This window comes from Amycolatopsis sp. lyj-346 (genome assembly GCF_046548975.1).
Taxonomy (GTDB): domain Bacteria; phylum Actinomycetota; class Actinomycetes; order Mycobacteriales; family Pseudonocardiaceae; genus Amycolatopsis.
Map to the genome: position 1 here is coordinate 111,007 of NZ_JAJPWT010000020.1, position 85,525 is coordinate 196,531.

Below are 85,525 nucleotides of genomic sequence, written 5' to 3' on the forward strand. Positions count from 1 at the left end.
TCGTCCTGGCCAGGGAGACCGGCGACTGGCGCACCGAACTCCACGCCGTCAACACCCTCGGCCTGGTCTGCCGCGCACTGGGCCGGTTCGCCGACGGGATCCGGTACTCGACGGAGGCGCTCGCGCTGGCCAGGAAGACCGGTGACCGCACCAGCGAGGGGCTGGTCCTGGTGGTGCTCGGCTGTTCCTGCCGTGGCATCGGCCGCTACGGCGAAGCGCTCGGCCACCTCGAAGCGGCCCTCGCACTGGCGCGCGAGATCGCCGACCGCACGAGCGAGGGCTACGCGCTGGTCAACCTGGGCGACACACTCTCGGCGCTGGGCCGGCACGACGAAGCGGTCCAGGTCCTGGAGGAGGGGCTGGCACACCTGCGCGCGATGGGCGTCCGGGTGAGCGAGGGGTACGCACTGGGCATCCTCGGCGACGTCGAGCACGCGCGCGGCCGGTACCCCGAAGCCGCGGCGCACCTGGCGCGGGCGCTGGAAATCGCGCAGGAGACGGGCAGCCCGCCCAACCGCAGTGTCGTGCTCAAGCACCTGGGCGACGTGCGGCTGGCGGAGGGACGGCACGCGGAAGCGGCCCAGCACCTCGAAGAGGCGCTGAGCCTGGCCCGCGAATGCGGGGACCGGGGCGTGGAATCGCGCATCCTGAACAGCCTCGGCAGCCTGTCCGCCGCGCGCGGCGCGGCGTCGGACGCGCTGCGGTACCACCGCGAAGCCCTGGCCGCGGCGAAGGAAACGGGCTGCGGTCCCGAACAGGGCCGCGCCCACTGCGGCCTCGGTGAGGTCCACTGTGGACTCGGCGATCCGGCGGCCGCGCGCGAGCACTGGGAACGCGCGCTGGCCTGTTACGCCGGGGAGTGCGTGCCCGGCGCGATCCGGGTCCGGAACCACCTGGCGGCCTTGGAGCGCGTCGTCGCGGGGTAGCCGGGCTCGCGGGCGGCGAGATCGTTTTCAAGCCGCTGCAGGTCCCGGTCGACGACGTTCGTGCTGCCCGCGAGCCGTGGCCGGGGCTTCACGGCCTGCTCCCGGTGGCCTTGAAGAACGTGTAGTGGAAGGTCCCGTCCGGCCCGGTGGTGCGGTGCAGGTCGGCGACCCCGCGCGCCCAGCCGTCCTCGGTGGCCAGGCCGCGGGCGACGGCGGTCGCGCCGACGCCTTCGACCATCGCGGTGAAGGTGTCGCGCGTGAACCCGGCGACCAGCTCGGGCCGCGACGCGTCGGCGTAGACCGTCCGCGGTTCCACGGTGACGTCGCCGAACCCGGCGCCGGTCAGCAGCGGGTGGAGGCGCCGCCCGATGAGCGCGTCGCCGCCGGCGTCGGCCTGCAACCGGACCAGGCAGTCGATCGCGGCCTGGGCGGGCTCGCTGCGCGGGTGGAAGAACGCCGACCCGTGGTCGCCCTCGATGACCGTGATCGTGCCGCCCGGCCGCAGCAGGGTCTTCAGGTGCGCGAGGGCTTTCTCCGGCTCCGGCAGGTGTTCCAGCACGAAGCAGACGAAGACGTGGTCGTACTCGCCGTCGAGGTCGAACAGGTCGGCCTGCCGGAAGTCGACGCCGTCGACCCGGGTTTTCGCCTGCCGCAGCGACGCCGCGGAGACGTCGACCGCGGTCAGGTGCGCGTCCGGGCTGCGGGCCGCGAGGTGGACGGTCTGGGCGCCGACGCCGCAGCCGGCCTCCAGCACCCGGCTCCCGGCGGGGTAGGCCGTCCCGGCGTGCAGGAGCTCGGCGAGCGTGTCGGCCTGGTCGCCGAGGCGGCGGGCTTCGGGGTCGGTGTATCCGTGCACGTAAGCGGTGTCCATGAGGCTAGCCTGCTGCGACAATGGCCCGATGGACAGAGCCAAAACCGCGGCCTCAGAGTGGTCCATAGGGTCGGACTTCCTCCAGCTGGACGTCCGCGAGGCGCCGCCGGGCGGGCTCGCGGACTGGCTCGCCGGGCAGCTGCGCACCGCGATCGCCGACGGCAGGCTCCCGGTCGGCGGACGGCTGCCCGCGTCCCGGGTGCTGGCGGCCGAGCTGCGCGTGTCACGCGGCGTGGTCACCGAGGCCTACCAGCGGCTGATCGACGACGGCCACGCCGCGGGCCGCGGCCGGGCGGGGACGGTCATCGTCGCCGCGCCCGTGCTGCCGCCGGATCCCTCGCCTTCGCGGCCGCCTTCGAAGGTGATCACGGCGTTGCCGGGCGCGGAGGTCTTCGACGCGGTCCGCGCGGCGTCGGCCCGGATCGACCTCACCCCCGGCGTCCCGGACCTGACGGCGTTCCCGCGGGCGGCGTGGCTGCGTGCCGAGCGGGCGGTGCTGGACGAGCTGGAGCCGTCCCACTTCGGCTACGGCGACCCGCGCGGCGCGCCCTCGATGCGGCTGGCGGTGTCGCGCTGGCTGGCGCGCAACCGCGGGATCCGCGCCGACCCGGGCGAGATCATCGTGGTGGCCGGGGTGGCGCAGGCCTTGACGTTGCTGGGCGAGGTGCTGCGGCAGCACGGAGTTCTTTCGGTGGCCGTCGAGGACCCGGGTTCGCTGGGCGCCCGGCAGCACCTGCAGCACTGCGGACTGGCCACCCCACCGGTCCCGGTCGACGACGACGGCGTGCGCGTCGCGTCCCTGGATGCCCCGGCGGTGCTGCTGACCCCGGCCCACCAGTTCCCGACGGGCGTGGTCCTGGGCGGCGAGCGCCGCCGGGAGCTGATGCGCTGGGCCGCCGACGGCGGCATCGTCATCGAGGACGACTACGACGCCGAGCACCGCTACGACCGGGCGCCGGTGCCCGCGGTCCGGTCGATGCTGCCGGAGGTGTGTTACACGGGCAGCGTGTCGAAGCTGCTGGCGCCCGCGCTGCGGGTGGGCTGGCTGCTCGCGCCGCCGCGGTTCTTCGCCGATCTCGTGGCCGCCAAGCGGTTCGCGGACCTCGGCAACGCGGTGCTGGCCCAGCTGGTGCTGGCCAGGCTGATGGAGACGGGCGAGCTGGAGCGGCAGCTGCGGGTGGTGCGCGGACGCCACCGCCGTCGCCGCGACGCGATGATCCGCGCGGTATCGGCTGCCCTGCCCTCGGCGGTGGTCCACGGCGCGGCGGCGGGGCTGCACTTGACGATCACGTTCGACGCGGAGGTGGACGACGTCGAGCTGGCGGCGGCCGCGCTGGCGGAGGGGGTGAAGGTCCAGCCGCTTTCGTGGCACCGGCAACGTCCGGGACGGCCGGGCCTGGTGCTGGGGTACGCGGCGCGAACGGCAACGGAGATCGCCGAGGGAGTGGCCGTGCTCGGGCGGCTGGTGAGGCCCTCGCCGTGAGGGGGGACCCCCGGTTTCAACGTTACCGGCAAGCACCGACAGTTTCGGGGCCGCGCGGCCGAGTTGTCCACAACCCGGCCGCCCTCTCGTAAAGGGTCCTCAAAGGACAGTCAAGCGACTGTGATCACGCTCTCCCATGCGTTCTGCGCTGTTGGTTGCCATACGCAAGCAAGTTGCTTAGCCTAGCTAAGGGATTGGCGAGCAGAAAGGTTGCACAGTGGCGGAACGCCGGACGTATTCGATCGCGGAACTGGGGCCGCGGTACAAGTGGATCGCGCTGTCCAACACGACGCTGGGCATGCTGATCGCCACGATCAACTCGTCGATCGTGCTGATCGCGTTGCCCGACATCTTCAAGGGCATCGGCATCAACCCCCTGGAACCGGCCAACACGAGCTACCTCCTGTGGATGATCATGGGTTTCCTCGTGGTCACCGCGGTGCTGGTGGTGAGCTTCGGCAGGCTCGGCGACATGTACGGCCGCGCGAGGATGTACAACCTCGGCTTCGCCGTCTTCACCGTCTCGTCGATCATGCTGGCCGTCACCTGGTTCGACGGCGACGCGGCCGCGTTGTGGCTGATCGGCTGGCGGATCGTGCAGGGCGTCGGCGGCGCCTTCCTGATGGCGAACTCCTCGGCGATCCTCACCGACGCGTTCCCGGCCAACCAGCGCGGGCTCGCGCTCGGCATGAACGGCGTCGCGGCCATCGCGGGCTCGTTCCTCGGCCTGGTCGTCGGGGGCGTGCTGGCCCCGATCGACTGGAACCTGATCTTCCTGGTGTCGGTGCCGTTCGGCGTGATCGGCACGGTCTGGGCGTACCTCAAGCTGCACGACACCGGTGTCCGCAAGCACGCGCGGATGGACTGGTGGGGCAACATCACCTTCGCGGTCGGCCTGATCGCGGTGCTGGTCGGGATCACCTACGGCATCCAGCCCCACGGCTCCTCGCCGACCGGCTGGGGCAGCCCGTTCGTGCTGAGCTGCCTGCTCGGCGGCGCCGCGGTGCTGGTCGCCTTCGTGGTCATCGAAACCAAGGTCGACAACCCGTTGTTCCGCCTGTCGCTGTTCCGCATCCGCTCGTTCACCTGGGGCAACGTCGCCAACCTGACGGCCTCCCTCGGCCGCGGCGGGCTGCAGTTCATCCTGATCATCTGGCTGCAGGGCATCTGGCTGCCCCAGCACGGCTACACGTTCGAGCAGACGCCGTTGTGGGCGGGCATCTACATGCTCCCGATGACGATCGGCTTCCTGGTGTCGGCACCGGCGTCGGGGATCCTGTCCGACCGGATCGGCAGCCGCTTCCTCGCTTCGGGCGGCCTGCTCATCACCGCCGTGACGTTCCTGCTGCTGATCCTCCTGCCGGTGAACTTCGACTACTGGGCGTTCGCGGCGATCCTGCTGCTGAACGGAATCGGCATGGGCATGTTCGCTTCCCCGAACCGCGCCGAGGTGATGAACAGCCTGCCGGCCGACGCCCGCGGTTCCGGCGCGGGCATGATGACGACGTTCCAGAACGCGGCGATGGTCCTGTCGATCGGCTTCTTCTTCAGCTTGATCATCGCGGGCCTGTCCTCGAGCCTGCCGTCGACGATGAGCCAGGGCCTCACCGACCACGGCGTCCCGGCGGCCTCCGCGGCGGAGATCGCCAACCTCCCGGCGGTGGCGGTGCTGTTCGCGGCATTCCTGGGCTACAACCCGATCCAGCAGCTCCTGGGCGGTCAGCTGTCGTCCCTGCCGCCGGACCAGGCGTCGTTCCTGACGGGCCGCAGTTTCTTCCCGAACTTGATTTCGGGCCCGTTCCAGTCGGGACTGGCGGTGGCGTTCGGCTTCGCGATCGTGGTGTGCCTGATCGGCGCGGTGGCATCGTTGCTGACCAAGGACGCCCGCCCGGAGAACGGCGAGTCGGCGGGCGAAGAACTGGCGGCGGTGGCGGGGGAGTCGAGCGGCGGGCCGAGCGAATTGGTGTCGCCTTCGACCGAGCGCTGAAGCTGGTTTCGAGAAGGCCGGGTGCCGGGTGGCGCCCCGCCTTCTCGCGTCCGGGAAGCGGCCAGTCGTGAGAAGTAGGCCGAATGACGCAATTGTCAATGAACAAGTAACGGGCCGTCCGGAAGATCGATAGGAAGATCGAACAGCTCGCGGGAGGGCGAGCTCGTCTTCGCGCGGCATGGAGGTGCGGCGCTCCGGAAACGCCGGGCTTGCCGGCGCCGTCACCAGTTCATTCACCGATCGCCCGCTGTCACCGTGCGGCGGGTCGATTCGTGCTGCCCGCCAACGCTTTCACGAGGGGAAGTCCATGCGCCAGGGATCGTTTGCCCGGAGACCCGTCACGCTCTGCTGCGCCTTCACCATCGCCTTCACCGGCGCGGTGAGCGTGACCGGAGCGACTCAGGCCGCCGCGGCCGACACGATCACCTGCCGTGCCGGCGCGGGCGTGTTCTACACCCTCCCGGACACCCACCTGGACCTCGACCGCCACCACGAACCCGAGACCGGCGCCACCTCCTGGACGGGGCGGACGACGATCGGCAACGCGTGGAGCGGCAAGACGCTCGCCGGCCCCGACGGCCGGATGTATTCGATCCTCGACAACGGTGACGTCCACCGCCAGCGACGGCTCGCCACGGGCTGGGAAAACGGCGGGGTCAGCCAGAAGATCGCGACTGGCTGGGCCGGGATGACGCAGCCGCAAAGCCGCAACCGGATCTCCGTCGACGCCACCGGCGACTTCTACTGGGCTCACGACAGCATCCTCGCCTGGGTGCGCTACGACGAGACCACCAAAGCCTGGACGGACCGCCTGATCGACACGGGCTGGACGTTGACGAAGTACGACCTGATCGTCGGCGCCGGCGCCGGGGTCTTCTACGCCCGCACGCCCGCCGGGGCGCTCTACCGCTTCCAGTACGACCCGGCGAGCCAGCGGTGGGTCGAGTACGCGACGCTGGTCGGCGCCAGCGGCTGGCAGAACTTCTCCCAGATCGCCTCCGCGGGCGGCGACGTGCTTTACGCGCTGGACAAGAACAACGGCCAGATCAAGTGGTACCGCTACCTCGGCGGCGGCAGCTGGACGGGCCCGAAGGTGGTCGGCACGATCGGCGCGGACTACCAGCTGAGCGTCACGACGGACGACTGCAGGCTGGTCAACCCGGCCCTGCCGGCCCGTCCGGCAGTGCCGGCGCGGCCCAGCCCGGCGACATTCCTCACCGAGGGCACCGAAAGCAAGATCCAGCACTTCTACGTCGACGACTTCGGCCGGCTCATCCACGGGCGGCAGCGCACCGACGACGTAACCATCGTGGAATTCTCCGTCGTGCCCGGCTATCAGGAGTTCTCCGGCGTTCCCGCGGCGGTTCGGGCTGCGGACAACAGCCTGCAGGTCACCGCGCTCGGGCAGGACAGCGAGAGCCGTGTCGGCAGCCAGACCCCGGGCGCGACCAGCTGGCCGGCCTTGGCGGGCTTCGGCGGTTGGACCCCGGGACCGGCGCGGCTGGTGCTGCGTGACGGTGTGTCGTACGCGTTCGCGGTCGACACGGCCGGAAAGCTCTGGGTCCGGCCGCAAGACCCGGCGAGCAAGCAGTTCCTGCCGTGGCGGGTCCTGGACTCGACCGGGTTGAGCTCGGATTTGACCGTGGTGCCGCAAACGGACGGGATCGACGTCTTCGCGCGGACCACGTCGGGGCTGTACACGAAGGCCACCTATGCGGATGGCTCGCTGAGCTCCTGGATCACGGTTCCCGGCACCGGCTGGCTCGCTGCCGCCGCCGCAGTGGCGAACCCGGACAAGAACCTGCAGGTCTTCGCGGTTCAGCCGGACGGCCAAGTGGTCACCCAGCGCGAACTGAGCGGTGGGTTCACCGGCGCCTGGAGCCCGCTCACCGGTATCACCGCCAACGGGGTGCCCGCCACGGCGATGGACCCGGGCGGAACGGTTCACGTCGCTGTGAAAGCGAACGACGGCTACGTCTACGTGACCGAGCAGGTCGCGCCGGGGAGCGCCACCTACCGCGGCTGGCAGCGTCTCGCCGACGCCCGGACCGGCGCTGCGTACCAGAGCGTGACCGATCCCGCTTTGACGGCACGCAGCACCGGTGGTGTCGTCGCCGCGTTCCGGGACGCCGACGGCGTGTCCTATGTGTACTCGTCAACCGTTGTGCCTGCGCTGACCGCGCGCGCCACCACCGGCCGGTCAGTGTTCACCGGTGGCCCCGCTCCGAAGCCGCGCTTCTGATCGACCAGTAGGTGCCCGCGCGGCCTGGTTCGCCAGGCCGCGCGGGAGTACCGCGCGCCCGCGATCCGTCGTTTCCCCCGATTTCCGAGGTGATCGTCGATGCCTGTCCGCTTGCGTTCCGTCCGTCGTCCGCGCACCGGCCGAGCTCTGCTCGTGGTGCTCGTCCTCGCACTTTTCGCCGGTGTCGCCGGCCCGGCGGGCCGGTTCGACTCGCCCGGTTCGCTCGACGACGTCGAACGGCTCGAAGCCGCAATGGCGCTGGCGCCGAAGCAGAAGCCGGGGTCGGCGGATGGTTATCAAGACAGCGCGGCAGGACCGGGCAATGTGGCCGGACCACGTTCCCTGCAGTCCAAGTACCCCCCGATCACCGGTACCGGGCAACCGGCGAGCGCTTCGGTGCGAGCGGCCGCGGGTCCTACGAACCGCACCGGGTTCGACGCCGCGACCAGCAAGGAAATCCCGCAGCAGCGCACCGCAAAGGAGCGCACCTTCGCCAACGCGGACGGAACGCTCACGACCCAGTTCAACGGCGAAGACGTCAACTATCGCACCGCCGACGGCACCTTCCAGCCGATCGACACGACCCTGGTGCCGCGGGCGGGTGGCGGCTGGCGCAACGCCGCAGACGCCGCCGGCCTCGAATTCGCGGCCACCGGCGCGGGATCGCCGCTGGTCGATGTCCGGCTCGACGCCGGCCACGCATTCGGTTACTCCGTGGACCAGTCCGCGCCGTCCGCGGGCGTCGTCGCCGGCGGCACGCTGACCTACCCCGCGGTGCGGCCCGGCTCGGACGTCCGGCTCGAGGTCGTTCCCGGTGGTGTCAAGGAAACCATCGTCCTCCGGACGCCGGACGCGCCCCGGTCCTGGTTGTTCCCGCTCCACCTGCGGGGCCTGCGCCCGGCTGTCGTCGAGGGGCGCGTCGTCCTGTTCGACGAGGCCGGACGGGAACGCGCCCACATCCCGGCCGGGTTCATGACCGACGCTTCCCGGGATCCCCTCACCGGGGAACCCGCGACGTCGACCGGGGTGACCTACCGGATCACCGAGCTGAAGAGTGGTCCCGCCCTCCAGGTGGACTTGGATTCGAACTGGCTGGCCGATCCCGCTCGCCGATTCCCCGTCGAAGCGGATCCCAGTGTCGACACGTCATCGGCCAACGCGAGCATGGTCGTGCAGGACGGCAGCCGGTTCGACGGCGGCTCCGAGCTGAAGGCCGGGACGACCGGCTCCATCAAGGCCGCGAGTTACCTGGCTTTCGACGGTGTCCAGGACCGCCTGCGCAACCACAAGATCTTCGGCGCTTACCTCAACCTGGCCAACTCGTGGTCGTGGTCCTGCCAGCCCCGCCCGCTCACCGTCCACGCGGTGACCTCACCCTGGGGCTCGAGCGGCGGCTATCCCGGTCCCGGGTTCGGTCCCGTACTCACGGCCCCCTCCTTCGCCCACGGGTACATCGGCCGCGGCCAGACGCGGTCGAGCTGCCCCGCGGCGTACGAGCTGATGAACCTCGGCGACGCCGGTCGCGACCTGGTCCAGCGCTGGGCCACGGGTGCGCAAGCGAACTACGGGCTCACCATCCGCGGTTCGGAGACCGATGCTTTCGGCTGGAAGAAGTTCGCCGGCCACCGGACCGCCAATCCGCCTCAGCTCTACGTGACCCACTCGATCTACGACGCCGGATACCGAGTCGAATCGGCGACCGTGGATCCGCCCGTGACGCGTTCGCAGAACGGGAAGATCAAAATCATCGTGACCAACCGCGGTGCCGAGACGTGGACGCCGGCGAACTACGCGCTGGGGTATCGAGCCTTCCGGGCTTCCGGTGCGGCCGTCGCCTCGACGGAGGCGGCTTCACTGCCCGGAGACGTCCCTCGCGGCGCGTCCGTGACGCTCGAGGCGACCATCAAGGCGATCGAGCCGGGTGACTACCTCTTCGACTTCAGCATGCTGCGCCGTGGCGGTGCCTGGTTCACGGACGAGCAGATAGCGCCGATCAGGCTGGCGTTGAGAGTCGTCGACGTCCCGCCGGTGGTGAAGGCGCAGTACCCACCGAACGGCTACTCCGCGCCGACACTCACCCCTCAGCTCTGGCTCGACGCAGTGGACGTCGACGCACCGCCCAGCACTTCGCTCAAGTATCGCTTTGAGATCTGCGAGAAGTACCAGCAGAACTCCGATGGCACGCAGACCGGTGTCAGCTGCACCAATTCCGGCTACGTCGCGAAGCGCACCTGGACCGTGCCGGCAGGTGCCCTGCGCTGGAGCAAGGACTACCAGTGGCGGGCGTTCGCCTTCGACGGGACGTCCGAGAGCCAGAAGCTCCCGCCGAGCCACTTGCTGACCGCGGTGCCGCAACCCGAGATCACGTCGCACCTCGCGAACGCCCCGTACAGCGGCACCCAAGCCGATTTCGACCCGCAGACCGGGAACTACCACTCGAGCGCCGTCGACGCGACCGCGACGGTCACCGGGCCGGAGCTGTCCATCGCGCGTACCTACAACAGCCTCGATCCCCGGCGCGACCTCCTCTTCGGCACCGGCTGGTCCACGCGGTACGACATGCGGGTCACGCCCGACGACGACGGCTCCGGCAACGTCGTCGTCACCATTGCCGACGGACAGCAGATCCGGTTCGGGCGCAACGCGGACGGATCGTTCGCGGCACCCGAGGGACGGCCGGCGAACTTCCGGGCGGAGTTCGAGGCAGCGGGCGGTGGCTGGGTGCTGGTCGACCAGGAACAGAGCGCGTACCGGTTCCGTCCCGACGGCCGCCTGATCGCGGTCTACGACCAGGCCGGCCGCTACATCGAGCTCGACTACGGCACGGTCGACCACCTGAAGCGGGTCATCAGCCGCACCAGTGACCGGATCTTCTACTTCACCTACAGCGGCAACCACGTCTCGTCGGTCAGCACCGATCCGGTCGATGGCAAGCAGCTCACCTGGCGCTACACCTACGACGGCGACAAGCTGACCCAGGTGTGCGACCCGGATGGCGGGTGCACCCGTTACGACCAGGTCACCGGCTCGCACTACCGGAGCACGGTCGCGGACTCCCGGCCTGCGTCGTACTGGCGCCTCGGTGAACCCGGCGGCACCAGTGCGAGCAGCCAGGTCGCCACGAACCTCGGCAAGGACAAGGCGACGCTCCAGGACGTCGCTCTGGACGTGCCGGGAGCGCTCACCGAGTCGGCCGACACCGCGGCCACGTTCAACGGGACGTCGTCGACGATGGTGTTGCCGGACGGCACCTTGCGCAAGAACCGCGACTTGTCCGTCGAGTTGTGGTTCAAGACCGCTCAGGGCGGTCCGCTGGCCGGCTACCAGAAGTCGGCACTGGGAACGACGTCGGCCACCGGTGTCCCACTGCTGTACGTGGGCACCGACGGCAAGCTGCGCGGTCAGTTCTGGACCGGCACCATCGCCCCGATCACGAGCGTCGGCACGGTCACTGACGACCAGTGGCACCACGTGGTGCTCTCGGGTTCCCTGGCGACGCAGACGCTGTTCCTGGACGGTCGGAAGGTCGGCAGCGTCAACGGCGACATCACTCAAGACGATCTGCTGTACAACCAGGTCGGCGCGGCCTATGCGAGCAATCCGGCCGGGTGGCCGGCTTGGGGAACCTCGTCCCGGCGGTTCTTTCCGGGACAAATCGACGAAGTCGCCTTTTACGAGTACGCGCTGGGGCAAACGGCGGCTCAAGCGCACTTTCGCGCCAAGGCGGCCGCCGACTACCTCTCGAAGATCACCTTGCCGAGCGGGCGGACCGCCGCCGTGCTCCAGTACGACAAGGCAGCCGATCGGCTGAGCGAATACACCGATCGCCACGGCGGCCACTGGAAGATCGTGGCGCCGATCGTCACCGGAACCGCCACGAACATCGTGCGCACGGTCCAGGTCACCGATCCGGGCAACCGCCTCCACTTCTACGATTACGACCCCGTCCGCGGCCGGATCCTCCGCTACGTCGCGCCGCTCGGTCTCGGGACCCGGCCGGAAGATCGGCGGGACGGTGTCGGCAACCCGGCCCCGCCGCCCGTGCCCGGGTGCCCGGCGGACCTCCCGTCGGGCTATTGCGGCGGCCCGGTCGGTGGCAGCACCTGGGTCGGCGGTCCGGTCATGGGACTCGGCGTCCGGACCTACGACTACGACGAGAAGGGGTTCCAGACCACGATCGGGGACGAACTGGGCAACCAGGTCGTCCTGACCCACGACGAGCAAGGGAACATCGTCTCGCGGAAGAGCTGCCGCATCGCTCCCGGTAACTGCCAGACGAGCTACTACACCTACTACGTCAACACGGCCGACTTCACCGATCCGCGCAACAACAAGGTGCTGTCGGCGCGGGACGCGCGATCGGCGAGCGCGGAAGATCCGAACTACGCGACCACGTACACCTACACGGGTGGCATCGTCGCCGGGCTCTTGGAGTCGCAGACCACCCCCGACGGTGGCGTTGTCCGGCACGTCTACACCGATGGAACGGAAGCCGCGGTGGGGGGCGGCAACGCGCCCCGCGGGCTCATCGAGCAGACCACGGACCCTCGTGGTGGCACGATCAGGTATTCCTACTACCTCAACGGTGATCTGGCGAAGATGGTCAACGCCGCGGGGCTCACGACCACGTTCACCTACGACGTCCTGGGCCGCAAGAAGACCGAGACCCAGATCAGCGAGGCCAATCCGGGCGGGCTGACCACGACGTACGCCTATGATTCGCTGTCCCGCCAGGTGTCCATCACCAGTCCCGGATCGGTCAATCCGGTCTCCGGGATCACGCACACGGCGCAGAAGGTCACGGAGTACGACGCCGACGGCAATGCGACCCGCGTCGAGGAACGGGATCTGACCGGCGGGGACCCGAGCCGGGTCACCACGACCGAGTACGACGGTTCGGGCCGCCCGAGCCGGGTGACGGACCCGGAAGGCGGAAACCGGTTCGTCGGCTACGACACGTTCGGCAACCAGACCTGGCTCGTCGATCCCGACGGCAACAAGTACGAATACGCCTACACCGCGCGCAACGCCATCGCCGAAGTCCGGCTGCGGTCGTGGCACGGCCAGGCGACCGATCCCGGCGATGACGGCGGCGACGGACAGGGCGACGGGGTGCTCAAGGACTCGCTGGTCCTGCAGTCCTACGCGTATGACTTCTCCGGACGGCTCATCCGGCAGACCGACGCCATGGGACGGACGACCCGCTACCAGTACTACACCGACGACCGGCTGTGGAAGACCATCGCCGCCGACGTGGCCGACCCGGACAACCCGGCCGCCGCGAAGCGCAACATCACGTTGAGCGAGCTGACCTACGATGCGGCCGGCAACATCGCCAAAGAGGTCAAGCCGGGTGGCCGGGTCACGACCTACGAATACGACACAACCGGCCGCCGGATCGCCCAGACCGCCGACCCCGCCGGGCTCGCCAACCGAAGCGAGTTCGTCTACTCGCCGGCCGGTGACCTGACGAAGATCACTCACACGGGCCTGAGCTCCAACAGCTCGCGCATCGACACCGGCCGGGTCGAGACGACCGAATACGGTTACGACGTCGCCGGGCGGAAGGTCAGCGACACCGTCCACAACCGACAGGCCGAGAAGTTCACCACGTCGTGGACGTTCGATCAGCGCGGTCTGATCACCTCCGTGACCGACGCCCGCGGAAACCTGCCCGGCGCGGACCCGGCGCCGTTCACGACGACCTACGGCTACGACAAGCTGGGCCTGCGGACCTCGGTGACCGGAGCGGCTGTCTCGGCGGAAACGAACGGCGAGGCGCCCACGCGGGTTCGCCCGCAGGTGGTCACCGGCTACGACACGTTCGGGCAGCCCACGGATGTCCGGGACCCGGCCGGGCGGCTGAGCACCAGCCGCTACGACCGGGCTGGGCGGCTCATCGAGGCCGCGTCACCCGAGTACCGCAAGCCTGGCGAAGGCCAAGGTGCGAAGGCTGTCACCCGTACCGAGTACGACCCCGCGGGGAACGTCAAGGCGGTGACCGGGCCGCTGGGCGCCGTCACGCGCTACCGGTACGACCAGCTCGGCAGGCTGGTCGAGAAGATCGACCCGAAGGCCGACGCCGGTGCGCAGCCGGGCGGGATCTGGCAGTACACCTACACGGTTGCGGGCGACCGGTTGTCGGTGACGGATCCGACCGGTTCCCGCACCGAAACCACGTATGACGACCTTGCCCGGCCGATCACGCGAACCCAGCTCGAGCGGCGCCCGGAACCGGCTGCCTACACCACGAAGCTGCGCTACGACGACGCCGGCAATCTCAAGACGGCGACTTCGCCGACCGGCGAGGTCGAGCAGTACGGGTACGACGCGATCGGGCAGCCGACCAGCAGGATCGATCCCGCCGGTGTCGTGACGCAGTCCGGCTACGATCTCGCCGGCAACCAGGTCCGCAGCACCGACGGCCGTGGGCACACCGTTTTCCGGAGCATCGACCCGGCGGGCCGGAACACCGCGGTCTACGACCTGGACGCGGCGGAACACATCCTGCGCAAGACGTCGTCGGCTTACGACGCCGTGGGAAACCTGCTTTCGACGACCGACCCGTACAACCGGACGACCCGGTACGACTACGACAACGCGTCACGGCTGGTCAAGCAGCAGGAGCCGGTTTCCGCTACCGAAACGATCACGACCACCTACGGCTACGACGTCGCCGGGCAGCGCACCCGCGTCACCGACGGCCGCGGGAACTCGACGATCCGCACCTACAACTCGCTCGCGCTGCCCGAGTCGGTGATCGAGCCCTCGACCAGCTCGGCTCCGGCGCCGGGTGAGCGGACCTGGACGACCGGCTACGACCTGGCCGGAGGACCGGTTTCGCTGCTCGCTCCAGGCGGTGTCACCCGGCAGCGGACGTTCGACGCCCTGGGCCGGCTTTCCGAGGAGACCGGCGCCGGCGCGGCCGAGCCGACGGCGCCCCACCGGCGGAGTTACGACTTGGCGGGCCGCCTGCGGACCGTCGACACGCCTGGCGGTGACCGCGTCTTCACCTACAACGACCGTGGTGCGCTGCTGACGACCGCGGGGCCGGTCGGTGGCACGTCGACGTACCAGTACGACGGTGCCGGTCGCCTGCGTCAGCGCACTGACGCGGCCGGAACGACTTCCTTCACCTATGACCGGGGCCGTCTTGCCACCCAGAGTGACAGCATCACCGGAGTCACCCAGACCGTCGGTTACGACGCGGCGGGCGCACCGGCGGAGCTCGGCTACGGCAACCGCAAGCGGGTGATGGCCTACGACGACTTCGGTCGTCCGAAGTCCGACACGCTCAAGGCCGGAGACGGGAGCGTGCTCGCCTCCATCGGCTACGGGTACGACCTGAATGATCGGCTGACGTCGAAGGACACGACCGGGCCGGCCGGCTCGCAGGCGAATGCGTACGAGTACGACTTCGCGGGCCGGCTGACTTCCTGGACGGCGAACGGTACGAAGGCCGAGTACGCCTGGGACGCGTCCGGGAACCGGACGAAAGCCGGTGGCGCGGTGTCGACGTTCGACGAGCGCAACCGTCAGCTGACGGAAGGCTCGGCGGCTTTCACCTGGGAATCGCGCGGGACGCTCGCCTCGAGGACGGACTCGAACGGCACGATCAAGTCCACCTTCGACGCCTTCGACCGTCAGGTGACACACGGTCAAGGCACCTATGCCTACGACGGCCTCGACCGCACGGTCAGCCGGAACGGGCAGAACTTCGAATACGACGGCGGCAGCCGGGAGCTCGTGTCCGACGGTGCGGCTTCTTACGCCCGCGGTGCCGGCGGTGGCTTGCTGGCCCAGCGGACTTCGTCAGGCACCTCGCAGCTGACGTTGACGGACGCGCACGCCGACGTGGTGGGCGGTCTCGATCCGGCTCCCGCGGGCGGGCTGACGGGTTCGACGACGTATGGCCCCTTCGGGGAACGCCTCGCATCCACGGGCGCGAACGGCTCGCTCGGTTTCCAGTCGGACTACACCGACCCGGCAACCGGGGCGGTCGACATGGGGGCCCGCTGGTACGCACCGGAGACGGGCACGTTCACGGCGCGGGACGACATCGAGCTGCCGCGCAGCCCGTCGATCGCGGGCAACCGCTACACGTACGGGAACGGCACTCCGGTCAGCACCGTCGACCTCGACGGTCATCTGCCCTGGTACTGCTACGGGGGCTTTGTCACCTGGGCACTCTGCAAATATGCCGAGGCCCATCCGGTCAGACGTCCCGACACCGGGCCGGAGCTCCAGCTCGCGCCGCCCAACCAGGGATATGACCCGTTCAGGGCGTGGGACCTGGTGGGTGACGGCTGGGGCAACGGAACGAGCACGAAGCCGGGGAAGGGGCCGGGCCGCGGCGGTGGCCGGCCGGGCACGGGAACCGGCACGGGCCACGGTGGCGGTCACGGCGGCCCGCCGGCGATCGACTACCGGGCGGCAGGCCAGGCGGCGGTCAAGCACAACCCGTTGCCGGTCCCGAAGGCGGCGACGCAGCCGGTGTACGGCAACAGCGGCGGGATCAAGCCGCCGGTGTCGTCGTCGCCGAACCTCCCGGCTTCGAGTGTCGCGGAGACGGTGGTCGGTGATCCGAACACGCAGAAGATCACGCAGGCGGTGACGGGGCAGGACCCGGTCGTGCGGACGGTGGGTCAGGCGCCGGTCTCGGAGCTGGCGCCGTCCGGGCCGGCTCAGGGACCCGGGTTCGGGGATCGTGTCACCGAGCTGTTGAACTTCATCCCGTTCAGCGGCCTCGGCATGGCATGGCGTCTGGTCACAGCGGACAGCTGGGCGGACGCGGGGCACCAGCTGCTCGACCTGGTCGGGTTCATCCCGATCGCGGGTGAGGTGGCGGACGGCGCCAACGCGCTGTGGTACCTCGGTGAAGGCGACGGCCTGAACGCAGGCCTGTCAGGGGCGGCGGCAGTGCCGTTCGTCGGCTGGGCCGCGGCAGCGGGGAAGGCGGGGACCCGGGTAGCCAAATCCGTCGCCGCCGGCAGCCGGGAGGCAGAACAGTCGGCAGTCGCTGTCGAGCGAACCGGCTTGGCCGGTGTGACAGGTAGGTCACCAGGGCAGACACTCTTTCACTACACTGACGAGGTGGGGCAGACAGGTATTCGCGAGAGCGGAGAGATACGCCCTTCGTTGAAAGCGTCGAACCCGAAAGATGCCAAATTTGGTGATGGTCAATACTTCTCTGATATTTCTCCAGGGACCTATTCGTGTGCTCAGCTGTCACGTTGCTTTATTGGTATGCCTTTTCAGGGGGCGCGATTTACTCATTATGTCGAGGTTGACATGACGGGGCTGAATGTGGTGAAGGGTCGTGACAACGTGTTCGTTGTGCCGGGAGATACGCCGCTGGATGTTTCCCGGCGAATCGTTGGCTGGGGGATGAACTGACTATGGAATACTTGAAGGTTGGTTGGCGACATCAGTTTCCTGATGAACCTATCTTGTTGTACAGTGAACTGGATGACGAACGGTATGAAACGCGAAAAATTGAAGTCTTTTGCGACGGACGACACCAGTGGGCGGGGCCGGAGGGGTCTGTTGGGGGAACGGTCCTCGGAGAGTTGCCCGTGCCAGACACCGTCGAGATAGCCCGCCAATTGGAATTCGCGCCGGAAGTGATCGATCGAGAGGAATTCGAAGCGGTATGGGTTAAAGTAACGCATGAGTGAATGAGAAAACCGCTCGATGAGTGGCTTGGGTAAGCGTTGTCGGATTCCGGTTACCAGCCTGCCGTGGCTCGCTGGATCTTCACCGGCTTCGCCGGCGCCCCGTCCAGTGGCCCATCCGGATCGGTCGGGATGATCCCGTCCGCCACCATCCGATCGAGCGCGGACATCCCCCGTACCACCCGCCCCATCACGGAATACTGAGGCGGGATGTTCGCGAACGAGTGCACGATGAAGAACTCCGACCCGTTCGTCCCCGGCCCCTGGTTCCCCATCGCGATAGTCCCCCGCGGATACGTCTCCGCCCCGGTCACCTCATCCGGGAACCGGTACCCCGGCCCGCCCTTCTCCACCTCATAGATGTCCCCGCACTGAAGAACACCAAGGCGAGCAGAGTTGGACAGCCGCCAGCACTGGGAGCGGTCATAGAACCGCTGCAAAACCAGCGAAACCATGTTGTGCACCGCACAAGGCGCCGCGCCGCCGCGATCCAGCCGCACCGTCACCGGCCCGTAGTTGAACCGGAACGTCACATCCACGGTCCCACGCGTCAGAGCGAAGGGCAAAGGACGCACGACGGGCCGCGCGGCCGGATTCGAAGGCGTCGGCGTGAACGTGCACCGGACCAACGGCACCGAAGCCGATGCCGGAGCGGCGGGCACCACCAGGGCACCCAGAACAGCAAGCACAGCCAGTCCCCAGCGCAGCTTCATGCCGGGGACGTTAGCGAAAAACCGACTACTTGCGCCAGGCCGTGCGCTGCTTGCGGATGTCCAGGACCAGCAGCAGCACGATGAACAGCGACAGGCCCACCAGCCACACGTTCTCGGTGTTGTTCTCGTGGTTGCCCTTGATCATCACCAGCAGGATGATCGCGCTGACCCAGCCGGCGATGCGGGTGGCCTTCGGGAACGAGCCGTGCCAGCCCCAGGCCGCGGACGGCTCGTCGCGCGGGTCGACCTCGGGCCGCCTCTTCTCGACCGCCTTGCCTGCCACGATGAACTCCTCAAACCCCGTGAACCTCGGACCCGCCGATGATCCCACACCTCCGGGTGCGCCGCGGAGACGGCCCGCGCGACAATGACCGGCGATGACTACCTCGCGAAGCGTTCTCGTGCTCGGCTCGACCGGGTCCATCGGCGTGCAGGCCCTCGACGTCGCCGCGCGCAACCCGCACCTGTTCCGGGTGGCCGGGATCGCCGCCGGTGGGGCCGATCCGGCCGCGCTCGCCGGGCAGGCCATCGCCCACGGTGTCGAGGCCGTGGCCGTGACCAGGGCCACCGCCGCCGAGGACGTCCAGCTCGCGCTGTACGCCGAAGCGCAGAAGCGCGGGTACTCCCAGGGGGACTTCAAGCTCCCGCGGCTCTTCGCCGGTTCCGACGCCGTCACCGAGCTGATCGACGCGGTGAAGGTCGACACCGTGCTCAACGCGCTGCCGGGCTCGCGCGGCCTCGAGCCGACGCTCAAGGCGCTCGCCACGGGCGCCACCCTCGCCCTGGCCAACAAGGAGTCCCTCATCGCCGGTGGGCCGCTGGTGCTGGCCGCCGCCAAGCCGGGGCAGCTCGTGCCCGTCGACTCCGAACACTCCGCCATCGCCCAGGCCCTGCGCGCCGGGCACCGGAGCGAGGTCGCGCGGCTGGTCCTGACCGCGTCCGGCGGCCCGTTCCGCGGCCGCAAGCGCGCGGAGCTGGCCGGCGTCACCGTCGAGCAGGCGATGGCGCACCCCACCTGGTCCATGGGCCCGCTCATCACGATCAACTCCGCCACCCTGGTCAACAAGGGCCTGGAGCTGATCGAGGCGGCGCTGCTCTTCGACATCGCGCCGGAGAAGATCGACGTCACCGTGCACCCGCAGTCGATCGTCCACTCGATGGTGACCTTCACCGACGGCTCGACGATCGCCCAGGCCAGCCCGCCCGACATGCGGCTGCCGATCGCGCTCGCGCTGCACTGGCCGGACCGCGTCCCCGCCGCCGCACCCGCCTGCACCTGGGACACCGCCGCGACCTGGACCTTCGAGCCGCTGGACGACGACGCCTTCCCGGCCGTCGAGCTGGCCCGGCACTGCGGTGCCGCGGGCGGCTGCCTGCCCGCGGTCTACAACGCCGCGAACGAGGAGCTCGTGTCCGCCTTCCTCGCGCAGAACACCAGCTTCACGTCGATAGTGGACACTGTTTCCGAGGTGGTGGGAGCCGCCGACGAATGGCGTCGCGAACCACGCGACGTCGAGGACGTACTCGCGGCCGAGCGGTGGGCTCGCGCGCGGGCCGGTTCGATCATCGAGGGGAAGTAGCGGGTGCTCGCCTACATCATCGGTGTGGTGCTCTTCGCACTGGGGATCTGCGTCTCAGTGGCACTGCACGAGGCCGGCCACATGGTCACCGCGAAGGCGTTCGGCATGAAGGTCCGCCGGTACTTCGTGGGCTTCGGGCCGACGGTGTTCTCCTGGCGCCGTGGCGAGACCGAGTACGGCCTGAAGTGGATCCCGCTCGGCGGGTTCTGCGACATCGCCGGCATGACCGCGCTCGACGAAGTGACGCCGGACGAGGCACCGCGCGCGATGTGGCGGTACAAGACCTGGAAGCGCACCGTCGTGATGTCGGCCGGGTCGATCACCCACTTCATCCTCGGGTTCGTGATCCTCTACCTGATGGCCGTGACCATGGGCCTGCCGAACCTGGCGGCCGCCGAGCCGACCCAGCCGGTGCTGGCCTCGACCTCCTGCGCCGTCTCGACGACGTCGAAGGAACAGGCCGCGGCCCAGGCCAAGAACCCCTCCTGCCCGCCGGGCGCGCCGACCCCGGCGAAGTCGGCCGGGCTGCTGGCCGGTGACAAGGTGCTCGCGGTCGGCGGGAAGCCGGTCGCGACCTGGGAGGAGATGCTCGCCGCCGTGCAGGCCACCAGCGGCCCGACGGAGTTCGTGGTGCAGCGCGGCAACGAGCAGCTCCGGCTCCAGGTCGACGTGCCGAAGGTGCAGCGCTGGACCGGTTCCGCCGTCAAAGAGGTCGGCATGATCGGCGCCTCACCCCAGCAGCCGTCGGTGACCACGCAGTACGGCCCGGTGGCCGCGATCGGCGCCACGTTCAGCTTCACCGGCACGATGTTCGCCGAGACGGCGCAGCGGCTCATCGAGTTCCCGGAGCGCATCCCCGCCGTGGTCACCGCGATCTTCGGTGGCGAGCGCGACCCGAACACCCCGGTCAGCGTCGTCGGCGCGAGCCGGATCGGCGGCGAGGCCGTCGAGCAGGGCATCTGGGTGTTGTTCTTCTTCCTGCTGGCCAGCCTGAACTTCTTCATCGGCGTGTTCAACCTGCTGCCGCTGCTGCCGCTGGACGGCGGGCACATCGCGGTCGTCTGGTACGAGCGCATCCGGGACTGGATCCGCGCCCGCCGGGGCAAGGCGGCCGCGGGGCCGGTCGACTACACGAGGCTGTCCGGGATCACGATGGTGCTCGTGCTGATCGGCGGCGCGGTGACGCTACTGACGGTGACGGCCGACATCGTCAACCCCATTCGGATCTCCCCGTAGTTCCACGGAGGGGTGGCGGCCCGGCCGGGGCCGCTCACCGCCGCCGTAACGCTGCTCACCGTGACGGTTGACATGGTGAAGGTGGCCCAGTAGGAGTAGGTACGCTGGAAGCCGTGACCGTCGCACTCGGTATGCCCGCCCTGCCCCCGCCCGTCCTGTCCGAGCGCCGCAAGACCCGCCAGCTCCAGGTGGGCTCGGTCGGTGTCGGCAGCGACCACCCGATTTCCGTCCAGTCGATGACGACGACGCTCACCTCCGACGTCAACGCGACCCTGCAGCAGATCGCCGAGCTGACCGCGGCGGGCTGCGACATCGTCCGCGTGGCGTGCCCGTCGGCCGACGACGCCGAGGCGCTGCCCGCGATCGCGCGGAAGTCGCAGATCCCGGTGATCGCCGACATCCACTTCCAGCCGAAGTACGTCTTCGCGGCGATCGAGGCCGGCTGCGCGGCGGTGCGCGTCAACCCGGGCAACATCCGGAAGTTCGACGACCAGGTCAAGGAAATCGCGCAGGCGGCGAAGGACCACGGCACGCCGATCCGGATCGGCGTCAACGCCGGCTCGCTCGACAAGCGGATCATGGACAAGTACGGCAAGGCGACGCCGGAAGCGCTGGCCGAGTCGGCGCTGTGGGAGGCGTCGCTGTTCGCCGAGCACGACTTCCACGACATCAAGATCTCGGTGAAGCACAACGACCCGGTGGTCATGGTGCGCGCCTACGAGATCCTCGCCGAGCAGTGCGACTACCCGCTGCACCTCGGTGTCACCGAGGCCGGTCCGGCGTTCCAGGGCACGATCAAGTCGGCCGTCGCGTTCGGCGCGCTGCTGCGCCAGGGCATCGGCGACACGATCCGCGTCTCGCTGTCCGCGCCGCCGGTCGAAGAGGTCAAGGTCGGCATCCAGATCCTGCAGTCGCTGAACCTCAAGCAGCGCAAGCTGGAGATCGTGTCGTGCCCGTCGTGCGGGCGCGCGCAGGTCGACGTCTACACGCTCGCCGAGCAGGTCACGGCCGGGCTCGAAGGCATGGAGATCCCGCTGCGCGTGGCCGTCATGGGCTGCGTCGTGAACGGCCCGGGAGAGGCCCGCGAGGCCGATCTGGGCGTGGCTTCGGGCAACGGCAAGGGCCAGATCTTCGTCAAGGGCGAGGTCATCAAGACCGTGCCGGAGCACGCGATCGTCGAGACGCTCATCGAAGAGGCCATGCGCATCGCCGAAGCGGCGGGCGAGTCGCTCGGCGAGGGCGCCCCGGTGGTCACCGCCGGCTGATTTCCCTGGCCGGAGAGGGCGACCACCGCGTCCTCGACACCGTCTCAGCGTCTACACACGTAGCTCACGGGCCGCGATGCCGCGAACCGCGTCGGCGATGGCGGGGAAGTCCTTGCGCAGGATGGCGCCGTGGTTGCTCGCGACCTTCTCGCTGGTGATGTTCGGTTTCCGCGCCGTCACCGCTTCGAGGGCGGCGCGGATCCGTTCCTGTTCGTCGCCCTTGCTGCCGAAGGACGTGCCCGACGCGACCACGTACCGCACCGGCACCGTGAGGCCGTCCAGGACCGGTCCCAGCTCCCGCTCGCGGGAGAGCTTGCCGAGTTCGATGTTGCTCTCGGCCTGCTGGGCCGCGGTCATCCGCGGGGCGAGGCCGGTCGGGCGCAGCAACGGCAGGAACCAGCTCATCCGCTTGAACAGCTTGCGGATCCGCAGTTCCATGGCGTCGTCGAGCCAGTCGTGCGGGAACGCGCCGTCGACCAGGACCGCGCCGATGGCCCGGTGCGGGTTGCGCTCGGCCCAGTGCGCCGCGACGACCGCGCCGTAGGACCAGCCCACCACCAGCGCCCGCTCCACGCCCCGGGCGGCGAGGACGGCGTCGACGTCGCGGACGGCGGCCTCGAACGAGTAGTCGGCTGAACGCCGCGACTTGCCGCGGGCCCGCTCGTCGTAGGTGATGTGCCGGAACTGCGGCCCGAGCTCGGCCAGGACCCGGCCTTGGTCATGCGGCTACTGTGCGCGGCCCGCCTGACACGACCCTGACACCGGACGGACGCCCTTCACTAACCCTGGAGGTGGTGCTGGGCGGCGTCGCGGATCTGCAGGCGGACGTTCTCCAGCGCGGCCGCGACCTCGTCGATCTGCTGCGAAGCGAGCTGGATGGCGCCCTGGATCGCCGTCGCGGTGGACGTCTCCCCGAGCAGGCCGAGCACCTGGGCCTGCAGGTCTTCGAGGTCGCTCTTCGTGGCGAGCGCGATGCCGGTCGGCACCTGGTCGGCGAGCAGCTCCAGCTGCTGCGCCTGCTCCTGGATCGTCATCGGGATTCCTTCCGCGGTGGGGACGCACGTCCGTGTTATCAGACCCGGGAACTGTCGGTGACACCTAGGGCTTCGCCCCAGGTCGGGGGCTCCGCCACCCGAGCCCCCGAAAATGTCGGTGCTCACGATTACCCTGGCAATCGTGAGCGTGACCTGGGCCATTCGCGAGCCGCACCCGGTGGTGCGGCCCCTGGTCACGCGCTATGTCGGGTACGCGCAGGACGACGTCACACTGGCCGTCCACCGTGGGCTGCCGTCCCGGCACGTGACGCTCGTCATCAGCCTCGCCGGGCCGGTGCGGATGGCCGGGCGCAGCCTCCAGGCGCTGGTCGGCGGGCTGCACACGCGCGCGGTGCTGATCCGGCAGGACCACGCGCAGGAGGGGGTGCAGCTGGAGCTCGACCCGCTGGGCGTGCGCACGCTGTTCGGCGTCACCGCGGCGGAGCTGAGCGGCGAGGTGGCCGACCTCGCCGAATTCGGCCTCGGCTCGCTGCCGGACAGGCTGCGCGAACGGCCGACCTGGCGCGAGCGGTTCGCGCTGCTGGACGACGTCCTGGCCACCCGGGCCGTCGAGCCGGTGGTGCCGCCGCCCGAGCTGGGAGAGGCGTGGCGCCGGATGCGCGGGGCCGACGGGCGGGTGCGTGTCGCGGACCTCGCCGAGGAGGTCGGCTGGAGCCGCCGCCACCTGGGCGAGCGCTTCCGCGCGGAGCTGGGGCTGGCGCCGAAGCAGGCGGCGCGGGTGCTGCGCTTCGAGCGGGCCGGGCGCCTGCTGCGGTGCGGGCGGACGGACCTGGCGGCGCTGGCGGCGGAGTGCGGGTTCTACGACCAGGCGCACCTGACCAACGAGTGGCGTGCGCTGGCGGGGTGCACGCCGGGGACGTGGATCGCCGAGGAGCTCCCGTTCCTCCAAGACCAGGAGGCGGAGGTGACGCGAAGCTGACGGCATGACTCCTGAACCGAACGTCTGGCCCGCACTCCGGTACGACGACGCCCCGGCCGCGGTCCGGTTCCTCGTCGACGTCCTGGGCTTCACCGAGGCCTTGGTGGTGCCCGAAGGCGACCTGATCGCGCACGCCGAGCTGCGCTGGCCCGAAGGGGGCGCGGTGATGCTGGGCAGCGTTCGCCCGCCCGACGGCGTCCACGACGCGATGAAGCCGGGTGCGTCGGCGGTGTACGTGGTGTCGGACCGCGTGGACGAGATCTACACGCGGGTGAAGGACGCCGGCGCGGAGATCACGGCCGAGCTGACCGACACCGAGTACGGCTCGCACACGTTCAGCCTCCGGGACCCGGAGGGCAACTCCTGGACCGTCGGCACGTACCGCGGCGCACCCTGAACGTCGTGAACGACTCGTTCACGACGTCCGGCGCCATGAACGAGTCGTTCACGGCCTCAGTGCACCGGCTTCTCGAAGGTCACCAGCAAGCCGTCGACCCCACCGGGCCCGACCCGGCCCTTCACCTCCGCCGAGGTGATCGTCTTCAGCTGCCACCCGTCCCGGGCGTGGTCGTTCAGCAGCTTCTCCAGCTTGCCGCCCGACAGCTTCCCGCCGATGAGCTTCTCCCGGACCTCGACGACCTTGTACGTATAACGCTGCATACATCCCATAGTGCCTCCGAACGTGCGGCGCCGGCTGTTCATCTCACCGTGTCGAGAGGCTTGCGTTCCGTTCAGCACGCGAATCTGGCACCCTGGAGTCCGTGTTGCGGCTTGCAGGTGCACGGCTGCTCGATGATCGGGACTATCCGGCGGTCCGTGCCGCACTGGCCGCGGACCCGGTGGGCAGCTGCATGGTCAGCGCCCGGGTCGAGGCCGCGGGCCTCGACCCGTGGCGGCTCGGTGGTGAGCTCTGGGCCGCCGACAGCCGTCCGGTTCGGGCCGGGCGGCTCCAAGGGCTGTGCTTCGCCGGGCCCAACCTCATCCCGCTGCGCGGCAACGCGCCCGCGTTGCGCTCCTTCGCCGATCGCGCCCTCCGCCGTCAACGCACCTGCTCCTCGCTGGTCGGCCCGGCCGAGCAGGTCCTCGGCCTGTGGGACGAGCTCGAAGGCGAGTGGGGCCCGGCCCGCGAGGTCCGCGACGACCAGCCGCTGATGGCTCTGGACAGCACCCCGCTCGTCGCCGCCGATCCGCTGGTCCGGCCCGTCCGGCCGGGTGAGCTCGAGCGGTACCTGCCCGCGGCCGTCTCGATGTTCATCGAAGAGGTCGGCGTCGACCCGCGCAGCGGTGACGGCGGCGCCAGCTACCGCGCCCGGGTCACCGAGCTGATCGGGGCCGGCCGCGCGTTCGCCCGCTTCGAGGACGGCGAAGTCGTCTTCAAGGCCGAGATCGGTGCCATGTCGGCCACCGTCGGGCAGATCCAGGGCGTCTGGGTGCACCCCGACCGCCGCGGCGACGGGCTCGGCACCGCGGGCACCGCCGCGGTGGTGAACCGGCTCGTCCGCGGCCTCGGCCGCACCGCCAGCCTCTACGTCAACGCGTTCAACACCCCCGCTCTCGCGGCCTACCGCAAGATCGGGTTCAAGCAGGTCGGCCAGTACGCGACGGTGCTGTTCTAACCACTCGTCCGTGGCGGTGTTGCAAAGCCGCCACAGGGGCTCTGACCAGGCATCATCCGGCCATGAGTGCACGTCGACACTGTGCCCTCGCGGTGCTGCTGCTCGCCGCCGCGACCACGGCCGGGTGCTCGGGCGACAGTCCCGAAGACGCCCTTTCCGCCTTCCTGGACGCCGTCGCGTCCGGGGACGTCGCCGCCGCGGCGGCGAACACCGACTCACCCGAGGCCGCGAAGACCGTCCTGAACCAGGTCCGCGGCGTGCTCGACCCCGAGGCCCTCGACGTCGACGACGAAGAGGTGAAACAGCCGGAGGGCGACGTCGTGACCGCCGGCTACCGGCTCACCTGGCACCTGCCGCACGGGCGCACCTGGTCCTACCGCGCCGACGCCCAGCTGCGGGCGGCCGAGAACGGCTGGCAGGTGCACTGGCAGCCGACGGTCGTGCACCCCCAGCTGGCCGTCGGCCAGACCCTCGGCCTGCTGCCGCAGCTGCCCGAGACGGCCCCGGTCCTCGACCGCGACGGCGTGGCGCTGATGCGCCCGCAGACCGTGATCGGCGTGGTCGTCGATCCGCAGAAGGCCGGTGACGCCAAGGCCGTCGCCGGGACGCTCGCGAAGGCCCTGCACCGGTACGAGCCGTCGGTGACCGGCCGGTCCGTGCTGGACGGGATGAACAAGACCAAGCCCGGCGACGCCTACCCGGTGATCACCCTGCGCGCCGGCGACTACCAGCGGGTCAAGCCCGCGATCTACGACCTGCCCGGCGTCCGCTTCGCCAGCCAGGAGCGGCTGCTGCCGGTGACCCGCGGGTCGGGGCAGCAGGTCCTGCCCGGCATCCGCGCGCTGGTCGAGCAGCAGCTGGCCGGGGCGGCGGGCTGGCGGATCGTCACCCGCGACGTCGCCGGGGGCGAAGCCGCCGAGCTCAAGGCCGAGCCGGCGCGGCCCGCGCCCGCCGTCACCAGCACGCTCAGCGCGAGGATCCAGGCCGCCGCCGAGAAGGCCCTCGAACCCGAGCGGTACTCCGCCGCGCTGGTCGCGATCCAGCCCTCCAGCGGGGACATCCTCGCGGTCGCCCAGAACGACGCCGCCGACGAGGAAGGCTCGCTGGCCCTGTCCGGGCGTTACCCGCCGGGGTCGACGTTCAAGATCGTCACGGCGGCGGCCGCGTTGTCGGCGGGGGAGGTCGAGGCGGGCAGCCCGGTCGACTGTCCGGGGACGACGACGATCGAGAACCGCGTCGTGCCGAACGAAGGCCGGTTCGACCTGGGCCGGGTGCCGCTGAAGACCGCGTTCGCGCGGTCCTGCAACACGACCTTCGCGCGGCTGGCCGCCGGTCTCCCGGGGCCGTCGCTCACCGACACCGCTCGCTCCTTCGGTCTCGGCGCCGACTTCGTCGTCCCGGGCCTGACCACGGTCACCGGGGACGTCCCGGCCAGCGACTCCGCCGTCCAGCGGGCGGAAAACGGCTTCGGCCAGGGCACGGTGGTGACCAGCCCGTTCGGCATGGCGCTGGTCGCGGCCACCGTGCAGGCCGGGAAGGTGCCGTCGCCGTCGATCGTCAAGGGCCTGCCCGCGGAGACGAAGAACGTCGGCGACGCGCCGTCGCAGGAGGTCCTCGACGCGCTGCGCGGGATGATGCGGGAGGTCGTCACGGCGGGCACCGCGACCGGGCTGCGGGACATCCCCGACGTCGCGGGTAAGACCGGCACCGCGCAGTTCGGTGACGGCTCCCGCTCGCACGGCTGGTTCGTCGGCTACCGCGGTGACCTGGCGTTCGCCGTGCTCCTGACCGAGGCGGGGTCGTCCAAACCGGCGGTGCAGGCCGCGCACCGGTTCCTGGCGGGGATCGGCTGAGCGGGCCGTCGTAAGGTGGAGGCATGTCCGTTCGTGCCCCGCTCGTTCCCGGCGTCCAGACGCCGCGCCGTGACGTCCCCAGTTCCATCGCCCGTCCCGAGTACGTGGACAAGCCGGCGCCGAAGCGGGACACCGGCGACGGCGTGCGCACGCCCGAGGTGATCGAGGCCATGCGGATCGCCGGCCGCATCGCCGCCCAGGCGCTGGAGGAGGGCGGCAAGGCCGTCAAGCCGGGCGCCACCACGGACGACATCGACAAGGTGGTGCACGAGTTCCTGCTCGACCACCACGCCTACCCCTCGACGCTGGGCTACCGCCGCTTCCCGAAGTCGTGCTGCACCTCGCTCAACGAGGTGATCTGCCACGGCATCCCGGACTCGACGGTGATCGAGGACGGCGACATCTGCAACATCGACGTCACCGCCTACATCGGCGGCGTCCACGGCGACACGAACGCGACCTTCCTGGCCGGCGACGTCTCCGAGGAAGCCCGCCTGCTGGTGGAGCGCACCCGCGAGGCGACGCTGCGGGCGATCAAGGCGGTCCGCCCGGGCCGTCAGCTGAACGTGATCGGCCGGGTCATCGAGGCCTACGCCAAGCGCTTCGGCTACGGCGTGGTCCGCGACTTCACCGGCCACGGCGTCGGCCCGGCGTTCCACACGCCGCCGACGGTCCTGCACTACGAAGAGCCCTCCGTCGACACGATCATCGAGGAGGGCATGACCTTCACGATCGAGCCGATGATCACCCTGGGCACCATCGACTACGACATCTGGGCCGACGACTGGACCGTCACCACGAAGGACAAGAAGTGGACGGCCCAGTTCGAGCACACCCTCGTGGTGACGGCCGACGGCAGCGAGATCCTCACGCTGCCGTGAGTCAGTGGCTGGTCGCCTTCTTGTAGCAGCGCACCGAAAGCGGCACGAAGATCGCCAGGAGCAGCGCGATCCACAGCACCGAGGCGAGCACGGCGTGCTGCATCGGCCAGGCGCCGTGCACCGGCATGGCCGGGCTGGTGTTGCCGAACAGCTCCCGTGCCGCCTGCGTGATCGCCGAGACCGGGTTCCAGTCCGCGATCACCCGCAGCGGGGTGGGCAGGCGGCTGCTGTCGACGAACGTGTTGGCCAGGAACGTGAGCGGGAAGATGGCCACGCTGGAGACGTTGTTGAACACCTCGGGCTTGCGCACGGCCAGGCCGAGCGTCCCCATCACCCACGACAGCGCGTAGGCGAAGGCGAGCAGCAGGAGCACGCCGCCGAGCGCCTCGAGCGGGCTCGTGTGGATGCGCCAGCCGACCAGCAGGCCGACCAGGCCCATGATCAGCAGGCTCGTCACGTTCAGGATGAGGTCGGCGGTGGTGCGGCCGATCAGCACGGCGGCCGGGGACATCGGCAGCGAGCGGAACCGGTCGATGATGCCCTTCTGCAGGTCGTCGGTCAGCCCGTAGCCGGTGACGATGCTGCCCATCGCCACCGCGAGGGTGAAGATCCCCGGCAGCATGAACTCGCGGTAGGACATCCCGGGGATGTCGATCACGCTGCCGAACACGTACCCGAAGAGCAGCACGAACATCACCGGCATGAACACGATGGACCCGAGCAGGTCCAGCGACCGGACGATCTTGATCGAGTTGCGCTTGGCGACGGTCACGCCGTCGGTGACGGCCATCTGCACCGCGTTCATCACACGGCCTCCTTCGCGGTGTTGTCGGTGTTGTTGACGTCGTGACCGGTGAGGGACAGGAAAACGTCGTCGAGGGTGGGGCGGCGGACGCCGACGTCGCGGACGTCGACGCCTTCCGCGGCCAGCAGCGCCAGCGCTTCGGTAAGCGCTTTCGCGCCGTGGGTCACGGGCACGGTGAGCCGGAACGCCTCGGCCTGCGGCTCGCCGCTGGCCAGCCGGGCCAGTGCCCGCCGGGCGACGAGCACGTCGTCGTGGGTGCCGACGGTCAGCTCGATCCGCTCGCCGCCGACGAGGTCCTTGAGCTCGTCGGCCGTGCCGCGGGCGATCACCCGCCCGTGGTCGATGACGGCGATGCTGTCGGCCAGCCGGTCGGCCTCTTCGAGGTACTGGGTGGTGAGCAGCAGCGTGGTGCCGCCCGCGACCAGCTCGGTGATGACGTCCCACAGCTCGGTGCGGGCGCGCGGGTCGAGCCCGGTGGTGGGTTCGTCGAGGAACAGCACCGGCGGGTTGGCCACCAGCGCGCCGGCCAGGTCGAGGCGGCGCCGCATACCGCCGGAGTAGCCCTTCACCGGGCGGTCGGCGGCGTCCTCCAGGCTGAACCGGGCGAGCAGCTCCCGGCCGCGGGCCTTGGCCCGCTTGGTCCCCAGGTGGTACAGCCTGCCGACCATCTCGAGGTTTTCCGCCCCGGTCAGTTCCTGGTCGACGGCGGCGTACTGCCCCGAGGCGCCGATGTGCGAGCGCAGCTCGTGCGCGTCCTTCACGACGTCGAACCCGGCGACCGTCGCGCGGCCCGCGTCCGGCCGCTGCAGCGTCGTGAGGATCTGGACGGTGGTGGTCTTCCCGGCGCCGTTCGGCCCGAGCACGCCGAGCACCGTGCCTTCCGGTACCGCCAACGTCATCCCGTCGAGTGCGGTGACCTTCCCGTACTTCTTGACCAGTCCCTCGGCCACAATGGCGTCTGGCATGGATTTTCCCCTTGGTGTGTGTGGAGTTTCAGGCCCGGCGGATGACGATGTCGCCGGTGTAGGTGTGGGCTTTGACCTCGACGGTCTCGGTGGTGCCGCCCGGTCCGTCGGACGGCGTGAGCGTGTTGCGCACGGAGCCGGTCAGCGAGTTCAGTTCGAGCCAGGCGGCACTGCCTTCGCGGATGCCGACCTCGATCTCGCCGACGGCCGTCTCGAGGACGACCCGGTCGCGGACGACCTCGCCGAGCCGGATGTCACCGGCGGCGGTCTTCGCGTTGACGCCGGCGTGGGCGACGTCGACCAGGATGTCGCCGTTGGCCGTGCTGACGCGCAGGTCGCCGGTCACCTGGCCGACGCGGGTCTCGCCGTTGGAGTTCTTCAGGACCGCGGTGCCGTCGATCTCGCGGATCCGCAGCTCGCCGGAGCCGGTGCCGACCTCGGCGTGCCCGGTGGCCCGGTCGACGAAGACGTCACCGGTCGCGGTGTTCGCCTCGAGCCGTGAGGTCTCGTCGAGGTGGATGTTGCCCACGGACGTCTTGAGCCGGCTGTCGCCGAGGCGGCCGGTGACGTGGTAGTCGCCCATCGCGGACGTCGCCTTGAGGCGTGAGCCGGCCGGCAACTCGACCGTGACGTGCAGTGCGCCGCCCTTGCCCCACAGTTTGGTGGTGTACTTCGGGCCCTTGACCAGCAGCTCGCCGTCGGCGAACTCGACGCGGGTCTTGGCGGCGGCCTTGACGTCCTCGGTGTCGCCGGGGTCGGCCGGCTGGACCTCGACGGTGGTTTCGGTGCGGTCGCCGGCGACGATCCGGACGTCGGCCATGCTGACGTCGAGGGTCGCCGTGATCGGCTCGGGGGTGGCGAAAAATGGCATGGCTGCGCCCTCCTGGGGTGCTTTGAGAGTGTTTTGCCGGTCAGGGCAGGCGGATCAGCGGACCCAGCCGGTGTACTTCTCGCCGTAGACGGAACGGCGGTGCGTGGGCCGGCTCGCGTCCGCGCCGAGTGCGTTGTTCGCGGCCCGGACGAGCCAGGCGTTGATGGAGAGCCGGTCGCGGCTCGCGGCCTCCTCGACCCGCTGCTTCAGCTGGTCGGGGAGCCGCAGGTTGATCCGGGAGACGGCGCCGTCGTCGGCCTCGGGTGGCGGCGGCGCCTCCGCCGGAGCCGGTTCGGGTGCCGTGGGCGCGGAGACCGCGAACTCCGCTTCGCGGCGGCGAAGGCGTACTTCGACGGAGCCGGGAGCGAGGTCGCGGGTGATCTCGTCGGCCGCGGCCGACAGCGCGTCGAGCAAGGTGAGCCGGATGGCGGACTCCAAGGGGGAGGCCAGCCGCTCGGCCAGGGCGACAGCGTCCTCGCCGGCCGCCTCGGCGGCTACCGCGAACTCGCGGCGGAGGCTGTCCACGAAGGGCGTCAGGTCCATGGCACAAATATGGCACCACGGTGGTGCCACGACAACCCTGAAATGGCACCCCTAGGGGTCGTCAGTGGCACCATTCCCGCCAAACCCCAGCTCAGTCCCGGTGCCGGTCAAGCGCCCCAATGTGGCCTTCGGTGCGTTGAACGCACCCAAGGTGGCCTTCGGTGCGTTCAACGCAACCAAGGCCACATTGGGGCGCATGGGGCCAGGCGGTCAGGCGCGTTCGATGCGCTCCAGGAGTTCGTCGAGGAACCCGCAGGCCTCGGCGGCAGCACGGTCCGGGTCCCGGTCGGCGATGGCTTGCGCGAGGCCTTCGTGGCCGATCTCCGGCGCGTGGCCGGCGCCCGGCGCGATGCCGGCCGTCGTCGCGATGCTCGCCGCGATGACCTCGGTCAGGCCGCGGTAGAGCTCGGTCAGCAGCCGGTTGTGGCCGGCACCGACGACCGCGCAGTGGAACTCGGCGTCCGTGCGCGCGAAGTCCTGCCAGCGTCCTTCGCGCAGTTCGACCTCGCGGCGGGCGAGCAGCGCCCACAGCCCGGCGACGTCTTCCTCGGTCCGCCCGGCGGCGGCCAGCCGCGCGCCTTCGACCTCCAGGGTGCGCCGGACCTGCAGGACTTCGCGCAGTTCCGAGCCGCAGAGCCGGCGGATCGCGCCGGACACCTCGCTCGTGGCGCGCACGTAGGTGCCGTCGCCCTGCCGGACCTCCAGGAGGCCGGTGTGCGCGAGCGCGCGGACGGCTTCGCGGACGGTGTTGCGTCCGACGCCGAGCTGCTCGACGAGCTCGGCTTCGGTCGGGATGCGTTCGCCGATCGGCCATTCGCCCTGCGTGACCGCGGTCCGCAGCTGCTCGATGACCTGGTCGACGAGGCCGGCCCGGCGCGTGGTGGCCAGAGGCACAGGATTATCCCTTCATCCAATCATCCTACGTATGCGATAGTAGCGGGCATGCGCACGGAAACCGAGCTTGATGACGCCGTGGTGAGCCGGACTCCCGGCGTGGTCGCTGCCGGGGCGCTGCTCGCGGTCGCGGTGGTGCTCACCGCCCTCAACCTCCGCCCGGCCATCACCGGCGTCGGGCCGATGCTCGCCGAAATGCGCCAGGACCTGGGCACGTCCGTCGTCTGGGCGGGCGTGCTCACGACGTTGCCGACGCTCTGTTTCGCCGGCGCCGGGCTGGCCGCGCCGCTGCTCGCGCGGCGGGCCGGGATCGGCGCCGCCATCGCGGTCGCGCTGGCCGCCCTCGCCGCCGGGCTCGTGCTGCGCGTGCTCGACGGACCCGCCGTCGTGCTCGGCGGGACGCTCGTCGCCACCGCCGGGATCGCCCTGATCAACGTGCTCATCCCGGTCGTCATCAAGGACTCCTTCCCGGCTCGCATCGGCCTCCTGACCGGCGTCTACACCGCCGCGCTGCAGGGCGGCGGCGCACTCGGGTCGGCGGTGACCCCGCGGCTCGGCGACGCGCTCGGCGGCTGGCGCCCGGCGCTGGGCGGCTGGGCGGTGCTGGCCGTCGTCGCGCTGCTGGCCTGGATCCTCGCAGCCCGCGGCACCGGCCGGGCGCCGCGGCCCGCCGACGGCGCCGAAGGCGGCCGTTCGCTGCTGCGCAACCGGCTGGCCTGGATCGTCACGGGCTTCTTCGGCCTGCAGGCGTTCTACGCCTACGCGGCGATGGGCTGGTTCCCGCAGGTGCTGATGGACGCGGGCGTGCCGCGCGACGACGCCGGGCTGCTGTTCGGCCTGGTTTCGCTGATCGCCGTGCCGATCAGTCTCATCGTGGCGCCGATGGCGGCCCGGCGGCGCGGGCAGAGCCCGTGGATCGTCGGGCTGAGCGTGTTCGGCGTCGCCGGGACCATCGGGCTGATGCTCGCGCCGTCGTGGTCGCCGCTGCTCTGGAGCATCCTCGTCGGGCTCGGCATGAGTGTGTTCTCGCTGGGCCTGACCGTGATCGCGCTGCGGGCGCGGACCGGCGCCGACACCGCCCGGCTGTCCGGGATGGCGCAGGGCTTCGGCTACCTGTTCGCCGCGCTCGGGCCGTTCCTGTTCGGCCTGCTGCACGACCTCGCGGGTGGCTGGACCGTGCCGCTGGCCATGCTGCTGGGCCTGCTCGGCGTCCAGATGGTCTTCGGCGCCCTCGCCGGCCGCCACCGCTTCGTCTGATCCGCGTTCACCGGCCGGCGGCCAGCACGGCCGCGAGGCCCTCGCGCAGGTCGTCGACGAAGTACCCGGGCACCTCGAGCGACGGGAAGTGCCCGCCGGCTTCGGGTGCCCGCCAGCGGACGATCTGCCGGTACCGCTGCTGCGCCCACGGCCGCGGGCACTTCTCGATGTCGCGGGGGTACATGGTGATCGCCGCGGGGACGTCGACCCGGAGTCCGGGGTCGAGCGAATTGTGGCTTTCGTAGTAGATGCGGGCGGCCGATGCGCCGGTCCGCGTCAGCCAGTACAGGGTGACGTCGTCGAGAACGCGATCCCGGGAAATCCGTTCGAACGGGCTGTCTTCGGTGTCCGACCACTCGGCGAACTTGTCGAGGATCCAGGCGAGGAGCCCGACCGGGGAGTCGACGAGCGAGTAGCCGATGGTCTGCGGCCGGGTCGCCTGCTGCTTCGCGTACGCCGCGCGGTGGTGCCAGAAATCGCGGGTTTCCCCGGCCCACCGGCGTTCGGTCGCCGTCAGGCCGTCCGCCGTCAGCCCGGGCGGTCCTTCCGCGAACGTGCTGTGGATGCCGAGCACGTGGTCCGGGAACCGGCCGCCGAGCACCGTGGTGATGTTGCCGCCCCAGTCGCCGCCGTAGGCGGCGAACCGGTCGTAGCCGAGCCTGCCCATCAGCTCCACCCAGGCGGCCGCGATCTTTTCGGTGCCCCACCCGGTGGTGGCCGGCTTGTCGCTGTACCCGAAGCCGGGCAGCGAGGGAGCCACGACGTGGAACGCCGGCGCCTCGGCGTCTTCCGGGTCGGCCAGCTCGGCCACGACGTCGACGAACTCGGCAATGCTGCCCGGCCAGCCGTGCGTCATGAGCAGGGGAGTGGCATCCGGACGCGTGGATCGGCGGTGCAGGAAGTGGATGCCCAGCCCGTCGATGGTCGTGCGGAACTGGCCGATCTCCTCGAGGCGGGCTTCGAACGACCGCCAGTCGTATCCGGTGCGCCAGTAGTCCACGACGTCGACGAGGTCGGCGAGGGGAACGCCCTGGTCCCATCGGCGACGGGTCGTCTCGGCTTCCGGAAGCCGCGCGGCGGCCAGCCGGGCGCGCAGCTCGTCGAGGTCGGCGTCGGAGGCGTGGGCTTCGAAGGCGTGGACGTCGCTGCTGGGACGGGGCATGAGACCTCCTGGTCATCGCGAACCGGCTTAGCTGGTTCTAACACGGCGTCACGCCGACGTGCAACCGGCTAAGGTGGTTCCATGCCTGCTGGGTTCCCCGACTTCCGCCTCGGTAGCGTGCTGGCCACCAGCTTCACGGCGACTCTGACGGAGCGCCGGGGCGACGCCGTGGAGCGCATTCCGACGCCGCAGCGGCTCGCCGACTGGCTGGCGGTGAGCGGCCTCGCCGTGGACTCCTGCACCCCCGCCCAGCTCGACCTCGCCCGGGCACTGAGGGAGTCGATCCACGCCGCCGCGACGGCGGCCGCGACCCAGGAGAAGCTCCCGGCGTCGGCGGTCCGGATCATCAACGAGCGCAGCAGCGAGGGCCGGGCCGCGGCCGTCCTGACACCCGCGGGCGAGCGGCGATGGCGGATCGGCAGCGTGGAAGACGCGCTCGGCGTGATCGCCGCCGACGCGATCGGCATCCTCGCCGGCGAACGGGACGGGAGGCTGGCCTTGTGCGCCTCGCCGACGTGTCAAGCGGCGTTCTTCGACACCAGTCAGAGCCGCACCCGCCGGTGGTGCGACATGAACACGTGCGGGAACCGCCAGAAGAAGGCGCGCTTCATCGCCAACCAGCGCAAGAAGCCGTGATCGCGGGCCGGGTGCGTCCCGGCCCGCGGTGGTTCAGTCCAGGGGCAGGTTGAGCAGCGCGTTCTCGATCAGCTCCGGCATCGCCGGGTGGATCCAGTACTGGCCGCGGGCCATGCTCCGCGCGTCGAGGCCGAAGCTCATCGCCTGGATGAGCGGCTGGATCACCGACGACGCCTGCGGGCCGATGATGTGCGCGCCGAGCAGCTGCCCGGTCGCCGGGTCGGCCAGGAGCTTCGCGAAGCCCGTGGTGTCCTCCATCGCCCAGCCGTACGCGATCCCGGCGTAGTCCTGCTTCGAGACCACATAGGACACGCCGAGCTCGCGGGCCTTCTGCTCGGTGAGCCCGACCGACGCGACCTGCGGGTGCGTGAAGACCGCGTGCGGCACGAACCGGTGGTCGGCGGTGATCCGCTCGTCCGGGTGCAGGAGGTTGTGCTGCACCACCCGGCCTTCGTGGTTCGCCACGTGCTTGAGCTCGTGCGGCGACGACAGGTCGCCGAGGGCGTAGATGCCTTCGACCACGGTCTCCTGGTGGTCGTCGACCACGACGTGCCCACTGTCCGTTGTGGTCACGCCGGTGGCGGCGACGTCGAGGAGGTCGGAGTTCGGCTTCCGGCCGGTGGCGATGAGCAGCACGTCGCCCTCGACGGTTTCGGCGCCCTGCGGTCCTTCGAGGTCCAGCGCGACGCCGCCCTCGGTCTTGCGCGCCCGCACGGTCTTGCGGTCGAGGCGGACGTCGAACCGCTCGGCGGCCAGCTCGGTGAAGCGCGCGCTGACGTCCTCGTCCTCCGAGCGCAGCAGCCGCCCGGAGCGGTTGACCAGCGTGACCTGCACGCCGAAGGAGGCGAAGACGTGCGCGAACTCGGCCGCGATGTACCCGCCGCCGAGGATGACGATGCGGGCGGGCAGCTCGTCGAGCCGCATCACGGTGTCGGAGGTGTGGTACTCGACGCCGTCCAGGCCCGGGATCTCGGGGATGACCGGACGGCCGCCCGCGGCGAGCACGAACCTGTCGGCGGTCAGCACCTCGTCGGGGCGCCCGTCGGCGAAGCCGACCCGCAGCTCCTTGTGGCCGGTGAAGCGGCCGGCGCCCTCGTAGACGTCGACGTTCGCGTTGTCCTCGTGGCTGCGGCGGTACTCCGCGCCGCCCTGGGCGATCGGGTCGATCCGGCCGAAGATCCGGTCCCGGACGTCACGCCAGCGCACGCCCTTCAGCTCTTCGTCGACGCCGTACTTGGCGCTGTGCGAAGGCGTGTACGCCACGTCGGCGGCGTACACGAACATCTTCGTCGGGATGCAGCCCACGTTCAGGCAGGTGCCGCCGAAGGTGCCCTTCTCCACGATCGCCGTCTTCTGGCCGGCGAAATCCGGGCCGAGGATGGAGTTCCCCGATCCCGTCCCGACGATCACCAGGTCGTAGTGGGGCACTGCATCCTCCGCGGGGTCGGTCCGGTCGGTCCACCCTAGCCAACCGCGCCGCGAAGGCGGGTGTTCCCGGCTGTGCCCAACGTCGTAATCACGCGGTCAACGGCCGGTGGCGGTGAAGTGCATCCGGTCGACGTACGCCGAAGCGTGGCCGTCGAAGCCCCAGAAGGACATCGTCAGGAGGTCTTTGCCGGAAGTGCCCGGTTCACCAGTTCGGGTGGCGTCGGCTCGGTCTCGCCGAAGCCGTGCGGGCGGCGGGGCAGTGGCCGGGCACCCACCTGCCAGGTGACGGCGCGGTCGCTGTGCTTGGCAGAAGCGGCCCGGGGCGGAGACCACCCGTTCCAGTGACACCGTTTTGGGCCCCCTCGGCTTAGGGTATTGAGCGCACGTCGTTCACGCACCGGAGTTGTCCGGGTGCCGAGTGCTTAGCTCCGTGCTGCGTCGAAAAGGGGAAGACCCATGTCCGTGAAGTCCCGCCGATCCCTGCTGTTCGTGAGCGGCGTGCTCCTCGCGGTCGCCGCGGTCGCCGTCCCGGTCGTGGTGGGCACGGCGGCGGCGGATCCGGGTGCGGCCGGTTCGGGGAACCAGGCGCGGATCGTCGGCGGCAACAAGGCTTCCCTGGCCGACCACCCGTACACGGTGTACCTGACCGACGCGGGTGGCAACCAGTTCTGCGGCGCGGTGATCGTCAGCTCCACGGCGGTGGCGACGGCCGCCCACTGCGCCAAAGCGGTGGCCAAGCAGGACATCCGCGTGGTGGCCGGCCGCGAGGACAAGCGCACGGCCGCAGGCGAGGTCCTCGGCGTCTCGAGGGTCTGGGTCAACCCGGGCTACACCGACCCGACGAAGGGCGGCGACCTCGCGGTGCTGACCGTCCGCGGCCAGCTCGGCTACCGGCCCGCGAAGCTGCCCGGCAGCGGTGACGCGGGGCTGTACGCCACGGGCACCCAGGCGACGGTGCTCGGCTGGGGCCGCATCGCCGACGGTGGCGCCCGTTCCGACTACCTGCGCAGTGCCCAGGTCCCGGTGGTGTCGGACAGCGAATGCCGCGCCGGCTACGACGTCTACGACCAGCGGACCATGGTGTGCGCGGGCTACGCCCAGGGCGGCGTCGACGCCTGCCAGGGCGACTCCGGCGGCCCGCTCGTCGTGGGGGACACGCTGATCGGCATCGTCTCCTTCGGCGACGGCTGCGCGAAGGCGAACAGCCCGGGCGTCTACACGCGCGTCTCGAAGTACGCCGAAGACATCGAGGCCCAGGCCCAGCCCCGTCTCCTCGGCTGAGCGTGCTAAGCAGGGGTATGCCGACCCTGCACGACGCGACCGGTCCCGAGCTGACCGCCGCCCAGCTGCACGACATCCTCCGCCTGCGCGTCGACGTGTTCGTCGTGGAGCAGAAGGCCGCGTACCCGGAACTCGACGGCCGCGACCTGCTGCCGGACACCCGCCACCTGTGGTTCGAGGACGCCGGAGTGGTCCTGGCGTACCTGCGTGTCCTGCTCGACCCGGGCGGCATCTGCCGCATCGGCCGCGTGGTGACGGCCGCCCCCGCCCGCGGCACCGGCCTGGCGGCCCGCCTGATGGACGCGGCCCTGACCATCCCGGGCGAGTACGTCCTCGACGCCCAGACCTACGTCCAGGGCTTCTACGCCCGCTACGGCTTCGTCGCCGAAGGCCCGGAATACACCGACGACGACGGAATCCCCCACATCAAGATGCGCCGCCGCCCGTAAAGCCCGCCCAATCACGCGAGCCGACCGTCCAGGTACGCGAGCCGACTGTTCCGGGACGGCTCAGGCGATCGCGCCGCGCGGGGCCGTCGCGGTGATCACCTTCACCGCCCGGTCCACGTCGGCCTCCGTGAGGTCGGCTCGCGCGGTCAGCCGTAGCCGCGAGATGCCGTCCGGTACCGACGGCGGCCGGAAGCAGCCGACGCGGATGCCCTGTTCCGCGCACGCCGCGGCCCACGCCACCGCCGTCTCCGCGGACGGCGCCTGCACCGAGATCACGGCGGCGTCGGGCGCACTCGCCGTCAACCCGGCCGCCTTCAACGACATCGCCAGGTTGCCCGCGTTTTCGAGCACCTTCCCCGCCAGTCCCGGGTCTTCCTTCAGCGCGTGCAACGCCGCCAACGCGGCCGCGGCGCTCGCGGGCGCCAGCGCGGTGTCGAAGATGAAGCTGCGTGCCGTGTCGATCAGGTGCTTGATCACCCGGCGCGGCCCGACCACCGCGCCGCCCTGAGCGCCGAGGGACTTCGACAGCGTCAACGTCGTGACGACGTCGGGCGCGCCCGACAGCCCGGCCGCGTGGACCGCGCCGCGGCCGCCTTCGCCCAGGACGCCGAAGCCGTGCGCGTCGTCCACCAGCAGCGCCGCGCCGTGCGAACGGCAGATCCCGGCCAGCTCCTCGAGCGGGGCGAGGTCGCCGTCGACGGAGAACACCGAGTCGGTCACCACCAGCGCCCGCGGCTTGCGCCGGGTCGACAGCGCGTGCTTGATCGCCGACGGCGTCGAGTGCGCGACCGCGGCGACGTCGGCTCGCGAGAGCCGGCAGCCCTCGATCAGCGACGCGTGGATGTACTTGTCGGTGACGATCGCGGACTCGGCTCCGGACAGCGCCGTCACCGCACCGAGGTTCGCGGTGAAGCCGGAGGAGAACACGAGCGCCGCCTGCGCGCCGCAGAACCGGGCGAGCTCGAGCTCCAGCTCGGTGTGCAGTTCCGTCGACCCGGTGACCAGCCGCGACCCGGTGGACCCGGCCCCCCAGCGCAGCGCGGCGGCCGCGGCGGCCCCGGCGACGCGCTTGTCGCGGGCCAGCCCGAGGTAGTCGTTGCCGGCCAGGTCCAGCTCGTCGGCCCGCGCGGGCCGCGGCCGCAGCTGCCGCACGAGTCCCGCGTTCGCCCGCTTCTCCGCCTCGACGTCGAGCCAGTCGAAAACCTCGTCGGGCGGGGGCGTCGGCGGCGTAGTCACGTCCCGCAGTCTCCCATCCGGGACTCGAAGGTCCGCCAAGCGGGCCTGGAAACGCCGGAAGCCCCGGACCAGGTGGTCCGGGGCTTCCGAAGAGAAACGATCAGCTGTCGTAGCCGCGACGCGGGCCACGGCTCGGGCGGCCGTAGCCACCGCCGTTGCCCGAGCGGGGCTGACGGGCGCGGCCGCCGAAGCCGCCGGGACGGCCTTCGCGCGAACCCTGGCCGGCACCGCCGCGGTCGCCGCCGCGGTCACGGTCGCCGTAGCTGCGCTCGCCGCCACGGCTGTAACCGCCACGGTCGCCGCCGCGGAAGCCGCCGCCGCCGCGACGCGGGCTCTCGCGCCGGCGCTCGACGACCGGCTCGCCGCTGGGCTCGCGGGCACCGGTGATGCGGGACAGCTCGGCGTCGCCCGGACGGACCGTGGTCGACTCCGCGCGCACGCCGGCGCGGTCGGTCAGCCGGCGGACCATGCGGCGCTGGTCGTGCGTCGCCACCGTGACGACGACGCCGGACGCCCCGGCGCGCGCCGTGCGGCCCGCGCGGTGCAGGTAGTCCTTGTGGTCGGCCGCCGGGTCGACGTGCAGCACCAGCGAGATGTCGTCGACGTGGATGCCGCGCGCGGCGACGTCCGTGGCGACCAGCACCGGGGTGTGGCCTTCCTTGAAGTCGGCGAGGACGCGGTTGCGCTGCCCCTGCGTCTTGCCGCCGTGCAGCGCCGCCGCGTTCACGCCCTGCTCGCGCAGGCGCTCCGCGAGGCGGTCGACGTGGTGCTTGGTGCGCACGAACATGATCGTGCGGCCCTCGCGGGCGCCGATCTGCGTGATGACGTCCTGCTTGTCCTGGTGCGAGACCTGGAGCACGTGGTGGTCCATGGTCGTCACGCTCGCGGTCGACGGCGCGACCGAGTGGGTGACCGGGTCGGTCAGGTACTGCCGCACGAGGCGGTTGACGTCACCGTCGAGCGTCGCGGAGAACAGCAGCCGCTGCCCGCTCTGCGGGGTGAGGTCCATGATCTCGCGGACCTGCGGCATGAAGCCCATGTCCGCCATCTGGTCGGCCTCGTCTAGGGCGATGAAGTTGCAGTCGCCCAGGTGCGCGGTGCCCTGCCGGACGTGGTCCGACAGCCGGCCCGGGGTGGCGATCAGCAGGTCGACGCCGCGGGACAGGGCGTCCGCCTGGCGGGCGAAGGCCATGCCGCCGACGGCTGTGCGGCACCACAGGTTGAGCGACCTGGCCAGCGGGGTGAGCGAGTCGGCGACCTGCATGGCCAGCTCGCGGGTCGGAACGAGGATCAGCGCGCGGGGGCGCTTCGGACGGGCCTTGCCGTCGGCGAGCCGGGCCAGCATGGCCAGGCCGAAGGCGAGGGTCTTGCCGGAGCCGGTCTGGGCGCGGCCCAGCACGTCGCGGCCGGCCAGTGCGTCCGGGATGGTGGCGGACTGGATCGGGAACGGGCTGTTGATGCCGGCCTCGGCCAGCGCGCGGAGCAGCGGCTCCGGCAGGCCCAGCTCGGCGAAGGTCTTGGTGGCCACGAGCTCGACCGCGTCGTCGCGGAGCATGTCCCCACCGGCCGGGCGGGTGCGCGGCTTGCGGTCGGGACGGCCCGCGTGAGCGGACGTCGAGGAAGGGCCGGAGTTGAACGTGACGGTCACAAATGCCTCTCGGACGTGGTTCGTCGCAAGGGAGGCCCGGGCAGCCCGCGCGCAGCAGGGCAAGATGGTGTGCGATGGGCGTTCACAGGGACGGACCCGGCACACCGTGTCATCGCTTGCCGACACTGCGCGCCGCTTGGGTTACGGATCACCGCGAGCCAATCGGTGGCTCTGGAGGCGACGGACACCAACTCATCCACGCCGCCGGTTGCGGTCTGTACTTACTGTACCCGAACCGGAGCTGAGACTACTCATCGAGGTCACCGGTTGTGGGCGGCGTCGCAGTCGTGGCCCACGCCACCGCCGCGACGCCGCCCCGCGATCACCCCAGACCGGCGGCGGAAACGAGCTCCGCCAGCAGTTCTCCGGTCTTCGTGACGTGCTCGCCGAGGCCGCGGCCGTGGAACCAGCCGGCCAGGTTGCGCACGTCCCGCGCCAGGAACTCGACGCCGCCCGGGTTGGCGACGACGTCGACGACCTGGGGCAGGTCGATCACCATCAGCCTGCCCCGGTGCACCAGCAGGTTGTACGCCGAGAGGTCGCCGTGCGCGAGCCCCTCGGAGGCGAGCAGCTCGAGCGCGGCGGTGGCCTGGAACCACAGGTCCTTCAGCTCGTCCGGGTCCGGGCGGACCTGGGCCAGCCGGGGCGCGGCGGTGCCGTCGTCCTCGCCGAGGAATTCGAGCAGCAGTTCCGTTCCCTCGCGCTGCACCGGGTAGGGCACCGGCGCGCCGAGCGTCCACAGGCGACTCAGCGCGGCGAACTCCGCGACCGCCCACTGTTCGGCGATGAGGTTGCGGCCGAACGCGCTGCGCTGCGTCATCGCCCGCATCTCGCGGGACCGGCGCATCCGCCGCCCTTCGAGGTAGCCCGCGTCGCGGTGGAACAGCTTGTGTTCGTCGCTGCGGTAGCGCTTCGCGGCGAGCAGCGTGCCCGGCGTGCCGGGCAGCCCGCGCCGCAGGAGGTGGACGTCGGCTTCCTTGCCGGTCTTGAGGACGCCGAGGTCGGTGTCGACCGCGGCGAGCTCGGTGACGACCCAGTCCGGCCGGGGGAGCGGGCCGTGTTCGGCGTCGTCCCAGGTGGACCAGCGATCGGCGCCGTCGGGCAGCTGGTTTTCGGTGTAGGCGTCGTCGCGCAGTTTCGCGAGGCGGACGCGTTCGGCTTCGGTCAGCCGTCCGCTGCGGGTGGGTTCGGGTTCGTCGAACCGGGCGCGGCGCCGCGCCCGCGCCGGGCGGCGGGAAGGCTGGTCGTCGAACAGGTCGAAATCTTCGAAGTCGTGCTGGCGCACTGGTGGGTTTCTCCTTGGTCAGGGATGCCCCACCGGGCGCGTGGTCAGCCTCGGGGGGCGGGTGGGTGAGGGCGCGAAAGGGCCCGGACAGTCATCACGACAGGCACCTCCCGTTCTCACGCACCGGCTCCCTGCCGGCTGCGCTCAGCTTGCCGGACCGGTCACTCTCCGCGCAACCGAATAGCGCGAACGGTCCATTCGTGACGTTTCCTTGAACTCGCCCCAGTGCCGTGGTCACGATGAACGGGCAGGCCGGACGAGGAGGGCGGCGGATGAACAGCTACGACGTGGTGATCGTCGGCGGCGGGCACAACGGCCTGGTGGCGGCCGCGTACCTGGCGCGGGCGGGCCGGTCGGTGCTCGTGCTCGAACGGCGGGGTGAGACCGGTGGCGCCGCCGTCTCGTTCCGCGCGTTCGAAGGCGTGGACGTCCGGCTTTCGCGCTACTCGTACCTGGTCAGCCTGCTGCCGAAGAAGATCGTGGCCGACCTCGGCCTCGACGTGGAGCTGCGACGGCGCCGGATGTCGTCCTACACCCCGTCGGGCGGCACCGGTCTCCTCGTCGACAACGACGACGCCGTCCGGACGGCGTCGTCGTTCCGGGCGGTCACCGGGTCCACATCGGACTACTCGGCCTGGCGGCGGTTCTACGAGCTGACCGGGCGCGTCGCCGGGCGCGCGTTCGGGACGCTCACCGAGCCACTGCTGTCCGAAGTGGACTTCCGCGAGCGCGTCGGCGACGCCGAAGCGTGGTCGTTGCTGTTCGAACGGCCGATCGGCGAAGCGCTCACGTCGTGGTTCGGCCACGACACGGTGCGCGGCGTGGTGCTCACCGACGCGCTGATCGGCACGTTCGCCCCGGCGGACGGCGAGGACCTGCGGCAGAACCGGTGCCTGCTCTACCACGTGATCGGCAACGGCACCGGCGACTGGGACGTCCCGGTCGGCGGCATGGGCGCGGTCACCCGTTCGCTCGCGGCGGTGGCGTCCGCGGCGGGCGCGCGCCTGGTGACCGGCGCGGAGGTGCTCGCGATCGACCCGGACGGCGAGGTGCGCTACCGGCGTGACGACGCCGAGCTCGTCGTCCGGGGCGGGCACGTCCTGGCGAACGTCGCGCCGTCGACGCTCGCGCGGCTGCTGGGCGAGGAGCCGGCGGACCGCCCGGAAGGCGCGCAGCTGAAGGTGAACATGGTGCTGACGCGGCTGCCGAGGCTGCGTGATCCGGACGTCGACCCGGCTGAGGCGTTCGGCGGCACCTTCCACGTCAACGAGACTTTCGCCCAGCTGGAGACCGCGTACCGCGAAGCGGCGGCGGGCCGGATCCCCACGCTGCCACCGTGCGAAATCTACTGCCACTCGTTGACGGATCCGTCGATCCTCGGTCCGGCCGAACGCGCGGCCGGCACGCACACCCTCACCCTGTTCGGCCTGCACATGCCGGCCCGCCTCTTCGAGGGGCGCAACGAAGAGGCCCGCGAAGCGGCGTTGCGCGCGACGCTGGCTTCGCTGAACAGCGTGCTGGCCGAGCCGATCGAGGACTGCCTGCTGACCGCGCCGGACGGCAGGCCCTGTGTGGAAGCGAAGACCCCGCTGGACCTGGAAGCCGAACTGGGCCTGCCGGCGGGGCACATCTTCCACCGGGACCTGTCGTGGCCGTTCGCGGAAGATCCGGCCGAGGCCGGCCGCTGGGGCGTCGAGACGGCGCACGAACGCATCCTGCTGTGTGGTGCGGGAGCCGCGAGAGGAGGTGGTGTGAGCGGCATTCCCGGCCACAACGCGGCCATGGCGGTCCTCGGCGCCGGGTGATCCGGGTATCGCACCAATCATTTGCTGTCACTTTGCGGAGCGGCTTTGAAAGTTTCGCGGGATCGCGCGCTTCTTTGAAAGTTTCCTGGTGATTGCACTCTTTTGTCGCAAGCCGTGGACATGTGTCGCTTGACACTGCGAGTCGATCCCGCTTATCGTTCTGTTCGAACCGGTTCGAACAGAATGTCCATAGTGGACATTTACATTTCGGCGGCCCCGGCGGTAGTGGCGATGGGTCCGATGATCGGTGTATCCCCGTAGACGCGACACCCGCGAAAGGGATTTCTTGATGCGTCAGAACAACCCTCGCACGCTATTCCGGCGCTTCGCCCGCGCAGCGCTGGCCGGCGCCACCCTCCTCGCGGTCATCGACACGGTACAACCCGCCGCCGCAGGACAGCCGGCCGTCGCAACACCGTCGGCCCCCGCGCCCGCGGCTGACGCCGCGATCGCCTCGGTCGACCTGGCCGGAACGTGGAGTTTCACGCCGGCGGGTCGAGGGACGACCTCGATCACCGTGCCCGGCGGCGGCTGGTACAAGCAGGGCTTCACCGACGTGAACGAGGCCGTGTACTCGCGCACCATCACCGTGCCCGACTCGGGTCAGCCGCAGTCGACGTGGATCGAGTTCGGGGCGGTCAACCACCAGGCGACGCTGTCCGTCGACGGCCGGGTGGTGGCGACGCAGACCACGGCGTTCACGCCGTCGAATTTCGACATCTCCGCCTTCGCGGCCCCCGGTAGCACCCACACGTTCAGCGTCGCCGTGAAGGGCCGCGGCGCGTTGAAGGCATCGAACGGCCGGTACCTGGTGCCCGACGCCGCCACGTGGTCCGAGGCGGTCCCGCAGGGCATCTTCGGGTCCGCGTTCCTGCGGGTGTACCCGGCGGTGTACGTCAGCGACACGTTCGTGCGTACGTCGGTGGCGAACAAGACGCTGAGCTACGACGTGACGGTGCGGAACACGTCGGGCAGTTCCCGGTCGGTGACGTTGACCGGGTCGCTGTCGTCCAAGAACGGAACGGCTTTCAGCTACCCGGAGCTGCCCAGCCGTACGGTCACCGTGGCGGCCCGCTCGACCGTGACCGTGACCGTCGGGCCGGTCGCGTGGAACCTCGACAGCACCTCGTACTGGTGGCCCAACGTGCCGTACCGGTCGGGGTACCGGGCGCAGCTGCACGGGCTGACGGTGCATGCCGTCACCGACGACGGCCGGACGAGCGACGCCGAGTACCGGTTCGGGTTCCGGGAGGCCACCCAGAACGGTGACTACTACTACCTCAACGGCGTGCGCGCGAACTTCCGCGGCGACAACCTCCAGGGCGCTGACTACGACCGGATCAACAACGGCGGCAAGGGCGACGCGTACCACACCCTGCCCGGCTTCCTGCCTCCGTCGCCGGGCAACGGCGGCTGGCCGCAGGCGGTGGACAACTACCAGCGGCTGAACTACAACGTGGTGCGCATCCACCAGGAGCCCGGGAGCCCGTACATGTTGGATGTCGCCGACGAGATGGGCCTGATGATCATCGACGAGGTCGCGATTCGCGGCTCCCAATCCGCGCAGGAGTGGAGGGACTCCGTCGGGCACGACAACATGGTCAACCACGCCCGTGCGCTGGTCCTGCGTGACCGCAACCACCCCGCGATCATCCGCTGGAGCCAGAACAACGAGCCGAACCAGAGCGGCCAGGATTCCGAACAGTTCGAGAAGGACCTGTACGCGGCGATGAACGGCGCCGACGGCACCCGGCCGATCATTGTCGAGGTGGGCGTCGGCAACAATGTCAGCCTCTACCCCGGGATGACGTACGCCAACTTCGCGGTGATCCCGCACTACGTCGACGGCTTCGGCAGGTATGGGGAGGGCCTGGTCAGCGTGAACGGGCGGCCCGACGGCGAGGGCGAGTTCATCTGGCCGGCATGCAACACCAAGCAGGGCTTCGAGTGGTTCGCCACGGCAACGCTGGCCAAGCGCGGCAAGGGCGCCACCGACCTGCGTCCGTACACGCTGCTGTCCGCCTGGGCCAGCGTCATTCCCGGAGTGCGCACCGGCGACTTCGTCCCGGAGGAGGGCGGTCGCCCCATCTACGGCGTGGACAACCTCCCGGACCCCTGGAGCAACCCGCAGATCCAGCGCGTGCAGGCGGCGTTCAACCCGGTGGCCGCGGTCGACCTGCCGTTCTGGTCGGCCTCCGGCAACTCGGACTCCAACGGCACCTTCCCCCTGCCGCAGGCCGTGCCCAACTACGCCCGGAATGCCGCGGTCACCCGCAACATCACCGTCTTCAACGACGACTTCGCCGACACGTCGGTGGGCTTCACCTGGACGGCGCGGCTCGACGCGCCGGACGGCGCGGTCGTCGCGTCCGGAAGCACGACCCTGACCGTCCCGCTCGGCTCGCGGGTCACCCAGCCGGTGTCCTTCACCACCCCGGCCACCGGCAACCGCGTGTACCTGCAGCTGTCGACCACGAAGTCCGGTAGGCCCGTCTTCACCGACGCGGTGGAGTACTTCAACCTCGGCGGAAGCGGCGGAGACGGACCCGCACCGGGCACCTACCGCATCGTCAACCGCAACAGCGGCAAGCCGCTCGCCGTCGCGGGCAACTCCACCGCGGACGGTGCCAAGGTGGTCCAGCAGAGCGGCACCGCCACCTGGACCGTCGCCACGACCTCCGACGGCTCCTACACCCTCCAGTACGTCCCGAGCGGAAAGGTGCTCGACGTCAACGCCAACAGCAGCACGGCCGGGCTGCAACTGCAGCAGTGGACGGCCAACGGCGGTACCAACCAGAGGTGGTACCTGCGGTCCACCGGCAACGGCTACTACACCATCGCCAGCCACGACAGCGGACTGGTGGCGGACGTCTCCGGCGCGGCGACGAGCGACGGGGCGCAGGTCGTGCAGTGGGCCGCCAACGGCGGGGCCAACCAGCAGTGGCAACTGAACCGGACCTGAGGCGGAACCGGTGCGGCGCCGGTGGTCGGCCCCTCGGTGGTGAGGGTCTAGACCACCGGCGCGCGGCGGACGTCGTAGAGGTCCCAGTCCAGCTGCCAGAACGCGTCGATGCCGTGCTCGCGGATGTACTTCCGCTCGGTGTCGTGCACCGGGTAGCAGCCCGCGATGCTGATCGGCGGGCCACCGATGTCGATCAGCGTGTACTGGTGCGCGTCGAGGCCCGCGGGCGCCGAAACGGCGAACGCCGTCATCGACGACTCCGGGGCGATCGGCCGGCCGAAGTCGATGGTGTCGCCGTAGACGAACGGGCACGTGCCGCGCAGCTGCTCGGCCAGGTAGCCGATGGCCAGCGCCCAGACCGGGTCGTCGGACCGGACGCTGATCCACAGCTCCGGCCGGACGCCGTGCCAGTCCGGGTGATCGGCCAGGGAAAGGCCGTAGGTCGCGCCGGTCAGGTAGCGCGGCTCGGGCTCGCCGGCGTAGACGAACGCGATGACGTCGTCGAGCCCGGGCTGCGTCGACGGGATGGGCTGCAGCCGGGGCGCGGAGGACCCCGTCAGGGTGTCGAGATGGGCGAAATACCGCTCGGCACGACTCGGCATGGCGCGCAGCATACGACCGGCCGGGTGTCGGTGTCCGGTTATCCCGGTGGGTCGGGCGCGGCAAGTTCGGGCAGGGTGGGGAGCATGCGAGTGCTCGTGATCGGCAGCGGAATCGGCGGCGCGGCGACGGCCTGGCACCTCGCCGGCCGCGGTGCGGAAGTGGTCGTGGCGGACGCGGCCAGGCCGGGAACGGCGACCGAGGCCGGCGCCGGCATCGTCAGCCCCTGGACATCCCGCCGGGACGACGCGCTGTACCCGCTGGCGGCGGCGGCCGGCCGGTACTACCGGGAGTTCACCGCGGAGCTCGAAGGTTCGTCGTTCGAGGTGGTCGGCGGCATGGTGGTCTCGGCCGACGACGCGGAGCTGGCCGAAGTGCACGAGCGGCTGACGTCGCGGGCCGTGGACGCGCCCGAGATCGGCGAGGTCCGGCGCCTCGACCCGGCGCAGGCCCGCGAGCTGTTCCCGGCACTGGCGCCCGGGCTGGGCGCGGTGCACCTGGCCGGCGCCGGCCGCGTCGACGGCCACCGGCTGCGCCGCGCGTTGCTGGCGGCGGCCGAGCGCCGGGGCGCGAAGTTCGTCGAGGGCGAGGTCGCGTTCCGCGCGGACGGCACGGTGGCGAGCCCGGACGGCCCCCTGGAAGCGGACAGCGTCGTGGTGGCGGCCGGGGCGTGGAGCCGCGAACTGCTGGCCCCGTTGGGGATCGACCTGCCGGTGACGCCGCACCGCGGCCAGATCAGCCACTTCGACCTGCCGGGCACCGAAACCGCGGCGTGGCCGGTGGTCCTCCCGCGCAGCAGCCACTACCTCCTGGCTTTCGGCGGCGGCCGCGTGGTGGCGGGCGCGACCCGCGAGGCGGAGTCGGGCTTCGACTACCGCGTCACGGCGGCCGGGCAGCGCGAAGTGCTGGAGAACGCCCTGGCGGTGGCGCCGGGGCTCGCGGACGCGACGCTCGCGGAGACCCGTGTCGGTTTCCGCCCGGGGACGCCGGACGGGCTTCCGGTCCTGGGGTCGATCCGCCCGGGCCTGGCGGTGGCGACGGGCTTCGGCGCCGGCGGGCTGACGAACGCACCGTTCGCGGGGAAGCTGGTGGCGGCGGTGGCGCTGGGCGAGGACCCGGGCTTCGACCTGAGCCCGTTCGCCCCGGACCGGTTTCGAGGAGACGCTGGCGGGGCGCTCCGGATGGCAGTGGAAGGGGCCGTCAGCCCTCGGTGACGAGATCCAGTGCGTGGTCGCCGGTGCGCTCGACCACCAGGCCCGCCTTGGTGATCACCTTCACCAGCTGGTCCACAGTGGACGGTTCGGCGCGGGTGGCCGTCAGCACGCGGGCCAGGCGGCCCTTGTACGCCTTGTTGAAGTGGCTCACCGTCACGCGCTCGCCGCGGGCGTCCTCCGTCACCACGCGGACCGTCACCGCGTCCGGGCGCAGCTTGGCGAACGCCGAGTACGTGCCCGAACGCAGGTCCACGACCAGGCCCTCCAGCTGCTGCAGCACCGGCTCGAGGACCGGCTTCCACAGCCCGCGGACGGTGCCCAGCGCCGGCAGCGAGTTGCCGCCCGAGAGCCGGTACGCGGGGATCGGGTCGGTGGCCGACACCACGCCGAACAGCGACGACGTCACCGCCAGCCGCCGGTGCGCCTTCGCCAGGCCGGCCCTCGTGAAGCTCTTCACGTCCAGTGCGTCGTAGAGCACGCCGGTGTAGCGGCGCAGCGCCGGCATCGTCGGGGACGTCCACAGCTGCGCGTTGCGCGCGACCTCGCCCGCCTGCCGCTCGGTGAGGCCGAGGGCCGCGATGCTCGCCGGGACGTCGGCGGCCAGCTCGGCCAGCGCGTCGGCGACCTTCGCGCGCGTCGGGTTCAGCTCGGGGAACGACAGCGCGTCGAGGTCGAGCGGACCGCCGCGGCCGCCGTCGGCCTTGGTCTCTGAGGGGGGCAGGAGCACCAGCACGCCCTGAGGGTACTGCGCTGATCATTACCGATCCGGCCGGCAGCCACGGCGGAACAGGTGCCGGTGAGCGGGCAGCTCGCCGACCGTATCCGCCTGCTTTCGGCCGGATCGGTAATCGGGGTGCACGGACGCCGCCGTGCGGCCTAGCCTCCGGACATGGACCTGACCTGGCGCCCGTTGACCCTCGACGACGCTTCCGCCCTCGCCCGGCTGTACGCGGCGGCCGAGGAAGCCGACCGGACGGGGGAGCACTTCAGCGCGGAAGACCTCCGCGACGAGCTGGCCGCCCCCAACGTCGACCTGGCCCGCGCCACCACCGGTGCCTGGGCGGGCGACCGGCTCGTGGGCTACGGCCTGGCGCTGCGCCGCGCCACCGCCGACCCGGTGCACATGATCCGGCTCCAGTCGGTCGTGCACCCGGAGTACCGCAGCGACGCCGTCGGCACTCACCTGGTCGAGTGGTTTTCGCGCGCGAGCCGCGACGTCCACGAGCGCGCCTTCCCGGGCGCGCCGCTCGAACTGCACCACGGCAGCCACCAGAACGAGCGCTGGATCGCCGGCGTCCTCACCCGCGCGGGCTACACGCACGGCCGGACGATGGTCAACATGCGCGTCGGCCTCGCCGACCTGCCGCCGCAGCCCCCGCTGCCGGACGGCTTCGAAGCGGTGCCGTTCGACTTCGAGCACGACCTCGCCGCCCTCGACGCCCGCAACGACACCTTCGCCGACCACTGGGGCAGCACGAGCTACGAGCCCGGCACCTGGCGCCACCTGGTCACCGGCTCGAAGGACTTCCGCCCGGACCTGTCGTTCCTGGTTTTGGACGGCGACAAGGTGCTGGCGTTCGTGCTCAGCCACCACTACGCGTCCGAAACCGAGGCCACGGGCATCCGCGAGCACTACGCCACCTGGGTGGGAACGCGGGCGGCGTTGCGTGGCCGCGGTGTCGCATCCGGGTTGCTGGGGCACACGCTCAAGGCGGCCAAGGACGCGGGATTCGACCGGTCGGCCCTCAACGTCGACGTCGACAATGCGCACCGCGCGCTGGGTGTTTACGAACGGTGCGGATATCGCGTCGACGACGAATGGCACGTGTACGTGCTGTCCTGAAAATGGGACGCCCCACCGCCGATCGGGGAATGGACGGCATTCGTACCATCACGACATGAAGCCGACTTCCACCTCGCCCGGTTCGAGGGCATTGGCCGCTTCGCTGCGCGAAGTGCGAGTAGCGCGGGGAAAAGGGCTGCGCGAACTCGCGCGGATGGTGCGGATTCTGCCGCAGTTGCTGTCGGCGTGGGAAAAGGGACAGCGGGTGCCGCAGCCGGAGGACGTGGCGAGGCTGCTGGGGGCGCTGCGGGTCGACGACGTGACGTACGACCGCATGATGCGCCTGGCCAGGCACGCCCGCGACGACAACTGGCTGGATTCGAACCCGTCCGACCTGCCGCCCGCGCTGAGCGGGATCGTGGAGTACGAGCGCACCGCCACGAAGATCACGATGTGGTCGCTTGCGGTATTGCCGGGAATCCTGCAGACGCCGGATTACGCCCGAGTTGTGCTGAGCAATGCCGAGATTGGCATGGCGCAGGCCGATGCGATGCTTGTGGCGCGGTTGGAGCGCCAGCGGATCCTGGTGAAGCCGGAACCGGTCCGGCTGATCGCATTCCTCGGCGAAATGGCGGTCCGTGAGCAGATCGGCAGCGCCGACATCATGTCCGACCAGATGGATCATCTGACCGAGGTGGCCGGTCTGCCCAATGCCTCGCTGCGGATCGTGCCGCGGAACATCGGCTACCACCCCGGTCTGATCGGCCCGTTCGTCCTGTACGAGTTCGGTTCTCTGCCGCCCATCGTGCACCTGGAAAGCTCCCATGCCACCGCATTCCTCAACGATGAGGATGTTGTCCGCGACTACCGGCGCCAGGCTAAGATCTTGGCGAGCAGGGCGTTGAGCGAAGACGCCACCCGGGACCTGTTCCGGGAGGTCGCACGATAACCCGGGAGGCTGCCGCATGGAGAACGTCACCTGGCGCAAGTCGAGCTTCAGCGGCGGTCAGTCCGAGTGTGTCGAGGTGAAGCTCGACCGCTCGGTCGGCGTCCGGGACACGAAGGCCCGGGAGCACGGCGAACTGACCGTCTCGCGCGCCGCGTGGGCCGCTGCCGTCAGCTCCCTACGAGGTTGAGCAGCTCCTCGCCCTTCACGTACCTCCGCAGCTGCTCCGCGGCGAGCTTCTTCGCCCGCGGATAGAACGATGCCGACCCGCCCGCGATGTGCGGGGTGATCACCACCCCCGGCGCCGTCCACAGTGGATGGCCGGCGGGCAGTGGTTCCGGGTCCACGACGTCGAGCCCGGCGCGGAGGCGCCCGGTGCGGGTCTCGGCGACCAGCGCCTCCGTGTCGATCGCCGTGCCGCGGCCGACGTTGATCACCAGGGCGTCGTCGGGGAGGGCGGCGAGCTCGCCGGGGCCGATGAGGCCGCGGGTCGACGGCGTGTCCGGCAGGATCAGCACCACGATGTCGGCCTCGGGCAGCAACACCGGCAGTTCGGCGACGCCGTGGACGTCCTCGGCCGGGCGGGGACGGCTCGCCACCCGCGTGACCACGGCCTCGGCGGCGACCAGCTGGCGTTCGATCGCCTGCCCGATCGAGCCGTACCCGACCAGGAGGACCCGGCTGTCGGCCAGCGACCGCGTGTGTTCGCGGACCCACTCGCCGCGCGTCTGCTGCGCGAACCAGCGCGGCAGGTCCCGTTGCGCCGCGTGGATGAGCGCGAGGGCGTGCTCGGCGACGCTCAGGTCGTGCAGCCCGCGGCCGTTCGCCAGCCGGACGCCGCCGGGCAGCAGCGGCACGAGCGTCTCGACGCCGGCGGACAGCGCCTGCACCACCCGCAGCGACGGCAGCTCCTGGATCAGCTTCGGCGGCTCCGGCCCGCGGTCGTAGGGCAGCACGTAGAACTCGACGTCCCCGAGATCGGCCGGAGGGGCCTCGACGCCGTCGTAGCAGGCGGCGTCGATCCCCTCCGGCACGTCGATGTCGGTCCACGGCAGCAGTACGCGAGCGCTCATGCCGCCTTTTTACCCGCTACCGCGTGTAGCAGCCCTGCAGGTCGACGACCAGGTGCGTCGAGCCGAGCCGGAAGGTGTCCGCGGTGCCGCCGGTGCCGACGAGCCCGACCGCGACGGCGCTCGCGTTGCCCGGCAGGCCCGGGATGGCCACGGACACGGATGCGCCCGCGGCGACGGGCATCTGGTGCCCGCCCCTGGTCGGTGCGGGTGTCGAGCACGCGCTGGGGGTGGGCAGCGCGGTGCAGGCGTCGCCGCGGAGGCGGAGGCCGATCAGCCGGTGAGGTCGTCGACACGGGTCTTGACGGTGCCCCGCCGCCCCGCCTCCGCCCCCTCCTGAACCGGCTCCCGTCAGTGCGCCCCCGCCGATACGCAGAACTCGTTGCCCTCCGGGTCCACCAGCACCGTCCACGCCAGTCCCGGCACCTCGTGCTCCGCCACCTCCTTCGCGCCCAGCTCCACGAGCCGCTTCACCTCGGCCTCGCGGTCTTCACCGCCGAAATCGACGTGGACGCGGTTCTTGCCCGCTCTCGGCTCCGGTACGCGCTGCAGCGCCAGCGGCAGCCCGCCTTCGGCCGGGGCGAGGGTCAGGAACTCGCCCTCGTAGTCCTGGGCCACCGTCGTGCCCAGCGCCGCCGTCCAGAACTGCGCCAGGCCCCTCGGGTCCGCGCAGTCGATCGTGATCATGCCCATGTGGATCGCCATGCCTCGGAAGCTAGCGGCCACCACCGACAAAAACGGGCCGCCGAGTAACCCGTTGGAGTCACAGCCGGGCGATTGACTACCCTGAGCGGGACTTTCACACCCGCCCGGCGCAGGGAGCCCCTCAGTGATCACCAGGACTTCGTCGTTGTTCCTTCGCACGTTGCGCGAGGACCCGGCGGACGCCGAGGTACCGAGCCACCGGCTCCTGGTACGCGCCGGCTACGTCCGCCGGGTCGCCCCGGGCGGGTACTCCTGGCTGCCGCTGGGCCTGCGCGTGCTGCGCCGCATCGAGGCCGTCGTGCGCGAGGAGATGAACGCCATCGGCGCGCAGGAGATCCAGTTCCCCGCGCTGCTGCCGAAGGAGCCCTACGAGGCCACCGGCCGCTGGACCGAGTACGGCGACGGCCTCTTCCGCCTCAAGGACCGCAAGGGCGCCGACTACCTCCTCGGCCCGACGCACGAGGAGCTCTTCGCCCTCACCGTCAAGGGCGAGTACAGCTCGTACCGCGACTACCCGGTCACGCTGTACCAGATCCAGACCAAGTACCGCGACGAAGCCCGGCCCCGCGCCGGCATCCTGCGCGGCCGCGAGTTCGTCATGAAGGACTCCTACTCCTTCGACCTCGACGACGACGGCCTCGCGCGCTCCTACCAGGCCCACCGCGACGCCTACGTGAAGCTGTTCGACCGGCTCGGCCTCGAGTACGTCGTCGTGAAGGCGACGTCGGGGGCCATGGGCGGTTCGGCGTCCGAGGAGTTCCTCGCGGTCGCCGAGACGGGCGAGGACACCTACGTCCGCAGCACCGAGTCCGGCTACGCGGCGAACGTCGAAGCCGTCGTCACGCCCGCGCCCGCCGCGCAGCCCGTCGAGGGCCGCCCCGAGGCGCAGGTGCACCACACGCCGAACACGCCGACCATCGAGACGCTGGTCAACTTCCTGAACAACGCGAACCTCGGCCGCACCTTCACGGCCGCGGACACGCTGAAGAACGTCATGCTCAAGACGCGTCAGCCGGGCTCCGACGAGTGGCAGCTGGTCTGCGTCGCGCTTCCGGGCGACCGCGAAGTGGACATGAAGCGCCTCGAAGCGTCGCTGGAGCCGGCCGAGGTCGCGCTGCTCGACGAGGCCGACTTCGCGAAGTACCCGTTCCTCGTCAAGGGCTACATCGGCCCGAAGGCCCTGCAGGACAACGGCGTGCGCTACCTCGCCGACCCGCGGATCGTCCCCGGCACCGCCTGGGTCACCGGGGCCGACAAGGTCGACCACCACGTCGTCGGCCTGCTGGCCGGCCGCGACTTCACCCCGGACGGCACCATCGAGGCCGCCGAGGTCCGCGAGGGCGACGCGTCGCCGGACGGGCACGGCACCCTGGTCGCCGCGCGCGGCATCGAGATCGGGCACATCTTCCAGCTCGGCCGCAAGTACACCGACGCCTTCGAGGTCGACGCGCTCGGCCCCGACTCGAAGCCGATCCGGATCACCATGGGCTCCTACGGCGTCGGCGTCTCGCGGCTGGTCGGCGTGCTCGCCGAGCAGAACCACGACGACCTCGGGCTGATCTGGCCGCGCGTGGTGTCGCCGTTCGACGTGCACATCGTCATCGCGGGCAAGGACGAGACGGTCGCGGCCGGTGCCGAGAAGATCGCCGCCGAACTGGACGCGGCGGGCCTCGAGATCATCCTCGACGACCGCAAGGCCACGCCCGGTGTCAAGTTCGCCGACGCCGAGCTGGTCGGCGTGCCGACCATCCTGGTCGTCGGGCGCGGCCTGGCCAACGGCGTCGTCGAGGTCAAGGACCGGCGCACCGGCGAGCGCGAGGAGATCGCGGTCGACGCCGTCGTCGAGCACCTGGTCAAACTCGTCCGTTCCTGAGATGGGGCTGTTCTCCCGGCGCCCCGAAAACACCACAGACGCAACGCCGCGCTACGAGGACAAAGCGGCGCTCCGCGGGTTCGGCGGTTACGAACCCGCGGACGCGCCGCGCGCGCGGCCGAGGCGGATCCGCCCGCGCTCGAAGCCGCTGAAGTGGCGTCGGGCGCCGTGGTTCGGTCTGGTGTTCATCGCCCTGGTCGCCGGCGTGCTGAACGCGCTGGGCGTCGGCAAGCCACGCCCGGCGTCGCCGACGCCGCCACCCGCACCGCTGGTCGTGACGCCGTCGCCGCGTGCGGCCGTACCGCCGGCGGTCGCGGGCTGGCAGCCGGTGGCGGGTCGCGACGGCTCGTACGCCTACGACGTCCCGCCGAACTGGGTGCCCGCGCCCGGCACGCAACACGGCTGGGACGGGATCAGGCTCATCACGAGTGCCTTCCTGGGCAAGGACTTCTGCGCTCAGGCGACGTTGGGTGGCGCGGGCGTCACAACGGAGCCTCTGGCTGACTTGGACGCGGCGGCGCGCAAGGCGGCGACCGACCTGGCGACGGCCGCGTACAGCGGGATGCCGGTCCTGGGCCCGGGCTCCGACGCGCAGGTCCCGAAGGCCGACGGGACCATGATTCCCGCCCGGATGGTGGTTTCCGAGGTGACCCCGCCTGCCACCGGGGAGTGCGCGGCCCGGCACGCGCTGGTGGTTGCGCTGGCTTTCGGGGGGAATTCGGGGACGTCCGGCGTGGTGGTCGCGTACGCGGACAGCGACCGGTCCGGCCCTTCTGTGCGGGATGACCTGGTCCGGATCGTGCGGAGTTACCGGTTCGTCCCGGCGGCGGAGCGGAGTACGACGACCCCGCCGCCGACGACGTATCGCTAGCGCTTTCGCGCGCGGCCGCCGTCCGAACGCTTCCGTTGAGCGCGGGATTTCGGCAGGCTGCGGGGCATGCGTGGTGATGCAGGCAGACGGCTCGGCCGGATCCGGGCCGTCGCGTTCGGGGTGCTGGCCGTCGCCGGCGTGCTTCTCCTCTTCGGACCGTTGCTGGCCAAGGCCTGGAGCTGGCTCGTCGAGCCGCGGGATCCGGATTGGTGGGGTGCCTCCGGCCAGTGGGTCGGCGGCATCGGCACGCTCGGGGCCGTGGTGGTCGCGTTGTGGATCGCCATCCGCGACGGCCGCCTCGCGCAGGCGGACCGCCGGGAACGGGACCTGCGCGAGCGGCAGGAACAGGCCGCGAAGGTCACCGCGTGGATCGAGTACGCCGGCGGCCGGGGCTACATGGTCGTCTCCAACGCGAACGCCGAGGCGGTCAACCACGTCGTCGTGTCGTTCGACCTCGTGCACAACCTCCCGATGACCGGGTCCACCCTGCACCGCGGACCGGACATCGAGGACGACGAGTACCTCTACGCGATCCTGCCGCCCGGGAAGTGGCGGATGCCGATCCGCGAGGAGTGGCAGCGCCCGGACATGACCCCCGGGGTGATGCTCGCCTTCACCGACTCGCGGAACGGCCACTGGCTCCGGCTGACCGACGGACGCCTGATCCCGAAGGACCACAACGTCGTCACCAGGCGGAAGATCCGCTTCCCGCAGCGGATCAGCGTGCCCGAGAGCTACTGACCAATTTCGCCAGCTGCCGCAGGCGGACGTCCGGCAGGTAGGCCCGGCTCAGCGCCAGCCCGATGCGCGGAAGATCGGCCTCGTCGCGGAAAGCCAGGTACAGCGGGACGTGCCGCGGCTGGAACTTCGCCTTGAACGCGTGCAGGGAACGGAATCCGTAGTACGGCTCCATCACGCGGCCCAGCGACTCCAGCACCCGGTCCACCGAACGCGCCGGGGCACCGGAGTCGCTGCGGGCGAGCGGAGCTCCCGACAGCGACACGAACCGCGCGCCCTCTTCGCGGAACGCCAGGCACGCCGACGCGATGAGGAACTCCATCACCGGGCGGAAGCCGTGGGCGCTGCGGCGCATGACGTCCAGCGTCCAGCCGCCGACCTTGCCCGCGCCCGTGTGGACCGGCAGCCACGACGTCACGCCGTGCACCGTGCCCTCGGCGTCGACCGCCAGGCCGACCCGGGTGGCCGGGTCCATCGCCTCGTCGAGGCCGCCGAGGGTGAAGCCCATCTCCGGCATGGCCTTGCCCGACATCCACTCCTCCGACAGCGCCCGGACCTGGGCCAGGATCGGCTCGGGCTGATCGGCGAGACGGACCAGCCGGAACTCGATGCCCTGCTTGGCCGCCTTGTTCAGCGCCGAGCGGACGTCCTGCCACGCCTTGCCGCGGAACTCGAGGCCGTCGAGGTCGAGCACGTTGTCCTCGGCCACCTGGACGTGCTGCCAGCCCAGCTCGCGCGTCGTCGCGACGGTGGCTTCCGTCGCCGAGAACACGCACGGCACCAGGCCGGAGTTCTCGCACATCGTGGCGAATTCGGTGACCGTGGCCGCCGCGGTGCCGTCCGGCGCGATCGGGTCGCCGAGCGCGACCGCGACCCCCGCGTGGCGGCGGTAGGCGAGGTAGGACCGGCCGTCCTCGCGGACGAAGTAGGTGTTGCGCGGCCAGGTCGTCATCCACGACAGCGTGCTGCCGCCGTGGCGCCCCAGCAGGCTGCGGGCCAGCGCCGCTCCCGGCCCCTGCGCGTGGCGCCGCAGCCGGCGCCGCGAAGGCACCCGGAAGGCGTGCCGCGCGGCGATCAGGACGGCCAGCTCCACTGTCCACAAGAGATTGTCCACGAAGTACAGCGGCAGGCCGGCGGTGTCGTAGTCGCCGCCGAAGATGTCGGCGATGCCGAGGAGCGTCGCGACGGCGAGCCCCTGCAGCGTCACGAACACCGACAGTGCGACGGCCCAGCGCCACGCGACGCGGCTGCCCTTGCGCAGCCCGTTGAGCATCGGCACCACCAGCAGGACCAGGACACCGAGCTCCGGCGCCGACAGCGAAACGCCGTCGTCGGAGCCGAACGGGCCGTCGCCGGGCACCAGGAACATCACGATCTCGGCGATGGTGAGCAGCAGCAGGCCGGCCACCACCAGCACCCGCCACTCCCGCAGGTTCGGCGCCGCCTGCCCGCCGGCCCGGCGCGCGCCCACCAGGCGCTTGCCGAGGGGAAGAGCCAGCAGCAGAGCGAAGAAGTGCACGAGGTCGGCCAGCGTGCCGACGTAGACGATCGCGACCCCGGCGTACACGCACAGCCCGGCCCGCAGCCGCAGGGCCCACGGCGGCCGCAGCGTCGCACTGGCGACCGCCACCGCGGCGAGCGCACCGCCGGAGAACCCGACGTCGAGGCTGCCCGCGACGCGCTCGGCCCACAGCCAGCCGGAATTGCGGCACAGCGCGAGGAACTGCGTCGCGACGAGCACCGAGACGACCTGGCCGCCGATGGTCACGGCCATCGCGCGCCGCGTCCCCAGCTTCCACTCGGCGAAGCCGGCGAAGAGCGCGAAGCTGCCGACCATCGGGAGGTAGTACCACGGGATGACGGCGAAGAACGGCCCGGTGAGCATGGTCCACCACCGGCCCGCCTCCAGCGACGGCAGCCCGTACGCGACGTACGGGAAGACCGCGCGGTCTTCCGCGGCGTTCCAGAGCGCCCCGCTCGCGACGGCCAGCACCAGCATCGCGAGCGTGACGCCGCTGGTGAACGGCAGCCGCTGCCTGAGCACCGCGACCGTGCCGCGGATGCGTCCCCCTCCGGCGGTCGTGGCCGCCGCCCCTGCGTGAGTCATGGGAAGAGTCTGTCGAGTTCCCGCTGCCGCCAACATCAGGCAAGGGAACGAGATTTCCCCTAGGGGAGTCGTACTTTCGGCTGAGGGATGTCCCCCTCCCCAGGAGGAGGTCAGCCGAAGACCGCGCGCCGGACCGCGTCGGTGTCGGTCAGGCCGGGCAACACGATGTCGGCGCCCTCGGCCCGCAGTTCCTCGGCCGAGTAGTGCCCGGTCGTCACGGCGACGGAGACCGCGCCGTGGGCCACCGCGGCCCGGACGTCGTTCGGGGTGTCGCCGATGACGACCACCGCGTCGGGGGCGAACTCGGTGCCGTGCTTGGCCGCCGCCAGCCCCACCGCGTGCGGGACCAGGTCCGGGCGGTGCACCGAGAGCGTGCCGTAGCCGCCGATCTCCAGGTCGAGGTGCTCGTCCAGGCCGAACGGGGCGAGCTTGTGCCGCGAGATCTCCGGCAGGTTGCCGGTGACGAGCGTCTGCACGACGTCGCCGCCGGCGGCGAACGCGGTCAGCGCCTCGGCCGCGCCCGGCAGCGCGCGGGCCGTCTCCGCGAAGGTGTGCCGGTGGCGTTCCGACTCCGACACCAAGGCCTTGAACAGCGCCTCGATCGTCTCCTCGGTGGCCTCGAAGCCGTTCGCGGTGAGCAGGTCGGTCGTCGTCGCCAGTTCCGTGCGGCCGCCGAACACCGGGTGCACCCGCAGGGTGGCCCCGGTTGCTGCGGCGAACGCGGTCCCGTACCAGGCCGCGCCCAGTTCGGAGAAGTCCACGAGCGTGTGGTCGATGTCCCAGAGCACCAGCCGCTTCTTCGTCACGGGTCCGAGGCTACCGGGGACGTTATTCAACACGCGTTGACTTCTGGGTGTCCGAGTCGTACCTTGAGGCGTAATTCAACAAGTGACGAATAAATGGAGGCAGTGATGACCCGTCCCGCAGGGGCGCTCGCCCTGGTCGCCGCCCTGGCCGGCGCGCTGGTGGCGGTGGTGCTCGGATTCCTCACCTTCGGCGCGCAGGCCACCGTCGCGCCGGACGGCGTCCCGGTCGCCGTCGCCGCACCGCCGGAGATCGCCCAGCGCCTCGCCGCACACGGCGGCGGCCAGCTCGCCTGGACCGTCGCGACCCCGGCCGAGGCGCGGCGGCTGCTGGCGGACAAGAAGATCTACGGCGTGCTCGAACTCGCGCCGGGACCGGTCGCGACTGTCGTGACGTCGGGTGCGGTCAACCCGGCAGGCACCCAGGTCGCGCAGCAGGCGCTGACCGGCGCCGCGACCGCGCTGGCGGGCGCGCCCAAGCAGGAAGTCCTGCACCCGGCCGGGCTCGCGGCCCGGGTCGCGCCGCTGGCCGCGAGCGCGCTGGCGTGGATCGGTGCCCTCGTCGCGGGGCTCGCGCTGACGCAGCTCGCCCAGCGGACCGGCCGCCCGATCGGGGCCGGCGCGCGGTTGCTGCAGGTGACCGGCGCCGGCGTGCTGATCACGGCGGTGGTGGCCGGGTTCTTCGCGCTGTGGGACGCGACGCTGCCGCTGACCGCGGACGTCCTCGGCTTCGTCTTCCTCGCCGCGACGGCGTTCGCGGCACTGCAGGCGGGCCTGCTGCGCCTGCTGGGCCTGCGCGCGATGGCCCTCCTCGCGCCGCTGTACCTGGTCGCGCCCGCGGTGGCCGGGCAGGTGCCGGAGCTGCTGAACCCGGCCTACCGCGCGCTGCTGTGGTCGTGGACGCCGTTCCGGTTCTCCACCGAAGGCCTGCGCAGCCTGCTGCAGGGCGTGCCGGACGCACCCGACGTGACGACCGCGCTGTGGGTGCTCGGCGCCCTGCTGGCCGCGGGCCTGCTGGTGGCGCTGTGGCCGGGCCGGTCAGCCCGCCAGGAAGCTGAACCGCACCTTGCGGACGGGGTTGTCGAGGTTGGTGTCCACTAGGCAGATCGACTGCCAGGTGCCCAGGGCCAGGACGCCGCCGAGCACCGGAACCGTCGCGTAGGGCGGCACCAGCGCCGGGAGCACGTGGTCACGGCCGTGACCCGGGCTCCCGTGCCGGTGCCGCCAGCGGCCGTCGCGGGGGAGCAGCTCGTCGAGCGCGGTCAGCAGGTCTTCGTCGCTGCCGGCCCCGGTTTCCAGGACGGCCAGCCCGGCGGTGGCGTGCGGGACCCAGACGTGCAGCAGCCCGTCGGTGGCGTCGGCGTCGCGCAGGAAGGCCTCGGCTTCGCGGGTGAGGTCGTGGACGACGGCTTCGGAGCCGGTGCGGACCTCGATCTCGGTGGAGTACATGCGTCCAGCCTAGGCAGCGGCTCAGGATTCGAGGTAGCGCAGCACCGCGAGCACGCGGCGGTTGTCCCCTTCGGACGGTGGCAGGCCGAGCTTGCCGAAGATCGACGTCACGTACTTCTCCACCGAGCCGGACGAGAGGAACAACTCCGCCGCGATCGCGGAGTTCGACCGGCCCTCCGCCATCAGGCCGAGCACCTCGCGTTCCCGCGGGGTGAGCCCGCCGAGCGCGTCCGTCCGGCGTGTCGCCGAGAACAGCTGGCTGACGACTTCGGGGTCGAGGACCGTCTCGCCGTCCGCGACCCGGCGCAGCGCGTCGAGGAAGTCCGAAACCTCGGCGACGCGGTCCTTGAGCAGGTAGCCGACGCCGCCCGCGCGGTCGGCCAGCAGCTGGGCCGCGTACTTCGTCTCGACGTACTGGGAGAACAGCAGGATCGCGCAGCCGGGGAGCTCGCGGCGCAGGGCGATCGCCGCCCGCAGGCCTTCGTCGGTGTGCGACGGCGGCATCCGGATGTCCACAATAGACACGTCGGGGTCGTGGTCGCCGACCGCTTCGCGCAGCGCGTCGGCGTCCTTCACCGCGGCGACGACCTCGTGGCCGCGGAAGGTCAGCAGCTCGACGAGGCCCTGGCGCAGGATGGTGGAGTCCTCCGCGATGACGATCCGCATGCCGCGACCCTAGCGGGGCAGCGGCACCCGCGCGGTCACTTCGGTCGGACCGCCCGCCGGGCTGGTGACGGTCAGCTCGCCGTCGACCGTCCGCAGCCGCTCGGCGACGCCGGCCAGCCCGCCGCCCGGCACGACGCGAGCGCCGCCGGGACCGCTGTCGCGCACGCGCAGCCGGAGGACGTTCTGCGCTTCGGTGACTTCGACCAGCGTCGTCCCACCGTGCTTCGCGGCGTTCGTGAGCAGCTCGGCGGCACTGAAGTAGACGATCGTCTCCAGCGACGGCGGCGGACGGCGCGGCAGGTCCACCGCGACCCGCGCGTCGATCCCGGAGGTCGCGACGAGCGTGGCCAGCGCGACGTCGAGGCCGGCGTCCAGTGCCGCCGGGTGGATGCCGCGGGCGAGGTCGCGCAGCTCGATCAGCGCCTGTTTCGCGTTGGCGTGCGCCGCCGTGACCAGCTCTTTCACCTGCGGGAGGTCGGCATCGGCCAGCTCGTCCTTGGCCAAGCCGAGCTTCATCGCCAGCGCGACGAGCTGGGCCTGCGCACCGTCGTGGAGGTCACGTTCGATGCGCCGCAGCCGCAGGGCGGCGTCCTCGACCGCCGTCGCGCGGCTCGCCTCGAGGTCACGCACCCGTTCGGACAGGTCGCGCTCGCCGAGCAGCCCGACGACCAGCAGCCGGTCGAGGGCGACGAAGGCGTGCGTCACCCGCGGCAGCGCGGCCAGCACGACCAGCCCGGACGCCGACCAGGCCAGCGCGCCGGCCCAGTTGTCGGCGCCGATGTCGAACATGGACAGCTGCCGTTCGCCCAGCGGGAACCACAGGAAGGAGTAGGTGGTGGCGGCGAAGCTGTAGACGGTCGCGATGAAGACGGTGAAGAGCCCGGCGAGGGTCAGCGGCAGCCGCAGGAGCAGGTAACCGGCGGCCCGCCAGCCCGCGGGATCGCCGACGCGGGCTTTGACCCAGCTCCACAGCCCCGGCTTGAGCTCGGGCCGCCGCGGGACGGGGACACTGACGCCGAGCAGGGCTTTCGCGAGCCTGCGGTGGGCGGCGCCGAGGCCACGGGCGTAGAAGACGGCGCCGGCGAGGACGAGGAACCCGACCAGGATCGGGGTGAGCCAAAGGCCGAGCGCGACGACGACGAGGAAGCTCAGCAGCGAGAAGACGGTGAGCGGGGCGGCGAGCCAGAGCCAGAGGTACTCGGCCCGGAAGTCCCGCGTGGCCAGGGGGCCGAAGACGCGGCGCAGCGGGTGGGGTGGGTCGAGGGTGGTCACGGAGTTCAGTGTCGTCCGGAGCGGCGGGGCTGCCCATCCGGTTTTCCCCCGTTAGGCCCCGGGGAAAAGCGCCGTAGCGGGCGGGGACCAAAGCGCCCCAATGTGGCCTTCGGTGCGTTGAGCGCACCCAATGTGGCCTTCGGTGCGTTGGACGCACCCAATGTGGCCTTGGGTGCGTTGAGCGCACCCAAGGTGGCCTTCGGTGCGTTGAGCGCACCGAAGGCCACATTGGGGCGCTTGGAGTCGGGGGCAGCCGGGCCTGGGTCAGGGCGTGTCCGGGTCGTCCTCCCGGGCCCGCTGTGCCGCCTCCCGCATCTCGATGACGTCGGTGAGCCAGTCGCCCGTCTCGCGGGCGATGTCGCGGATCGCGCCCGTGATGATCGACGCTATGTTCCCGACGTGCGTCGCCGCTGATTCGGTGATCACCTGAAGGGTGTCCTTCTCTCGCTCGAACTGACCCACCATGTCACCCTCACGCTGCTCGGAGCTGCCGGTCGGGTTCCACGGTAACGGGGGACGGCGCACTCTGCGGGAGCGCGAGCTTCACGATCTTCTTCGCCACCGACCAGAGCTGCTTGCGCAGCGGGCCCGTGTGGTACGGCAGCCCGTACTTCTCGCAGATCGCGCGCACCTCGCCGGCGATCTGCGGGTACCGCCGCGCCGGGATGTCCGGGAACAGGTGGTGCTCGATCTGGTGCGACAGGTTGCCGCTCAGGATGTGGAACAGCGGGCCGCCGCTGATGTTCGCCGAACCCAGGATCTGGCGCAGGTACCACTGGCCCCGCGACTCCGAAGCCGTCTCCTCCTCCGTGAAGCTTTCGACGTCCGCCGGGAAGTGGCCGCAGAAGATGATCGAGAACGACCACAGGTTGCGGACCAGGTTCGCGGTCGCGTTGCCGGCGAAGGTCAGCGGCGCGAGCGGGCCGGTCAGCAGCGGGAACAGCACGTAGTCCTTGCCGACCTGCCGGGACGCCTTCCGCACCATCTTGCGGACGACCTCGGTGGTGTCCGACCACTTCCGCTCGCCCTTGACGATCCGGTCGAACTCCAGGTCGTGCAGCATGACGCCCCACTGGAAGAACACCGCCAGCAGCGTCGCGTACACCGGGTTGCCGAGGTAGTACGGGTGCCACTTCTGGGCGTCGTCCATCCGCAGGACGCCGTAACCGATGTCGCGGTCCTTGTCGAGGATGTTCGTGTACGTGTGGTGGATGTAGTTGTGCGAGTGCCGCCAGTTCTCCGCGGGCGCCACGGTGTCCCACTCGAACCGCTGCGAGCTCAGCGCCGGGTCGCGCGTCCAGTCGTACTGGCCGTGCATGACGTTGTGGCCGATCTCCATGTTGTCGAGGATCTTGGCCAGCGACAGCGCGCCGACACCGGCGAGCCACGCCGGCGGGAAGAACCCGGCGAACAGCAGCGCCCGCCCGGCGACCTCCAGGCCGCGCTGCTTCTTGATGATGTCGTGGATGTAGTCGACGTCCTCCTGGCCCAGGTCGTCGACGATCCGCTGCCGCAGCGCGTCGAGCTCGCGGCCGAACTCCTCGACCTGTTCCGGGGTCAGGCGGTCCTGCAAACCGGTCATGGTGAAACTCTCCTCAAGCGTCGATCTCGACGTCCCCGACCGGGACGGAGATGCAGAGCTGGATTTCTTCGTCTTCGTCACCGGAAACCTCGCCGGTGCGCGCGTTGCGGACGCGCCCGGCGGTCTTCAGCTGGGTGCAGGAGAAGCAGATGCCCATCCGGCAGCCGTGCTCCGGCGACAGCCCGGCTTCCTCGGCCTGCTCCAGCAACGGCTTCCCCGAGTTGGCGCACTCGCGGCCGCTGCGCTTGAAGCGCACCCGGCCCTCGGCGTCCGCCGTGTCGAAGGTCAACGCCGGCGGGGTGAACTCTTCGGTGTGCACGCGTTCACCGAGCTCCGTGCGCACGGCGTCCATCAGCGGCTTCGGGCCGCAGACGAACGTCTCCGCCTCGCGGAACCAGGGCGCGACCCGCGCCAGGTGCTCCGGCGCGAAGAACCCGTTCAGGTCGCCACCCTTCGAGTGGGTGTAGGCGTGCACGACCCGCAGCCCGGGGTGCCGGGCGGCGAGCTCGGCCAGTTCGGTGCGGTACAGCGCGTCGGCCGGGCCGTTCGAGTAGTGCAGGAACACGACCTCGCCGGGGTGGCCCTCGGCGACCAGGGTGCGCGCCATGGCGAGCACCGGCGTGATGCCGCTGCCGCCGCTGATCAGCAGCACGCGGTCCGGCCGGGTGGCGGGCAACGTGAACCCGCCGTCCGGAGTGGACAGATTGACGACCGAGCCGGCGCCGATCGCGCGGTTGAGGTGCCCGGAGACCAGCCCCTGCTCCTTGACCGTGAACTCCAGTTCGCCGTCGTACTGCGAACCGCACGGCGAATAGCAGCGCGTGCGCCGGACGCCGTCGATCTCCACCTGCAGGCGGACGTACTGGCCGGCGGTGAAGCCGGGCCACGCGCGGCTGGGCCGGACGGTGAGGGTGACGCTGTCCGGCGTCTGCTTGCGCACCGCCGTGACCAGCCCGCGGATCTCGCGGCGGACCAGCATCGGGTCGACGAGCTCCAGGTACCGGTCCATCCCGTGCGGCGTCAGCAGCGCCTCGGCCAGCGAGGCGAGGCCGCGCACCCGCCGGGGGATGAGCGCCGTCATCGGGTTCCTCCTCGATTACAGTGAACGACTGTACACTCAACAGTGCACTGCAGGAGTGGACCGCCTGTCAACGCGAGACGCGAAGGATGTGACGTGAGCAACGCGGTGGACATCCGTACTCTGGAACCCGTGTCCGAACCACTGACGCCGGTGAGCCGCCAAGAGCGGAAATTGCGCACCCGCCAGGCGCTGCTGGACACCGCGCTCGAGCTGCTGGCCGACCGCTCGTTCGCCACGCTTTCGCTGCGTGAGGTCGCGAAGGGCGCCGGCATCGTGCCGACGGCCTTCTACCGGCACTTCGCGTCGATGGAGGAACTCGGGGTCGCGCTCGTCGAAGAGGCGACGCGCACGCTGCGCGGCATGATCCGCTCCGCCCGCACGGATCCGGACACCTGCCGGGGGATGATCAGCGCGTCGGTGACCACGCTGCACCGGTTCGTCCGGGCGCACGAGGACCATTTCCGGTTCCTGACCCGCGAGCGGTACGCCGGCGGCCCGCTGGCCCAGGCGATCGCCGCCGAACTGCGGCTGTTTTCCGGTGACCTCGCGATCGACCTCGCCCGGTTTCCGAAGCTGCGCGAGTGGAGCACCGAAGACCTGCACATGCTGGCCGACTTGATCGTTTCCGTGATGCTGACGACCATTGTCGAGCTGCTGGAAGCCCGCCCGGGCGGAGACGCGAAAATCACCGGAACGGCGGAAAAACGGCTCCGGCTGGTCCTGCTCGGCGTCCCCCAGTGGAAAAGCAGCTGAAAGTTTCCGACCGGCCGCTCGTATCTTCTGGCACAACCACCGGACTTGCGACCCACGTCACTGGGGACTGTCGGTCCGGCGTGGTACAACCCTCGGATCGTGCCTCGCCGATGAGGAGGTCGTGTGACGGACAGCGAACAGAGTCAGCAGCTCACCGTGGGTGTGGTGGCCGAATCACGCCCCGGGGAGCGGCGGGTGGCCATGGTGCCCAAGCTCGTCGGGCGGCTCGCGCAGCGCGGGTTGCGCGTCGTCGTCGAGCCGGGCGCCGGATCCGGTGCGCACCTGAGTGACGACGCGTACACCCAGGCGGGCGCCGAACTCGGCGACGCGTGGGGCGCCCCGATCGTCGTGAAGGTCAACCCGCCTTCGCCCGCGGAAGTCGCGAAACTGAGCCGGGGTGCCGTGCTCGTCGGTTTCCTCGATCCGCGCGGCAACCCGGACGGGCTCGTGAAGCTCGAAGAAGCGGGCTTGCGCGCCTTCGCGATGGAGGCGGTCCCGCGGATTTCCCGGGCGCAGGCGATGGACGCCCTTTCGTCGCAGGCCAGCATCGGCGGCTACCGCGCGGTGCTGCTCGCCGCGCAGAAGCTCCCGCGGTTCTTCCCGATGCTCACCACCGCGGCCGGCACCGTCCCGCCGGCCAAGGTGCTGGTGCTCGGCGCCGGCGTCGCCGGCCTGCAGGCGCTGGCCACGGCGAAACGGCTCGGCGCGCAGACCACCGGCTACGACGTGCGGCCCGAGGTCGGCGAGCAGGTCAAGTCGCTGGGCGCGCAGTTCCTCGACCTCGGCATCGAGGCGGTCGGCGAAGGCGGGTACGCCCGCGAGCTGACGGCCGAGGAGCGCGAGGAACAGCAGCGGCGGCTCACCGAAGCCATCACGAAGTTCGACGTCGTGATCACCACCGCGCTGGTCCCGGGCCGCAAGGCGCCGACGCTGGTCACCGCGGACGCGGTCAAGGGCATGCCGGCCGGGTCGGTCGTGGTCGACCTCGCCGGCGAGACCGGCGGCAACTGCGAGCTGACCAAGCCGGGGGAGGACGTCGTGGAGCACGACGTCACCATCTCCGCCCCGCTGAACCTGCCCGCCGAAATGCCTTCGCACGCCAGCGAGCTCTACGCCCGCAACGTCACCGAGCTGCTGGAGCTGCTGGTGACGAAGGAAGGCGAGCTGAAGCTGGACTTCGAGGACGAGATCGTCGCCGGTGCCTGCGTGGCCGGGCGCGAAGGGAGCGTCGCGTGAACGAGCCTGCGAGTGAACCATTCAACACCGCGCCTTCGGCGAACGGCGCACCGAGCGTCAGCGAGGTGGGCGCGTGAGCCCATTGGTGCAGAACCTGGCCGTGCTGGTGCTCGCCGGGTTCGTCGGCTTCGCCGTCATCTCGAAGGTGCCCAACACCCTGCACACACCGCTGATGTCCGGCACCAACGCCATCCACGGCATCGTGCTGCTGGGCGGCCTGATCGTGCTCGGCCTCGGCGTCGACGGCGTGTTCAACAAGATCCTGCTGGTGATCGCCATCGCCTTCGGCACCATCAACGTCGTCGGCGGGTTCCTCGTCACCGACCGGATGCTGTCGATGTTCAAGGCCAAGAAACCCGCTCCGGCCGAGGAGGACGACAAGTGACCGACTTCGTCGCGATCCTCTACATCGTCGCGTTCGCCCTCTTCATCTACGGCCTGATGGGCCTGACCGGCCCGCGCACCGCGGTCCGCGGCAACTGGATCGCCGCGACCGGCATGGGCATCGCGGTGATCGCCACCCTGCTCACCCCGGGCATGGGCAACTGGCTGCTCATCGTCCTCGGCGTCGCGATCGGCGCGGTGGTCGGCGTCCCGTCGGCGCGCAAGGTCAAGATGACCGCGATGCCGCAGATGGTGGCGCTGTTCAACGGCGTCGGCGGCGGTGCGGTCGCGCTCATCGCGTGGGTCGAGTTCAACTCGACCCACGGCTACGCGCACGAACCGGCGTACATCGCGATCGCGTCCCTGTTCGCCGCGATCATCGGGTCGATCTCCTTCTGGGGCTCGAACGTCGCGTTCGGCAAGCTGCAGGAGCTGATCAGCGGCCGCCCGATCACCATGGGCAAGCTGCAGCAGCCGGTCAACGCGCTGCTCCTGCTGATCGCGCTCGCCTGCGCGGTGGCGATCATCGCCGGTGGGGACTCCTGGCTGCTCATCGTCGGGCTCCTCGTCGCGTCGGGCATCCTCGGCCTCACCGTCGTGCTGCCGATCGGCGGCGCGGACATGCCGGTGGTGATCTCGCTGCTCAACGCCTTCACCGGGCTGTCGGCCGCGGCGATGGGCCTGGCACTGGACAACACGGCGCTGATCGTGGCCGGCATGATCGTCGGCGCGTCCGGTTCGATCCTGACCAACCTGATGGCCAAGGCGATGAACCGGTCCATCCCGGCGATCGTCGCGGGTGGCTTCGGCGGCGGTCCCGCGATCGCGGCCGCCGGCGGGGCGAAGGAAGCCCGGCCGGTGCGCTCGACGAGCGCGGCCGACACCGCGATCCAGATGGCCTACGCGAGCAAGGTCGTCGTCGTGCCGGGCTACGGCATGGCCGTGGCGCAGGCGCAGCACACCGTCCGCGAGATGGCGAAGCTGCTGGAGAAGAAGGGCATCACGGTCGCCTACGCGATCCACCCGGTGGCCGGCCGGATGCCGGGGCACATGAACGTGCTGCTCGCCGAGGCCGACGTGCCGTACGAGCAGCTCAAGGAGATGGACGAGATCAACTCCGAGTTCGCCCAGACCGACGTCGCGCTGGTGATCGGCGCGAACGACGTCACGAACCCGGCCGCGCAGACCGACCCGAGCTCGCCGATCTACGGGATGCCGATCCTCAAGGTCAACGAAAGCCGGTCCGTGATCGTCTTGAAACGCGGGATGGCCTCCGGGTTCGCCGGGATCGACAACGACCTGTTCTACGATCCGAAGACCAGCATGCTCTTCGGGGACGCCAAGTCGTCGGTGGGCGAGATCGTGGAGGAACTCAAGGCGCTATGACGACCGGGTCGGATGTTCGTGCGGCGTTCACGGATCCGGCCGAGAATCTCGCTTTCGACGAAGCGCTCCTCCGGGTTGCGCCGGAGTCACCGGTGCTGTGGCTCTGGCGCAACCCGGTGTGCGTCGTGGTGGGGCGCGGGCAGCGGATCGCGCGCGAAGTGCGGGTCGACGAGTGCGTCCGCGACGGCGTGCCGGTGCTGCGGCGGGCCAGCGGCGGCGGCACGGTGTTCCACGACCCCGGCAACCTGAACGTCACGCTGATCCTTCCCGGCCCGGCCGACCGGCCCCTGGAGGCGCTCGGCCAGGTGATGAGCGCCGCCGTCGACCAGCTCGGGCTGGTGCCGCGGATCGGCGGCCGCGGGCTGTTCGTCGATGACGCGAAGCTGTGCGGGTTCGCCGTGTTCCGCACCAAGACCGGCCTGCTGGCCCACTCGACGCTGCTGGTCGAGACGGCCGCGGGGCTGGTCGGCCGCTACCTGACCGGCGCGCCGCCGGACCCGCGGCCGCTCGACTCGCACCGCAGCCCGGTGGCGTCACTGGCCGAGCACGGGCTGCGGCCCGGGTTCGGCGCGGTCGAGGCCGCGGTGCGCGCGGCGGCGTCACAGCTGCTCGGGACGTTCGTACCCCGCCCGCCGTCGGCGGCCGAGCTGGCGCGGCAACGGGCGCTGCTGCACACCCGCTACCACTACCCGCTCTGGCACGCCGACGGCGCCCAGCGCGCGGCCTGAGGTCCCGGGGAAACGTCACTTTCGTAGGGAAAGTGACGCTTTCGCGGACCCCAGGGCGCAACTTTCCCTATGAAAGTGGCGCCTCTTCACACGGAACTCACTCGGCCGCCGAGAACGTGACGGTCGGGACCTTGCGCGCGGCCGCTCGCGTGGTGGGTTTCGGCTCCGCGGCCTTCTTGGCGCGGGTGGTCTTCGCCGGCTCGGCTTTTGCGGGCTGGGTCTTGACGGGCTGAGTCTTGGCGGGTTCGGCCTTCGTGCGAGTGGCTTTCGCCGTCTTGGCCACGGGGGCCTTCGTCTTGGCCGCTGCTCTGGCGGGTGCGGCCTTGGCGGGCGCGGCCGGCTTCGGCGGGGTCTTCTTCGCGCCGGGGACGATCCGCGGCCGGCTCCTGCGGCCGCCGGTGCGGCGTCCGGCGTCGGCGTACCGCTGCAGGAGCCCGCGCAGCGCCTCGGCGTTGGTGAAGGAGAGGTCGATGTCGTAGTCGATGCCGTCCAGCCCGAAGCCGACGGTCTCCGCCGCGGGCTCGCCGGTCAGATCATCCAGCACCTGCACCGCCGTGTTCCTGGCCACGACAAACCTCCCGTGCTCGAACGTGTGGGTTCGCGTGCACCGGGCCCGACGGCATCCGGTGCCGCCGAAAACTTGCAGCTTCCTGACGGAGGATAACCGCTGGCTTGCGTGATCCCGCGTAGTGGTGTGCGCTGAAGCCATGGCTGGACAGACTTTTGACGTAGTGGTGATCGGCGCGGGTCCGGTGGGGGAGGTGGCCGCCGAACGGGCGGCCCGCGGAGGCCTGAAGGTCGCCCTCGTCGAGCACGAACGCTTCGGCGGCGAGTGCTCCTACTGGGCCTGCATCCCGAGCAAAGCGTTGCTGCGGCCGGGAAACCTCCTCGCCGCCGCCAAGCGGGTGCCCGGCGTTCCGGTCGGCGACCGGGTCGACCCGGCGGCGGTGTTCGCACGCCGTGACTGGTTCACCGGCAAGGGCGACGACTCGGGGCAGGTCGACTGGGCCCGCGGCGCGGGCATCGAGCCGGTGCGCGGGCACGGGGTTGTCACCGGGGAGCGGGAAGTGACCGTCGGCGGCGACCGCGTGCTGACCGCGCGGCACGCGGTGATCGTCTGCACCGGCAGCGTGCCGAGCACGCCGTCGATCCCCGGCCTCGACACGATCCGGCCGTGGGGTTCGCGCGAAGCGACGTCGGCGTCTTCGGTGCCGCCCCGGCTCGGCGTTCTCGGCGGCGGGGTGGTCGGCGTCGAGATGGCGCAGGCGTTCGCATCGCTGGGTTCGGAGGTCCACCTGGTGATCACCGGCCCGCGGCCGCTGCCGCGCACCGCCGCGTTCGCCGGCGACCTGGTGCTGGCGGGGCTGCGCGAAGCCGGCGTCGAGGTGCACACGGATTCGGGTGTTTCGAAGGTCGCCGCGGGGGACTCCGGGACGTCGTTGACGCTGAAGGACGGTTCGACGCTGGTCGTCGACGAATTCCTGGTGGCCACGGGCCGCCGTCCGGCGACCGCCGGGCTCGAGCGCTTCGGTATCGAGCCGGGGCAGCCGCTGGAGACCGACGACACCGGCCGGGTGTCCGCAGTGGACGGTGGCTGGCTGTACGCGGCCGGCGACGTCACCGGCCGGGCGCCGCTGACCCACCAGGGCAAGTACGGCGCCCGCGCGGCGGGGGACACCGTGGCGGCGCTGGCCGCGGGGACGCCGGTGTCGTCCGAGGCGTGGAGCCGCTTCACCGCGACGGCCGACCACCACGCGGTGCCGCAGGTGGTGTTCACGGACCCGGAGGTCGCGGCCGTCGGCCTGGCGGACGCGCGGCCGGGGTCGGCGGACCGGGTCGTCGACATCGACATCGCGGTGGCGGGCTCGTCGCTGCACGCGGACGGCTACACGGGCAAGGCCCGGATGGTCGTCGACACCGAGCGGAACGTGCTCCTGGGTGTGACGTTCGTCGGCCAGGACGTCTCCGAGCTGCTGCACTCGGCGACGATCGCGATCGTGGGCGAGGTGCCCCTGGACCGGTTGTGGCACGCGGTGCCGTCGTTCCCGACGATCAGCGAGGTCTGGCTGCGGCTGCTGGAGGCGTACGGGCTCTGAGGGCTAAGGGGCGGGCAGGTCGAGGGCGGCCTTCGCCGCCCTGACCAGGCCGGGATCGTCCGGAGTGGACGGTCCCGCCGCCCAGACGGCCTGCACGAGCCGGACGGAGGAGCCGTCGAGCTTGCTGGCGTAGGCGGCGTTCTCGAAGCGCGGGGTGGGGGTGGCGCCCCACTGGCCGGTCTCGGTGGCGAGGTCGAGGACGCCGCCCCCGCCCGGGGTGTCGGCGATGGCCTTGAAGGTGGCGGCCTGCGCGGCGTCGGGGAAGGCGACGATCCCGACGGTGACGGCCCCGTCGCGCCCGTCGACGGTGGCGGCGTAGCTGGCGCGGGTGACGCCGGAGCAGCTGGTCTGCTGCAGGCTGGCTTGGGCATCCCCGAAGGCGTGCGAAGCGCACCGCTGGTCGCCACCGGCGGCGCGGAGGGCGAACTGCAGGCTCCGCACCGGAGCGGTGACCGGCGCCGGCGCGGAGCTGACGGGCGGCGGAGCCGGAGCAGCCGCGGTGCCATCACCGGTGGTGGCGACGGCAACGGCGGCCACGGCGAGCAGGACGAGCGCACCGATGGCACCGAGGGGCAGCCAGCGAACGGTGCGCGGAGCCGCGCCAACGGGTTCGGGCTCCGGCCGCGGTCGCGGGAAGGGCTGCGGAGACGCCGACGGCAGCGGAGGCCGAGGACCACCCGGGGACGGCGGTTCGGGTTCGGTGTCGGCTTCGGCGGGGCGGGCACCGGCTTGCCCGGCTTCGGCTGGTTTCGGTGTGGTCGGTCCGGCCTCAGAGGGCTGGAGTGTGCTGGGTGGGGGTGCGGTGGCCTCGGCCTGCTCGCCGTTCGGCGAGGCGAGGCTCAGGTTTTCGGTCCGCTCGGTCTCGGCGACGGCGGATTCAGCCGGTTCCGAGCCGGCCGATGGGGGAGATCCGGGGAACCGGGGTGGCTCCGCGGTTTCGGTGCCGGTGTTGGTGCCGGGGAAGGCCGGTCCTGCCGGGTCGTCGGCGGGGTTCGGCGCCTGCTGGGTGGGAGGCGGGAGCACCTCGGTGGGTTCGGCTTCCCCGGGCGCGGGAGTGGTCTCGGTGCCGGGGAACACCGGGCGGGCCGCGGGATCGGCGGGGCGGTCCGGTGCCTCCTGGGTGGCAGGCAGCAGTGCCTCGGTGGGTTCGGTGTCCGCGGCAGCCCCGGCGAACACCGGCTGTGCCGGGGGAGCCACGGGTGGTTCGTCCGGCGCCGGCGCCGAATGCACCTCGGTGCGTTCGGTTTCGGCGGCCGAAGTGGTGGCCGTAGCGGCTTCGGGAAGCTCCGGCTCGGCCGCGGGTTCCGGGGTTCCGGCGGGCTTCGGCCTGGCGTCGACCGGGGTCTCGGTCCGCCAGTCCGTTACCCCCGCCGAGGCTGCTGCCGCCGGGGCGGGCAGCGCCGTGCCGTCCGCTGCCGGGCCACTGTCCCAAAGGGACTCCGGGGGTGCGTCGTCCGTCAACCGGCTGAAGCCCTCCGCCAGCAGGACCTCGTCCGAAAACTCGGGTGCCGATGGCGCCAGTCCCCGGATCAACGCGCGCACTTGGTCCACCGACCTCGGCCGGTGGGCCGTGGCCAAGGAGACCGTGGCGGCCAGCATCGTCGTCGGGGTCGGGTGCAGGACGCGGACCGGGCCCGCCAGGTCCGTGGCCGGCTGGTCGACCGTCTCCACGTACGGGCCCACCGCGATGATCGTGCCCACCGGGGCCGTGCCCGGGACGAAAGCGGCAATTTGCCGTTCGCAAGCCTGGGAAACGTCCAGGGCCTCCGTTGCCGGGTTGATCGAGTCGTCGTCGGCGACCAGGGGCCAGCCGTCCGCCTTCCAGGGGCCGCCCAACGGTGCCTCCAGGCGCAGGGCCGGGTCCGGCAGGTCGACGCCGATCACGATGATCACGCCGTGGGGCAGGAGCACCACCGCCTCGATCGGGCGCTCGGTCAGCCCGCCCACACCCACCAGGGCGATCCCGCCGATCACGGTGCTGCCGCGGCCGAGGGACGCCAGTGCGGCCCGGATGTCGTCCGCCACCCGGGACTGCTGCCGCTCCAGGCGCACCAGTCGCACCGCTTTCCCTCCCTACTCGTCGTTCCGGGTCAACACGCTAGCGCGCCCAGCGCAATGATCCGCGCGACACGGGCGCGCCGCGGCGCTTGCCCTCCGAAAGTGGTGCTGCGGGTGACTTGTGGTGTTCATGTGGCCAAACGGCACGGTTGGGGTGCAGAATGTGCTACAACGCATCGGAGGCGGCATTCGGGAGCCGCACTGAAGCCGCGCTGCAGCTCGAAGTAGGGCGTAGGGGAAGACGTCCCTCGTCGAGCAACAAGCGGAGGTAGCAGTGAGCACCCGTGGCAGCACCCGAGGTGTGGTGTACGTCCACTCGTCGCCGTCTGCGGTGTGTCCGCACGTCGAGTGGGCCATTTCGGGCACCCTGGGTGCCCGCGTTGACCTGAAGTGGACGGCGCAGCCGGCCAGTCCGGGTCAGCTTCGCGCCGAATGCGGATGGCGCGCGCCCGCGGGCACCGGCGCCAGACTGGCGTCCGCCCTCAAGGCGTGGCCGATGATTCGGTTCGAGGTGACCGAAGAGCCCAGCGCGGGCATCGACGGCGAACGGTTCTGCTTCGCGCCCGGGCTCGGCCTGTGGCACGGGCGGACCAGCGCCAACGGCGACATCGTGGTGGGCGAGGACCAGCTGCGCGCGCTCGTCACCATGACCCGCGGCGGCGAATCCCTCGCGCACAAGCTGGACGAACTCCTCGCCGCCAGCTGGGACGAGGCGCTCGAGCCCTTCCGCCACGCCGGTGACGGCGCGCCGGTGACCTGGCTGCACCAGGTCGGCTGAGCCCCGGGACGGGGGCCGGTACGCTTTCCGGCGTGACCACCCCCGCCCCCAGCTCTCGCCAGCGCTGGCTGGTGCCCGTCGTGGTCGTGGTGCTTTCCGTGACCGTCGGTGGCGGGCTGCTCGCGCGCGAGCTCTACCGTCGCCCCGACCAGCCCGCCGACGACGCCGCCACCGCGGTGTCGACGCCGTCGCCGTCCAGCAGCGGTGAGCCCGGCGCGGCGGACGACGTCCGGATGACCGACGACGCGCGGGCGCACCCGCAGGCCGACGCCGTCCGCCGGGTCCTCAAGAAGTACTTCGCGGCCATCAACACCAAGCAGTACCAGCAGTGGACGGCCGTGGTCACCGACGAGCGCGCGGCGGCCCAGTCACAGGGCGACTGGCGGAAGGGCGTTCGCACCACAAAGGACAGCGAAGCCCTCGTCTACCGGATCGAGCGCTCGTCCGGGTCGTCGCTGCGGGTCCTGGTCGGGTTCAAGAGCGAGCAGGCCCTCGACGACGCCCCGCCGTTCTTCCGCGAGCCCTGCATCAGGTGGCGGCTCGTCATCCCGATGGAGATCGAGAACAAGGCCCTGAAGATCGCGGCCATCGACGGCGGGCCACCACCCGAACACGAGAAGTGCTGAACGCGGAGAAGGGGCCCGGCCGAAGCCGGGCCCCTTCTCCGCGTTCCGGGCGGCTCAGGCCGCCGGGGTGAACAGCAGTGCGGTGTTGTGGCCGCCGAACCCGAACGAGTTGCTGATCGCCGCGGTCAGCTCGACCTTGCGCGGCTCGCCCGCGACGACGTCCAGCTGCACCCGCGGGTCCAGGTCGGTCAGGTTCATCGTGGCCGGCACGATGCCGTGGTAGAGCGACAGGATCGTGATGATCCCCTCGACCGCGCCGGCCCCGCCGACGAGGTGGCCGAGTGAGGCCTTCGGCGCCGTCACGACCGGGTGTTCCCCGATCGCGCTGCGGATCGCCGCCGCCTCGCCGATGTCACCGACCACAGTGGACGTCGCGTGGGCGTTCACGTGCCCGACGTCCGCGGCGGTGACGCCGGCCATCTTCATCGCCGCCCGCATGGCGGCGATCTGGCCGATGCCCTCGGGGTGGTTGCCCGTGATGTGGTAGGCGTCCGAGGTGATGCCGTGCCCGGCGAGCGTCGCGTAGATGCGCGCCCCACGGGCCTTCGCCAGGTCCGCGCGCTCCAGGATGACCACGCCGGCACCCTCGCCGAGGACGAAGCCGTCGCGGTTCGCGTCGAACGGCCGCGACGCGCTCGCCGGGTCGTCGTTGCGCGTGGACACGGTGCGGGCCTGGGCGAACCCGGCCAGCGTGATCGGGTGGATGCAGGCTTCGGCGCCCCCCGCGATCACGACGTCGGCGCGTCCGGAGCGGATCATCTCCACCCCGTTGGCGATGCCCTCGGCACCGGAAGCGCAGGCCGAGGCCGGGGAGTGCACCCCGGCCCGCGCCTTCAGGTCGATGCCCACGTGCGCGGCCGGGCCGTTCGGCATCAGCATCGGCACGGTCAGCGGCGACACCTTGCGGAGACCCTGCTGGTGCAACAGATCGTTCTGGGTGAGCAGGGTGACCGGGCCGCCGACACCCGTCCCGATCGACACACCGAGGCGGTCAGGGTCGACGTCGGTGTGCTCGTCGGTCGGCTCGGCATACCCGGCGTCGGCCCACGCCTGCCGGGCGGCGATCATCGCGACCTGCTCGCAGCGGTCCATCCGGCGGGCCTGGACCCGCGGCAGGACCTCGCTGGGATCGACGGCCAGCTGGCCGCCGATCTTGACCGGCAGCTGCAGCTCCTCGACCCAGTCGGCCTCGATCGTGCGGACCCCGCTCCGTCCGGCCAGCAGACCGTCCCAGGTGGACGTCACGTCCCCGCCGAGCGGTGTGGTGGCGCCGAGACCGGTGATCACGACGTCGATGTTGCTCATGGGAGTCTCCTCAAGGAGGGAAGAGGACTTACTTCGAGTTGGCCGACACGTAGTTCACGGCGTCGCCAACGGTCTTGAGGTTGGCGAGCTCGTCATCCGGGATCTTGACGCCGAACTTGTCCTCGGCCTGCACGGCGATCTCGACCATCGACAGCGAGTCGATGTCCAGGTCGTCCACGAACGACTTCTCGGCGGTGACGTCGTCCTGAGCCACACCGGCGACCTCTTCGACGATCTCGGCGAGGCCGGCGAGGATCTCAGCGTTGTCAGCCATGGGGTAGTTCCCTTCTCATTCTTTCTGGGGGCCTGGGTCCCTTGGGCGAGTGCCCGCGGGGAGCGTAACGGTGATCAGGGGCAGATGAACGCCTGCCCGGCGTAGGACAGGCCCGCGCCGAACCCGACCGCCAGCACCACGTCGCCGGGCTTCGCCGTCCCGGCCTTGCGCATGTGGTCCAGCGCGAGGGGGATGGAGGCCGACGAGGTGTTGCCGGAGTACTTGATGTCGTCGGCGACGACCATGTCGTCACGGGCGCCGTTGGCCCGCAGCTTCTTCGCGATCGCCTCGACGATGCGCAGGTTCGCCTGGTGCGGGATCAGCACGTCCACATCGGACGGCTTGAGCCCGGCGACCTCGAGCGCCTGCATTGCGATCGGCGCGATCTTCGTGGTCGCCCACCGGAAGACCGACTGGCCCTCCTGGTAGATGTACTTGTCGTCGCGCATGTAGATCAGGTCGACCAGGTCGCCCGCGCTGCCCCACGAGACCGGGCCGATCTGCGGCTCGTCGGAGGCGCCGACCACCGCGGCGCCCGCGCCGTCGGCGAAGATGATCGCGTTGGCCCGGTCGACCGGGTCGACCGAGTCGGTGAGCTTCTCCGCGCCGATGACCAGGACCTTCTTCGCCGAGCCCGCCCGGATCAGGTCCGAGGCGACACCCAGGCCGTAGCAGAACCCGGCGCACGCGGCGTTGAGGTCGAACGCGCCGGGGCTCGGGATGCCGATCCGGGCGGCGACCTGCGCGGCGGCGTTCGGGATGAGCGTCGGCATCGTGCAGTTCGGCAGGATGACCGTGTCCACTTCGGACGGGTCGACGCCGGCGTCTTCGAGCGCGGCCTTGCCCGCGGCGACGGCGAAGTCGGTCAGCAGCTCGTTCTTCTCGGCGAACCGGCGCTCGACGATCCCGACGCGCGCCTGGATCCACTCGTCGTTGGTGTCCATGATCTTCGAGAGGTCGTCGTTGGTGACGATCTTCTCCGGCTGCGCGGAGCCGATGCCCAGCACGCGGCTGCCGCGGGAGCCGGGGTTGAGGCTCAGGGCGGGTCGGTCGGTCACGAGGCGTCCTCCTGGCGCAGCGCGGCCAGTTCGGCCGGCGTCTTCAGCGCGGTGATAGTGGTGACGACGCCCTTGAGCTGCCGCTTGACCAGTCCGGTCAGGGTGCCCGCGGGCGCGAGTTCGATCGTGCGGGTGACGCCGAGGGAGACCAGGCCGTCCATCGTCAGGTCCCAGCGGACCGGGCGGGTGACCTGGGAGACCAGCCGCGCCAGGTACTCGGCGCCGCTGGTGACGACGGCACCGTCCGCGTTGGACAGCAGCGGGCGGACCGGGTCGGCCGGGGTCAGCTCGGCGGCGTGGGCGCGCATCGCCTCCTCGGCGGGCGCCATGTAGCTGGTGTGGAATGCGCCGGCGACCTTGAGGGCGCGGATCTTCGTGCCTTCGAGGGGCTCGGCGACGATCTTCGCGATCGCCTCGGCGGCGCCGGAGGCGACGATCTGCCCCGCGCCGTTGCGGTTCGCCGCGGTCAGGCCCTGCTCCGCGAGCCACGCGACGACCTGCTCGGGATCCCCGAGCATGACCGCGGCCATCGACGTCGGTTCCATCGCGCACGCCTTCGCCATCTCGGCGCCGCGGACGGCGGCGAGCGCGACGGCGTCTTCGGCCTTCAGCACCCCGGCGATCGCGGCGGCCGCGAGCTCGCCGACGGAGTGGCCGGCGACCGGCGCGTCCGCGGGTACCGGCGCGGTGGCCTGGAGGTGCTCGAAGGTGAGCAGCGACAGCGCGACGATCAGCGGCTGGGCGATCGCGGTGTCCTGGATCTCGTCGGCGTCCGCCTCGGTGCCGAGGCGGAGCAGGTCGAGCCCGGCACGCTCGGACCACTGCGCGACGCGCTCGCGCGCGCCGTCGAGGTCGAGCCAGGGCGTGAACATACCGGGGGCCTGGGCCCCCTGGCCGGGAGCGAGGACTGCTGCTGTCACCCTTCAAGACAACACGTTCGCGGTGCCGTCTGGGGATGCCGACGCTCACAGTGTCTGTGCGGCGTCTTTGTCGGAACCCTCCAAAGATGCGCCGTAGAAGCTCGCACGTAACCCGGAAGCCTTGTCGGGTTCAATCACCTTTCGCTGTTAAGTCCATCACGTGACGCCCGTCTCGGCAAGGGTCAGTCCCGCGGGGTGAGCAGGACGACCGGGAGCACGCGCTCGGTCTTCTGCGCGTACTCGGCGTAGAGCGGGAAGATCTCCACCATCCGGGGCCAGAGGGCCTCGCGCTCGGCCGCGGACGCGACCCGGGCGCGGGCGGTGAACCGGCGGGGGCCGACCTGGACCCCGACGCTCGGTTCGGCCAGGAGATTCTTCAGCCACTCCGGATCCTCGTCGGCGCCGCCCTTGGACGCGACGACGACGAAGTCGTCCCCCGAGGTGCCGTAGATCAGGCAGGTGCGCCGGGGCACGCCGGTCCGGCGGCCGGTCGTGGCCAGCAAGAGGGTGTACACGCCGTTCGACTCGTGGCCCTCGGTGCCGCCCGAGGCCAGGTAGGTGCGGGTTTGCTCGGCGACCCAGTCCCACTGCGAGTCGGTGGCGCGGTCGAGGTCCTCGGCGACGGCCATGATGGCGTTCCTTCCGATGCGGAGCGGCCCTCGTGGCCCCTCGTGTTCCTGGGACGGAGCCGGTGCACGGTTTTCGACATCGGCCCCAGCGCCCCAAGGTGGCCTTGGTTGCGTTCAACGCACCCAAGGCGGCCTTGGGTGCGTTGAACGCACCGAAGGCCACCTTGGGGCGCTCGGGTCCGGGGTCACCAGAGGCCGCGGGCCCGCGCCAGGCGGCCCACGGTCAGCGCGATCCGCAGCACCAGCGCGTCCCGCGGGTCGGTCGCCTGGCAGCCGGTGAGGTCCGCGGCCTTCCGCAGGCGGTAGCGGACCGTGTTCGGGTGGACGAACAGCGTCTTCGCGCACGTCTCCAGCACGCCGCCGCTTTCCAGGTACGCCTCCACCGTGCGCTGCAGCGTGGGGCCCGCTTCCTCGAGCGGGCGGGCGATCGTGTCCACCAGCAGGCGCTCGGCCTCCGCGTCCCCCGACAGCGCGCGTTCGGGCAGCAGGTCCCCCGACCGCACCGGCCGGGGCGCGCCCGGCCAGCCGACGACCGCCCGCAGGCCCGACAACGCCTCCGTCGCGCTGTGGTGGGCCTCGGCCAGCGTCGGCACCGTCGGGCCGGCGACCACCGGGCCCTCGGCGAACGCCACCGACATCCGGGTCAGGATCTCCCGCTCCTTCACCCCGCCCTCGGTGGGCCCGCCGACCACGACCACCAGCCGGGAACCCTGCACCGACAACAGCACCGGACGGCCGACGCGGGCCGCGCGGCTGCGGACCTCGAACACCACCGTCGGCGGGTCCTCCGACGGCGGGTTGCCGACCAGGACGGTGGCCGCCGCCGTCGGGTCCCAGCCCAGCGCCGTGGCCCGCGAGAGCACCGACTCCTCGGCGTCGCCGCGGACGATGCCGTCGACGACCAGGGCCTCCAGCCGGGCGTCCCACGCGCCGCGTGCTTCCGCCGCGGCGGCGTACGAATTCGCCGCGGCGAAGGCGATTTCGCGGCCGTAACGGAGGATTCCTTCGATCAGGGCGGCCTGTTCCGCTTCGTTCGCGGCGAACTCGGGCAGCTGCTCCTCGAACACCTCGATGGCCAGCCGCACCATGCCGACCGCCTGGCGCAGGCTGATCCACCGGGACAGCTCGGCCGGCGCGTCGCGGAACGCCTCGGTCGTCAGCTTCAGGGCCTCTTTGGAGTCCCGCAGCCAGTCGACGAAGCCGGCGGCCCCGGCCTGGGTGATCAGCAGGACGCTCGCGCGCTGGTCGGCGGGCAGCCGGGCGAACCAGGTCAGCCGCCGCTCCATCACCGCGATGCTCGCACTCGCCAGGCTGCCGGTCGCGTGCTCCAGCCGCCGGAGCGTCTTGGCGGACAGTCCGTGGTGCTTCGGCACCCGGCGCGGGGCGGTGGTTCCATCCATGGCGCCCGCGATCCTACGTCCCCGCAACTTTGGTGGTCCGTCGCGGCAACGCAGGAGGCTAGGCGGCGCGTGTACGCACTGCCTAGGATCGGGCCACACGAGAACGGGGGAACCGGAATGACCGGTTTAGAGATCGACGGGATCTCCAAACGCTACGGCGACGTGGTCGCGTTGCGCGAAATGACGTTCGACGTCCGGCCGGGGGAATTGTTCGGCTTCGTCGGCAGCAACGGCGCCGGGAAGACCACGACCATGCGGATCGCACTCGGCGTGCTGTCCGCCGACGCCGGCGAAGTCCGCTATGACGGCCGGCCGGTGACGCACGAAACGCGCCGCCACATCGGCTACATGCCCGAAGAACGCGGCCTCTACCCGAAGATGAAGGTGGCCGAGCAGCTGACGTACCTCGCGCGGCTGCACGGCATGCCCGCCGCCGACGCGCGCGCGTCGGCCGGCAAGTGGACCGAACGGCTCGGCGTCGCCGGCCGCCGCGACGACGAGGTGCAGAAACTCAGCCTCGGCAACCAGCAGCGCGTCCAGCTGGCCGCGGCGCTGGTGCACGAGCCGCGGATCCTGGTGCTCGACGAGCCGTTCTCCGGCCTCGACCCGGTCGCGGTCGACGTGATGAGCCAGGTGCTCAAGGAAAAGGCGGCCGACGGGGTGCCCGTCGTGTTCTCCAGCCACCAGCTCGATCTGGTGGAACGGCTCTGCGACCGCGTCGGGATCGTCCGCAGTGGACAGATGGTGGCCGTCGGCACGGTCGGGGAGCTGCGCGCCGGCGGCGCGGTGCGGCTGCGGGTCGACGTCCCCGAGGCCGGGGACGGCTGGGCCGACGGCCTGCCCGGCGTGCAGGTGCTCGGCCGGACGGGGACGGTGACCGAGCTCGAGCTGGGCGAGGGCGCCGACGACCAGGCCGTGCTCAAGGCGGCGCTGGCGACCGGTCCGGTCCGCGAGTTCGCCCGCGAGCAGCCGTCGCTGACCGAACTGTTCCGTTCCGTCGTCACCACCGAGGAGGTCCCCGCATGAACACCCCGGTTCCGGACGTCCGGATGAGCCCGGCCGCGGCGGTCGGCCTGGTCGCCTCCCGCGAGATCAGGATCCGCCTGATGTCGAAGGCCTACCGCATCAGCACGGTGGTCATGCTGTTGCTGATCGTGGCCGGCATCCTGATCATCAAGCTGGTCGCGGGCGGTGGCGGCGCCGACTCGACCGTCGGCTACACCCCGGCGACCGCCGGGTTCTCGGCGCCGCTGAAGACGGGTGGCCAGGCGATCGGCGTGACCATCGACGTCACCCCGGTCGCCGACGAGGCCGCCGGGCGCGCCAAGCTGGCCGACGGTTCGCTCGACGCGCTGCTCACCGGCGACGGCAAGAGCGTGCACGTCCAGGTGAAGAAGGATCTCGACGGCAATCTGAAGGACGTCCTGCAGGTGCTGTCCCAGCAGGTGGCGGTGACCCAGCAGGTCACCGCGCTGGGCGGGGACCCGGCGCGGTTCCAGGCCGCGGTCGCGTCCGCGAAGTTCATCGAGGACCCGCCGCTGGAGCAGCCGTACGACTACAACGGCCAGCAGCTCGTGCTGGGCATCATCGCCGGCATCCTGATCTACATGTCGCTGCTGATGAACGGCCAGATCGTCGCGCAGGGCGTGGTCGAGGAGAAGACCTCGCGGGTGGTCGAGCTGCTGCTGTCGACGATCAAGCCGTGGCAGCTGATGGCGGGCAAGGTGCTCGGCATCGGAACGGTCGGGTTGATCCAGATGGTTGTGATCGGTGTCGTCGGCGTGGTGACCGGGCTGGCCACGGACGTGCTGACGATCTCCGTCTCGGCGGCCGTCGGCACGGTCGTCTGGCTGATCGTCTGGTACCTGCTCGGGTTCCTGATGTACTCGATCGTGTTCGCCGCGCTCGGGGCATTGGTTTCGCGCCAGGAAGACGTCGGCGGCGTGACGACGCCGGCCCTGATGTTCGTGATCGCCGGTTACGTGATCGGCATTTCCGTGCTGCCGTCGGATCCGGGCAACACGTTCGTCGAAGTGCTTTCGGTGATTCCGGTGTTCTCGCCGACGCTGATGCCGATGCGGCTGGCGATGGGCGGGGTGCCGGTGTGGGAAGCGGTGGTGTCGGTGGGACTGGTGGTGCTGTTGATTCCGGGGCTGATCTGGCTCGCCGCCCGGATCTACCGCAACGCCGTCATGCGCACCGGCGCGAAAGTGAAACTCCGCGACGCCCTGCGCGCGGCCTGACGTTCGCCCCGGCCCGCTGGGCCGGATTTGCCCGGACAGTGCTTGTCTGCCAGTGCTTGTCTGCAGAGAATGCTCGAGGCCGCCCGGCGCTTGCGGTTTACGCTGCGCCGGACGGCCTCGTCTCCCCGGTCCCCACCGGTAGAACCAGTATGGCCAAGGGTGATCTTCGCGCGCCAGTCGTCTCACTCGATCGTGGGGCGCACGAGTTGCCGCCCCTGGGTACTTGATCGACGATCCGGTGCAAATCCGTGGAGGGAGTCGGTTATGGGCGAGCAACTGAAGGACGGGCTCGGACAGGCGTGGGCCATGGTGGCCACGTTCGTCCCGAAACTCGTGGGATTCCTGATCATCCTGCTGATCGGCTGGTTGATCGCGAAAGCCGTCTCGAAAGGGCTGGCGCTCGTGCTCGGGAAAGCCGGTTTCGGGAAGCTCGTCGAGCGGACCGGGCTGAGCGGAAAGGTCGGGCAGCAAAAGTTCGACGCGACCGGGATCCTCGTCAAATTGGTGTACTACTTCATTCTGCTGATCGCGCTGCAGCTGGCGTTCGGCGTGTTCGGGCCGACCAACCCGGTGAGCCAGTTGCTCAACGACATCATCGCGTTCCTGCCGCGGATCGTGGTGGCACTGGTGCTCGTCGTGGTGGCCGCGGCGATCGCGAAGGTGGTGCGGGACGTCGTCGCGTCCGCGCTGTCCGGCCGCGGGGCGGCCCGCCCGCTTTCGGTGGCGGCCTACTGGCTGATCATGGCGTTCGGCATCATCGCCGCGCTCGGCCAGGTGAACATCGCGACGGCGATCACCGGCCCGGTGCTGATCACGGTGCTGGCGACGATCGGTGGCGTGATCGTGGTCGGCTTCGGCGGCGGCCTGATCAAGCCGGCCCAGGACCGCTGGCGCGGCTGGATGGCGAACATGGAGCACCAGCTGGAGACCCCGGCGCAACGCACGGGCGAAATGAGCACCGGCCCGGCGGCCCCGCGCGCGAAGGTCGGCGCGGACAGTACCCCGACGCCGCCGGTCGGCACCCCGCGCCCGCAGCTCTGACCGCAGCCGCGCGGCCGCGTCGCCTGGGCGCGGGCCGACGCGGGGATCGAGCCGGAGCGGGCCCGGTGGGCGAGGAAACCCCCGGGCCCGCTCGTCCCGTCTCCTGCGCCCCAATGTGGCCTTGGGTGCGTTGGACGCACCGAAGGCCACCTTGGGTGCGTTGGACGCACCGAAGGCCACCTTGGGTGCGTTGGACGCACCGAAGGCCACCTTGGGTGCGTTGGGCGCACCGAAGGCCACCTTGGGTGCGTTGGGCGCACCGAAGGCCACCTTGGGTGCGTTGGGCGCACCGAAGGCCACCTTGGGTGCGTTGGGCGCACCG

At 71.0% G+C, this 85,525-nt stretch carries 76 protein-coding genes (1 of these 76 cut by a window edge); 39 read left to right on the top strand and 37 right to left on the bottom strand.

The features are described 5' to 3' along the window. Positions 1-926, top strand: the final stretch of a protein-coding gene (locus ACLJQE_RS39460; protein WP_410644737.1) for a tetratricopeptide repeat protein. It extends 2,323 nt beyond the left edge of the window; the window shows 926 of its 3,249 coding nt (coding positions 2,324-3,249); its start codon lies beyond the left edge, outside the window; the stop codon is at positions 924-926. 88 nt (positions 927-1,014) lie between these two features. Here the strand turns inward: ACLJQE_RS39460 and ACLJQE_RS39465 are convergent, their stop codons facing one another. Continuing rightward, positions 1,015-1,797 carry an L-histidine N(alpha)-methyltransferase gene (locus ACLJQE_RS39465; RefSeq protein WP_410644738.1) on the bottom strand — a complete coding sequence of 261 codons (783 nt, stop codon included), beginning with the start codon at positions 1,795-1,797 and terminating at the stop codon, positions 1,015-1,017. A 28-nt stretch (positions 1,798-1,825) separates the two neighbouring features. On the opposite strand from ACLJQE_RS39465, the gene ACLJQE_RS39470 reads away from it, so the two are divergent. The 5 genes from ACLJQE_RS39470 to ACLJQE_RS39490 all read left to right on the top strand — a co-directional run bounded on the left by ACLJQE_RS39470 (position 1,826) and on the right by ACLJQE_RS39490 (position 17,186). After that, on the top strand, positions 1,826-3,280 hold the full coding sequence (locus ACLJQE_RS39470; RefSeq protein WP_410644739.1) for a PLP-dependent aminotransferase family protein: 1,455 nt from the start codon (positions 1,826-1,828) through the stop codon (positions 3,278-3,280). 217 nt (positions 3,281-3,497) lie between these two features. Next, complete coding sequence (locus tag ACLJQE_RS39475) at positions 3,498-5,267, top strand: MFS transporter (protein ID WP_410644740.1); 1,770 nt, start codon at positions 3,498-3,500, stop codon at positions 5,265-5,267. 307 nt (positions 5,268-5,574) lie between these two features. Then, entirely contained in the window at positions 5,575-7,509 is a 1,935-nt protein-coding gene (locus ACLJQE_RS39480) for a tachylectin-related carbohydrate-binding protein (RefSeq protein ID WP_410644741.1), read from the top strand. Positions 7,510-7,608: 99 nt separating this feature from the next. After that, positions 7,609-16,905 carry an HYD1 signature containing ADP-ribosyltransferase family protein gene (locus ACLJQE_RS39485; RefSeq protein ID WP_410644742.1) on the top strand — a complete coding sequence of 3,099 codons (9,297 nt, stop codon included), beginning with the start codon at positions 7,609-7,611 and terminating at the stop codon, positions 16,903-16,905. Between the two features lie 2 nt (positions 16,906-16,907). Continuing rightward, a complete protein-coding gene (locus ACLJQE_RS39490; RefSeq protein WP_410644743.1) occupies positions 16,908-17,186 on the top strand; it encodes a DUF6881 domain-containing protein in 279 nt (92 codons plus the stop codon). Between the two features lie 50 nt (positions 17,187-17,236). On the opposite strand, the gene ACLJQE_RS39495 is transcribed toward ACLJQE_RS39490, so the two are convergent. Both ACLJQE_RS39495 and ACLJQE_RS39500 read right to left on the bottom strand, forming a co-directional pair. Further along, on the bottom strand, positions 17,237-17,896 hold the full coding sequence (locus ACLJQE_RS39495) for a peptidylprolyl isomerase (protein ID WP_410644745.1): 660 nt from the start codon (positions 17,894-17,896) through the stop codon (positions 17,237-17,239). Positions 17,897-17,921: 25 nt separating this feature from the next. Further along, positions 17,922-18,179 (bottom strand): DUF2631 domain-containing protein, encoded by a 258-nt coding sequence (locus tag ACLJQE_RS39500; protein ID WP_285454457.1) that lies wholly within the window; start codon positions 18,177-18,179, stop codon positions 17,922-17,924. A 94-nt stretch (positions 18,180-18,273) separates the two neighbouring features. Between ACLJQE_RS39500 and dxr the strand changes: the two genes are divergently transcribed. From dxr to ispG, 3 genes are all read left to right on the top strand, one after another. Further along, positions 18,274-19,476 carry a 1-deoxy-D-xylulose-5-phosphate reductoisomerase gene (gene dxr / locus ACLJQE_RS39505; protein WP_410644747.1) on the top strand — a complete coding sequence of 401 codons (1,203 nt, stop codon included), beginning with the start codon at positions 18,274-18,276 and terminating at the stop codon, positions 19,474-19,476. A 3-nt stretch (positions 19,477-19,479) separates the two neighbouring features. After that, complete coding sequence (locus ACLJQE_RS39510; protein WP_410644748.1) at positions 19,480-20,712, top strand: M50 family metallopeptidase; 1,233 nt, start codon at positions 19,480-19,482, stop codon at positions 20,710-20,712. 113 nt (positions 20,713-20,825) lie between these two features. Then, a complete protein-coding gene (ispG, locus tag ACLJQE_RS39515) occupies positions 20,826-21,977 on the top strand; it encodes a flavodoxin-dependent (E)-4-hydroxy-3-methylbut-2-enyl-diphosphate synthase (protein ID WP_410644749.1) in 1,152 nt (383 codons plus the stop codon). Between the two features lie 51 nt (positions 21,978-22,028). Here the strand turns inward: ispG and ACLJQE_RS39520 are convergent, their stop codons facing one another. Both ACLJQE_RS39520 and ACLJQE_RS39525 read right to left on the bottom strand, forming a co-directional pair. Beyond that, on the bottom strand, positions 22,029-22,682 hold the full coding sequence (locus ACLJQE_RS39520) for an alpha/beta fold hydrolase (protein WP_410644823.1): 654 nt from the start codon (positions 22,680-22,682) through the stop codon (positions 22,029-22,031). A gap of 74 nt (positions 22,683-22,756) precedes the next feature. Continuing rightward, positions 22,757-23,011, bottom strand: a complete 255-nt coding sequence (locus tag ACLJQE_RS39525; RefSeq protein ID WP_003057586.1) for a hypothetical protein — start codon at positions 23,009-23,011, stop codon at positions 22,757-22,759. A 112-nt stretch (positions 23,012-23,123) separates the two neighbouring features. Here ACLJQE_RS39525 and ACLJQE_RS39530 point away from each other — a divergent pair, with 112 nt between their 5' ends. Continuing rightward, entirely contained in the window at positions 23,124-23,951 is an 828-nt protein-coding gene (locus tag ACLJQE_RS39530) for a helix-turn-helix domain-containing protein (protein ID WP_410644751.1), read from the top strand. A 4-nt stretch (positions 23,952-23,955) separates the two neighbouring features. Further along, positions 23,956-24,348: a VOC family protein gene (locus ACLJQE_RS39535; RefSeq protein ID WP_410644752.1), complete on the top strand. Its 393-nt coding sequence runs from the start codon at positions 23,956-23,958 to the stop codon at positions 24,346-24,348. A gap of 56 nt (positions 24,349-24,404) precedes the next feature. Here the strand turns inward: ACLJQE_RS39535 and ACLJQE_RS39540 are convergent, their stop codons facing one another. Continuing rightward, positions 24,405-24,611, bottom strand: coding sequence for a DUF4177 domain-containing protein (locus tag ACLJQE_RS39540; RefSeq protein ID WP_410644753.1), 207 nt, complete (start codon positions 24,609-24,611; stop codon positions 24,405-24,407). A gap of 101 nt (positions 24,612-24,712) precedes the next feature. On the opposite strand from ACLJQE_RS39540, the gene ACLJQE_RS39545 reads away from it, so the two are divergent. The 3 genes from ACLJQE_RS39545 (at position 24,713) to map (ending at position 28,301) form a co-directional block, all read left to right on the top strand. After that, positions 24,713-25,567: a GNAT family N-acetyltransferase gene (locus ACLJQE_RS39545; RefSeq protein WP_410644754.1), complete on the top strand. Its 855-nt coding sequence runs from the start codon at positions 24,713-24,715 to the stop codon at positions 25,565-25,567. A gap of 62 nt (positions 25,568-25,629) precedes the next feature. Beyond that, the gene (locus ACLJQE_RS39550; protein WP_410644755.1) at positions 25,630-27,420 is read left to right on the top strand and encodes a penicillin-binding transpeptidase domain-containing protein; all 1,791 of its coding nucleotides are present in this window, start codon (positions 25,630-25,632) and stop codon (positions 27,418-27,420) included. A 23-nt stretch (positions 27,421-27,443) separates the two neighbouring features. Beyond that, positions 27,444-28,301, top strand: coding sequence for a type I methionyl aminopeptidase (map, locus tag ACLJQE_RS39555; protein ID WP_410644756.1), 858 nt, complete (start codon positions 27,444-27,446; stop codon positions 28,299-28,301). Position 28,302: 1 nt separating this feature from the next. On the opposite strand, the gene ACLJQE_RS39560 is transcribed toward map, so the two are convergent. The 5 genes from ACLJQE_RS39560 to ACLJQE_RS39580 form a co-directional block, all read right to left on the bottom strand. Continuing rightward, on the bottom strand, positions 28,303-29,106 hold the full coding sequence (locus ACLJQE_RS39560; protein ID WP_410644757.1) for an ABC transporter permease: 804 nt from the start codon (positions 29,104-29,106) through the stop codon (positions 28,303-28,305). Next, positions 29,106-30,071 (bottom strand): ATP-binding cassette domain-containing protein, encoded by a 966-nt coding sequence (locus ACLJQE_RS39565; protein ID WP_410644758.1) that lies wholly within the window; start codon positions 30,069-30,071, stop codon positions 29,106-29,108. Before ACLJQE_RS39565 ends, ACLJQE_RS39560 begins: the two co-directional genes overlap by 1 nt. Positions 30,072-30,099: 28 nt before the next feature. Next, entirely contained in the window at positions 30,100-30,942 is an 843-nt protein-coding gene (locus ACLJQE_RS39570) for a DUF4097 family beta strand repeat-containing protein (protein WP_410644759.1), read from the bottom strand. A gap of 54 nt (positions 30,943-30,996) precedes the next feature. Beyond that, entirely contained in the window at positions 30,997-31,485 is a 489-nt protein-coding gene (locus tag ACLJQE_RS39575) for a hypothetical protein (RefSeq protein WP_410644760.1), read from the bottom strand. A 210-nt stretch (positions 31,486-31,695) separates the two neighbouring features. Next, positions 31,696-32,379 (bottom strand): FadR/GntR family transcriptional regulator, encoded by a 684-nt coding sequence (locus ACLJQE_RS39580; protein ID WP_410644762.1) that lies wholly within the window; start codon positions 32,377-32,379, stop codon positions 31,696-31,698. A gap of 48 nt (positions 32,380-32,427) precedes the next feature. Between ACLJQE_RS39580 and ACLJQE_RS39585 the strand changes: the two genes are divergently transcribed. Further along, positions 32,428-33,636, top strand: a complete 1,209-nt coding sequence (locus ACLJQE_RS39585) for a CynX/NimT family MFS transporter (RefSeq protein WP_410644763.1) — start codon at positions 32,428-32,430, stop codon at positions 33,634-33,636. Positions 33,637-33,643: 7 nt separating this feature from the next. On the opposite strand, the gene ACLJQE_RS39590 is transcribed toward ACLJQE_RS39585, so the two are convergent. Next, positions 33,644-34,798, bottom strand: coding sequence for an epoxide hydrolase family protein (locus tag ACLJQE_RS39590; RefSeq protein WP_410644764.1), 1,155 nt, complete (start codon positions 34,796-34,798; stop codon positions 33,644-33,646). 81 nt (positions 34,799-34,879) lie between these two features. Here ACLJQE_RS39590 and ACLJQE_RS39595 point away from each other — a divergent pair, with 81 nt between their 5' ends. Further along, on the top strand, positions 34,880-35,434 hold the full coding sequence (locus ACLJQE_RS39595; protein ID WP_410644765.1) for a CGNR zinc finger domain-containing protein: 555 nt from the start codon (positions 34,880-34,882) through the stop codon (positions 35,432-35,434). A gap of 33 nt (positions 35,435-35,467) precedes the next feature. Here ACLJQE_RS39595 and ACLJQE_RS39600 read toward each other — a convergent pair whose 3' ends face one another. Then, complete coding sequence (locus ACLJQE_RS39600) at positions 35,468-36,862, bottom strand: mycothione reductase (protein ID WP_410644766.1); 1,395 nt, start codon at positions 36,860-36,862, stop codon at positions 35,468-35,470. A 456-nt stretch (positions 36,863-37,318) separates the two neighbouring features. Between ACLJQE_RS39600 and ACLJQE_RS39605 the strand changes: the two genes are divergently transcribed. Then, entirely contained in the window at positions 37,319-38,143 is an 825-nt protein-coding gene (locus tag ACLJQE_RS39605) for a S1 family peptidase (protein WP_410644767.1), read from the top strand. A 17-nt stretch (positions 38,144-38,160) separates the two neighbouring features. After that, on the top strand, positions 38,161-38,592 hold the full coding sequence (locus ACLJQE_RS39610) for a GNAT family N-acetyltransferase (protein WP_410644768.1): 432 nt from the start codon (positions 38,161-38,163) through the stop codon (positions 38,590-38,592). 60 nt (positions 38,593-38,652) lie between these two features. On the opposite strand, the gene ACLJQE_RS39615 is transcribed toward ACLJQE_RS39610, so the two are convergent. The 3 genes from ACLJQE_RS39615 to ACLJQE_RS39625 form a co-directional block, all read right to left on the bottom strand. Next, positions 38,653-39,828 carry an 8-amino-7-oxononanoate synthase gene (locus ACLJQE_RS39615; protein WP_410644769.1) on the bottom strand — a complete coding sequence of 392 codons (1,176 nt, stop codon included), beginning with the start codon at positions 39,826-39,828 and terminating at the stop codon, positions 38,653-38,655. A gap of 100 nt (positions 39,829-39,928) precedes the next feature. After that, the gene (locus ACLJQE_RS39620) at positions 39,929-41,476 is read right to left on the bottom strand and encodes a DEAD/DEAH box helicase (RefSeq protein WP_410644770.1); all 1,548 of its coding nucleotides are present in this window, start codon (positions 41,474-41,476) and stop codon (positions 39,929-39,931) included. Between the two features lie 322 nt (positions 41,477-41,798). Then, the gene (locus tag ACLJQE_RS39625) at positions 41,799-42,761 is read right to left on the bottom strand and encodes a serine protein kinase RIO (RefSeq protein ID WP_410644771.1); all 963 of its coding nucleotides are present in this window, start codon (positions 42,759-42,761) and stop codon (positions 41,799-41,801) included. A 272-nt stretch (positions 42,762-43,033) separates the two neighbouring features. Here ACLJQE_RS39625 and ACLJQE_RS39630 point away from each other — a divergent pair, with 272 nt between their 5' ends. Both ACLJQE_RS39630 and ACLJQE_RS39635 read left to right on the top strand, forming a co-directional pair. Further along, positions 43,034-44,566: a phytoene desaturase family protein gene (locus ACLJQE_RS39630; RefSeq protein ID WP_410644773.1), complete on the top strand. Its 1,533-nt coding sequence runs from the start codon at positions 43,034-43,036 to the stop codon at positions 44,564-44,566. Between the two features lie 289 nt (positions 44,567-44,855). Continuing rightward, positions 44,856-47,528 carry an RICIN domain-containing protein gene (locus tag ACLJQE_RS39635; protein WP_410644774.1) on the top strand — a complete coding sequence of 891 codons (2,673 nt, stop codon included), beginning with the start codon at positions 44,856-44,858 and terminating at the stop codon, positions 47,526-47,528. A gap of 47 nt (positions 47,529-47,575) precedes the next feature. On the opposite strand, the gene ACLJQE_RS39640 is transcribed toward ACLJQE_RS39635, so the two are convergent. Beyond that, positions 47,576-48,130 (bottom strand): suppressor of fused domain protein, encoded by a 555-nt coding sequence (locus tag ACLJQE_RS39640; protein WP_410644775.1) that lies wholly within the window; start codon positions 48,128-48,130, stop codon positions 47,576-47,578. A gap of 84 nt (positions 48,131-48,214) precedes the next feature. Here ACLJQE_RS39640 and ACLJQE_RS39645 point away from each other — a divergent pair, with 84 nt between their 5' ends. After that, positions 48,215-49,342: an NAD(P)/FAD-dependent oxidoreductase gene (locus tag ACLJQE_RS39645; RefSeq protein WP_410644776.1), complete on the top strand. Its 1,128-nt coding sequence runs from the start codon at positions 48,215-48,217 to the stop codon at positions 49,340-49,342. Here ACLJQE_RS39645 and yaaA read toward each other — a convergent pair. After that, on the bottom strand, positions 49,329-50,075 hold the full coding sequence (gene yaaA, locus ACLJQE_RS39650; protein ID WP_410644777.1) for a peroxide stress protein YaaA: 747 nt from the start codon (positions 50,073-50,075) through the stop codon (positions 49,329-49,331). The two genes, ACLJQE_RS39645 and yaaA, sit on opposite strands and share 14 nt — an antisense overlap. Positions 50,076-50,231: 156 nt before the next feature. On the opposite strand from yaaA, the gene ACLJQE_RS39655 reads away from it, so the two are divergent. The 3 genes from ACLJQE_RS39655 to ACLJQE_RS39665 are packed head-to-tail and all read left to right on the top strand — an operon-like array spanning position 50,232 to position 52,261. Beyond that, positions 50,232-51,185, top strand: coding sequence for a GNAT family N-acetyltransferase (locus tag ACLJQE_RS39655; protein WP_410644778.1), 954 nt, complete (start codon positions 50,232-50,234; stop codon positions 51,183-51,185). A gap of 55 nt (positions 51,186-51,240) precedes the next feature. After that, a complete protein-coding gene (locus ACLJQE_RS39660) occupies positions 51,241-52,074 on the top strand; it encodes a helix-turn-helix domain-containing protein (RefSeq protein WP_410644779.1) in 834 nt (277 codons plus the stop codon). 16 nt (positions 52,075-52,090) lie between these two features. Continuing rightward, positions 52,091-52,261 (top strand): DUF397 domain-containing protein, encoded by a 171-nt coding sequence (locus ACLJQE_RS39665; protein WP_410644780.1) that lies wholly within the window; start codon positions 52,091-52,093, stop codon positions 52,259-52,261. On the opposite strand, the gene ACLJQE_RS39670 is transcribed toward ACLJQE_RS39665, so the two are convergent. From ACLJQE_RS39670 to ACLJQE_RS39680, 3 genes are all read right to left on the bottom strand, one after another. After that, the gene (locus tag ACLJQE_RS39670; protein WP_410644781.1) at positions 52,242-53,144 is read right to left on the bottom strand and encodes a 2-hydroxyacid dehydrogenase; all 903 of its coding nucleotides are present in this window, start codon (positions 53,142-53,144) and stop codon (positions 52,242-52,244) included. The two genes, ACLJQE_RS39665 and ACLJQE_RS39670, sit on opposite strands and share 20 nt — an antisense overlap. Before the next feature lie 16 nt (positions 53,145-53,160). Next, complete coding sequence (locus ACLJQE_RS39675) at positions 53,161-53,325, bottom strand: hypothetical protein (RefSeq protein ID WP_410644783.1); 165 nt, start codon at positions 53,323-53,325, stop codon at positions 53,161-53,163. Between the two features lie 167 nt (positions 53,326-53,492). Next, positions 53,493-53,846 (bottom strand): VOC family protein, encoded by a 354-nt coding sequence (locus ACLJQE_RS39680; protein WP_410644785.1) that lies wholly within the window; start codon positions 53,844-53,846, stop codon positions 53,493-53,495. A gap of 124 nt (positions 53,847-53,970) precedes the next feature. Between ACLJQE_RS39680 and ACLJQE_RS39685 the strand changes: the two genes are divergently transcribed. The 3 genes from ACLJQE_RS39685 to ACLJQE_RS39695 all read left to right on the top strand — a co-directional run bounded on the left by ACLJQE_RS39685 (position 53,971) and on the right by ACLJQE_RS39695 (position 57,331). Beyond that, the gene (locus ACLJQE_RS39685) at positions 53,971-55,719 is read left to right on the top strand and encodes a proline--tRNA ligase (RefSeq protein WP_410644786.1); all 1,749 of its coding nucleotides are present in this window, start codon (positions 53,971-53,973) and stop codon (positions 55,717-55,719) included. A gap of 1 nt (position 55,720) precedes the next feature. Further along, on the top strand, positions 55,721-56,590 hold the full coding sequence (locus tag ACLJQE_RS39690) for a hypothetical protein (protein WP_410644787.1): 870 nt from the start codon (positions 55,721-55,723) through the stop codon (positions 56,588-56,590). A 66-nt stretch (positions 56,591-56,656) separates the two neighbouring features. Next, on the top strand, positions 56,657-57,331 hold the full coding sequence (locus tag ACLJQE_RS39695; RefSeq protein ID WP_410644788.1) for a hypothetical protein: 675 nt from the start codon (positions 56,657-56,659) through the stop codon (positions 57,329-57,331). On the opposite strand, the gene ACLJQE_RS39700 is transcribed toward ACLJQE_RS39695, so the two are convergent. Next, a complete protein-coding gene (locus ACLJQE_RS39700; RefSeq protein WP_410644789.1) occupies positions 57,309-59,435 on the bottom strand; it encodes a bifunctional lysylphosphatidylglycerol flippase/synthetase MprF in 2,127 nt (708 codons plus the stop codon). The two genes, ACLJQE_RS39695 and ACLJQE_RS39700, sit on opposite strands and share 23 nt — an antisense overlap. 110 nt (positions 59,436-59,545) lie before the next feature. Then, on the bottom strand, positions 59,546-60,241 hold the full coding sequence (locus tag ACLJQE_RS39705) for an HAD family hydrolase (protein ID WP_410644790.1): 696 nt from the start codon (positions 60,239-60,241) through the stop codon (positions 59,546-59,548). 105 nt (positions 60,242-60,346) lie between these two features. On the opposite strand from ACLJQE_RS39705, the gene ACLJQE_RS39710 reads away from it, so the two are divergent. Then, positions 60,347-61,339 (top strand): ABC transporter permease, encoded by a 993-nt coding sequence (locus ACLJQE_RS39710; protein ID WP_410644791.1) that lies wholly within the window; start codon positions 60,347-60,349, stop codon positions 61,337-61,339. Here ACLJQE_RS39710 and ACLJQE_RS39715 read toward each other — a convergent pair. From ACLJQE_RS39715 to ACLJQE_RS39740, 6 genes are all read right to left on the bottom strand, one after another. Further along, on the bottom strand, positions 61,277-61,687 hold the full coding sequence (locus ACLJQE_RS39715; protein ID WP_410644792.1) for a secondary thiamine-phosphate synthase enzyme YjbQ: 411 nt from the start codon (positions 61,685-61,687) through the stop codon (positions 61,277-61,279). The two genes, ACLJQE_RS39710 and ACLJQE_RS39715, sit on opposite strands and share 63 nt — an antisense overlap. 21 nt (positions 61,688-61,708) lie before the next feature. Then, a complete protein-coding gene (locus tag ACLJQE_RS39720; RefSeq protein WP_410644794.1) occupies positions 61,709-62,353 on the bottom strand; it encodes a response regulator in 645 nt (214 codons plus the stop codon). Between the two features lie 9 nt (positions 62,354-62,362). Beyond that, positions 62,363-63,625, bottom strand: a complete 1,263-nt coding sequence (locus ACLJQE_RS39725) for a sensor histidine kinase (RefSeq protein WP_410644795.1) — start codon at positions 63,623-63,625, stop codon at positions 62,363-62,365. Between the two features lie 264 nt (positions 63,626-63,889). After that, positions 63,890-64,090, bottom strand: a complete 201-nt coding sequence (locus ACLJQE_RS39730; RefSeq protein WP_091307018.1) for a hypothetical protein — start codon at positions 64,088-64,090, stop codon at positions 63,890-63,892. Between the two features lie 7 nt (positions 64,091-64,097). Next, positions 64,098-65,207 (bottom strand): fatty acid desaturase family protein, encoded by a 1,110-nt coding sequence (locus tag ACLJQE_RS39735; RefSeq protein WP_410644796.1) that lies wholly within the window; start codon positions 65,205-65,207, stop codon positions 64,098-64,100. Positions 65,208-65,220: 13 nt separating this feature from the next. Beyond that, entirely contained in the window at positions 65,221-66,288 is a 1,068-nt protein-coding gene (locus ACLJQE_RS39740) for a ferredoxin reductase (RefSeq protein ID WP_410644797.1), read from the bottom strand. Positions 66,289-66,381: 93 nt separating this feature from the next. On the opposite strand from ACLJQE_RS39740, the gene ACLJQE_RS39745 reads away from it, so the two are divergent. The 5 genes from ACLJQE_RS39745 (at position 66,382) to ACLJQE_RS39765 (ending at position 70,775) form a co-directional block, all read left to right on the top strand. After that, the gene (locus ACLJQE_RS39745; RefSeq protein ID WP_410644798.1) at positions 66,382-67,041 is read left to right on the top strand and encodes a TetR family transcriptional regulator; all 660 of its coding nucleotides are present in this window, start codon (positions 66,382-66,384) and stop codon (positions 67,039-67,041) included. Between the two features lie 123 nt (positions 67,042-67,164). Next, positions 67,165-68,277: a Re/Si-specific NAD(P)(+) transhydrogenase subunit alpha gene (locus ACLJQE_RS39750; RefSeq protein ID WP_410644799.1), complete on the top strand. Its 1,113-nt coding sequence runs from the start codon at positions 67,165-67,167 to the stop codon at positions 68,275-68,277. Positions 68,278-68,359: 82 nt separating this feature from the next. Then, positions 68,360-68,662, top strand: coding sequence for an NAD(P) transhydrogenase subunit alpha (locus ACLJQE_RS39755; protein WP_410644824.1), 303 nt, complete (start codon positions 68,360-68,362; stop codon positions 68,660-68,662). After that, positions 68,659-70,047, top strand: coding sequence for an NAD(P)(+) transhydrogenase (Re/Si-specific) subunit beta (locus ACLJQE_RS39760; RefSeq protein WP_410644800.1), 1,389 nt, complete (start codon positions 68,659-68,661; stop codon positions 70,045-70,047). The genes ACLJQE_RS39755 and ACLJQE_RS39760 overlap by 4 nt, the downstream gene beginning before the upstream one ends. Continuing rightward, positions 70,044-70,775 carry a lipoate--protein ligase family protein gene (locus tag ACLJQE_RS39765; protein WP_410644801.1) on the top strand — a complete coding sequence of 244 codons (732 nt, stop codon included), beginning with the start codon at positions 70,044-70,046 and terminating at the stop codon, positions 70,773-70,775. The genes ACLJQE_RS39760 and ACLJQE_RS39765 overlap by 4 nt, the downstream gene beginning before the upstream one ends. 97 nt (positions 70,776-70,872) lie before the next feature. On the opposite strand, the gene ACLJQE_RS39770 is transcribed toward ACLJQE_RS39765, so the two are convergent. Then, entirely contained in the window at positions 70,873-71,343 is a 471-nt protein-coding gene (locus tag ACLJQE_RS39770) for a histone-like nucleoid-structuring protein Lsr2 (protein ID WP_410644802.1), read from the bottom strand. Positions 71,344-71,482: 139 nt separating this feature from the next. On the opposite strand from ACLJQE_RS39770, the gene ACLJQE_RS39775 reads away from it, so the two are divergent. Continuing rightward, on the top strand, positions 71,483-72,871 hold the full coding sequence (locus tag ACLJQE_RS39775) for a dihydrolipoyl dehydrogenase family protein (protein WP_410644803.1): 1,389 nt from the start codon (positions 71,483-71,485) through the stop codon (positions 72,869-72,871). Positions 72,872-72,874: 3 nt separating this feature from the next. Here the strand turns inward: ACLJQE_RS39775 and ACLJQE_RS39780 are convergent, their stop codons facing one another. Further along, the gene (locus ACLJQE_RS39780; protein WP_410644804.1) at positions 72,875-74,932 is read right to left on the bottom strand and encodes a hypothetical protein; all 2,058 of its coding nucleotides are present in this window, start codon (positions 74,930-74,932) and stop codon (positions 72,875-72,877) included. 271 nt (positions 74,933-75,203) lie between these two features. Between ACLJQE_RS39780 and ACLJQE_RS39785 the strand changes: the two genes are divergently transcribed. Further along, a complete protein-coding gene (locus tag ACLJQE_RS39785) occupies positions 75,204-75,707 on the top strand; it encodes a DUF3145 domain-containing protein (protein ID WP_410644805.1) in 504 nt (167 codons plus the stop codon). A gap of 32 nt (positions 75,708-75,739) precedes the next feature. Then, positions 75,740-76,333, top strand: a complete 594-nt coding sequence (locus ACLJQE_RS39790; protein ID WP_410644806.1) for a hypothetical protein — start codon at positions 75,740-75,742, stop codon at positions 76,331-76,333. Positions 76,334-76,387: 54 nt separating this feature from the next. Here the strand turns inward: ACLJQE_RS39790 and ACLJQE_RS39795 are convergent, their stop codons facing one another. From ACLJQE_RS39795 to ACLJQE_RS39820, 6 genes are all read right to left on the bottom strand, one after another. After that, positions 76,388-77,638 (bottom strand): beta-ketoacyl-[acyl-carrier-protein] synthase family protein, encoded by a 1,251-nt coding sequence (locus ACLJQE_RS39795; protein ID WP_410644807.1) that lies wholly within the window; start codon positions 77,636-77,638, stop codon positions 76,388-76,390. A 28-nt stretch (positions 77,639-77,666) separates the two neighbouring features. Beyond that, positions 77,667-77,912 carry an acyl carrier protein gene (locus ACLJQE_RS39800; protein ID WP_004559006.1) on the bottom strand — a complete coding sequence of 82 codons (246 nt, stop codon included), beginning with the start codon at positions 77,910-77,912 and terminating at the stop codon, positions 77,667-77,669. A 74-nt stretch (positions 77,913-77,986) separates the two neighbouring features. Beyond that, positions 77,987-78,970 carry a beta-ketoacyl-ACP synthase III gene (locus tag ACLJQE_RS39805; RefSeq protein ID WP_410644808.1) on the bottom strand — a complete coding sequence of 328 codons (984 nt, stop codon included), beginning with the start codon at positions 78,968-78,970 and terminating at the stop codon, positions 77,987-77,989. Continuing rightward, on the bottom strand, positions 78,967-79,890 hold the full coding sequence (locus ACLJQE_RS39810; RefSeq protein WP_410644809.1) for an ACP S-malonyltransferase: 924 nt from the start codon (positions 79,888-79,890) through the stop codon (positions 78,967-78,969). The genes ACLJQE_RS39805 and ACLJQE_RS39810 overlap by 4 nt, the downstream gene beginning before the upstream one ends. A 182-nt stretch (positions 79,891-80,072) precedes the next feature. Beyond that, positions 80,073-80,519 (bottom strand): nitroreductase family deazaflavin-dependent oxidoreductase, encoded by a 447-nt coding sequence (locus ACLJQE_RS39815; protein ID WP_410644810.1) that lies wholly within the window; start codon positions 80,517-80,519, stop codon positions 80,073-80,075. 185 nt (positions 80,520-80,704) lie between these two features. After that, positions 80,705-81,919: a PucR family transcriptional regulator gene (locus ACLJQE_RS39820; protein WP_410644811.1), complete on the bottom strand. Its 1,215-nt coding sequence runs from the start codon at positions 81,917-81,919 to the stop codon at positions 80,705-80,707. Positions 81,920-82,036: 117 nt separating this feature from the next. Between ACLJQE_RS39820 and ACLJQE_RS39825 the strand changes: the two genes are divergently transcribed. The 3 genes from ACLJQE_RS39825 (at position 82,037) to ACLJQE_RS39835 (ending at position 85,203) form a co-directional block, all read left to right on the top strand. Then, the gene (locus ACLJQE_RS39825) at positions 82,037-82,945 is read left to right on the top strand and encodes an ABC transporter ATP-binding protein (RefSeq protein ID WP_410644812.1); all 909 of its coding nucleotides are present in this window, start codon (positions 82,037-82,039) and stop codon (positions 82,943-82,945) included. Further along, positions 82,942-84,162, top strand: a complete 1,221-nt coding sequence (locus ACLJQE_RS39830; protein ID WP_410644813.1) for an ABC transporter permease — start codon at positions 82,942-82,944, stop codon at positions 84,160-84,162. The genes ACLJQE_RS39825 and ACLJQE_RS39830 overlap by 4 nt, the downstream gene beginning before the upstream one ends. 264 nt (positions 84,163-84,426) lie before the next feature. After that, the gene (locus ACLJQE_RS39835) at positions 84,427-85,203 is read left to right on the top strand and encodes a mechanosensitive ion channel family protein (protein ID WP_410644814.1); all 777 of its coding nucleotides are present in this window, start codon (positions 84,427-84,429) and stop codon (positions 85,201-85,203) included. The last annotated feature ends 322 nt before the right edge of the window (positions 85,204-85,525 follow it).

Bases quoted from the DNA above. Each gene is read 5' to 3' on its own strand.
- ACLJQE_RS39655 (WP_410644778.1), top strand. From the start codon at position 50,232: ATGGACCTGACCTGGCGCCCGTTGACCCTCGACGACGCTTCCGCCCTC.
- ACLJQE_RS39665 (WP_410644780.1), top strand. From the start codon at position 52,091: ATGGAGAACGTCACCTGGCGCAAGTCGAGCTTCAGCGGCGGTCAGTCC.
- ACLJQE_RS39740 (WP_410644797.1), bottom strand. From the start codon at position 66,288: ATGACGGCGCTCATCCCCCGGCGGGTGCGCGGCCTCGCCTCGCTGGCC.
- map (WP_410644756.1), top strand. From the start codon at position 27,444: ATGTCCGTTCGTGCCCCGCTCGTTCCCGGCGTCCAGACGCCGCGCCGT.
- ACLJQE_RS39635 (WP_410644774.1), top strand. From the start codon at position 44,856: ATGCGTCAGAACAACCCTCGCACGCTATTCCGGCGCTTCGCCCGCGCA.
- ACLJQE_RS39640 (WP_410644775.1), bottom strand. From the start codon at position 48,130: ATGCCGAGTCGTGCCGAGCGGTATTTCGCCCATCTCGACACCCTGACG.
- ACLJQE_RS39815 (WP_410644810.1), bottom strand. From the start codon at position 80,519: ATGGCCGTCGCCGAGGACCTCGACCGCGCCACCGACTCGCAGTGGGAC.
- ACLJQE_RS39735 (WP_410644796.1), bottom strand. From the start codon at position 65,207: ATGACCGGTTTGCAGGACCGCCTGACCCCGGAACAGGTCGAGGAGTTC.
- ACLJQE_RS39825 (WP_410644812.1), top strand. From the start codon at position 82,037: ATGACCGGTTTAGAGATCGACGGGATCTCCAAACGCTACGGCGACGTG.
- ACLJQE_RS39830 (WP_410644813.1), top strand. From the start codon at position 82,942: ATGAACACCCCGGTTCCGGACGTCCGGATGAGCCCGGCCGCGGCGGTC.
- ACLJQE_RS39675 (WP_410644783.1), bottom strand. From the start codon at position 53,325: ATGCCCGTCGCCGCGGGCGCATCCGTGTCCGTGGCCATCCCGGGCCTG.
- ACLJQE_RS39570 (WP_410644759.1), bottom strand. From the start codon at position 30,942: ATGCCATTTTTCGCCACCCCCGAGCCGATCACGGCGACCCTCGACGTC.
- ACLJQE_RS39730 (WP_091307018.1), bottom strand. From the start codon at position 64,090: ATGGTGGGTCAGTTCGAGCGAGAGAAGGACACCCTTCAGGTGATCACC.
- ACLJQE_RS39680 (WP_410644785.1), bottom strand. From the start codon at position 53,846: ATGGCGATCCACATGGGCATGATCACGATCGACTGCGCGGACCCGAGG.
- ACLJQE_RS39530 (WP_410644751.1), top strand. From the start codon at position 23,124: ATGTCGGTGCTCACGATTACCCTGGCAATCGTGAGCGTGACCTGGGCC.
- ACLJQE_RS39645 (WP_410644776.1), top strand. From the start codon at position 48,215: ATGCGAGTGCTCGTGATCGGCAGCGGAATCGGCGGCGCGGCGACGGCC.
- ACLJQE_RS39660 (WP_410644779.1), top strand. From the start codon at position 51,241: ATGAAGCCGACTTCCACCTCGCCCGGTTCGAGGGCATTGGCCGCTTCG.
- ACLJQE_RS39690 (WP_410644787.1), top strand. From the start codon at position 55,721: ATGGGGCTGTTCTCCCGGCGCCCCGAAAACACCACAGACGCAACGCCG.
- ACLJQE_RS39595 (WP_410644765.1), top strand. From the start codon at position 34,880: ATGCCTGCTGGGTTCCCCGACTTCCGCCTCGGTAGCGTGCTGGCCACC.
- ACLJQE_RS39795 (WP_410644807.1), bottom strand. From the start codon at position 77,638: ATGAGCAACATCGACGTCGTGATCACCGGTCTCGGCGCCACCACACCG.
- ACLJQE_RS39485 (WP_410644742.1), top strand. From the start codon at position 7,609: ATGCCTGTCCGCTTGCGTTCCGTCCGTCGTCCGCGCACCGGCCGAGCT.
- ACLJQE_RS39670 (WP_410644781.1), bottom strand. From the start codon at position 53,144: ATGAGCGCTCGCGTACTGCTGCCGTGGACCGACATCGACGTGCCGGAG.
- ACLJQE_RS39565 (WP_410644758.1), bottom strand. From the start codon at position 30,071: ATGCCAGACGCCATTGTGGCCGAGGGACTGGTCAAGAAGTACGGGAAG.
- ACLJQE_RS39710 (WP_410644791.1), top strand. From the start codon at position 60,347: ATGACCCGTCCCGCAGGGGCGCTCGCCCTGGTCGCCGCCCTGGCCGGC.
- dxr (WP_410644747.1), top strand. From the start codon at position 18,274: ATGACTACCTCGCGAAGCGTTCTCGTGCTCGGCTCGACCGGGTCCATC.
- ACLJQE_RS39630 (WP_410644773.1), top strand. From the start codon at position 43,034: ATGAACAGCTACGACGTGGTGATCGTCGGCGGCGGGCACAACGGCCTG.
- ACLJQE_RS39695 (WP_410644788.1), top strand. From the start codon at position 56,657: ATGCGTGGTGATGCAGGCAGACGGCTCGGCCGGATCCGGGCCGTCGCG.
- ACLJQE_RS39720 (WP_410644794.1), bottom strand. From the start codon at position 62,353: ATGCGGATCGTCATCGCGGAGGACTCCACCATCCTGCGCCAGGGCCTC.
- ACLJQE_RS39820 (WP_410644811.1), bottom strand. From the start codon at position 81,919: ATGGATGGAACCACCGCCCCGCGCCGGGTGCCGAAGCACCACGGACTG.
- ACLJQE_RS39715 (WP_410644792.1), bottom strand. From the start codon at position 61,687: ATGTACTCCACCGAGATCGAGGTCCGCACCGGCTCCGAAGCCGTCGTC.
- ACLJQE_RS39535 (WP_410644752.1), top strand. From the start codon at position 23,956: ATGACTCCTGAACCGAACGTCTGGCCCGCACTCCGGTACGACGACGCC.
- ACLJQE_RS39800 (WP_004559006.1), bottom strand. From the start codon at position 77,912: ATGGCTGACAACGCTGAGATCCTCGCCGGCCTCGCCGAGATCGTCGAA.
- ACLJQE_RS39610 (WP_410644768.1), top strand. From the start codon at position 38,161: ATGCCGACCCTGCACGACGCGACCGGTCCCGAGCTGACCGCCGCCCAG.
- ACLJQE_RS39495 (WP_410644745.1), bottom strand. From the start codon at position 17,896: ATGAAGCTGCGCTGGGGACTGGCTGTGCTTGCTGTTCTGGGTGCCCTG.
- ACLJQE_RS39540 (WP_410644753.1), bottom strand. From the start codon at position 24,611: ATGCAGCGTTATACGTACAAGGTCGTCGAGGTCCGGGAGAAGCTCATC.
- ACLJQE_RS39490 (WP_410644743.1), top strand. From the start codon at position 16,908: ATGGAATACTTGAAGGTTGGTTGGCGACATCAGTTTCCTGATGAACCT.
- ACLJQE_RS39700 (WP_410644789.1), bottom strand. From the start codon at position 59,435: ATGACTCACGCAGGGGCGGCGGCCACGACCGCCGGAGGGGGACGCATC.
- ACLJQE_RS39470 (WP_410644739.1), top strand. From the start codon at position 1,826: ATGGACAGAGCCAAAACCGCGGCCTCAGAGTGGTCCATAGGGTCGGAC.
- ACLJQE_RS39575 (WP_410644760.1), bottom strand. From the start codon at position 31,485: ATGGACCTGACGCCCTTCGTGGACAGCCTCCGCCGCGAGTTCGCGGTA.
- ACLJQE_RS39835 (WP_410644814.1), top strand. From the start codon at position 84,427: ATGGGCGAGCAACTGAAGGACGGGCTCGGACAGGCGTGGGCCATGGTG.
- ACLJQE_RS39585 (WP_410644763.1), top strand. From the start codon at position 32,428: ATGCGCACGGAAACCGAGCTTGATGACGCCGTGGTGAGCCGGACTCCC.
- ACLJQE_RS39525 (WP_003057586.1), bottom strand. From the start codon at position 23,011: ATGACGATCCAGGAGCAGGCGCAGCAGCTGGAGCTGCTCGCCGACCAG.
- ACLJQE_RS39560 (WP_410644757.1), bottom strand. From the start codon at position 29,106: ATGAACGCGGTGCAGATGGCCGTCACCGACGGCGTGACCGTCGCCAAG.
- ACLJQE_RS39465 (WP_410644738.1), bottom strand. From the start codon at position 1,797: ATGGACACCGCTTACGTGCACGGATACACCGACCCCGAAGCCCGCCGC.
- ACLJQE_RS39775 (WP_410644803.1), top strand. From the start codon at position 71,483: ATGGCTGGACAGACTTTTGACGTAGTGGTGATCGGCGCGGGTCCGGTG.
- ACLJQE_RS39605 (WP_410644767.1), top strand. From the start codon at position 37,319: ATGTCCGTGAAGTCCCGCCGATCCCTGCTGTTCGTGAGCGGCGTGCTC.
- ACLJQE_RS39550 (WP_410644755.1), top strand. From the start codon at position 25,630: ATGAGTGCACGTCGACACTGTGCCCTCGCGGTGCTGCTGCTCGCCGCC.
- ACLJQE_RS39590 (WP_410644764.1), bottom strand. From the start codon at position 34,798: ATGCCCCGTCCCAGCAGCGACGTCCACGCCTTCGAAGCCCACGCCTCC.
- ACLJQE_RS39765 (WP_410644801.1), top strand. From the start codon at position 70,044: ATGACGACCGGGTCGGATGTTCGTGCGGCGTTCACGGATCCGGCCGAG.
- ACLJQE_RS39480 (WP_410644741.1), top strand. From the start codon at position 5,575: ATGCGCCAGGGATCGTTTGCCCGGAGACCCGTCACGCTCTGCTGCGCC.